The sequence below is a fragment of the Saccharomonospora amisosensis genome, from assembly GCF_011761185.1.
Classification (GTDB): domain Bacteria; phylum Actinomycetota; class Actinomycetes; order Mycobacteriales; family Pseudonocardiaceae; genus Saccharomonospora_A; species Saccharomonospora_A amisosensis.
Window position 1 is genome coordinate 170,059 of record NZ_JAAOYM010000001.1, and the last position, 112,217, is coordinate 282,275.

Genomic DNA, 112,217 nt, shown 5'->3' on the forward strand with positions numbered 1-112,217 from the left:
CGGCAAACCGCCAGTGCGCAGGCCGCACACGATCAAGCCGTCGCCGACGCCACCCGGCAGAACCAGGCCAACGCCGCGGCTGGAGACCCGACCTGCATCACCGTCGAACCCTTCTCCGATCCCGGCGAATCGACCCGGCAGGCCGCTCGCGACACCCTGAACCGGGCACGTCAACAACTGAAACAGGTCGCCGAAGAAACAGCCCAAGCCCTGCGCGACATCACCCCGGCTGAAGAGGAAACCACCCTCAGCAAACTCGGGCACGGCGCCCTCGACATCGCCGGACTTGTACCGGGCATCGGCGAACTCGCCGACGGTGCCAACGCGGCCTGGTACGCCGGACAAGGCCGGTACGCCGAAGCCGTCATCTCCGGTGCCGCCGCCATCCCCTTCGCTGGCTGGGCAGCCACGGGAGGGAAGGCCGTCGACAGAGCCACCGACATCGCCAAAGCCGCCGGTCACACACCCGCCAAGTTCGGCCACGCCACGCACACCAACTACCGCAAGACCTTCTTCGAAAGGCACCCCGAACTCGAAGGCAAGGTCATCGTCCACCACGCCGTCGAACAACAAGCAAGACGTAACTACCCTGATGCCGGAATCACCGCGGCAGAAATGCATTCCTACGAAAACCTGCGCGGAATTCCTAAAGACCAGAACCCAACGCTACACCTGAGTGAGATACGCAAAGAATGGAATAGATTCTATAGGAACAACCCCAACGCGTCCACGGAAGACCTCCTGGACTTCGCGACACATATCGACAACAAGTACGGCGGCCGCTTCAACCCGCCGGTAAGGTGACGCTGATGCCCTACTACTCCCTGGAACCCGCCGCACCTGGTGAGCTTGGCGAGCGCGTAGTAATGGACACATCGGTCCATCCACCACGGGTCACGCATGCGCACCTGCATCTCGATGGCTGGCTCAGCGATGACCTGATCGAGGCGTATCCGTGCTACTTCGTCTCGGAAACGCTCGCGGCATCCCTCCAGGAAAGCGAGCTCGACCAATACGAACTGCGGGATGTCGAGGTAACCATCTCCGAGGACGCTCCCGACGACGAACGCGCCACCATCCCCGGCATCCGCTGGCTCTTCGTCACCGGAACGGCCGGCGTGGATGACCTCGGCACCACCGCTGTCGGCCAGCTTGTCGTCTCCGACCGTGGGCTCGCCGTTCTACAGCAAGGAAACCTCGACCACTGCGACATCGAGGACTACACCGCAGAATGACCGGACCATCGGACCAGCCGGCACCGCCAGCGTGACCCTAGCCGTCGATGCCGGCCAGCGGCTCGGCGTCCCGATCCTGCTCGACGTGCCTGCCGCCACCACCCATCGCTGGGTAGCGGACATGGAGCGCGCAGGCGTCGACGGTTTCACGATCACTACCGACATCGATCTCGGCATCGGCAACACCGCCGCTCTCGATGCCGCCCGCGAACTCCGCGCCTGGACTCACCTACCCGTCGCGGTCAGCGGCGGATTCAGCGGCACCGGCCACGCGAGCTTCGCCAGCCCCGACTGGGACATCCTCATCGTCGGTCGAAGCGTCCGCCGACGCCACCGACCCGGCCATCGCAGCCGCCCGCATCGTCGAACTCGCCGCCGCACTGAAAGGCAGTCATGAACATCGTCCCTCTACGGCAAGACGACATCCCGGCCATCCTCGAACTCATGGAGAAAGGCGCGCCCTACGTCCGCCCCCGTACCACCTCGGACTACTGGCTCTATGCCAACCTGTTCTCCAGCACCTGCCCCATCGCTACGTACGGTAACCAGTTCATGGGCGCGGTCATCGCCTTCCGTAGCCAAGACCGCCCCGACGACGTCTACATCCAGGACGTCATCACCCACCCGGACCACCGCCGCACCGGGGTTGCCACCGCCCTGCTGTCCTCGGTGCGCGACCGCGCCCAGCGTGCGAGTTCGCTCTGGGGAGGCTGACTGTGCTACCCAGTCGTTACTACATCCCCCACGCCTCTCCACGATGCGCACTTGGGGGATTTTTTCTTCTCTGTTTCAGGAGGAGCGACGATGCCCCGAGCGCAGCGGGCTCGCGGCGCCTTCCGCTACGGCAAGCCACCGATGGTACATCGGGTACTCCTTCACGACGGCGCAGGCGGACGTGGGGGATATTCAGGAGTCCGAGGTGACGGGTGCCACCTGGTACCCGCTCACCGTGGCCGAGCGCCTTGTCGGGCCCCGCATCGCGCGAGCGGTCAGCGCGCCGGCCCAGATCGGCTGACTGGGCCTCCTTGACAGCTCCCGATCGGCAGCGGCGTCGGATCGCCGTGTGGGCCGGTCGAGATTCTGCGGTCGTTGGTCGCGTCATTGTCGAGCCGACCGCAGGGGTCTTGACGGCCGCAGGCCCAGATTCAGCACGCCGTTGCGACTGTCTGTAAAGGACGGAAAACTCTGCTCGGCATGCCGACGATTCGACAGCCCCAATCGGATACCGACCGCAGGCAGAGCGAGTGACCTCTTTCGTGATCGACGGGCGGCGGGCCGACCGGCCCGCCATCGCCAACGGGTTGTCCAGGCCATCGCTGACGCCATCCGTGGCGATGAACCGATCAGCGTCTCGGCCATCGCGCGCCGAGCTGGCGTCGACCGTAGCTTCCTCTACCGCCACAAAGACCTCCTCGCCCAGTCCACGTGGACGGAGCTCGTGTAACGAGTTATGGCGAGAAACCGGTGTCGGGTCGGCGACCGACATCGACGAACTTCAACGCAAGTTCACCGCCTCGAGCAGGCCAATGTCGAGCTGACCGCCGCGCTTGACGATCGGACCGCCGAACTGGAGGCAGCACGCGCGGCCAACCGCGAGCTCACTCGATCACTGAACCAGGTGCGTGCGTCACCACGCTGATATCGAGAGGCCAGGCTGATGATCGCGACCGAACGTTTGAGCCTGCCCGATGCTGGCGAGCTGCGCCTTGGCGACCCTGCTGTTCTGACGTTTGATCCAGCCAAGTTGTCTGTTCGGTCGCCTGTTCGGTTGGCGGCTATCGGTAATGTTCGATCTTGGCGGTGAACGTGGCGACATCGCCGCCTTCTCCACATCGGTAGCAGTGGAAGGTGTCGTGAGTCGGCCGTACGCGAAATGCGGTTGAGCCACGGAAGGGTCAGGCACCCTGCAACTGGGTCTTGCCGAGCGGCCGCAGCATCATGTGCTGAGCAGCGACCTCGACAATCCCACGCGACCCGGGCGGCCCCGGGGTAGACAGCGCGGTCACGGCCATGGGTTGCAACCTAGCGGCAGGGCCCGACATTTCCGGACCGAGTCAGTACTTCCAGGTGCTGCCGGTGCCGCGGTACTGCTCGACCGGGATCGGCTCGAGCCCGATCCGCATCTGGTCGGTGTAGAGCGTGCCGTGCAGGTGGTCGACCTCGTGCGCGACGAGGCGGGCGACGCCGCGTTCGAACACGGTGATCTTCGTCTGGCCGTCGATGGTGGTGTGTTCGACGTGGATCACGTGCGAGCGCGGGACCTGCCCGCGGACGTCGAAGAACGAGAGGCAGCCCTCGTACTGTTCGTCGACCTCGCCGGCGGACTCGATGATGGTGGGGTTGAACAGGGTGATTGCCTCGCCGTCCGGCGTCCGCACGATTGCCGCGGCTCGGTCGATGCCGATCTGCGGGGCGGCGATGCCCATGCCTTTGCCGAAGGTGTGGGCCTGGGCGACCCGCTCGCACGCCGAGTTCAGCGCGGTGACCACGCGGCGGGCGTCCTCGGCCTCGGCCGGCAGGTCGAAGCGGCGGGCCACGCGGCGCAGCGCGGGGTCGGTGTCCTGCACGATGCCGAGGGATGCCATGACCTCACTTGGTTTGGGCGGCGGGCCGTCGGTCTGCGTGTCGCGGCCGCGGAAGCCCCATTCGAGACGGTAGCGGGCGTGCAGCGGCGGGTCCTCGCACGACCAGGAGAACACATGCCGCTCGCCGGTGTCGTCGCGGCCGATCGCGGTCGCGAAGGGCATGGCCTGCGCGGTCATCGAGGTGTGCAGTCCCCACACGGACGCGGCGAGCTCGGCCGGGAAGTCCAGGCACACCGACAGCGTCCGGGTTGGCAACCGGACGGCGCGCTGGAACCAGTTGCCCCAGTGGACTTCGCTCACGGTGTACTCGTACTCGATCCAGCAGGATTCCCCGGGGTACAAGGGAAAATGCCCCTGCTCGCCAGCGAAGAGCAGCCAGACCTCCTTGAACGCGTCACGGTCGTGGTGGGCGGTCCAGTCCATCGGGTTCGCCCGGTTGCGGCCATGCCAGGCGTGCAGGTCGATCTCGTCCCAGGTCAGCGGGTTCTCGGAGTAGAGCTGGTTCGAGCGCTCCGGATCGCCGGGATACCGGTCGACGGAGATACGGATCAGGTACCGGGTGATCGGTTCGGCGCCCTGGTTGACCAGGTGGCGGCGCTGGGTGAGCCGGTAGACGCCGTCGTCGTAGCGCAGGGTCGCGTCGTCGTGGTCGACCACCAGGCTCCCGGTCCCGGTAGCTGTCGGGTCGCCCACCGGCGGCGCCGGCTGGCGGGTCTTGGCGGGGCGGTGGGCCTCGAAGTCGCGGAAGGCGGTGCGCAGGGCGCCGCCGGCGCGCAGCGCCGCCTCGGCGTGCCCGGCGAACGCCTCCGACGGGCGCTCGGCACCGGAGAGCACTTTCGAGACGTAGGAGCGGTCATACCCCATCGCCTTCGCCAGCGCCGTACGGGAGAACCCTCGCACGTCGCGCCAGCGTTCGAGTTCGACGGCGAACACGTTCACCTCGGCGTCCGGCCCGCCGGTGTCGGTGGTGCTGGTCGCGCCGCTGGTCATCGCCGCCTCCGCCATTCGGGGACCGTGAGTGTGCGTGAACGCACTGTGAGTCGCCCCTCAGCCTAGTTGCACACCCGCGCCTCGCGGTGTTCTCGAACTCCCAGCGCCCACCGGCGCCACCTGATCAGCTCATGGGAGACGAGGAAACCATCGTGTATCACTCAACATTCCCCACCAGCCCGCACCTGGAGGCCTACCTGCGCTCCGGACGGATAATCTCCGAACACGAAACCGCGCAGGACATGGTGACCCGCATCGTCGCCGCACTCGAGCACGTCGACGCCCGCTTCGACCCGACCGGAGCTGCGGCGTTCGGCGAGCGGCTCGGCTGGGCGCTGGACACCGAACGGATCGTGTTCTCCACGCCGATCATGACCAACGCCGGCCGCCACATCGACCGGCCCCTGGCGGCGTGCGCGGTCCCGCCGGTGGACCTGCGCGGCGACCTCTCGCAAGTCAAGACGATCGTCGACGGCTACCACCGGGCCGGGATGGGCACCGGGTTCAACCTCGACGAGCTCGACGAGCTCGACGACCCGGTCGGGGTGCTGCGCTACCTCAACGACATCGCCGTCACCGGTGCGGACTCCGGGACCGAGGACCGCCCGGTCGGGAACATGGCCATCCTGTCCCTCGATCACCCGGCTGCCGAGGAGTTCATCGGCTGCAAACTCGGCGCGGACACCCGGGGCGAGGCGTGGAAGTTCAACGTCTCGCTACACGTCACCGACGCGCAGATGCGCACCGCGCTCGGCTCTCCGGGGCGGGAGCGGGACCTGCTGATCGCGGCGGCGGAGGCGGCGCACGCGTGCGCCGATCCGGGGTTGATGTTCGCCGACCGGATGAACGAGGGCAACCCGACCCCGGAGGTCGGAGAGTACGTCTCGACCGCGCCGTGCGCGGAGGTCGGCCTGGTGGCCGGGGAGACCTGCCAGTTCGGGTACCTCAACCTCGGTCGCTTCTACGCCGGCGACGCGTTCCTACCGGTCGACCTGGACGCGCTCGCGGCCACGACCCGCATCCTGGTGCGAGCGCTGGACGACGCGATCGAGGCCAGTCTCGCCCACTACCCGTCGCCGCTATCGGCGCAGGTCATGGGCACCAAACGTAAGATCGGCGTCGGTGTGTGCGGCCTGGCGGACCTGCTGCTGGCCGCCGGGCTCCCGTACGACAGCGTCGAAGGCCGGCGGCTGGCGCAGGAGGTGCTGACCCTGGTCAACTACACTTCCAAGCTCGCTTCCGTCGAACTCGCGCGTACCCGCGGCGGCTGCCCGGCCGTGCTGGGCGGGCGGTCTCGCTACGCCGACCCTGCCTTCCTGCGCCGCTTCGCCGACCTCGAGGTTGACAGCGTGCCCCGCGGCGACTGGGCCGCCCTCGCCGACCAAATCGCCAGCACCGGACTGCTGCGCAACTCCTCCACCATTGCCGTGCCGCCGACCGGTCGGTCCGCGCCGGTCGTGCGGGCCTCCACTGGAATCGAGCCACTGTTCCGGCTGTCGGGCGACGAGCCGGAGCGCCCGCGCGCCGACGTCCTGGCCGCGCTCAAAGCCGCGGGCCGGACCGACGTGCTCGGGTTCGTCGCCGGCCACGGCCGGCTTCCGGCCGACGCGACCCTGCCCGAGCGGCTGCGCGCGGTGCTCGCGACCGCGACACAGATCAGCTCGGCCGGGCACCTCGCGATGGCGGCCGCGGTGCAGGCCTGCGTCGACGAGGCCGTGTCCAAGACCGTGAACCTGCCCGCCTCGGCGCGGTCGATCGACGTGTACGACACGTACGCCACCGCGTTCGAGCTGGGCTGCAAGGGCATTACCGTGTACGTCGACGGATCACGTTCCGTGCAGCCGCAAGCCCTTGCCACCGCGACCGCCCGCTGAGGAGTCCCATGGCCGACCCGCAGTACGTGTTCGACACCAAGCACGACCGCTACCCCCTCGCCGTGCACGTCTTCCTTGTCCAGCAAGGAAAAACACTGCTGATGCGGCGTGCTGGGTCCGGCTACGCGGACGGGCAGCTGGGGCTTCCGGCCGGGCACGTCGAACTCGGCGAAACCCCGACCGCGTGCGCGGTCCGCGAACTCGCCGAGGAACTCGGCATCTGGATCGCCCCATCCGACCTGATCCCAGGCGCTACCTGGTTCCGGATGTCCCTGGAACCCCGGGTGGACATCTTCTTCACGATCCGCTCGTGGAAGGGAACCCCGAAGATCCGCGAGCCGCACAAATGCACCGAGCTCGTCTGGACCGACCCGCAGGCCATGCCCGCCGACGCACTCGAGTTCCTTGCCCTGGCCTGGAACGACGCACAGAACGGGCGCGTGCTGCGCGAGTACGGCTTCGTATCGGTCCCGGCGTAGAACGCCCGACGGCTCAAGGGCCTCCGGATCTCACCGATCCGGGGGCCCACCAGCGTTCGGCAGCGCGTTTCCGAGAACAGTCGCCACGACAATCCGGTCAAACCCCGCGTACCTGGCGGTGATCCTCCGCCCCGAAGGTGAGCTGAGCGTCGCGGCAGATCCGGCCGGCGGTGTCGTGCAGGCTGGAGGTCTGCGGGATCACGATCTCGCCGGGCACGTTCAGCCGGTCGTCGGGCTCGAACCACGACTCCATGTCGGTAATCGAGAACTGGTCGGCCTCGGGCCTGGTGGCGTGGCGCGCGAACGTCTCGGCCAACTCGACCTGTAGGAAGTAGACGAGGTTTCGCCCGCAGTGCGCGGCCAACAGCTCACGTAGGGCGGGACCGTAGCTGGCCGCGCTGAGGATGCCCTCCACGATTACCGGCCAGCCCGCGTTGAGCAGGAACCCGGCAGAATGCGTGATGAAGCCCGGGGCCAGGCCTCCCGGAAGGTCCTTCTTCTCCCACAGCAGCGCCCTCCTCATCACGTCCTGGCCCAGGACAGCCATCCCGCGCCCATGGCTCGCGCGCACCGCCTTCGCCACCGACGACTTCCCCGCACCGCTCGGACCCCTGACGATAATCAGCAAGCTCGATGACGACCCGACCCTTTCGTAACCCAGCACAGCCACAAAGCGTGCCATCGGTGCGCGGCATCCCCACGGTCAGCCACCCTCGATCGGCTGCTCTGATCCGGTGACCTTGTCCGCCGAGTCGCATGGCCGTGCTCGCCGTCGCCGCGCAGCTCGACCGCGGCTACAGCCCGGAGATGACCCTCGAGGGTCGGCAGGCGGCCCGCGGTCAAGAGCAACCACGGCGGCGAGCTGGTGGCACGCGTCGCCGACGAGATCCGCACCTGGGACCGGGACTTCCTGTGGGTCTCGGGTGATCTTCCCGGCAGTACCCATGACACCGCCGCTGCCCGGATCTGGCAGATTCTCGCCGCCCTGTGTGACGCCGGGCTCATCGCGCTGGGCGACAAGGGCTAACACGGCTATGACGAGACCGGACAACACGTGATCACCCCGTACAAGGGCAAGAACAAGCCCGAGTCCCAAAAGGATGCCAACCGGGCTCACGCACGGCTGCGCGGCCCCAGCGAACGCGCCAACGCCCAACTCAAAACCTGGCACATCCTGCGCAAACTCCGCAGCTGCCCCCACCGCACCGGCCAACTCGCCAAAGCCATCCACCCTACAGAACTACGAGACCACCGCAGGATGAAAAGGCTCATTATTGAGGAAAGCCTGAAAGGCGGCGCCCTGCCGCCGAACTTCTACGGCACGCGAGTTAAGGAATACAAGCACCCTCTCGATGAGGACACGATGGTCACGATTGTCGAGCTGGCCGTGGCCGAGCGGCACGCGCTCGACGCGGGCATGGCCCTGGCGCGCGAGTTGCTGCCCCGCCGGTACTACGCGCACCTCATCAACGACCAGTCGATGTACATCGCCTTTCCGAACTGCCTGGTGCACCTGGAACGGGGCGACGACGAAGGCGAACACCAGGCCCAGGTCATCGGCCAGACGTTCGACATCCCGCTGTCGCAGATGCGCTTCCTGGAGATGTTCGAGGTGGACCACCCAGACGCGCCAGCTCAGGGCAGCGAATGACGAGCTCGACCACGCAGGAGAAACCGCTCGCCGTGGTGGCGGGCGCGAGCGGAGCCATCGGCACGGCCGTGGCGCACCAGCTCGCCGCCGGCGAATGGGATGTCATCGGCACCTTCCACCTGCGCAAGCCTGCACCGCATCCGGGGATCCGGTGGGTGCCGTTCGACGGCGCCGACGAGGACAGCCTGAACGAGCTGCACGCGACACTGGACAGCGACGCACGTCCGGTGCAAGCCGTGATCAGCTGTATCGGCGCACCGTCGAGCAAGCGCCGGATCGCCGACACCGACGCGGACGAGTTCGACGCCCTGTTCATGGTCAACGTGACGGCGGTGGTGCGGCTGTGGCAGGCCGTGTGCAAACGCGCCAGGCTCGGCGCGGCCGGGGTGGTGCTGCTGGGCTCGGACACCACCGCCACGCTCCGGCCTGGCAACGGGGCCTACAGCGCGGCCAAGGCCGGATTGGAAGCGTTGGCCGTGACCCTGGCGGCCGAGGAGGTCGAACACGGCGTCCGGGTGAACCTCGTCGCCCCCTCCCTGACGGCGTCGCCGCTGGCCGAAAGCGTGCTCGCGCTCAAGGGCGTTACCAACATCGAGGAGTACTACCGGGCGCTGCCCTGGGGCCGCCCACTGTCTGTAGCCGAAGTGGCCGCCGTTGCCGTGGAGATCGCCAGCGCGCCACACTGGCGCTATGCCAGTGGTCAGGTGGTGCGGCTCGCGGTTCACGGCTGACGATGACGACTAAGCGTCACGCCCGTCAGGTCGGCATCGTCCACGTCCTGCGCTCCCGTGAATGGGTATCGGCAACCTCCCTGGCTCAGCGGTTCCAGGTCGCGGTGCGCACCATCTACCGCGACATCGAGGAGCTGTGTGCCGCTGGCGTGCCGATCGAGTCCGTCTCCGGCCCGGAGGGCGGCTACCGCCTGGCCTCCGACCAACCCCTGGCGCCGCTGACCCTGGACTCCGACGAAGCCCTCAAGCTGTACGTCGTCAGCCTGCTCGATCGGCCGAAGGCCGACGAGCCGGACACGGACGTGCCGGAGATCGGCAACGCCTACTCGCGCGAGGCGCTCAAGCGGCTTAGCCAGCGCATCTACTTCGACACAGCCGACTGGTACTGGAAGGACGAAGGTTCCGGGCACCTGCCCGCGGTGCGCTATGCCCTGCTGACCGGCACGGCGCTCAAAATCACGATGCGCGTCAAGGGGCGGACCGAGCCGACCGCCACCATCGTCAAGCCCTACGGCGTGGTGTGGAAGGCGGGCGAATGGCACCTGGTGGCCGCGCCCATCGACGAGCCGCCCACCCGATACCGGCTCAACCTCGTTGACCACCTGATGCTGACCGACCTGCGCTTCTCCTACCCCGAGGGTGAGGAGTTCCACCTGCAAGCATGGTGGACGGCCGAAATGGAGGCATACGGCCAAGGCGACACCCGCGTCGTGCTGCGAGTCGAACCCGCCGCACGGGACGAACTGCTGCGGCTGACGCTGAAGTCCACCTCCGAGGTCGAGCACACCGACGACGGCGGCCTGGTGATCCGGCTGTACGTCGACCGCTGGCAGTGGCTGATCCCGCTGGTCACCAGCTACGGCGGTGACGTGCTGGTCGAGGAGCCGGCCGAGCTGCGCGACGCGATCGTGGGACACCTGCGCCGTGCGCTTGACGCCTACGAGAACGCTGCCAAGCTCGACTTCGACACGGCCGTCCCTGGCTTCCGCAACGACGACTCGCGGCTGCGTTCTACGCGCGGGCGCACCCTGACGTAGTAGGTCATGCCCGGCCCCCGCATCTTGGCTCACGTCGACACGCTGCGCCTGGCCGTGAAGCAACCCTTCAACTTCCGCTACACGCTGTGGAAGCCGTCCCACTTCGCTACCGGCCTCGAACAGCACAGCGCGGACACGAGCTGGCGGACCTTCCGCGTGGGCGAGTTGCTGACCGGCGTGGTGATGGCGATGGAGGATGCCGACACCCTGCGCGCCGAGGTCTACGCCGATGGGGCCTGGCAGGAGGCTGACCGCGACCGGCTGACGGCACGCCTGACCCACTCCTACGGTCTGGACGAAGACATCTCGGCCTTCGTCGCCCAAGCCGAGCAGGTACCGCCCATGCGAGAACCGCTCGCGGCGCTGGCCGGGATGCGGCAGAGCTGCCCGGAGAACCTGTTCGAAATCGCGATCATCTCCCTGCTGCTCCAGAACGCCACGGTCGCCCGCACCACACAGATGATGACCAACCTCCTCGACCACTACGGCCACGTGGTCGAGTTCGACGGCGTGACGCTCAAGGCGTTCTTCACACCGGAAGGGATCGCGGGCGTGGACGAGGCCACCTTCCGCGAACGTGACCGCCTCGGCTACCGGGCGAAGTACATCGGCCGGTTCGCGGAGTTCTTCGCCACCCATGATCCCGACGTGGCCGACCACGCCGACAAGTCCGAGCTGATGCGCGAGTTCCAGACGATCAAGGGCGTCGGGCCGTACACGGCGGCGATCATCGCCAGCCACGCGGTCCGCGATCCGTCCGCGCTGGGCTGGACGTGTGGAACCGCAAACTGCTCGCCAAGCGCTTCCTGGGCGTGGACGACGCCGAGGCGGACGTCGTGATGGCCGAGATGACCCGGCTGTTTCCCGGCTACGAAGGATTGGCCGGGCTGTACGTCATCGAAGATGCGTGCCGAGAACAGGCCGTGGTCGAACTAGTCGAGTAATCACGTGCAAGGGTGCGCGAGGCCAGCATGGGCTCCGCCAGCAAGGCCGGCTCGAACGCAGGGCCAGCAGTTCAACGGGACGCGGGTGCCCCCAGCGCTGCTAGAAGGTCTTCATGACCGGCCGAACGGCCGATTGTCGCGCACACCGACCGGCCGATCGGCTGACCCGATGGCCGCGACGCCGTAACGTCGAGGCCGTGGACGGAGGTCGAGTCGCCGCGTGGGGCTTCCTGTACCAGTACCTTCGCACCGTCGAAGCCGTGCTCACCGCGGTCGAGGACGACCGTTTCGGGGCCTGTCGGGTCGAGGGTGGCGCTGGCGCCGGCGAGTCGGACCAGCTTGACGTCGTCGATTTCGACCTGGTCGGTCCGGACGGTGAGGTGTTGCTTGCCGCACAGGTCAAGACCGGTGGTTCGACCGCATCCCTGGGCATCGGGGTCGTCTACCAGATCATGGTCGAGTTGGTCACCCGGTGCGACGCGGAGCGCTACGAGTTACTGACCAACGTGCGGTTGACTTCCGGCGCGGGCAAGATGGCGGATCTCTTGGCGCGCCCTGATCTCTCGGTTGGCGAACGGCGAGCCGAGTTGGCACGAACTCTGGCCGAGGCCCGGTCGTCGGCCGAAGTCACCGAGCTCACCGACGATCAGGTCGAGCGGCTGGGACGCTGCCGCGTGCTGGTGGATCCCCGTGACCGCACCGATGTTGCGGACAGTGTGAAAACAAAGGTGTGGGACTGCCGCCGGAAGCACGGCCGCGGTGTCGGGCCGCGGTCCTCGGGTCTGCTGTTGGCGCACCTGTTGGCCGAGGTGCACCGTAGGGCTGCCTTCGCGGAGCACGCGGTGTGGACGAAGGCCGAGATGGTCCATGCCCTGGTCCAGGACGAACGGGACATCGTCGATGTCCTCGGTGGCCGTGACTGGGGCAGCGTTCTCGGGCTGATGGCGCCGGTGCCGGACCTGCCCCGTACCCCGCTGGTCGAGCAGATCGTCAGCGCGTTGCAGCCCTACCGCCCCACTGGACGCTCGGTACAGCACTGCACTCTGACAGGGCTGTCCGGGATCGGGAAGTCGAGCCTCATCGCGGCCTACGTCGCGGCCTACGCCGACGCCTACAAGGCGATCTACTGGATCGACGCGACGAGTCCCGACAGCATTGAGGACGGCTTCCAGGCGTTGGCCGTCCGCCTCGGGATCGAACGGGAGGGCACCAGCGAACGGTTGCGGTCAGCGGTGCACGAGGCGTTGAGCACGCAGGCGGGCAGGTTCCTCCTGGTGTTCGACGACGCGACACCGGACCTGGCGCGGCGGTGGTCGCCACGTCTGGCCGACGCAGACGTGCTCATCACGACCATCGACAGCACGGCCCGCCTGGGAAACACGATCGCGGTGACCGCCTTGACGAGCGATGAGGCCGTGGAGCTCATTCATCGCCGACTCGACGAGCCTCCCGCCGAGTCCAGTGATCAGGCGCGGCGCCTGGCAGCCGAACTAGAGCGCTGGCCACTGGCCATCGAACTCGCGACGGGCTACCTGCGTAGTTGCGGCTGCACGCTGGCCGATGTCGACCACTACCTGGAGGCGTTGAAAGTGCGGTCGCTCGGCGATGACCTCTCGGTTCCCCTGGGCTACCCACGCACCCTTGTCGCCGCCATCGATCTCGGTCTGCAGGTTCTGCACCGGTCCAACCCGAGGGAAATCGCCGGGCTGGCCACCGAGATGCTGATGCGCGCGAGCTACCTCAGCGGTCGGCGCGTGCCCATCCAACTGCTGGCGGCACCGCTGGCATTGGGCGCCGACAACCTCCCCGCGTTCGACAACATCTCGGAGTCCGACGGGCCCGTGGTGCTCCAGAACCCGCAACTGCCAGAGGCGGTTCGAGCACTGTGCCGAATATCGTTCACCCGTCGCGACGAACGGTTGGCATGGCGGGCCTCCGACCTAATACCTACCGCTGACCACACCATCGCCGTCAACGCGGTGTTGCAGGAGGTGGTGCGCACCCGCCTGGAGGAGGGTACCGCTCAGGACGAGTGGAAGGACGAACTCCGACGGTTGGCTCTCCACGCCAACCACTGGTTGTCCGCCGCTAGCAACAACCACGAGGTCACCAAAGCACACCAACTGGCTCCGCACGCCGCCACACTCGTCGCCCATCTGCGGCGCCTCGACGTCGCCGGACACCGCATCGCCGTGCTTGCCGGGAACCTAGCCAGCATCTACATAGGCGCAGGTCGCGATGAGGAAGCAATCGACCTGTTGCAATCAGAGATCGACATGATTCTCGATGACCCCCACGGCGTAGACATGTTCCTGGAACACCAGGCTCGTCTGCACCTGGCCCGCGCACTCGTCAACTCCGACCACGCCGCCCAACTCGATCCGCACCCCGCCATGGCGGAACTGGCACGTGTTCTGACCTACGCGCAGGCACTCGCACTCGACCACAAGACACACCAGGCGGCGGCGAAGTTTTGTGTTTCCGCGCTCAGCATCCTGAGCATCCTCCACGACCACCTACCCGCGACCGACAGGTCGAACGCTCTGGCCACGGTCTTCCGCGACCTGCAGCAGCGCCTGCCCAGCACCACCCTCACCGAGAACACGGACGCCATCGAGCGGGCAAACCGCATGATCAGCGAAGGAGAGGACGACAGCGCCGAGCGGATAACACGTGCGCTTCTCACGCACTCCCGCGATGGCAACAGCATCAACACCGAACTGCGCCGACTCCTCGCGGAAGCGCTGATAGGACAGAAGAAGTGGCAGGAATGCCTCACCGAGATCGACAACCTTGCGGCCGAGTTCGGCAACCCACCGCTCTCAAGGGAGTCGGCACAGCAGGCACTGCACAACATCGCCCTGAAACTAGTCGCCGCCACGCTCGACCACCCCGCATCGCCAGAACCACGGGCGCTGCTACGACATCTCCTGAGCCAGCCTTGTTTCGTGCACACCAGCGCAATCGCCGGGGGCGAGTACCGAGCGAAATTCGATCTCTTCGCACTGGCTGCCGCGGTCTACGACAACAGGGTCGACGACATCAGTAAAGGGCTGGCCAAGGTTGGAGCCGGCGCGAACCAACACCACCTCACACAAGACCCAGTCTTTGGCATGCTGGCGAGAAAGATCATCACCATTGCTCAGGCGACGATATGAGCCTACGGCCGCACCACCAGCACAACGGCCGCACCATTCCGCGCCGCACGCCACTTGGTAGTGGACGGAAGCTGCGATCTTTCAACGTCGATCGCAACTCGTCGAGGAAACCTTCGACGCCACGCACCGCCTCGACGTAGTAGGTGGTTCGCCCATCCACGCCGGGCGTGCGGGCACCCTTGTTGGACCGCACCGAGCCCACGCCATCAGAAGGAACGCGGGATCGGCAACGAGGTTGAACAGGTCATCAAACCGGCGATGAGGATCGCTACCGGCCGAACGGGGCGCAGAATGCGCTCGCCCGGCGGCACGACATTCGTATCCACCCACCGACCTCCACCCGCCTGCCTTCGTCCCGTTCGGTTCACGGTAATGCCAGCCATCGAACCCCCGCGCGAACGAGGCAAAACCCCAGGTCAGCCCGTGTCGCGGACCCGCTTGAGCACAGCAGGAAGAACGGAGACATAACGGAGCCCAGACTGCCCGTTAGCAACCGCAAACATGATCTTGAAGTCATCAAAATCGCAGGTAGAAGCCCTGCGATCGACGACCGTTTCAAGATCACCGCGATCGAACCCGCGGACTTTTAATCCATAGGTTCTGGGTTCGAGTCCCAGGCGGCCCACCACGTGAACTGGGCTTTCGATGCCGCGGTCGTGAGGGCTTCACAACGGTGGAGCCACAGTGGGTGCGAATCTCACGAGATCGGCCACGATGCCCGGCGGTTCGCGAAGCTGCGTCACCTTCGCCACGCGTGCACTGTGCGCTTTCAGGACACGTTGCCGTCGACCTGGCTGTAGCCTGCCCGCGCCAGGAACCGGTAGCCCGTCCGAGGTGCGCGACAATCCAAATCGACCCTCCACAGCACACCGCGCTACGTCGCATCGGACGCAGGCGTTCCGCGGCGCCACGCTCACCCGGCACGTCCCACACATGCGGAAACTCGCTCGGCCCTCATCCGGCGCGCAGTTTCCAACGGGGCGCGCGTCTGCTTTGGAGCCGCTGTCGCGACAGGCTGTGAGGTAACCGATCACCGGCTCGGTGGTAGATCGTCTGCGATGGCGTGTGGGACAGTGGATCATGCCTATCGCTCGCTGGCCGCGACGAAAGCGGAGGGGCACTGTGCCGGACGACAGCCTATTCATGCAGGCCACACCCACCACTATCGACCTCCACCCCTACCTTGGCGCGTGGAACACGACTCCGACGCACGATGCACTACGCGAGCAGGTCCGTCAGTTTGCCGAGAGCGAAATACGTCCCCGGATCGACGAGCTGGAGCAACCGGGCACAGTGCACCGCAAGCTGTCACGGATGATCGCCGAGCAGGGCTGGATCGGCGTCACCATCGAGCGGCGATACGGCGGACTCGCCCTCGGCCACCTCGCCAAGACCATCATCATCGAAGAGCTGGCGCGCGTGTGCGGCGCCATGGGCGCCATGGTGCAAGCCTCGCAGCTGGGTGTTGCGAAGATCATCCACTTCGGCAACGAGACCCAGAAGCAGCGATGGCTACCGGAAATCGCCGCCGGCCGGTGCCTGCCGACCATCGTCGTCACCGAAGCCGACGCAGGCAGCCACGTACTCGGGATGACCACCAGCGCATACCGCGACGGCGACCACTACGTACTCAACGGATCAAAGGTCTTCATCGGGAACTCCCACGTCGGCGACCTTCACGGCGTCGTAGCCCGCACCGGGGAGGGATCCGGTGGGCTCACCGCATTCCTTGTCGAAGCCGACCGGAAAGGACTCCACCTCGCGCCGCAGCAGCCGACACTCGGGCTGCACGGTTTCAGCTTCGGCGAGCTCGTGTTCGACAACTGCCGCATTCCTGTCGAGAACAGGCTCGGCCAGGAGGGCGGCGGCCTCGCCGTCGCCCATTCCTCGAGCATTCTCTACGGCCGTCCCAATCTCGCTCCTGTCTCGCTGGGAATCCACACCGCCATCGTGGAGGACACCGTCCGATTCGCCAACCAGCACAGACGCTACGGTGACCGGCTCAGTGCCCTCCCCACGGTGATTCAACAGATCGGTCACATGCAGTCCAACCTGATGACCGCGCGGACAGTCCTCTACAACGCGGTGAGCATGCTCGACCAAGGTCGGCCCTGTGACCACGATCTGATCAACGCCAAACTGGTCAACTACGAAACCTCCTTGGACACGCTGCGGCGTGCGATGGACGTGCACGCCGCACACGGGCTCATGGCGGATCGCCCACTCACCCGGTATCTACGCGATGCCTGGCATATCGGCCCGCCCGGCGGCACGTCGGACGTCCAGCGCATTCGGCTGGCCGAACGGGCACTTGGCACCAACACGAACCCGCCGTTTTCGGTCACTCACCGCGACCACCTGATGCGCAGCGCGGAGATGGTCAACGAGCCCATCGAACCTCGGACTGGCTGAGCGCCCTGGCCAGCTCGCTGGCACCGGAGTCGATCGCAGCGGTGTCCGCGTTGGCTGCCGTGATCACCCGGACCAGCTTGTCGGCCACGGACTCGATCACCGCGACGTCGTCCTTGGTGAGATGGTGCGGCTGTGTGTCGATCACGCACACCGTGCCCACCACGGTGTTCGTCGAGTCGATCAGCGGGGCGCCGAGGTAGGACTGGATCCCGAGCATGTCCACGACGGGATTGCTTCGGAACCTGGTGAAGTCGCGCACGTCTCCCAGGGGGAACGGAGTGCGTCGCTCCACAGTGTGGGGGCAGAACCCGTGATCGAGCCGCATCGTGCGCTCGACGCTGGGCCCGTGAGTGGCGATCGCCCGCACCTGCCCCACCTCACCGCTGTCACCCATCCCAGGCGTGTAGAGCCCGGCGAAATACTGCTCGTCGGTGATCAAGTTGACCATTCCGTAGGGGTAGGACAGCGTTTTCGCCAGCGTCGCGGCGCACTGATCAAATCCCGCGATGGCGAACTTGCCAAGTCCCAGAGCTTGGAGCCGACCCATCACACCTGCCCGGTCGCCCTTCGTCGGCCGGTCACGCCTGCGGTCGGTGGTCACGTCGAAAAAGTCCATGCCGTGTTTCTCCCGATCTCACTACGATCTCATCTGCTTAGCGGGTGCAGCTGGTGCAGGATGTGACGGATCAGCGCGACCAGGACGTCACGGGCATCCGGTCCCCGGCGCGCGTCGCACCTCACCACCGGAATCTCATGCCCCAGCCCCAGGGCCCGCTGGACCTCACTGGCTGGATACCGATATGCCCCGTCGAACAGGTTGACGGCGACGACGAACGGTATCCGGCGTTTCTCGAAGAACTCGACGACAGGGAAACTGTCCTGCAGCCGACGGGTGTCCACCAGCACCACAGCGCCGGTCGCTCCGTGGCAAAGCTCGTCCCACAGGAACCAGAACCGGCTCTGCCCCGGTGTGCCGAACAGGTACAGCACGGTGTTCTCGGCGAACGTTCGTCGACCGAAGTCCATCGCGACCGTGGTGCACTGTTTGGTTTCGACACCAGCCAGATCGTCGGTGCCGACACTGGCCACCGTCAACCTCTCCTCAGTGGTCAACGGTTCAATCTCGCTGACCGCGCCCACAAAGGTGGTCTTGCCGGCACCGAAGCCGCCCGCGACGATCACTTTGAGCTGTTCGGGGAACTCAGGTGTACTGCAGTCGTGTAAGACCATCAAGGACTCGCTCAAGCACGTCGAGGGAAGGGGGGGCATGCTTCGGTGCGGCCACACGCACCTTACCGAGCACCACAAGATCAGCGATCACGACCTTGACAGCGCTCGCCGGTTGCCGCATGCGCGAGGCGATCTCAGCGACCGATGTGGGCAACTGGCACCATCGAAGTGCCTCGGCGTATTCCATCCGAAACTCACTTCGGTCGTTCTGGTTGCCGCCGATCGCGCACACGTGCGTCATCAGCTCCAGGTCAGCACACGGCTGTGTGCGGCCTTGCGTAATGCAGTATGGTCGCGGCTGATCGATACCTTCGATCCCACCGCTTTCATCGTCGCTCATACCGCCCGTCCTCCGGAGTCGACGACACCAACGCCGCCGTCTGTCGCAGTGGCGTCTCCAGATGCGTCTGGATCTTGCCGCGCAGATCAACCATGTGGTATGTGAGCATGTCCGCATCGACGTCACGATCGGCGAGTACAGCCAGCAGTGAGCCTTCGGCGGCGCCCATGATCAACAATACGATCTCGCCGACCTCGGTCATCATCTGGTGGACGGTCCGGTTCCCGCCACACGTCTCTCCCACCGCCGCGGACATACCGTGTAGACCGCTCACCGCCGCCGCGATCTGATCAGCGGTATCTGTCTCGACCCCGGCCCAAGCCTTCTTGATCCCATCCGAGGACAACAACAACACTGAGCGAGTCCGGGGAACGGTCGCGAGGATGGTGTCACGCAGGAGGCTTGTCAGGCTGGCCGTCATGAGCGTTCCTCTTCTTCCATTCCGGACAGCGCGGAAGGCGTTCCCAGCTGTCCAGCTTCGCGTGTGGGTTCTCGACGCATCATCGCTGTGACGATGCCTGGATGAGGCTGCGGTTTGCCCGGGGAGCGAGAACCAGCCGAGAGCTCGGCCGGTAGGTACGACCCGGTACGTTGCGGCAGCGGCGGGGGTGTCGCCAGGTCTCCGGCCGTGGAGGTTGGCTGCGCCTGGTCGGCCTCGGCCGCAGGCCGACGCTGGGGCAACGGCGCCGACGGATCGTCGGCTGTGTGTTGGCCACCAGCATGCTCCGCTGCGCCGCTGTTGTCGGGCGGCAGAGATTGGCTGGGAGCAGGCAATGTCCTCTCCTGGTCGGTACGGCCGGCAGCCACCCGCTCCTGACCTTGCGATACCGGTCCCGTATCGGTGGAGGCGGATCGCAGCTCGGCGAGTTCGGCCGGAGGCGAGGCCAGCAGCGCAGACGGCACCACCACGATCGCGTCCACGCCACCGAAAATGTTCGGCCGCAACTGCACCGCGAGCTGCCGCCGCTTGGCGATCGTGTGGACCACCGCGTGCCCGAACGACCCGCGACCGAGCCGATCACGGAGGTCCTCCTCCGTTGCCGAGCGCAGGATCCGGTTCTCTTCACGTATCTGCTCGTCCGTCATGGACAGCCCGGGACTTTGGACCTGGAGCGCCACTCCAGCAGGCACCTCCTCTGCCGTCACCCTTACCTGGTGCGGCTCGGGCGTCACGAAGCTGGCGTTCTTCAGCAACTCGGTCAACACAAGTTGGATCTCTTCAGCGACGTATCCCACCACGTAGTGGTCGGTGCGCGGAGGGACGACCACGACCTTGCGGTAGTGCTCGCACGGACTGGAAGCGCTCCTCAGCACCGAGTTGATGTGGACCGGCTCGGGCGCCCGCCGCTGGAGCACCTCGCCGCCCAGGATCGCGATGCAGTTGGTGTCATGCCATGCTCGCGTGATCGCATGGTCGACCGCGAACGCGCTCCTGAGCAGCTCCGGGTCGGTGATCTGACGCTCGAGGTCGTCCAGCCGGTGAATCGCCAGACGCAGCAACATGCGAACCCGGGCGGTCAGACTGCGCAGGCCGGCCCCCAGCAGTGCGCCCCGCTCCACCTGGGCTGCTCGCCAGGTCGCCTGTTGAATTCGATCGTTGGCGGTACTGACGACCTGTGCCGCATGGTTCTGCGCGTGCTCACGCGCAGAACGCTCCCGCTCGATCTCCTCCTCGAGCAGGTTCACGGCCACGGTTATCCTCCACCAAACCCACCAGCCACCGCCTCCCATCACGAGCACAGCGAGCGTGCTCAGTACGGCAGCCGCCGTGGACGGCAGCGTGGCCAAGCCTCCGCCCAGCAAACCCCCGGCCACGGCGACGACAGCGAGCCCGCCGACCACCGAAGCCATACCGGGCCGCCGCCCCTGGTGACCGGGTCCAGACTCGGGGGCCGAGGGGCCTGGTGGCCTCGCATGATCAGCAACTGCGGCAGTCATGCAGTTGTTCCTCCACATCCACTCGGGAATCGCCCGCCGACAAGCGGCGCCGGAAGACACAAGGACCCGCGAGCGCAGCGTTTCCCAGTACCACCCTGGACCTCCACGAACAGGTAAGCACTAGGCGGGACCTCCATGTAACGGTCGCTCACTGCCCCAGCGTTCAACTCAGTTGATCAGCACCGTACATCAAGGGTCACGGCGGCCGACACCGATTCCGCCCAACGTTGCGGTCGGCCTTGCCTGCGGAGTGGGACCTGGCAGGCCAATGTCGAAACGACCCCCGCATAACCTGCTGAAAGGGAATTCGACCGCCGCACCGAACTGCCGGTCGGATGCGGCCGGCGGCAGCCAAGCACTGTCTCCGCCGCGACGGCCGCAGTACGGCGCGCCCCTCTGCGGGCCCGCCGCGGCCCGCACTTCGGGCGTCGGTGTGGGCCGACTGCGGCAGTGGGTGGCCGAAACGAGTGGCAAGGCCGTTCTCGGCGGCTCGAACGAGTTTCGTCCCGTTATGGCGTGGTGAGCTTGGCGAGGTCGGGGGCGTAGACGGTCATCCAGTGCGGGCGCAGCCGGTAGTAGACCACGTCGCTGTCCCAGTCGAAGAAGTCCTCGCCGTACCAGCTTTTCAGGTGTCGCAGCGTTTCCAGCCAGCTTTCGGACGGTGCGCGGCCGGGAGGGTTCAGGACCTCCACCGTGCCGTGCGTGAATACGCCCAGATCATCACCACGCAGGTGCGCGACGCTGGCGGCAGGTCGAGCGGCGAGGTGGCGGGCTTTGGCCGCCGAACGCGCCGTGCCGAAATGCCACATTCCGTGGAGGAAATGCCCGTCCGCGCCGCTGATCCGCGGCTGCCCTTTCGCTGTGACCGTGGACAGGGCCAGAGTGCACATTCCGGTGAGAACCTGGGTGAGTTGCTGCGCGGTCAGAGTGCGCTCGGCGCTGATTATCGACCGCAGGTGAGAGGTGGAGCGGGAAAGCGAGGTATCAAGGAGCGCTTGGAGCTCGCGCAGTTCATCCGGTGTTTCGTACATGGAAATCCCGTCTGTCATGGTTTCGCGGGTCCGGATCCACTGCCGGAGCCGGCGAAATCATGCTCACGCCAAACCCCGACAGCGTGTGTCAAGGTTTCCGCGAGCGCGGGGGCGCCCTCATGCGGCGGGCCGCAATTGCGGCCCCAGCGGCGTCGAACTCCAGCGTTTACCCTGCCGAGTTCGACGCCGCGGCCGCTCAGCGCCGAGGTTGCGCCGGGTTCACCAGGCGGAGCCCGCAGGTTGCCGGGTCGCGGCATTGAGCCGGTTCCAGACGTTGATCGCCGCGATCGACAGCAGCAGCGAAGACAACTGCTGCTCGTCGTAGTGTGCGGCTGCGTCGTCCCACACCGAGTCGGGCACGGGGTCGGGCCGATCCGCGAGGCGGGTCACGCACTCGGCCAGCGCCAGCGCCGCACGTTCGGCTTCGCTGAAGTAGGGCGATTCTCGCCAAGCCCCCACTCCCCAGATCCGCTCGGCCTTCTCTCCAGCGTCTCGCAGTTCTCTGGCGTGCATGTCGACGCAGAGGCTGCAGCCGTTGATCTGGCTCACCCGAAGATGGATGAGCTGATGGGTCGTCTCCGCGAGTGTGCTCGACTGAGCGGCCTTGCTCAGTGCGTGTAGCGCCTTCATCGCGTCCGGCACCACCATCACGGGGTTGGTCATTCGAGCTTGCATCTTTCCTCCCGCTGTCACGCCTGCCCGTTCGGGCGGGTCATGCAGGTGACCCGCCACGAAGAGAGGATGTGACAGTGCAGGACGAGGAATTCTGGGCAGCACGGTTCGAGGAACACCGACCCCGGCTGAGGGCGCTGGCCTACCGGATGCTCGGTTCGTTCGCCGAGGCCGATGACGCGGTGCAGGAAGCCTGGCTGCGGGTTTCGCGTGCCCGCGGTGACGACGTCGACAACGTCGGCGGGTGGCTCACCACGATCGTCTCGCGGCAGTGCCTCAACATGTTGCGCTCGCGGGCGAGCAGGCGGGAGGACCCGCTGGACGTGCGGGTACCCGACCCGGTCGTGCAGTCGGGCGAGGGCGATCCCGAGGAACATGGCGTCCTTGCCGACACCGTGAGCCTCGCGCTGCTGGTGGTGCTGGAAACGCTCGACCCGGCGGAGCGGCTCGCGTTCGTGCTGCACGACATGTTCGCGGTGCCGTTCGACGATATCGCCCCGATGGTGGGCCGCACTCCGGCCGCGGCTCGTCAGCTCGCCAGCCGCGCCCGGCGGCGGGTGCAGGGTGCGGCGACCGCAGGGCAACCGGACCGCGCCCGGCAGCGCCAGATTGTGGACGCGTGGTGGGCGGCCGCGCGTGGCGGTGACTTCGCGGGTCTGGTTGCCCTGCTGCATCCTGATGCCGTGCTTCGGGTGGACACCGGTGGGGCGGGCTCGAAGCTTGTGCGGGGCGCGGCCGAGGTCGCCGGGCAGGCGGCTTCGTACCGGGCGGCCGGGCTCGCGGCGCGGTTCGCGGTTGTCAACGGCGGCCCGGGGATCGTCTCGATGATCGGTGGTCGGCCGGCTGCGGTGTTGGCGTTCACGGTGGTGGACGGGTTGATCGCCGAGATCGACATTCTGGCCGACCGGCGCCGGTTGGCTGCCCTTGAGCTTGCCTGCTGACGGCGGTGGGCACGGCGCCCCAGGGGCTTCGCCCGAGTTCAGCAACTTGCGTCTGCTGAGTTCCGTCATGCGAACTTGCTGAAACACAAATACGAGAAGAGTATCTACGTATCTGAATGCGGGTGAGAAGCTATGCCCGAACGTCGAAAGGGTCAATGCCCGCAACGCGAACGGCGACCGGAGGCCGCTCGGGCCCGGAACCCACCGGATTCCGGGCCCGAATTCGGTAGCCGCGGCGGTGCTCAGGACGGGCGGTTGGTCTGCGGGATCTCGATGCTGATCGGGCGTGCTTCGGACAGGTAGATCAGGGCGGCCTGGCGGATGAACTCCTCGAACAACCAGTAGGTCTCCTTCGCCCCGGGGAAGGGGAGCAGACCCTCGCGGGCCAGGATGAACGGCCCCCAGAACGTGTTGAGCAGCGTGTCCCAGAGCGGCTCCCTGGGGATCTGAAGCCATCCGGCGATCTCGTCGCCGAGCATGAAACGCGTGAACGAGCCGAGGATCGGCTTGCTGAGGATGCCGCCGTCGACTTCCGCGCCGAGGCTGAGCAGGATGTCGGCGAGCTTGATGCCCTCGGGTGTCGGCGCCAGTATCGGGTCGAGGACCTGTTTGGCCTGGGAGTTGGCCTCGCTCCACGACGCGGGGATGTACTCGTCCTTGATTCCGAGCATGTGCGCGCCGAGTTGCCAGGAGTGCAGGAACGCCTCGGATTCCGCGTCCGGGATCGGTACCTCCCACGCTGTCAGCTTCTGCATGACGGTCGTCGGCAGGCTGTGCCAGGTGACCATCATGTCGGCCTGGCTGATCGGGATCTCCTCGTCGGCGGCGCCCTGCCAGTACTGCGACTGCGGCAGCAGGTGACGCACCGCAGCGTGCACCAGCCGGGTCTTGACGCAGGTCACGATCATCTCGCCATCGGGTTCGTAGGCGTTGCGTGACCCGATGTCGTAGCCCAGTTTGGCGGTCTTGGAGATGCGGTCCTTCATGTCCGCGCCGCCTTGCGAGTAGTAGACCGCACGCGCTTCCTTGGGGATGACCGTGCTCATCATGCCGCTGGCGAGCCCGTACAGCACACCGAGGTAGAGGCCACGCTTCTCGTTGAACTCCACCGCGGTGGCGAGCTTTTCCTGGTCTGCCCACGACGGCATCCGGCGGGCGTGCTCCATGAAGTCGCGCAGGTCGGTCGGCAGGCCGTCCGGCAGCGGCTGGCTGTTCTTCGTCCACGTCCGCAGCAACTCGTTCACCTTCGGCACGTCACCGCGGTCGAGCAGTGAAGCGACCAGTGGGTCGGCCTCCTCGTCCCACACCCACCGGGGATCGAGGCCCGCTCCGGTGCCGGCGACCGAACCCCTTGCCGACCATGTCCACAGTGGACGTGCTTGGGCGGGGGTCGCCAAGCTCAGCGCACCGATCGCGCCTAACGCTCCACCTGCCCGCAACACATTGCGCCTGTTGAGCTTGTCCATGCCTTCGCTCCTCCTCCTCGAGGCCGAGAGCACCTTGATACGATGAAACACGATATGCATCTGTGTATCACCATGAGAGCACACCATGGTGCGCATCACAAGGCCCACCGTGGCGGCGACCGTCGGCGATTGAGGCAGAATCGGCAGTCTCAGGAGGTGTCGTGGAACGTTCGCTGTCCCGCGCCGGAGCGGCCTCGGGGCCCGAGTCCCTACTGGAGCGCGCCTTCATCGACGCCGTCGAGCAGGTCGATGACCTGGACCCCACCCGAGCCCGCGTGCTCGACGCGGCGTACGAGCAGTTCTGCCGGATGGGCATCCAGCGTTCCACCATGGAAGACGTCGCCAAACGCGCAGGCGTTTCCCGGATCACCGTCTACCGCCGGTTCGCCACCAAGGACGTGCTGGTGGAACAGGTGGTCCGGCGAGAGTTCCGTCGATACTTCGATCAGTTCCTGCTCGACATCCAGCAGGCCGAGTCCGTCGCCGACCGGGTGGTGCTCGGCTTCGTCAGCTCGCTGCGCGCGATCCGAGGCAACCCGCTGATCGGCGGGCTGCTCGCGGTCGAACCGGACCTGGTCGCGCCTTCCATGATCAGTGATGGCGGGCGAACCCTTGCCACCGTTCGCGAGTTCGTCGCGGGTCAGCTGCGACACGAGCAACACGCGGGCAACGTGTCGAAGGAACTCGACACCGACCTCGTGGCCGAGCTGATGGTTCGGATATCCGCGTCTTTCCTGGCGATTCCCAGCCACATCATCGACATCGAGGACGACGAACAACTGGCCGAGGTGGCCAGGCGGTACCTCGTCCCCATGCTGGAACCGAGGCCGCGGCGCTGAGGCTGCTCGGCGAGGGGGCTGCACGCGGGCTCAGCGTGTGCTTCGGTAGTGCTCGGCGATCTCGTCGCTGGTGGTGAGCCAGCTGTCGGGCTGCTCGGCGAGGTATCGCAGTGCCTGATCCAGGTACTTGGCTCGGAACGGCTGCCCGATCACGAACGGATGCAGGGCCAGTGCCATGACGCGGCCGCCGTGCTCGGAGTCGGCGCGCAGCTGCTCGTACTGGTCCTGCACCAGCCTCACGAACTCCGGTCCGCTCAGCCCCCTTGCGAACAACAGCAGGTCGTTGAGCTCCACCGAGTACGGAACGCTGATCAACCCGGGTACCTCCAGGTCGTACGGCTGGTCGTCGTTGGTCCAGTCCAATGTGTACGTCAAGCCGAGCTCTGCCAGCAGCGAGGGAGTGTTGAATGTTTCGGTCAGGCCGGGACCCATCCAGCCGAGCGGATGGCGGCCGGTCGCGGCGGTGATCGTGTCAACGATCTCGGTGAGGACTCGACGTTCCTCGTCGCGACTCATTCCGCTGTGCAGGATCGAATTGGTCCGCCCGTGCGCGAGCCAGGCCCAGTTCCGGTCCATGCCCGCCTTGACGATCTGCGGGTAGTGCTCGGCCGCCGCTGAGTTCAGCAACGCGCTCGCGCGGATCCCGTAGCGGTCCAGGGTCTTGATCGTACGCCAGATACCCACGCGCACCCCGTAGTCGCGCCACCCGTAGTTGAGCGCGTCGGGGACCAGTTCGGCCGTGCCTGGCCAGATGCTCGTCGAAGGCCGGTCGAGGAGGAAATGCTCGATGTTGAGCCCGACGTAGACAGCCACCCTGGCTCCGCCGGGCCAGTTGATGGCGGGGCGTTCGGTGATCGGGCTGTAGTGGAAGAGTTGATTGCCGGCTGTGTTCGTCATACGGCCACGGTAAAATCTGACATCAATGTCAGAGTCAACCTCGAGGTGACATGCGGATCGGTGAGCTTGCCCGGCGTACCGGGGTCAGTGAGCGTTCGCTTCGCTACTACGAGCAGCAAGGTCTGCTGGCTGCGGGTCGCACGACGGGCGGTCATCGGGACTATCCGGAACATGCCGTCGACAGGGTCATCCGCATCCAGGAGTTGTTCGCCGCAGGGCTGAACAGCAAGAAGATCGCGCGGCTGCTCCCCTGCATGCGCGACGCCGACGGCGGGCCGTCGGAGATCGCGACCGCGCAACTGGTCACCGACCTGGTCGCCGAACGCGACCGGATCAACCGGGTGATCAAGGAACTGGCCAACTCTCGCGAAGTGCTCGACGAGGTGATCAACGCGGCGAGGCGATCCCCTGGCGAGGCAGGCGACCCCGGACGAACGGCTCCGTGAGGTGCGAGGTCGCCAGCAGTGTGCGTTTTCGGCGGGCCTGTGCCAACAGCGTGCGCCGGGTCCGCCTCGCGGTGTCGGGGTCCGACTCGTAGTGGTAGGCGACGTCGGGGTTGACCAGTTGCACCGCGTGCACCGCGACGTCGCCGGTGACGACGACCCGGCGGCGTCCCGCCTCGACGAGCACGGACTGGTGTCCCGGGGTGTGGCCGGGGGTGGGCACCGCGACGATTCCCTCCGCCGCCCCGCCGAACAGGCGGGTGCGGCCGTCGATCACCTGCAGTTGACCGGTGCGCCGCAACGGTTGCAACACTCGCGGCTCGATGACCTCGTCGCCGTTGTCCCGTAGCGCGGTGATCTCGACCCGCTGTACCGCGTAGCGCGCGTTGCCGAACATGGGTACCCCGCTGGGGAGTACCGACCAGCCGAGGTGGTCACCGTGCAGGTGGGTGAGCACCACGAGGTCCACGTCGAGCGGGTCGATCCCCGCGGCGGCGAGCCGCCGCGGCAGGTTTCCCGGCACCGGCGCCCAACCGGAAGCGGGGCTGCCCTCGGGGCCCACCCCGGCATCGATCAGGGTCACCTGCCCACCCGGGCGGCGGACCGCGAAACAGCGAAAGTCCAGCAGCCACTCGCCGTCGGCGCCGAACGCCCCCGGATCGACCCGCCGGGCACGCCGCCAGTCGGCCTCCGTCGCGCCGAGCAGTACCTCCTCCCTCGGCCGGAAGAACGGCCCGGAGGCGTCCAGCAGTGCCACGACACCGAGCCTGCCCACAGAGCATGTCGTGGCACCGGCGACAACCGGTCGTCGTCGCAACCGCAACGTGGTCTCCTTCGGTGCGAGGGATGGGGGGTCGCTCCTTGCGGTCTCAGTCCGTTCGGTTGAACAGCGCGACACCCGCGACCACGATCGCGCCGGTGCAGGCAAGCGCGACCAGGACCTGCAGTGCGATCGGCACCTGCCACCCGGCCCAGGTGATCGACGGGTCGAAGGCGGCGAGTGCGGCCGGTGTGATGTCGATGTGGTCGAAGACCACCGCGCGCATGGGTTGCACGACATAGGTCAACGGGTTGATCTTGGTGAGGACGGCAAGCCAATCCGGCAGGTTGCTCATCGGGAACAGCGCGCCGGACAGGAACATCATCGGGGTGATGATGAGCTGGGTGGCGGGCATGGCCGCCTGCAACTGCTTGATACGTGCCGATATCAGCACCCCGAGTGCGGTGAGCATGAGCGAGCCGACGAAGAGCAGCGCCAGCAGTGTGAGCAGCAGCAGCGGGTCGTAGGGAACCCCGACGAGCCCGGCGAGTGCGAGCAGCACCACCGTCTGCAAGGTGGCGGTGGTGGCACCACCGAGACACTTGCCGAGGATGATCGCCGACTTGCTCACCGGTGCTACCAGCATCTCCCGCAGGAAGCCGAACTCGCGGTCCCACACCAGTGAGATGCCCGCGAAGGCCGCGCTGAACAGTACCGACATCGCGAGCACGCCGGGGAACAGGAAGGTTCGAAAGTCCAGCCCTCCGGTGTCGCGGACCACGCTGGACAGTCCCGTGCCCATCACGAACAGGAACAGCAGTGGTTGCAACAGTAGTGCGAACATCCGGGTCCGGTCGTGCCGGAAGCGGATCAGCTCCCTGCGCCACACCATCGCGGTGGCGCGCAGCTCGTGCGCGATTCCGCCGGGCGTTGCGGGCACCGGGTATCTTTCGTCGACTGTGTTCGGTGCTGTCATAGTGTGCTCCTGGGCATCAGCGCTTGGCCAGCATGCGCGCGAACGTGCTCGGGTCGCCCGCCTGCTCGGTGTCGGACATGGTGCGGCCGGTGTAGGCCATGAAGACGTCGTCGAGGCTGGGCCTGGTCACCGTCACCGTGTCGATGGCGACTCCGAGCGAGGAGAACAACCTCGGCACGAACTGCGCTCCCTCGCTCACCGAGAACGTCACCATGCCGTCGTGGATCGCCGCGTCGAGCTGGAACAGTTGTCGTAGCCGCTCGATGGCGAGCGTGTCGTTCTCGGTGCGGATGCGTACCCGGTCCTTACCCACGCTGCTCTTCAGCGCGTCGGGCGTGTCGGTGACGACGATCTCGCCGTGGTTCATGATCGCTATGCGGTCGCAGTACTCGGCCTCTTCCATGTAGTGCGTGGTCACGAAGATCGTGATGTCTTGCTTGCCACGCAGCTCGGCGATGTAGTCCCAGATGGACGCTCTCGTCTGCGGGTCGAGGCCGATGGTGGGCTCGTCGAGGAACAGCACCTTCGGCGCGTGCAGCAGCCCGCGCCCGATCTCCAGCCTGCGCCTCATTCCGCCGGAGAACTTCTGCACGATGTCGTGTCTTCGCCGCGCGAGGCCGACCATGTCGAGCACCTCCGTGATGCGTTCGCGCAGTAGCCGCCTCGGCATCCCGTACAGCTCACCGTGGAAGCGCAGGTTTTGCTCCGCGGTCAGGTAGGTGTCCAGTGTCGGGTCCTGAAACACCACGCCGATCCGGCGGCGGACCTCGGCCCGCTGGCTGCGCACGTCACACCCGGCCACGGTCGCCGAGCCTGCTGTCGCGTCGGCGATCGTGCACAGGATCTTGATCGCGGTGGTCTTGCCTGCCCCGTTGGGGCCGAGGAAGCCGAACATCTCTCGCTCGGCGACGTCCAGGTCGATGCCTTTCACCGCATGTAGGTCGCCGTAGGACTTCCGCAGTCCCCTGACGTGCACCGCGTGGTGGTCGGACATGGAACCCCTCTCCCTAACGCCGTTAGAGGAAGCATCTCTCTAACAGTGTTAGGGTGTCAAGTGTGTCGGCTGACTCTCCTGGCAAACCGGTGTCGAAGGCCGCGATCGTGAACAAGGCCGTCGAGCTGATGGAGCAGCGCGGTCTCGCGGCGGTGTCACTGCGCCGCATCGCCACCGAACTCGGTATCTCGGCGCCCACGCTGTACTGGTACATCTCCGGCAAGCGCGAGTTGCTCGACGCGGTGGCGGAGCAACTGCTGCGGCGCGGCCTTGCCGGTATGGACAACCGACCCGCCGAGGGACAACCGTGGTGGGAATGGCTCGAACAGCGGTGCAGCGCGATGTTTCGGGCGATGCTGTCCGTACCGGACGCGCCGCAGGTGGTGGCCGGAAACCGGCCGACACCGGAAACGTTGCCCGACATCGAGGCCGGACTGGCGGAACTGGTCGCGGCCGGCTTCACCGCTGCCGAGGCGCAGCAGGTGTTCCTCGTGCTCGGCGGCTACATCACGGGAATGGCCCTGGAATGGCAGTCGGAGGCGGCCCGCGAGGTCGACACCGACGTCAACGACCACGAACTCGGCGAGCTCGTCCGCGACCCCGCCCGCTTTCCGTACCTCGCCGCCGCTGTCCGAGGCCGTCCCGACTCGCCTGTGCAGACGTTCGACTACGGCCTCTCACTGCTGATCAGGGGTATCCGTGACAGGCATGCCGAGTTGGTGGGCGACCGCGTCGAGGCGAAAGGACCCGGCCGCCGGGATTGACGGCGCCGCCTGCCGGCTCAGCCGAGCTTGGCGACGGTGAGCAGCACGGCCGAGTCCTGCAACGCCTCGAGGCTGTGCTTGGCCTGCGGGATGACGATCAGGTCACCTGAGATCCCGTCCCAGGACACCTCCCCGGAGTGCAGCCTGACCCGGCCACGCAGCACGAACAACGTCGCCTCGCCAGGATTCTCGTGCTCGGCGAGCGTGCTTCCCGCGGTGAGGGTGATCACCGTCTGCCGCAGTACGTGCTCGTGGCCTCCGTAGACGGTGTCGGCGCTTCGGCCGTGACGCGCCGTGGCGGCGCGCTGGAGGAGTTCGCGGGCCATCGCGTCAAGCGAGAACTTCTGCATACGTCGAGTGTGTGCCACAACCGCGCGGGACGCGACAAGGGTTCAACCGGCCACGTGGCCGACCTCGCTCGGCAGGCGGGCTCAGCCGCCGTAGGTACCCTCGTCGTAGTCGTCCAGACCGAGCAGTCCACGGATGGTTGCGGCGGCCTGCCCGCCGTCGTGCTCGGCGGCGCTGATCACCGCGTCGATCAGATCCTGGCGGGTGTCTGCCCGCTGTGCCTGGTGCCAGTACCGCTGTGCCTGCTTCGAATCGTCCACCAGCCGAGCCACCGCGGCATCGACTTCGGGCGGCCAGCGAGTCGACTCCAGCTCTCGCAGGTGCCGCTCGTTGGCGGTGGCGGTCTCGGCGGCGAGGGCGTTGAGCGTGGACAGTGGCTGCCCGGCGTTGACCGCCTGCTCGAGTCGTTCCAGCGCACGGTTGTACGGCTCGACGATCGCCAGGTAGCGCGCCGCGGCCTGCTCGGTGGACAGCACGGCCTGCGTGCTCTCCACCGAGGTCGAGGCCTGCGGTGGTGGGAGTGAAACGGGTGAGCCCGAGGTGGTCGCGCACCCTGCCGTCGAGGCAAGGAGCGCGACCACTATCGGCGTGACAGCTCGACGCAAGGCCTGCCGCCCGTCAGTAGGAGTAGGCCGTGGTCGCCCCTGTGGAGGCGTTCCAGGTGATGTAGCCGTGCTGGAAGTTGCTGCGGCGTCCACCGGAGATGGCGAACTCGTCACTGGTCGGGTAGCCCAGGAACGACCGTTCCCAGCCGAGCTGTGCCCACTTCGACTTGATGGCGCCGTAGATGGCGTGTGCTCCGGTGCTGGGTGTCCAGTAGACGGAGCCGTACTGGAAGTGGTTGTAGCGGCCGACGCCGTCGGGGGTGCCGTGTTCGTCGGTCTTGGGGTAGCGCAGCACGCTGCGTTCCCAGCCGAGCTGCGCCCACTTCGACTTGATGGCGCCGTAGATGGCGTGTGCTCCGGTGCTGGGTGTCCAGTAGACGGAGCCGTACTGGAAGTGGTTGTAGCGGCCGACGCCGTCGGGGGTGCCGTGTTCGTCGGTCTTGGGGTAGCGCAGCACGCTGCGTTCCCAGCCGAGTTCCGCCCACTTCGACCTGATCGCGCCCCGGATCTCGTGTGCACCCGTTTCGGGCGTCCAGTAGATGGAGCCGCCTTCCTTGGCGAAGTGGTTGTAACGTCCCACGCCGTCCGGCGTGGCGTGCTCGTCCGTCTTGGGGTAGCCCAGATGCCCGGTCTCGCTGCCGTAGCGGTCCCACGTGTCGCGGATCGGACCCTGGATGAGGTGTGCTCCGGTGCCTGCCGACCAGTACACCGAGGCTGCCCCTGAGTCGAAGGTCGTGCGCAGCCCACCATCGGCTGCCGCTTGTTCGAGCTGGTACACGCCACCCAGCGGCCCGGAGTCGCCGCCGTCGGACTGCCAGCGCTGGTAGATCGGGCTGGAGGTCCAGTCACCCATCAGTTCCCCGACCCGTTGCCGGATGGCGGGCAGTTGCTGGTAACCGAGCTCGCCAGGGCACTCGGTGTAGCCGACGTCTCGGTGGCCGTAGATCGTCGGCAGCGTGACCTCGGTGCCTTGCGGGTACTTCGCGGTGCCGCCACCGCCGGAAACGAGGGTGACGGTTCCCGCGGGGTCGCGGTAGCCGCGCGACAGCTTCCACGCCGCGAACCTCGAAACGGCCTCCAACTGCTCGGCACTCGGCGCCACGTCGGTGTAGGTGCCGAGCATCGAGATGCCGGTGGTGTACTTGTTGAAGCCACCCGCGTGCGCGCCCCACACGGGAAGGTCAAGGCCACCGTAGCGACCCTCGAAGAGCTGCCCGTACTTGTCGACCAGCACGTTGTAGCCGATGTCGCACCACTGCAGGGATTGCGCGTGGTAGGCGTAGATGCCACGCACGATCCTGGCGGAATCGGCCGCGGTGTAGTCGTTTTCCCCTGCCGTGTGGTGGATTGTCACGGCCTTCACCGTCGGGCTGTACTCGACCCCGATGCCCTGCTCGGCGAAGCACTGCGTGCGGATCGACTCGTCCGCGCCCCAGCTCGCGCGGCTGATCACCGTCGGCTGCTCGGTGGTAATACCGGCTCTCGGGGCGATGGCGTCGCTGCTGCTGGTCCCTGGGTCGATCAGCACGACGGAGAAGGACTGGGCATTCACAGGTGAGTCGCCGCGTTCCGCGCGCACCCTGAGCGCGGTCGAGTCGCCGACCCATGCCGGCTCGCTCGCCTTACGGCTGCCCGGCTTGCCCGTGTCGAGCCCGTCCACCGTCTCCAGTTCCACCCACTCGCCCCATTCGCCTTCGGAGTCTTGGGCCTGCACCTCGAGCACGTCGGGAGCGTTTCCGGTCCAGCGCACCGCCGCCATGGCGAACGTGCGGTCGGGTTCCAGCTCTCTCACCTTTCCCGACTCTGCGACGCCACGTGCGGCCGCGAGCGGAACGGTGTCGATGACGGGTTTCACCGCGGCCGGAGTCCCGGGTGGAGGTTCCGCGCTTGACACGACGGGCACCAGGCCCAGCGGAAGCGCGATTACCGCGGCGGTGATGAATCTTGGTCGCACTCGACCCCCAGAGTTCGGTGGCGAATCTCAACAAATTGGTGCCGCGGTTCGCGCGGCCGCCGAATCGTAACCGACCGATTTCGTAAGTTTTCGGGGGCCAATGTTGGCAAATAACGAACTTGGCTCTGAATCGGAATGTTGCCGCGGGGAGAACAATTCGGCGATGTGATCAGAGCGCGAGATGCAGCCGCAATGCGTCGTCGAGCGCCCGAAGCGAGGCGGAGCCGAGCCTGCCGATCCGGCGGTTGCCGAGTCGCTCGACAGCGATCGAGCGCACCTGCTCGGCCTGCGCCTTCGAGGCATGGCGCAACCCGGATTCGCCCGCCTGGAGCAGCACCTGAAACGGGTAGACGCGGGCCACGTTCGACGTCACGGGCACCACGGTGACGACACCCCGGCCGAGTCGGCTGGCGGTGCCGTTGGCTCCGTCGTTGCCGACGATCACTACCGGGCGTTGCTTGCTGGTTTCGCTGCCGCGCGTGGGGTCGAGGTCGGCGAGGTAGATGTCGCCCCTGCGCATCTACGGTCGCAACCCGTCGGCCGCCGTGGCGTCCCAGTCTGCCGCTTCGGTTTCGTCCCAGTCGCGCCATGCCTGCGCGTAGGCATCACCGAGTTGTGCCGCCTTGAGCAGTTCGACGGCGCGGTGTAGCACCGCCGAACGTGAGCCGATCTCGTGTTCGCGGGCGTAGTGGTCGAGGAACTCGATGTCGTCGGGCGGCAGGCTGACGCTGACCTTCATACCCACCATGCTACCGAGGGTAGGAAGGGGGTGGTAAGGCACTCGAGTGCAGAACTCGCGGGCGGGGACGCAGAACTCGCTGGCAACAGCGGGGGACTCGCGGGCAGGAGCGGGGGACTCGCGGGTGGCGGTTACCAGCCCGTGGTGGAGGTGTGGGTCGGGGTGAACTCCACCGGCAATGCGATGAGGCCCCGCATCCACACCGACTGGCGCCACTCCAGCTGCTCGCCCGGCACACTGAGATGCACGTCGGGAAGCCGGTCGAGAACCACCTCGATGCCACCCTCCACGATGGTCGCCGCGATCTCCTGCGCGGGGTAGGGGCAGCCGTGTTCGCCGTGGCTGAACGACATGTACGCCTGGTTTCCGACGGCGTTGTCGTAGGACTCCGGGCGCACGTGCGGGTCGGTGTTGGCCGCGGCCAGGCCCAACACAAGCAGGTCGCCGGTCTGGATGTGGTGCCCGCCGAGATGGGTGTCCCTGGTGGCGAAGCGGCCGATGAAGTTCTGGGTCGGGGTTTCCTCCCACAGCACCTCGTTGAGCGCCTGCCCCACGCTTCGCCTCCCACCGGAGAGGTTGACCGCGAACCGGTCGTCGGTGAGCATCAGCCGCAGGGCGTTGCCCATCCAGTCGGCGGTGGTCAGCTGACCCGCGCCCATCGTGAGGAACAGGTCGGTGGCGATCTCGTCGTCCGAAAGCGCCATCGGGTGCTCCAGGATTCGCGAAGGCAGGTCACCGCCGGGTCGCTCGCGCTTCTCCCGGACGAGGGCGCGCATGCGTTCCACGATCCGCTGGTGGGCGCGAACCGCCTCGTCACCCTCGTCGGCGGAGGCGGCCACGTCGCGCACCAGCACGGGGGCCTCGGCGTCGGGCAGCCCGAACAGCTTGGCCAGCACCAACAGCGGAAGTTGATGGGTGTACTCGCTGACCAGGTCGGCCTCGCCCTTGCCCGCGAACCGGTCGATCAGCTGGTCGGCGAGCCGCTGCACGTGGGAGCGCAGCTCTACCTGGTCCACCTCCGCCAGCGCTCCGTGCAGCGCCGGTGCCAGCCGCTGGTGTTCCTCGGCGTCGGTCAGGATCGAGGAGGGCTGGTACTCCACGTACGGCCGCAGCGACCAGTCCGGCGAGACGTGTTTCCAGCCGTGCCAGCCCCGTGACGTGCGGGCGAACAGGTGTGGGTTGCTGGTCACGTAGTAGACCTCGCGGTAGCCGAGCACCAGCCAACCGGGCACATCGCCTTCGAGCAGCACGGGGGCCACCGGCCCGTACTTCTCGCGCATCTGCCGGTACAGCTCCGCAGGATTGTTCTGGAAGCGCGGACCGTACAAAGTAGCGACTTCCTGGTGCGTACTTGTCATCGCGGGCTCCCGGGCCGGTGGTGGCTGAGACGGATCTTGAAGGCGCTGATCCTAACCCCAGCCATTTCGGATGCGACGAGGGTCACGTTTCCGCGCCGGGAAGGTCGTCCGACGCGGTGGGGAGGGCTTTTCTGCCGCGCACGGTGGCTTCGATGCTCGCATAGAGGAAGCGAGCGATCACGGCGCGTTCGGCGTCGTCGAAATGTGCCCACGCCGCGGCGTACTGCTCCCCGAGTGGAGCGAAGAAATCGCGACCGGAGCGCTGCACCTGCGCTCGCAGGTGCAGCTCCACCCGCCTGCGGTCGGTCGGGCTGCGGTCGCGCCGGACATAGCCTCCCGCTTCGAGCCGGTCCAGCAGCGCCGTGGTCGCCGAGGGGCTCAGGTGCAGCAACTCGGAGAGTTCGCCCGGGCTGAGTGGCTTGCCGGCCCCCGCCGAGTCCATGATCACCGCGAGGGCACTGAAGTCCGTCCGGTGCATCCCCAGCGTTTCCCTGAGCACGTCGGAGAACCGGTCGGTCTCCACGGTGAGCCTGCGTAACTGCCGGATCAGCGACCGGTCGCTGTAGTCGTCCTCGTGCTGTTCAATGAGTGTCACGCTCGACTCTCCTTACCCCGGTTTGCCGCCACCCAACACAAAATCTATATTTCGGCAATCGAATAGTTCGACGATCGAAAGAGTATGTACGGTGCGCAGGCTTCGCTGGCTTCTTCCCGCGTTGATCATGATCGGATGGCTCGTCGTCGGTGCTTTCGGCGGCCCCTACGCGGGAAAGCTCAGCGAGATCGCGGAGAACGACGCCTCGGCGTTCCTGCCGGAATCCGCTGAGGCCACGGAAGTGCAGCGGCTGCTGCAACACTTTCCGGGAAGCGAGGCCGCCCCCGCGGTCGTCGTCGCCGAGCGGCAGTCCGGCATCACGGCGGCCGACCGCGGCTACCTGCGCCAGGTGCGGGACACGGTATCCGGAATCGAAGGTGTCAAGCCGCCGGTCTCGCCCGTCATCCCCGCCGCGGACAACAAGGCGTTGCAGTTCGTCGTGCCGGTGAGCGGGGACCCCACCGCGACCGTCGACACGCTGCGGCAACGGCTGGACGAGCAGCGCCCGCAGGGGCTCTCGGTGTTCGTCACCGGCCCCGCCGGGCAGATCGCCGACCTTTCCGAGGCATTCAGCGGCATCGACGGTCTGCTGTTGGTGGTGGCGGGCTCGGTGGTCGCGGCGATTCTCATCGTGGTCTATCGCAGCCCGCTGCTGCCGATCGTCGTCCTGCTTTCCGCGCTTTTCGCGCTCGGGCTGGCGAGTCTGGTCGTCTACCTGTTCGCGGACGGCGGAGTGCTTGCGGTCAACGGGCAGAGTCAGGGCATCCTGTTCATCCTCGTGTTCGGTGCGGCCACCGACTACGCCCTACTGCTGGTGTCGCGATATCGGGAGGAACTGCGTGGTACCGCCGATCGGTACTCCGCGGTCCGCAGGGCGTGGCGCGCCACACTCGAACCCATCCTCGCCTCCGCGGGCACCGTGATTCTCGGGCTGCTCTGCCTGCTGTTCAGCGACCTGGCGTCCAACCAGGACCTCGGACCCGTCGCGGCCATCGGCATCGCAGCCGCCCTGCTGGCCTCGTTGACGTTCCTACCCGCCGCACTGGTGCTGTTCGGTCGCGCCGCCTTCTGGCCGTTCCGTCCCCGGTTCGGCTCGAAGCCCCCGGAGTCGGGCGGCATCTGGGGCAGGGTGGCCGCAAGGGTGGACAAGGGACCCAGGGTCGTTTGGGTGGTCACCTCGCTGGTGCTGGTGGCGGGTGCGGCGTTCCTGCCACAACTCAGGGCCGAGGGAACGGCCCAGTCCGAACTGTTCCTCACTCCGGTGGAGTCGGTCGCCGGCCAGGAGGTTCTCGGCCGGCACTTCCCCGCGGGTGCGGGCTCACCCGCGATCGTGATCGCCGACGCGGACGCGACGCCGGCCGTGCTCTCGGCTACCAGGAGCGTGGAGGGGGTGTCCAGTGCCGAGGCCGCGGGGACGGCGGGCGGGTTGGTTCGCGTCGACGCCGTGCTCGACGCTCCGGCCGACTCCGACGCCGCCGTCGCGACAGTGCAGCGACTTCGCGATTCCGTGCACGGCGTGCGCGGGGCAGATGCGCTGGTCGGCGGTCAGACCGCGGTGCAACTTGACACCAGGGAGACGTCCAAGCGCGACCGGATCGTCATTATCCCGATCGTGCTCGCGGTGGTGCTCGCCGTGCTGGCGCTGCTGCTGCGCGCGCTGATCGCTCCGCTGCTGCTGGTGGCCACGGTAGTGCTGTCCTTCGCGGCCACCATGGGCATTTCCGCGCTCGTGTTCAACCACATCTTTGATTTCCCGGGAGCGGATCCGGCCGTTCCGCTGTTCGCGTTCGTGTTCCTCGTGGCGCTCGGGATTGACTACAACATCTTCCTGATGACGCGGGTGCGCGAGGAAACTCTCGCTTCGGGCACGAGGGAGGGCACGTTGCGCGGGCTCACCGTGACAGGAGGTGTGATCACGTCGGCAGGTGTGGTGCTGGCGGCGACGTTCTCCGCGTTGGCGGTGCTGCCCATCCTGTTCCTGGCGCAGATGGCGTTCATCGTGGCCTTCGGCGTGCTGCTGGACACCTTCGTCGTCCGGTCTCTGCTGGTCCCCGCGTTGACCATCGACATAGGCCCGAAAGTGTGGTGGCCCTCGCGGCTGGCCAGGGAGGGTTTTCCCAAGTCGGATTCGGGAATGCCTACCCGTGCATGAGCACGGAGGTGACATCGGTATGGCTACCTGTGAGGTCTGCGGAAACGACTACGAGATGTCGTTCGACGTTTTGACCACCGGCGGCGGGCGGCACACGTTCGATTCCTTCGAGTGTGCCATCCACAAGCTCGCGCCGATTTGCGAGCACTGCGGCGCCAGGGTGATCGGCCACGGCGTGCAGGTCGATGGCCGGTTCTACTGCAGTGCGCACTGCGCCCGGCAGATGAGCGCGCTCGGTGCGCAGGCTCGCGATGCCGTGACCACGGCCTGAGCGGTTCGCCCCACGGTTTCGTCACGACTCACCTACCCCGGCCGCGTTCGTGATTCAATCTCACCGGACGAACGGCGAAGGGGATGGACGTGGCGAGGCTGGGCGAACTGGAGCGCGCGGTCATGGATGTGCTCTGGGCACACGATGAGCCCATGAGCGTGCGCGCGGTTCACGCTGCCCTCTCCGGCCGCGACCTCGCCTACACCACGGTTATGACCGTGCTGACCCGGCTCGCGAACAAGAACGTCGTTCGGCGTGCACGCGAGGGAAGGGCCTGGTTGTACGCCCCTGCGGCCAGCAGGGAGGAGTACGTCGCCGAGTTGATGCTGCAAGCCCTCGAACTCACCGGCGACAGGGGTTCGGCGCTGGTGAGGTTCGCGCAGTCGGTGAGCACCGACGAGGCCGACGCGCTGCGACAGGCGCTCGAGCGGGGCGAGCCGGCGTGATTCTGGTGGGGCACCAGATCGGGGCTGGTCTTGTCGCCACGGCGGTCGCCGTGTGGTTGCTTTACAGCCGCTGGACCCACACCCATCCACGTGCCGCGCTGGTGTTGTGGCAGCTCAGCGGGCTCACCGTCGTCGTTTCGGTGATCGGCGCACTGCTCGGCTTCGGGCTCGCACCGTTTCGGCGTGGCATATTCCCCGCGCTGCTCCAGTTGCCGGTGCGGCTGAACGAACTGGACGCGTGGCATCTCGCCGCCGTCGCGGCGGGCCTCGTCGTCGCGGGCTGGCTGGTGGTGAATCAGCTGCTCTCCGTGCTCAGTACCGCGCGGGCGCGGGCAAGGCACCGGTTGCTGCTGCAACTGGTGGCCAGGCAGGGTGAGGACGCGCTTGTGGTCGACCATCCCGTTGCCGTGGCGTACTGCCTACCGGGTCGGCGGCCTCGCATCGTGGTCAGTGCGGGCGCGCGGCGGTTGCTCAGCGAGGCCGAGTTGGATGCCGTTCTCGCGCACGAGCGTGCGCACGCGCGCGAACGGCACGATCTGGTGGTGGCGCCGTTTCAGGCGTTGCGCGGGCTGTTGCCAGGTAGCAGGGTGCTCACGCGGGTGTGCGCGGCGATCGAACTGCTCGTTGAGATGTGTGCCGACGACCGCGCCGTACGCCAGCACGGCAAGGAGCCGCTGGCCAGCGCACTCGAACGGTTTCGAGCCAACGGTCTGGCCCATACCCCTGCCGGCACGTTGGCGGTGGCGGACACACCCGTGGAGGCCAGGATTCGCAGGCTGCGGCAGCCGGAGCGGCTGCGCGTGCCGCCCACCTTGCCGCTGGCCTGCCTGCTGCTGCTCACGGCGTTGGCCACCTCCGCGAGCCTGTTCGCGGTACCGTACTGATCGATTACTACGAGATGTAGTACCTTGCTGCCATGGAAATCGTCTACGACCTTCTCGTGGTGACTCACCTGCTGGGCATGGCGGGCATCATCAGCGGCGTGGTGGCGCGCGCCATCACAACCGCGGGGCCCGCCGGTGCCATCACCCTCTACAGTGCTGGGGCCCAGGTGATCACCGGCCTCGCCCTGGTCGGGATCGCGTCAGCGGGCCTGGTCGCCGCAGACGTGAACAACACCAAGGTCGCGGTCAAGCTCGGTATCGCGGTGCTCGTGCTCGTGCTGGCTCACGTGTTGTGGCGCAGGCCGCAGTCCTCCGGTAAGGGCCTCTTCGCGACACTGGCCGGGCTCACTGTGGCAAACGTCGTCATCGCTGTGTTCTGGTGACCCGGTTCGGCGCCGTCCTGCGTAGCCACAGCAGCCCCACCACCGGCAACACCAACGGGATGAACAGGTAGCCCCTGCCGTAGTCGGACCACACGGTCTCGTCGGGGAACGCGGCCGGGTCCAGCAGGCTCAGCGTGCCGACGGCCAACACCCCGGCGAGTTCTATCGAGCACGCTGTCAGCGCGACGCGCCACCAGGTGGTGCTCGCCTTCGCCAGTGCCACGGTCGCCACCACGTACACCACGGCGGCGAAGGCGGAGAGCGCGTACGGCAGGGGCGCTTCGTCGAAGCGGGTGGCGAGCTGCACGGCGGCGCGTGAGGTGGCGGCCACGGCGAAGATCGCGTAGATCGCCACGAGAACCCGTCCGGGGCCGGTGGCTGTCGCGGGTTCAGACATTGGCGCCCTCCCACACCTGATACATGCGCAGCACCAGCACCGGGACGGTCAGGCAGGCGACACCGAGAACCGCCGTGCTCGACCGAGTGCGCTCGGCGAGCGCCCAGACCGTGCCGATCGGGAGCACCAGAAGTGAGCCAACCAGGTAGGCCAGGAACGTCACCATGCTCCCCGGCCGCTCACCGCTGATCATGAGCACGATCGCGAGCACAACCTGCACCGCCAGTAGCGCCTCCACCGCGGCCAGCCCGAGCAGCAATGGCCGAGCGGGCGGCCGGTTTCTCGCCACCAGGACGAAACTCCATACCGCGACGGCAAGCGAGCACACCGCGACCGCCGTTGCGTACCCTGTGACCACGGTCCTCCCCTCAGCTACTACTAGCCGTAGCATAGAGGTTCCCTTACCCGGCTTCGCCAGTAGCCGGTGTGGTCGACGGACGCGGCCTTAGTGGCTGTCCCACTTCACCTTCCGTGGCCCCTTGCGCGGGTATCCGGTGCCCGCCTTCGTGGCATGGCGCCGCGGCAGTCGCTCGGGTAGCGTCCGTGGCAGAAGCCAGTAGCGGCCGAGGCTGCTCGATGCGCCGGTGCTCATCACTCATCCCACGATTCCTTGCCCAGCACACCGAGAAAGCCGAGGTCTTCATGTCCGCTTCCGACACCCAGACAAAGCCGAGGCGCCCCAAATCCATCACCTCCGGACCCAAGTCGTTGCCGGAGCACCTGACGGTCAAGGTGTTCGTGCTCGTGCCGTTGCTGGCGCTGACGGTGGCCGTACCCTTCGCGTGGGGCTGGGGACTGAGCTGGCTGGACATCGGGCTTGCCGCGTTCTTCTTCGTGCTCAGCGGCCTCGGCGTGACCGTCGGCTACCACCGGCTGTTCACCCATGGCTCGTTCAAGGCCAAGAAGCCGTTGCGTATCGCGCTCGCCATCGCGGGCAGTTTCGCCGCGCAGGGACAGGTGACGGCCTGGGTCGCCGACCACCGCAGGCACCATGCGTTCTCCGATCGCGCGGGCGATCCGCATTCGCCGTGGCTGTTCGGTACCAGTCCCTCGGCGCTGGCCAAGGGGTTCTGGCACTCCCACATGGGCTGGCTGTTCGAGCGTGAGGTCACCAACGCGGAGCGGTTCGCGCCCGACCTGCTCGCCGAGCGTTCGATCCGGACGGTTGACCGGCTGTTCCCGCTGTGGGTGGTGCTCAGTCTGGTGTTGCCCGGACTGATCGGCGGGTTGCTCACCTGGTCGTTGTGGGGCGGTGTGACGGCGTTCTTCTGGGCCGGGTTGGTCAGGGTGGGGCTGCTGCATCACGTGACCTGGTCGGTGAACTCGATCTGTCACATGATCGGGGAGCGGCCCTTCGCCAGCAGGGACAAGGCCGCGAACTTCTGGCCGCTGGCGATCCTCTCCTTCGGTGAGGCCTGGCACAACCTGCACCATGCCGACCCCACCTGCGCGCGGCACGGCGTGCTGCGCGGCCAGATCGACATCTCCGCCCGGCTGATCTGGATCTTCGAAAAGCTGGGCTGGGTACGGGACGTGCGCTGGCCGACCTCCGGGCGGCTCGACCGGCTCGCCGCGACAGCCTAGCTTCCCCTCCTCATGCGGCCGGTCGCCGCTGTTCCACCACTCCACGGCCCGCCATCCGAGGCGACTGATCCACCCAGCAGGTCACGGCCGCGCCACGATGTCGTCGTGTTGCAGGAGTCCGTACTCCTGCCGCGCCACTCTCGGCTACGGTCATGCGGGTGCCTGAACTGGGTGGAGGAACGCGATGACGAGCGCCGTGACCGGTCGCGGTCCGGGCGTGCCCGCCGTACAACAAGTGCCTCCGGGACCTGCGACACCGTCCTCGGATCCGCCGGACGATCCGAAGGGGCCGAGGTCCGGGTTCGCGTGGCTGCTCGAGCTGCCTGCCAGGGCGGTTCGCAACCTCACCGCGTCCGCCGCGACCACACCGGGCAGGTTGACCTTGATCGGCGCGGGCCTCATCGTGCTCTCGCTGGTCACCGGCCTGGTGGGCACGCTGTCGGTGCAGGACAGGGCCAACACGATCGACGGCCTTGTCGAGCACCGCGAACCGCTCGCGGCCGCCGCGCAGCAGGTCTACCGGTCACTGTCGGACGCCGACGCCACGGCGGCGAGTTCGCTGCTCTCCACCGGAGGTGAGGCGCCCGCGCTGCGGGACCGCTACGAGTTCGACATCGCCAAGGCGGGTGCCGCACTGGCCAAGGCCGCTTCCGACTCCGCGAGCGTGCCCGCGGCCGCCGAGCAGGTCAACATCCTCAACCAGCTGTTGCCGGTCTACACCGGCCTTGTCGAGACCGCACGGGCCAACAACCTGCAGGGCTTCCCCGCCGGAGCCGCCTACCTGCGCGAGGCGTCCGAACTCATGCGCGCGAAGATCCTGCCCGCCGCGCACCGGCTCTACGAGACCGACACCGAGCGGCTGCTCGCGGAGCAGGACGACGCCACCAGCTTCCCGTGGCTGACCACGGTGCTGGTGCTGGGTCTGGTCGCGGCGCTTGTGGTGACGCAGGTCTATCTCAGGCGCAAGACGAACCGGGTGTTCAACATCGGTCTTCTCGCGGGCACGGTCGCCGTCGGCGTGGTCGTGCTGTGGACCGCGACCGCGCTGATCGTGCAGAGCGTGCAGGTCAGCGGTGGTAGAGAAGACGGAACCGAACACGTCGACCTGCTCGTGCGGGCACGCATCGCGGCACTGCAGGCCCGCGCCGACGAGACGCTCACCCTGGTGGCCAGGGGCGGCGGCGAGCAGTACGAGAAGGAGTTCACCGTCCAGTTCCAGCGCCTCGCCGGCCAGGACGGCCAGGGTGGTCTGCTCGACCAGGCACGGCAGAGCGCGGCGGGGCAGTCGTCGGCGCAGCACCTCGAGTCGGCCACCGAGGCCGCGAGCGCGTGGCTGGCCGCCCACGAGAAGGTGCGTGCGTTGGATTCCTCGGGCAGCCACCTGGAAGCCGTCGCTATGGCCATCGGCGGGCAGTCCGGACAGGACGCCGACGGCAGTGCCGCGGCCGCGTTCAACCGCCTTGACAAGGAACTCGCCGCGGCGATCAGCGCGGGGCGGCAGAACTTCCTCGACGACACCACCAACGGGTCGAGAGCGCTCACCTTGCTGGCTCCCGGGTTCGCGGTACTCACCGTGATCGCCGCGCTCGGCTCGACGCTCGGAATCCGCGAACGCCTGCGGGAGTATCGCTGATGAGAACCGCGAGACCGCTGCTGTCGCTGCTGTCACTACTGGCCGTACTGCTCGCGGGTTGCGCCTCACCGGGCGCCCCGGTGGACCCGGCACCCATCGGCACACCGCAGCGTCCGATGCCACCCAACGCCGTGATCGGGGCCGACGTCGAGGGCGGTGGCTCCGGCGACAGTGATTGCGACCCCGCGGCCAGCCTCAGTCCCAACGGCGCGATCTCGGCCGGTTCCACGATGGCCGAGATCAAGCAGCGCGGTTACCTCAAGGCGGGCGTGGACCAGAACACCTTCCTGTTCGGGTTCCGCGATCCCACCACGGGACGGCTGGAAGGCTTCGACATCGACATCGCCAAGGAGATCGCCCGCGCCATTTTCGGCGATCCGGACGCCATCCAGTTCCGGGCCATCAGTTCGGCGCAGCGGGATGTCGCACTGATGAACGGTGACGTCGACATCGTCGTTCGCACCTACTCGATCACCTGCCAGCGCCTGCAGAAGGTCGGTTTCTCCACGGTGTACTACGTGGCGGGGCAGCGGGTGCTGGTGAAGCAGAACTCACAGGTAGGCGGAATCGGCGACCTCGGAGGTAAGCGGGTGTGCGCCACCAAGGAGTCCACCTCGTTGGAGAACATCGCGAACTCGGAGCCGAAACCGGTCCCGGTCTCGGTCGACGACTGGTCCGACTGTCTGGTGATGCTCCAACAAGGTCAGGTGGACGCCGTCTCGACCGACGACACGATCCTCGCAGGGATGGCTGAGCAGGACCCGACGACCAAGATCGTCGGGGACCGGTTCACCGAAGAACTCTACGGCGTTGGCATTCCCAAGGAGAATGAGGACATGGTGCGCTTCGTCAACGCCGTCCTCGAAGACATCAGGGGCAGCGCCTGGAAGCGCAGCTACGACAACTGGCTGCGCGAGCGGCTCGGCCCGGCTTCCCCGCCCGCACCCAGGTATCGGTGACAGCTTTCGGAGGTAGCAGTGTCGCAAGAGCCAGGAGAATCCCGGCACGAGCGGCGGGAGGAACCCGGCGAGCCGCGGGAAAGCGACAGCGCACCGGAGGCGGAGGCGCTGACCACGTCCATCGGCGCGCCCCAGGACCTTCCGCAGCAGCGGGTGGTGCCGCAGGAGCAGGTTGCGCAGACCACGTGGCAGGCAGCCGACGAGCAGCAGGCACAGCCGACCAGCGTGCTGGCTGCCGCCGCTCCGGTGACCGAGAGCATCACCCCACCCATGCCTGTTCCCGAACCAAGCGTGCCTGCTGAGTTGCCGGACCCTGGCACCGAAAGCGTGCTGCCCCCCAGCACGAGCAGCGGGCTGGGCACCGGAGCCGGAACCGGGCCGGACACCGGTTCCGGTGCCTTCCCAGGAACCTCCCGGCGCACGGCATCTCGATCCCGGCGAGGCAGGCTGGGAGCAGGTCTCGTCGAGGTGCCGCAGGTTCCCTACCGTGACCCGGCTTCGGCGGTGCTGACCAACCCGGCGGTGTCGGAGGAGAAGCGCTTCTGCGGAAACTGTGGCGCGAAGGTGGGCAGGAGTCGAAACGGTGAGCCCGGGAATCCGGAAGGCTACTGCGACGACTGCGGCACCCGGTTCTCGTTCGTACCCAAGCTGCGGCCGGGCGAACTGGTCGGGGGCCAGTACGAGGTGCTCGGTGCGCTCGCCTACGGCGGGCTCGGCTGGATCTACCTCGCCCGTGACCACAATGTGAGCAGCCGGTGGGTGGTCCTCAAAGGACTCATCAACACCGGTGACACCACCGCGATGGCCGCCGCCGTCAACGAGACACGATTCCTCGCCGAGGTCGAGCACCCCAACATCGTCAAGATCTACAACTTCGTCCAGCACCCGGACCCGGACACCGGCAACGCCGTCGGCTACATCGTGATGGAGTACGTGGGTGGGCAGTCGCTGCGGCAGCTCGCACTGGCTCATCACAGGGAAACCGGCAGGGCCGAGCCGCTGCCGATCGGTCAGGTGATCGCGTACGGGCTGGAGATTTTGCCCGCGCTCGGCTACCTGCACAGCCAGAACCTGCTGTACTGCGATCTCAAGCCGGACAACGTCATCCAGACGCACGAACAGCTCAAGCTGATCGACCTCGGCGCGGTGCGGCGCATGGACGACTACTCCAGCCCGCTGTTCTTCACCTCCGGTTACAGCGCCCCCGAACTTCCGACCCGTGGCGCCTCGGTGGCATCGGACCTGTTCACCGTCGGCCGCACGCTTGCGGTTCTCAGTTTCGAGTTCAGTGGCTACACCACGAGGTACAAGACCACGCTGCCGGCTGCCGACGACGTGCCGCTGTTCAAGCTGTTCGGTTCCTACTACCGCTTTCTGCGCAGGGCGACGCACGCCGACCCGGACCGACGCTTCCTTTCCGCCGAGGACATGGCCGACCAGCTCACCGGTGTGCTGCGCGAGATCATGGCGCTCGGCACCGGCAAGCCGAGGCCCGGACCCTCCACCGTGTTCGGACCGGAGACCAACACCTTCGGCGTTGACCTGACCGTTCCGCCGCCAGGCGAGCCCGTGCCACTGCCCGACCCGCACGAGGTGGTCACCGGCCTGCCGATCCCGCAGGTCTACACCGACGATCCGGGCGCGGGCGTGCTCGCGAGCACGTTGTCGGTCGACCCGAAGACCGCGATCGAGGCGCTCGCCAACGCACCGAGGGAATCCATCGAGGTGCGGCTGCGCATCGTGCGCGCCCGCATCGATCTCGGCGAGCTGGCCGAGGCGAACCGGCAGTTGCAGGCCGCGCAGTACCTGGCGATCAAGACCGGTTACCCGCACGACTGGCGCATCGACTGGTACCGGGGGCTGATCGAACTCGCAGGCGGGCGGCCTCGGGTCGCGCATGTGGCGTTCGACGCGGTATACGACGAGCTGCCCGGGGAGATCGCACCGAAGCTGGCGCTGGCCATCAGTGCCGAAGCGGTCGGTGACTACTTCAACGCTTCCCGGATCTACGAGCTGGTCTGGCGCACCGACAGGTCCTACGTCAGCGCCGCATTCGGCCTGGCGAGGGTGTACCTGGCGCAGGGTGCGAGGGCGGGCGCCATCGAGGTGCTGGAGTCCGTGCCCGCGTCCTCCACTCACCATGTGGCCGCACAGGTCGCCGCCATCAAGATCAAGACTCAGGTCAGTGGAAGCAGTGATCAGGCGATGGTCGAACGCGACCTGCTGGACGCCGCGGGGAGGCTGGAGCGGCTTGCGCTGGACGCCGAGCGCAGGACGCGGCTCGCGGCCGAGGTGCTCGAGGCGGCCTTCGCATGGTTGCGGTCGGGCCGAGTGGCTCCGAGGCGAGGTTCCAAGATCCTCGGTTGGGAGCTGTCCGAACGCGAGCTGCGGTTCGGGCTCGAACGCTGCTACCGGGCGCTTGCCAGGCTGGCCACCCGCACGGAGCAGCGGATCGAACTCGTCGACAAGGCCAACGCCATTCGACCGCGCACCTTGACCTGACCGGCTGGGCCTGCGGGCTACGCGGCCCGCAACTCGACGATGGTGACGTCCGGTGGCGCGCCGACGCGCACCGGCGGGCCCCAGAACCCCGCGCCACGGGTGACATACAGCTTGGTGTCCTCGACCTGGTAGAACCCTGCGACCGCGCCCTGCTGCAGGTTCACTATCAGTTCGAACGGGGAGAGCTGGCCGCCGTGGGTGTGGCCCGCGAGCATCAGGTCTACGTCGTGTCGCACCGCGTGCCGCACATCCACCGGCTGGTGCGCAACGAGCACGACGGCTCGGGAGGGGTCGCGCCCGGCCACTGCTTCGCCGACATCGCCAGCGTCCTGCCACTGGTAGCCCGTGGCGTCGTTGATGCCCGCGAGGTCGAACACGCCGCCGTTGTGGCTGATCTCGACCCGCTCGTTGCGCAGCGGGCGGATGCCCAGCGAGGGCACGTACTCGACCCACTGCCGGTAGCCCACGTAGTACTCGTGGTTGCCGGTCACATAGAAGGTGCCGTAGCTGCTGCGCAACCGCGCCAGCGGTGCGGCGGCGTCGGCAAGGTCGGCGACGTCACCGTCCACCAGGTCCCCCGCCAGCGCCACCACGTCAGGCCGTTCGGCGTTGACGAGATCGACGACGCGTTCGGTGAACGAGCGGCCGAGGATCGGGCCGAGGTGCAGGTCACTGATCAGCGCGATGCGGCACCCTGCGGCTCGTGGGTCGAGCCTGCGCAGCGTGATGGGAACCCTCGTGACCGTGGGCGGACCCAAAGCGACCGTGGTCCCGTAGCCGACCAGGCCGGCGACCGTGACGCCTGCGACCGCCGCGGCACCTCGTGCGAGCACCACCCGCCTGCTCACCGAGCCTGGACTGGCGTCAGCGGAAGCGGGCCGCTTCCGCGTCCAAGGCAACAACACCAACCTGGGCAACTCCAGCACCAGCAGCGCCAGCAACAGGTAGAAGAAGACCGCCAGCCACAGGTAGCCGGGCCAGGTGAACCATCGCGCGATGTCGGGGTTGAGCCGGGTTCCGAGAGCCAGCGCCGCCACCATCAGCAGCGCAAGCGCCACCAGCACCGCCGTGCCGACCCGGCGGGCGGTGGTGCCCGCACGGGTGGTGTCGATGACCAGGCGTTTCCAGAGGTAGAGGTGGACGAGGGCCAGCAGGCCGATCGCCACGAAGAAGAACATCAGGGATTGATGTCCCAGTCTCTGTGTCCGCTCTTCTGGCGCGCCTCACGGAACTTGTGCAGCGCGTCGGAGTCGCCGTGCGCGGTGAAGTGCCCGACCCCCACGGTGACGAACAGAGCTCTGGCCTGGACCGCGATGGGGCCGTCCTCGGCGTTGAGATGCCCGTTGGCGCTCACGTAGATCTTTCGGCCTGCCACACCGTCGAGCTTTGCCACGATGTGCAGGACCGAACCGACCGGGACCGGACGCCGGAAGTCGGTTTCCAGCTTGCCGGTCACCGCGGGCTTACGGAGCAGGTTGCCGACGGCGGTGCCGAGCGCCTCGTCGAACGCGCATGCGAGCAGGCCGCCGTGGGCGAGCCCTGGTGCGCCCTGATGCTGTTCCAGCACCGTGAACTGCGAGGTCACGACCGTGCCCTCAGCAACGGTCGACTGGATGTGCAGGCCGGAGTCAACCTCGTCGCCGCAACCGAAGCAGTGGGCGTAGTGCACTCCCAGTTTGCTGCCCGGTGCCGGCGCGTCCGGGTGCGGTACGGCCGGTTCCGTATCGACCGGCGGCCAGCTCTGTGCGGGTTTGCTCACCCGTCCACGGTATCCGGTAGTCAGCGATTACCGGGTGGCGGTCTCGCTCACAGGCCGTTGAGCTGACCGCCACCCGGAAACGTCACTGACTGAGGGCCGACTTGGCCGTCCACTCCTCCCATGAGTAGGCCCAGTCGTGATAGTCGCCGTCCTTCGGCCCGAGGCGTTGCGTGCTGCCCTCGATCTCGACGGGATCACCCATCAGCGCGCTGTCGAAGTACGCCTTCGCGTTGGGGGGTGCGAGGTTGATGCAGCCGTGTGAGACGTTGCGCGCTCCCTGGTCGCCGACCGACCACGGAGCGGAATGCGTGAACTCGCCGTTGTTGGAGATGCGCACCGCCCACTGGACCTCGAAGTCCTCGTAGCCGTAACCGGGATTGTTCATGAAGTACGTCGAGTGCTTGCTCATCACCACATGCGTACCGCTGCGGGTGACTCGGCCCGGGTCGGAGTCGAGTCCGAAGCTCGCCGGGTAGTCGGCGACCTGCACGCCGTCCCTGATGACGATCAGGCGGTGCGTCTGGGTGTTCGCCTTCACGATCTGCGAGCGCCCGATGTCGAAGCTCACGGTCAGGTCGTTGGCCCCGTAGACCCCGTTGCCCATGTGCACGCCGTACAGGTCGGCCTTGACGCTTACCTTGGTGCCCGGCTGCCAGTACTCCTTCGGCCGCCAGTGCACCGAGGTGTCCTGCTCGAGCCATGCCCAGGAACCCTCGGTCTGCGGTGTCGTCCGCACCTCCAGGGCCTTCTCCACCGCCGCTTTGTCCTGGACCGGCGCGTCGAAGCTGATGGCGATCGGCATGGCGATGCCGTACGTGCGGTCGTCACCCACGTTGAGCTTTGCCGAGTTCGTGGCCGCGGGGGTGACGGTGCTGAAGGAGCCCTTGATGGGCACCTGCCTGCCGTCACTGCCCACCGCGTTGCCGGACCAGGTGTACTGCTTGCCATAGCCGAGAGGTTCGGTGACCGTCCAGGTTCGCTCGTCGCCGGACAGCTCACCCTCGACCTTCTCGCCCGCCGGATTCTTCAGCGCTACCGACTTGATCGTGCCGTCGGTCACCGACAGCTCGACGCGGTCCCTCGGTTTCACCTTCGAGGCGCCGTTGGCCGGTTGCGCTACCACCTTCGCCACCGGTGCCGGTGGGTTTGGCTGCTCCAGTGCCTGCCCGCCTACTCGGTCGTCCCCGGTACACGCGCTGAGCCCGAGCGCGGCAGCCAGCGCCAGCGCGATCCCCGCGATACCCCGTCTTCTCGGTGTTCCCACCCGATATGTCACTGAGTGCCCCTCTGTTGCCCCTACAACTCACTGACGCCATGGGCGGGCGCTTCGTTTGCCGCCGCGGAAAGTGACAATGGACACATTCTAGGCCCGAGGCGTCATTGAGTGTCGGCGACCTGTCCCGACGACACCGGGATCGCCGGAAGTGGGCGTCGCGCAACCGTTCGGCGCGGAATCCGCCCGGTCGGACCAACCCGTGGACGGAGGGGTTCGCAAAACGCCGGTTGCCGGTAGGCTTCTGGTTGGCCGTCGTTTTGCGTGTTCGTGGCTTCACACTCGCGGAACTTCTGACGCGAGCCTTGAGCCAAGCGCGCTCGTTGCTCGTCTCGTTGGAACCGCCCGGGACGGCCGGGACGGCACTTCGGTGGCGTCCAAGCGGAACAGCAACGAGGAGTAAAGCGGTGGCGCAAGGCACTGTGAAGTGGTTCAACGCCGAAAAGGGCTTCGGATTCATCGCCCAGGACGGTGGCGAGGGCGACGTGTTCGTTCACTACTCGGAGATCGAGGGTCGCGGTTTCCGCACTCTCGAGGAGAACCAGCGAGTAGAGTTCGAGGTCGGCCAGGGCCAGAAGGGCCCGCAGGCCCAGAAGGTCCGCGCGCTCTGACGCGGAACGCCTACTGACAACACCGAGCCCCCCGTCGCGGTCAGCGACGGGGGGCTCGGTCGTTGGGTCGGGCTACCGGCGGCCGACCGCGGGCAGCTTTCGGTTTTCGGCGGGTTTCAGCCGCCAGGCATTTGCGACGGAGGCTGTGTCGACGGAGGCTGTGTCGACGGAGGCTACGGAGGCAGCGTCAACGGAGGCTGCCGCGGACTGGCCGGTCCCACTGCGTGCGATCCACGACGAACTCGTCGGTGATCGGCTCCTCGGGGTCGTGAGCGTTCTGCTGAAGCCGGTCGGCGGAGCCCTGCGATTCCCACGAAAGCCGCTCGAGCACCCATTCCAGTGCCAGCGCCTGCGGAGAGGTGCCTCGCTCGGTGGCGAGGTCCTTCAGTTGCTGTCCCGCGATGTGGTTCATCCGTAGCTGGTAGACCTGGGCCTCCCCGAACCGCCGTCCGGACCCGGTGCTCTCCGGAGCCGACTCCGGCGCCAGCGCCGCGAGATAGCTCGACAGTTCGTGGTCGTCGGCGGGCGGCTCCGCGCTGGTCTTCGCAGGCTCGCGGCGACGTCGGTCGTTCGCGCTCTTGCTGGTGGTGCGGCTGCTCTGCCGTCCGAATGAGGGAAGTGGCACGGCCCCACGATAACGGTTATGTCTCGACGTTCCTACTCCTGTGGGCCCACCCACACGAGCCGTCACCGAAAAGCCAGTGTGTCTTACTCCGTCCGGCGCAACGTCCCCACTCGGCCGGCGGCAGGTCGTTCCGCTGTCCTGCGTGCCCGCGTACCCCGCGACACAAATGGAGAGGCCCCCGCGCCAGGGGGAGGAACGCGGGGGCCGGAGGGGATCTCCACAGGCGCTGACCGGGGGTGTGTCAGCACGTTGATTGTTACACGATCCGCGGCCGGATAGCGAGTGCTGAGGGGCAAAAAGCCCCCCGACCTGTCACTTTCCCGTTCCCGGGGGTTCACTTGGCAACTGTGCCCGATTGGCGGCTCAAGTCGACGCAGCGTGCCCGGAGGTTCACTCTCCGGGGGGCTGTGGCTTCGATCGGCCGCTCGCTAGCCTCGCGGCGAAGTGATCCAGGAGCCCCTTTGGAGGAGCCATGAGCGGGTCGGTGGAGGTTCGGGAGTTCCTCCTTCGCTATGAGGGAGAGAGCCAGACCGGGTACGGCAACCTGCCCGCGCAGCGCGCCGGGCAGGGAGACACCGAGCGTGTTTCCGATGACCAGGTCCGCAGGGCGCGGCTCGCCGTGGCTCGCGGGGCACTGAGCGTCGAGGACTGCGCGAAGTTGCTCGACATGCTCGGCCTTACCCCGGAAAAGGACGGCAAGGCGCCGGTCCAGCGGTGAGTCGCGGGGCGAGCATGAAATTGCCCAGATGCACACCCCCTGGTCGTGCACCTGGGCAACCCGACAGCCAAATTACTGGTCCAGACCGACAAGAGGCAATCGATTGCCTCCCTGGCCACGTTCGGGCTGGAAGGTCTTTCGCTTTCGCTAACGTCGCGGCAGCTCTTCCGCAACACCGTTGTCGATCAACTCGAGGTGTGAACATGCTTGACCCGCATCGCGCCCTTCGTGGAGCGGAGGCCGCTGTTCGTCGAGGTCAACGACTTGGCGGCCGGAAGTGGAACCCGCGTGGAAAGGGCTTGAGGCGGTGTCCTAAACTTGTAGTCGCTCCCAGGGGGACCTGAGAGCACGGTCGATCGGTTCCCACCGAACCGACTGGGCTCCCATCGTCTAGCGGCCTAGGACTCCGCCCTTTCAAGGCGGCAACGCGGGTTCGAATCCCGTTGGGAGTACGCTGTAACTGAATATGGCCCTGTGGCGCAGTTGGTTAGCGCGTCGCCCTGTCACGGCGAAGGTCGCGGGTTCGAGTCCCGTCAGGGTCGCCATGCGTTCGGTTTCGTACCGGCGTTTCGGCCAGGTAGCTCAGTTGGTACGAGCGTCCGCCTGAAAAGCGGAAGGTCGCCGGTTCGACCCCGGCCCTGGCCACACCCCATACCAGCGCAAACAGCCTCCGCCGATCACAGCGGGGGCTGTTTCGCATCCGGCCTCGTTGCAGTCTTGGTTGCAGTTGGCCTCGATTACGTGCCGGTCAGGACTCCCACAAGTAGCCGTTCAGCCGGTCCGCGATGTCCCGCCGGAGCGCTCCCGTGATGTGCTGGTACCGCTTAGCCATCGCGGTGTTGGACCATCCCATGAACTCCATGACAGCCCGCTCAGGGACGCCGAGCACAAGCAGCACGGTCGCGGCCGTATGGCGCGCGTCGTGCAACCGGGCCTCCCTCACCCCGGCCTCTTCGAGCAACGCCTTCCACTCGTCGAGGTCGCGTCGCGGGTCCAGCGGCTTTCCGTTCGGCTGCGCGAACATCCAGTCGCCCTCGTGCCACTCCGACCCGGCCAGCTCGCGCTCCTTGGCCTGCTTCTCCTCGTGCGCAATCAGGAGGTCATACAGGCGATCAGGCAGCACGATCCCTCGCTTGCCAGCATGGGACTTCACGTCCACCTCGACCAGGCCGCCACCGTGGCGCTTCGGACACCACCGCGCGTGACTCATGCAGTCCGGCGGACACGGGGGTGGACACGGCTTGCGCTGGTGCCGCTTGCAGTCCTCCTTGCACGGATTCGCTTTGTGGTATTTCGCACCGCACTTGTGCGGGTTGTCGCATCCGTGCTTCCAGGTCTGCCGCTGCAATTGCTTCGCGATGCGGAGAGCCTTGTGCTTCCTGTCCAGGCGTGACCACTTCAGGCCGATCGTTTCGCCCTGCCGTGTTCCGAGCGTCAAGGCAAGCACGAAACGGACGCCGTTTCGCCACGACAATGCCGTTACGAGAAGCTGACCTATCTCGTCTGCCTCGAATGGCTCGATCTCCGCTTCTTCGAGCCGTGGCGGCTTCGCCAGCTCAACCGGATTCCGAACGGTGTGCCCGCGCCGCAATGCCTCACCAAACGCGGTGCGGGCCGTCCGATGTACCTGATGTGCCGTCCCCGCCTTGAGTCCAGAAGTCAACATCTTCGCGTACAGCTTCTCGAAGTGTTCCGGCTCGATCCTGTCAACCCGATGCGCTCCCAAATTCGGGATTAGGTGCCGGTACACAGCGGTCCGGTACGCGTTCGCGGCTTTGTGGCGAACGGATGGTGCCGCGATGTTCTCGAACCAGTGCGTGAGCCACTTCTCTACGGTCCATGCACGGCCAGGCTTCTTGACCTTTCCTGAATCGCGCTGCTTCTCGAGCTCGCGTACGGCGTCGATCACTTCGGCTTCGGTTCTGCGCTGGAGGTGGCGGCGGTCGGGTTTGCCGTCGTCGCGGGTGCCCATCGTGACCCAGCCGTGCCACTTGCCGTCGCTGCCTTGGTAGATCGAACTGGCTCCGTTGGGGCGTCGGGTGCCCTCGGATCGCTTCTTGCGTGGCATGTGTCGTGTCCCCCTGGGTGTTCAGGCTGCGGTGTGCTGGGTCTTGGTGAGTTGCTGGACGTAGGTGGTGAGGGCGTCGGCGGGTACGCGGCGGAGGTGGCCTATGCGGACGGTGGTGATGTGTCCGGCTTTGATGAGGGCGTACATGGTGGTTCGGCCGATGGACAGTTGCTGGGCGGCTTCCTCGACGGTCAGGAGCACTCGCCCGCGGTTCGGGGTGGTTGTCGGGTTGGTGTGGGGGGTGTGCATCTGCTGCGGCTCCCGTGGTTCGCGGTGGTGTGGGGTCGCGGAGATGGCATGGCGTGCTCCTTGTCGTGGGGTTGGTGTGAGGGTTGGGCGGTAGTGAGTGCGTAGTGACTGGGCCAGTGAGTGGCGCGGGTGGGAGTGGATATTCACTTGCCCGCTCACTAGGCCCGGTCACTAGGGATGTCCTGCTGAAACAGGCAGGAAGTGAGTCAGTGACCGGAGTGAGTCACCGCCGGTGTGGGGCCGGTTCTGGGCGGGTACGGGGGTGGCTTCGGTTCGACTCACTCCCGTGTCTTCGGAGTCACTGGCTGCGTGGTCGGGCGTGGTGAGTTAGCTCGGGCCTTGACGGTCGCCACCCCCCGTATTCGCCGTGTCAGGTATGGCTGGCGGCGGGGGCTAACTGGGCTCACTGGCTAACTTCGTGCTGGTCAGCGTGGGTTAGCCCCGGTCCGGGCGGCGAGTTAGGAACCTAACTCGCCGGTGCCGGCTCACTCGCGGCCTCACCGCCCGTTGACCGGTCGGTCCGGTGCCCTGTGTGGCGGTGGCCGGGCCGTGTCGCGGGTGTGGGCACGGTAGGCAGGCGGAGGGAATCGGCGAGGGAGTCGCCGGGGATGGAGGGAATTTTCCCTCACCGCCTCCCTTGGCCGCTTCCCTCGGGTTGACGTGCGGAAAGGCTGTTGGAGGGAGGCAGGGAGGCAAGGGAATCCGACCCGCTGAGACCTGCTGTGAGCGGCTTTCGCGGCAGGAGGGGTGATTCCCTCCCTCGACGCACCGGCGGGTGGGGAGGGAGGCCGCCCGCGATGTCCAACAACCCCGGTTCGAGGCTGTCTGCCATGGCTGTGACGGTGACTCCCCAGCCTCCCCAAGGTCGGTTTGGGCAGCTCAGCGGGGGGAGGACAGGCGGGGAGGGTGTTGGGGAGAACTCCCCGCCTCCCTACGGCCTCCCGCGCCGCCTCCCCACCGGTCCCCTGCCACAGAGAGTGACAGAGGTGGGTGGCCAGTAGCGCCACGTTGGTCCAGTGGCGCCAGTGGCGCCATGGCTCGGGGGTGTGGCGCGACTGGCGCCACTGTGGCGGGACTGTGGTCATGGCAGGCTCCAGAAGGTCCGGCGTGGGAAGCCCTCGGCTTGGGCGGTTACTTTGAGTGACCTTCGAGCGCGTTCGATGGTGCGTTCGGAGAACCCGGCCGTGCGGCCTGCTTTCTTGGCGTCGGCCGATGCTGCGGTACCGCCATTGGCGGTGAGGTAGTCGGAAAGCCAGCCCTCGGCGGCATCACGTTCGGTGCGATCGTCGCCGCCGTTGTCGGCGTCGTTGAGTAGTGCCTCTACGTGGGTGTCGGTCTCGCCGGTGATGGTGAGTCGGCCCCATTCGGCGGGGCCTTCCTCGGTGTCGAGGGTGATCGACTCGACCACGTAGCGCAGGGATGGCAGGTCGAGTCGCCCGAGGTTGTTCTTGGCCTGTGAGATCACGCAGGAGCCGTCGTCGGCGCTGGTGTCGCGGGCGAAGGCGATTGCGGCACGGGCGACGGCGGAGAATGCCCGTGAGCCGGTGATGCGGGAGAGCACGTCCGTCCCGGTGGCTTTGTTGAAGTGGGCGAGGCCGAAGATCGTGCAGCCGGACGCATCCGCCAGCCGTGCCAGTGGTTCCAGTGCGCCGCGTAGCTCCCGGTCCTGGTTGACGTTGATCCGGGCGTCCACGGCGGAGATGAGCGGGTCCACGATTAGCAGGGCGACCTCGTGCGCGGTGATCTCGGTAGCGAGGTCGTCGCAGTCACGCGGAAGTGACAGCGGGACCGTGGTTCCGGTCGCGTGCTCGACTTCGACCCGGTAGACCCGTTGCATGTCGGCCCCGGCCACGATGAGCCGTCCCGCGAGGGTGCGTTCCCAAGAGTCCTCAGTTGCCGCGTAGATCACGCTCATTGGGCGACCGTGGTAGACGCCGGGGAGTTCGCCGTGAGTGACCCGTGCGGCCAGCCACGAACAGAACAGGGACTTGCCGATGCCTTCCCGGCCCGGTCCGAGGGTGAGCGCACCGTGCGGCATGCGGCCGTCCCACAGCCAGTACGTCGGGCGTAGTCGCACACTGGCCGCCGGGGTGAGCCGGACCCGTCGCGACCCGTCCGCAGGTTCTCGGTTCCGGGCGGTGCTGGGGTTCTTCCCATGCAGGTCGGCGGGTTCGGGAAGAACCTCGGATGAAGGTTCGGGAAGAACGTCGGTAGAGGGTTCGCCGGTGGGTTGTTCACGGGGCGCGTTCACCGGGCGAAGGTGTCGTTCGCCTGGCTGTGGGGCGGTCAAATCCAGACTCCTCACCAGAGGGGATGGGTGTTCGTGAACGGGTGTGTCGTCGAGTCGAGTCGACCCCTCGACTGCCTCGACTTTCGCTGGTCAGCGCGAGCGATCGAGGCGGCCCGATCGAGGCCGGTTTCGCCTGGTTTTTTGCTGTGCGCTGCCTCGGATGGGTTGGCTGTGACACTTGGGTGTGGGTGTCTCCGTCCCCTGGCTGTGGGCGGGTTGTGCCGTCACGTGCGTGGGGGTGTTGAGCGGCGTTGGGGGCTGGGGAAGTGTCACAAGTGTCATCGGGGCAGGTCAGAGGCCATGGGCAAGTGTCACGGGGGCTGTGACACTTGCTCGATGTGTCGCAGGGGGTGTGACACTTGCTCGCGGTTACGGTGTGTAGTGGATTGTGGGTAGGGGCTACGGGGCGAGTACCCGGGGAGGGAGTCGCGTGGGGGGTGTCTTCGTGTGGTTGTGATGGGGGTGTTGGCGGGTGTGGCTCCGTTCGTTGTGACCCCGATCGGTGCGGGCGTGCGTGGCTCCGTTCGTTGTGACCCCGATCGGTGCGCCTGCCGGTCGAGGTCGATTTCCGCAGGTCCATTGCTGTGGGTCGCTCCGATCGACCCCGGTTGGGGTGCTTGCCGTTCGCGGCCGGGTGGGTGGCATGTCCCCCAGCATCGGCGGCTGCGGCGGTTCACGGCAGGGCGCACAGGGGGGCGCATTGGAGCGCGAGGGGGGCACACGGCGTCGGCTGTGTGCCCCCTGCGGAGGTGCTACCCGGCCGCTGTCGCCAACGCGCGCCGATCGGACGCCGGGCGGGTCCGGGGTGTCGGGACCAACGCCGGAGCGAACGCGCGGCGAACGGCCTGGCGCATGGCGTTGGTGAACTCGTGCATCACCGTGCCCGGCTCCAGCGCGCACATTCGCGCGTAGGCCTCGTTGATCTGGTCCAGGCCAGCGTTGATGACCTGATCGGCGACCATCTCGCGCACAAACTCCAGGTCGTCCAGCTCGTCGGCCTCCAGGCCGATCTCGGCTGCCCGGAACAGGGCCGCGACCATGTCATCCTCGCTCAACCGCAGCGGCGCGCTGAACGCCACCGTGCGCGGTCCCCCGTCGTACTGGGCAGCCTGGACTCGCACCGTCTGCGGACCGAATCGGGCCGTGGTCATGATCTTCGCCATCTCAGGCCACCTCCCCAGCCTGCTCGCCCTCAGCGTCCGCAGCCGAGGCACCCTCGACCACGTAGGACTGATACGCCGCCTCCGAACACGCATTGACGTAGGCGTTCGCGGCCGCGCCCGTGACGCGCAAGGTGGCCTTGCCCAGCTTCAGCGCGTCCAGCTTCCCGGCCTCAATGGCCCGGTAGATCGTCGTAGCCGAGACGTCCAGCGCCTCTGCCACTGCCTTCACCCGGTACATCCGGTTAGGCTCGAACTGCATCGATGCTCCCAAGGTTTCGATGTCCGCCCCGGCCGGTGTGCCAGCACCGGTCGGGGCTTTCTGCCGTGTCGGGGGAGTCAGTGACTCGCGCGACGACTGCAACACTAGAGAAAACAGCCAACATAGACAACCTAGGTAAGCTGTTATCACCTAGATGGGTTAGTTGCCTGTGTGGCGTATCCTGCTGGTCGTGGACAGCCTCGACCCTGACGACGTACGACCGCCGTATCTCCAGGTCGCTTCCGCGATCCGGGGCGACATTGAGGACGGCAGCTACAAGCTGGGAGACAAGCTTCCGCCTCACCAGGCCATCGCGGAGCAGTACGGCGTTTCGGTCGGCACCGTGAAACGTGCGTACGGTCTGCTCCAGCAAGAGCGCTTGATCATCACTCGCCAAGGACAGGGTTCGTTCGTCCGATCGAAACCGGCTCAAGAGGAAGCGGCAGGGGAGACCGGCGACCTCGCCGAGGTCTACTCGCAACTGGCCTCCATTCGCCGCCGCCTGGATGTCCTTGAGCGCGAGCTGCGGGAAGTCAAGGCGCGCTAGCCGCCCACCTGACGCAAGAAGGTCACAACGCCGTCGAGCCAGCTCAGCAGTGTCTTCACCCAGCTCGCGGCGTCGGCTGGGTATTTCGCGACGACTACCAAGAGCGCCAGGACCACTACGGTGCCGATCACCTTTTTCAGCGGGCTGGTGCTGGTCTGAAGTCCGGGAAACGTCTGCTTGGCCATCGTTGCTCCCTCCGTCGCAATCGTTGCTGGCTGCGCCGTGCTTGCTCATGTCTCCAGCGTGCTGCCAGCCAGCGCGGGTGAGAACTGTCCAGAAACCCCCTCAGCGCTGAACTTCTGCCGAACCAGCGGCACTGAACCTCCGCTGAACTTCGCGGCTGTCAGGGCGCGATCGAGGCCACTCAGATGGGAGGCTGACGGCATGCAACTGAACGGTGTCGAACCGGACCCCGACCAGATCAAGGCCCTTGCGTTGACCAACTACGGCCACTTCACGTCGATGTTGGTCGAGCGTGGCGAGGTGCGCGGGCTGTCACTCCACATGCAACGGTTGGCGAGGGACTGCCGCCAACTGTTCGACGTCGAACTGGACACCGAGCGAGTGCGCGGTTACGTGCGCCATGCTCTCGGCAGCGACGCTCGACGCACCGTTGTACGGGTCACCGTGTACGACCCCGCACTCGGCCTGGGCAACATCGGGGCGGACGCTGACCCGCACATACTCGTAACCACGAGACCTGCCCCGGATGCCGCTTCTCCGCCGCTGCGTCTCCAAGCAGCGTCCTACCGTCGTGAGATGCCGTCTGTGAAGCACATCGGCCTGTTCGGCGCCCTGAAGCATCGGCGCGACGCGCAGCGTGAAGGCTACGACGACGTCCTCTTCGTCAACCCCGATGGCACGATCTCGGAAATCGCCACGTCGAACATCGGGTTCATTCGCGACGGGCAAGTCGTTTGGCCCCGTTCGGAGTGGCTCGCCGGAACCACGATGAACCTGATCAACCGGGCACTTGACGAGCCGGTAGCGACGGAGCCCTTGACCCTGTCGCACCTGGGTGGCATGGAAGCTGCGTTCGCTACCAATGCCGCGACCGGCGTCCGGCCGGTCGCCGCAGTTGACAGCACGGAATGGCCAACCACTCACAAGATCCTTGACGAGCTGCGCGAGCTGTACGCGGACATCCCCGGCGAAACCGTGTAGTCCGGCGGACACGGTCCGCTACGCTCCCCTCGCGGGATGTATCACCTTGGGGGTAGCGAGTGGCGACGGTCGAACGGTGGACCGGCATCGAGGTACGTGCACTTCGCGAGGCGAAGCGGATGAGCATCCGCGAGTTCGCCGCACACCTGGGCGTCAGCGAGCGCATGATCTCCAAGTGGGAAGCCGGTCGGGAGAACATACGTCCCCGGCCGGTCAACCAGGCCGCGCTCGACACCTGCCTGACACGGTCGGACGCGGACACCCGTGCCCGGTTCGCGCACCTCGTCGGCGATTCGCTCGTTTCGGATGCTCAACCCGACCTGCATCCCGAGCCCATCGGTTCCGACCGGATCAAGCATCCTCGCGACGGCAGCGACATGGTCAAGGTGGAGGGGAGCGTTTTCCTGTCCGGTCCCAGCAACGAACCGGTCTGGGTGCCTGAGTTCTACCTTGACGCTCATCTCGTGAGCAATGCTCAGTACGCGCAGTTCCTCGCTGCCACAGGGCGGACACCGCCGCAACGGTGGGAGAACGGCCGCTACCCCGAGGGGCTCGCTGACCATCCGGTCGTGTTCGTGACCTGGTATGACGCTGCCGCATACGCGGAATGGGCAGGCAAGACGCTACCGACCAGCCAGCAGTGGGAGAAGGCGGCCCGCGGCACGCGAGGCAACGTGTATCCCTGGGGTGACCAGCCAACCCCGGCGAAGTGCAACGTCCGAGAGAACGGCGTCGGTTCCACAACCCCCGTGGACTGCTACCAGAGCGGTATCAGCCCGTACGGGGTCTACGACATGTGCGGCAACGTCTGGGAGTGGTGCTCGACCGAGACTCGGCACGGCCGGTACGAGCTGAAGGGCGGAGCGTGGACAAGCCTGTTCGACCGTGCCACGCCGTCGTCGTTCAACGACGCGGCCGCGACCATGTGCGACGACGACACCGGCTTTCGGTGCGCGACATCGGTGGAAGCGCTCGACACCCTGCTGAGTGACCGTCACGGGCGGTAAGGGCTGCTGGAACACTGGGGGGCGCGTGGCTCCTGACGGTCAGCAGAGAGCGACTGAGCGGCTCATTCCTGATTTGCTGCGCGTTGCAGTCCGCGTTGCAGTTCAAGCCCGTTCAGACTGCCCCAACTGTTCCAGCCAGCGTGTTTTCCGCAGGTCGCGGTACCGGTCGGACGTGGCTGAACGGTCATCCCGAGAGCTGAAAAGCGGAAGGTCGCCGGTTCGACCCCGGCCCTGGCCACACCATCTGACAACCGTCCTGGCTCTGTTCAGGACGGTTCATCGGTTTTGTGTGTCGATCGTGACGTCGCTGGGTTGCCCGCGACTGAGGCGGGCCTTCGTGCTCAACCTTCGGCCGCGTCGTCCGGTCCGGTGTGGGTGTGCATCCGAGCGGCCATGTCGTTCCAGAACTGCCGCAGATCTCGCCGCTTCGTGTGTTGCCAGGGGGCGCGGTGTCGGCGGAACGGATGCCGCCACCCTCTTTCCCTGAAGCCTGAACTCACCGCGGTCGCCTGCCTGCGGCAGAACGCTTCACCAAGTTCACGCAGGTCTCGGGCCCCGCGCGGCGGGTAGGGGCACAACTCGAATGAGCAGCCGTCCACACATCTGGAACCCGGTCGACTTGGGCCCTGCTTGGCCACGCTGAGCAGCGGGTCCAGCGGCCTGCGATCGCCGTCGAGGCATGGCGGAAGTTCGGGCTGATTGACGCGCTCGAGGTAACGATCGCGTTCTCGCGGGGTCTCGCCCCGCTCGCTGAGGTTCAGCAGCAACAGCACGTCGCCGACGAGTTGCTGGGCTTCGGGCCGCAGCGCGCTCCAGCCGGTGGAGGGTGGTATCCACAGGCTGTGGATCCGGTGCCGGGTCGGGTCGCCCGTCGCCGACCCGATCCTGTTCACCACACCTACCTCGTCGATCCAGATGAACTGTTCCGGCTTGCGTGTCCGCAACGCCGACTCCGCGAGATTGGCTGCTTCCAGCACGAAGGGATGCAGGCGGCCTGCCGAGCCGATACTGGCGAGGTCGAGCCACTGATCGACGCGGTTGCGTGGCGACTTGTCCTGCCATTGCGCAGTGTTGTCACCGGTGGCGACCTCCTCGTCGGGAAGTGCCCACAGCGTGAGCGCATGGATAAGGGTGAGCTGGGTGAACCATGACCTCGCACACCTGAGCATCTGCTCGGCTTGGCCGATCAGGATGTCCCGTGCCTCCGTGGAGCTGGCCGGATGGCGCACTCGCCGGTTCGCCGCCGCTTTGAAGCCGCGGGCCAAAGCTCGCTCGACCGACAGCGGCAACCGGTCACGGTGTCCGTCCTCCCGCCTGTCCGGGTTGATGCCCTCGCACCAGCTGTGTAGCCAGCGCTTGACGTTCTCGCGATGCTCGGATTGGGCAACCGACCCCAGCAACAGCGGAGTCACCTGTGCGGCGAGTACGACCTCCCGCCAGAGGTCCCATGCGTTGCCGGGTGGTTGCCGCGGTGGGCCTTTCGTCACCGGAACCTTCCTCACGCCTTCACGTCGTGCTCCGGCGGCCGTTCCCTTCGTTGCTACCCGTTCTTGCGCGACGACCCGATCCGCCTCCCGGATCTCGATGTCTTCGGTGTCTTGCTGCCGGATCTTGTACCTGGTCCACGGGTCCTTCAGTTCGTCGTAGAGCGCGACGTGTGCGGTGTCTCCTCCCGCTCCGAGCTCTTCCACGATCGCTATCCGGACGCGGTAGGACTCCTCCTGCAGTCCTATCTCGCGGAGGCGTTCGTAGGCAGGCAGGTGGAGGTTCACGCTTACCGCGTTGTCCGGGTGGGAACGGTCGGCTTCCCATTGCTCCCCGAGACTGCGCAGCACTTCGCCGAATCGGTGCACCAACTGAAGCTTGGCCTCCTCAAGGCCTTTGGTGTCGTCCGACCGTATTTCTCTCCATTTCTTGGCAAGCTCCGCGGCGAGTTCGTGGTGTAGGCAGAGCCCGCCGCAACCGGAACCGGCGAGGGTTCGCGTGGCCGGGTGAGAGTTGGCTTGCCTGTGCCGTCGCACGACGTGGGCGGCGTCGATCTCCAGCGCGGTCCCGTAGAGGTCGAGGACCTTCTCTCCCTTGCGTCGATCCGATCTGTTCCCGTTGCCCATGAGATCCTGAGCGGCTCTCTGGAGTTCCTTCACCAACTTGGCTTCGGACTGGGCGTCATCGTCGGTCCGCGCGTGCTGCCCGTCGCGCTGTATCGTCGCGTCGAGGTCATTGCGGGACAGGAAAACCAGCGCGGTCAGCAACTCCGGACCCGGCCCGGTGGAGTTCCGGATCGCCGGGGAGACAATCTGTCCCACATCTTCCTTCGGCAGATCCTCCATGAACCGCGCGCCCAGGTAAGCCTGCATCAGGCTGTGCTGAAACCTGACTCGCTCGCCGTGGGCTTCCACAAGGCCCAGTTGCTCGGCCCAGATGGCCGCGAGCGGGAGGTCGATGCCGAAATGGTCCGGCCCGGCCCGGCCGCTCAGCTCGTCCAGTTTCCGACTCAATCGCTGCGCTATGGACCAGTGGGTCTGGCCGTGGTCGGTTCGCGGTGGTCGATGATGGAAGCTGAGCAAGGCATCCCAGCCCCTGCCGGCCTCGCCACCGGGCGTGTCGGTGGTGGCGAACTGCGCGACGGCCATGTCGACCCCCTCCGTCTCCCGGTTGTCGGGCAGCGCGGTGTCGAGTTCGCCGAACGGCACCTCGACGGTGTCCAGCCGCAGACCGATGCAGGCCAGAGCGGAGACCTGGAGTATCGCGGCCTCACGTTCGAAGCGGGTCAGCGCGGGCTTCTCCTGGATTTCTCCCTCGATCACCGCGTCGACCCAGGTCTTCATCAGCCGCCTGCGTAACGCGGGACGGTCGACGGATCGGGTGTCGAGTTTGCCCTTAGCGGTCCTGCCCAGCACGTGCTGCAGCATCCGCTTCCGGGAGAGCTCCTTGGTGATCCGGAGGTAGAGGGGCATGTCGGTAACCCGGCCTCGCTCCACCACCCAATCCAGGCGGTGCTCCTCCTCGGGGTCGTAGTGCTGCTGCACGTACGCCAGTGCCGCTTCCTCGCTCAACGGCTCCAGCTCGACGACTGCCGCCTCCACCGACTCCAGCGGGGCGTGTGGCCGGGTGGCGATGATCAGCGGAAGCCGGTCCTTGCCGGCGTCCCGGATGGCGTTGCGGATCAGGTTGTCGCGGTCCTTTTCCTTCTTCCCGTCGGCGAACACTTCCTCGAGCCCGTCGGCCAGCACGACGATCCGGTTCTCCTTGCGCAACCAGCGCCATGCCTCCTCGGCAATACGTGTCTTGACAAGCCAACTCTCGAGCATGGCCTCGTCAACCTCGCGGCAGAAGCGTTTCCGTGCCAACTCGCTGAAGTCGAGTTCGGTGCCGTCGCCCAGATCGCGTAGCCGGAGAGGAACGGGTACCGCACGGTTCTTGGCGAGCAGTTTCGTGAGCCGCACGATTACGGCCGTCTTGCCAGCACCCGGGCCTCCGACGAGGAGGTGCGGTCGCCGCTCGTTGGGGTCGCGCAGGTTCTCCTTGAGTACGTAGCACATCTGGTCCCTGCCGACGACGTCCTGGATGATGCTGCCCTTCGCGGTCGGGACGAACTCGCGGGTGTTCTTCACGGCCCGTTTGGTGAAGGCGCGCTTGGCCAGCCGTAGCCGAAGCAGGAGCAAACCGGCCAGCCCGACAGCCAACGGCAGGAGGACATAGATGATGGCTTCGTACCGATCGATCCAGGGCTGCACCCCGCCTGGCTTTTGCGGCACCGCAGGCCAGACGAGCAGGAAGGCATAGGCGAGCAGGCCTGCGACGGCCAGCCAGGAAAGGATCCTGGTCCGCCAGCGGCGCGGCCACCGCCAGATGTTTGCGAACCTGCCGAAGAACCCTGGGGTCGCGACCGACTCCAGTGCTTCGCGCTCGTGGGTCACCGGCTGTCCGGCACGCTCGTTTCGTGGCATGGTTCCCACTCCAGCCGTGCTCGCCGGGTCACCTGGCCAGGAGCTACCCGGATCTCTTCTCGAAATGCCGTTCTGTGACCGCGGCAAACGTCGCTCACTCGAAAGGGTGAAAGGGGCTTCGTGGTGGCAAGGTCTGCCGACGGTGTGATCAAGTCATGGCTGATCAGCGAGACCGCATGCTGCGTGGTGAGTGGTACAAGGACGGTGACCCGGTGCTGGTGCAGGAGCGGCGCCGGTGTCAGGCGTTGCTCGACCGGTTCAACGCTACCCAAGGAGACGGGGGCGGAGCAGGAACGGCAGGGAATCCTCGCGGAGCTGCTCGGCGAGATCGGTGCGGGCTCGTGGATCATGCCGCGACTACAGTGCGACTACGGCTACCTCGTGCGGATTGGTGCCAACAGCTTCCTCAACTACGACGCCGTTCTGCTCGACTGCGCGCCCATCACCATTGGCGATGACGTGTCGGTCGGGCCAAGGGCCCAGTTCCTGACCGCGTTGCGTCCGATGGACGAGCACGAACTCCGTCGCCGACGGTGGGAGCGTGCCGAGCCGATCAGCGTTGGTGACAACGTGTGGTTCGGCGGAGGGGTCATCGTATGCGCAGGCGTAACGGCCGGCGCCAACACCGTGGTGGGTACGGGAAGTGTCGTGACACGGGATCTCCCGCCCGGGGTGTTCGCGGCGGGCAACCCTGCGCGGGTGGTGCGCCAGCTGAATCGTTGAGGAAAGCCCGGCTCACAGTTCCCATATCTCGGTGGGCCTGCTCATGCGTGCGGCCACAGACTTGACCTCCTCGGCGGCGTGGGTCTCGTCCACGTCGCCCGACACGAACACCACGGCTACCGCGGCGGCCGAGCCGTGCCCCAGCCGGACGGGCGCGGCGATCTCGGTGAGCCCGGCGTGCACCTCGCCCACCGTGCGTACGTAGCCGGTCTGCCGAGCCCACGTCACCTCGGGTCTTTCGTCCGCTCGCGCGGGCTGCGCCGACAGGATCGCCAGCCCACACGCGCCTCGGTCCATGGGCGAGCGTGCGCCCGGACGGTAGGCGATCGCCGTCCGGTGCCGAGCCGGTTCCACCGTCACCAGCGCCACTACCTCGCGTCCCTGTGGCACCGCCAGGAACGCCGTTGCCGAAACGGTATTCGCGAGCTGGCCGAGCTGGTCCTGCAACTCGGCCTGCGCTTCGCCGAGCACCGTGCGCGACAGCACCAGCAGTCCGAGTCCCAATGTGTAGCGCCCCTCGGCGGTGCGGCTGACGAGCTGGCGATCCTCCAGAGTTCGCAGGATGCGGTAAACGATCGAGCGGTGCAGCCCCGAGGCGGTGGCCAGCTCCTGACTCGATCGCGGCTGCCCGTCCGCGAGGAGGTCGAGTACGTCGAGGGCGCGGTCGAGCGTCTGCGAGCGCACGCTCGCTCTGGACGATGTTGCCTCGCTCACAATCTCCAAGCTACCTTTGCTCGTATATAGAGCTGTCCGGTGAGTAATCTGCTCGCTATGCGATTCTTGCGGAGGAGCGCTGTGAGGACGAAGTCCCCGCTGCACCGCTCGACCGTCGACCCTATCCACTTTCGCCGCACCATGGGCAGGTTCACCAGCGGAGTCACCGTGGTCACGACCGTTGCCGAGGGTGACGTCCACGGCATGACCGCCAACGGCTTTCTCTCTGTCTCGCTCGACCCGCCGCTCGTGCTGGTCTCAGTGAGCAAGACGTCTCGGATGGCGAGCCTGCTGGAACGGACCGGGCATTACGGCGTGAGCATCCTGACCGAGCAGCAACGCCCGCACTCGCGGCACTTCGCCGGTAACCCGGTACCCGGCTTACAGCCTGAGTTCGATCTAGTCGACGGGTCCGCGTTCCTGCGCGGCTCGATGGCCCAGATCGGCTGCGACGTGGTGGACACCCATGACGCTGGTGATCACCTGCTGTACGTCGGCCATGTCAAACACCTCGACTACAGCGACGCGACTCCACTGGTGTTCTTCACCGGCGACTACCGGGCACTGGACAGCGACGCCGACAACCTCTACACACACTGAACTGGGACAAGGAGCCACTAATGGAAGGGATCGGGATCGTAGGCGCGGGCGTCGCAGGGTTGCATCTGGGCCTGCTGTTGCGCGGGCACGGCGTGCCCGTGACGATCTACAGCGATCGCACGGCAGAGCAGTTGGCCGGTGGTCGGATTCCTAATACCGTCGCCCACCACCATGCCACCGTCGAGCGGGAGCGACTGCTCGGCGTGGATCACTGGGACATCGAGGAGTACGGGTACTTCGGCCACCACCACTACATCGGCGGGCCGCAGCCGCTCCGCTTCCCTGGCTTTTTCGCCGCGCCGTCCCGTGCCCTCGACTACCGGATCTACCTACCCAGACTGCTTTCGGATTTCGTCGAGCGTGGCGGCGAGTTCGAAGTGCGTCCGGTGCAGGCGGTCGACGTGGAGGAACTGTCGCAGCGGCACGACCTGGTGGTGATAGCCACCGGCCGAGGCAGCATGGGCGCGATGTTCCCGCGCAGGGCTGACAAGTCTCCGTACGACACGCCGCAGCGCAAGCTGTGCGGCGGTCTCTACGAAGGGGTGGCGCACTCCGAACCGAAGGGCGTCACGATGAGTATCTCGCCTGGGCACGGTGAGTTGCTCGCGATCCCGATGTACTCCTTCGCGGGCCACGTCACCGCGTTGCTGTTCGAGGCGGTTCCCGGCGGCGAGTTCGAGGTGCTGACCGCGACCAGGTACGACGACGACCCAGCCACGTTCGAGAAGCTGGTGCTCAAGACCATTTCGGAGCACCACCCGACGATCTTCGAGCGGATCGACCCCGCCGCCTTCCGGTTGACCGGGCCGCAGGACCTGCTCCAGGGTGCCGTGGTGCCCTCCGTGCGGGAGGACTACACCCGGCTGCCCAACGGGCGCTACGTCGTCGCGGTCGGTGACGTCCACACGGTGGTGGACCCGGTCATCGGCCAGGGGGCCAACTCGGCCTCGTACTCGGCATGGGAACTGGGGCAGACGATCCTGGAGGACCAGAACTTCGACGAGCGCTTCTGCAAGAAGGTGGCACGCCGCAGGGAAGATCGGGTGCATGCGGTGTCGGACTGGACGAATCTGATGATCCGTACGCCGCCGCCTCCGCACCTGCTGGAACTGCTCGGCGCGATGTCGCAGAACCAGGCCATCGCGGACACGTTCACGGACAACTTCAGCTACCCGGAGCGCCAGTGGGACATCCTGGCCACCCCCGAGCGCACCAGGAACTTCCTCACCGGTCACGGCATGAGTTGAAAGGAGACCGGGATGCACAAGATGGTCGTCCTCTACCACCCGCCCACCGATCCCGAGGTTTTCAAGCAGCATTATCTCGGTACGCATATCCCGCTGGTGGAGCAACTACCCGGCCTGCTGTCGATGCGATACACCTTCGATGTGCGGACGGCGGGCCACGAACCCGGATTCTTCGCGGTGTTCGAGGGTGAGTTCGCCGACGCCGACGCGATGCGTGCAGCGCTGGCTTCACCGCAGGGGCAGGCCGTTTCGGCCGACGTGCCCAAGTACGCGACGGGCGGGGCGATCATCCTGGACTATCCCGTCGACGGCAGCTGAGCGGCCAACCGCAGAACTCGCGGGCGAGAACGCAGAACTCGCGGGCGGGAGCGGGGGACTCGCGGGTCAGGGGGTGGTGGACTCCCTGACCACCAGTTCAGGTTTGAACATGACCTGTTGGTGTGCGTGGGTTTCGGGGTGGTCGCACTCCTCCACCAGTAGCTGTGCGGCGGCTCTGCCGATCTGTTGCGTCGGCTGGCTGATCGAGGTGAGCGGCACGGCGGCGTCGGCGGCGAACTCGATGTCGTCGTAGCCGACGATGGCAAGGTCCCTCGGCACCCGGCGGCCGGCGCTCAGCGCCGCGCGCAGCACACCGAGCGCCATCAGGTCGTTGGCGCAGAACGCCGCCGTGGTGTGGTCGCCTTCGGCGAACCTGGCGCGTGCGACCTCGTGTGCGAGGCGGGCGTTCATCGCGGGCGCCTCCACCACGTCGATCGCGCTGTCCGGGTCGAGGCCGGCCGAAGCGACGGCATGGTGCAACCCCTGCAACCGGTCGGAACACTGCCGCAGCGTGAGCGGGCCGCTGAAGTAGGTGATCCGCTCGTGGCCGAGTTCGGTGAGGTGGTTGCCCGCCAGTTGCCCGCCGATCACGTCGTCCACCGCGACCGAGCAGCAGTTCACCCTCGGGTCGTGCCGGTCGACCAGCACGGTGGGCGTGCCCCGCTTGCGCAGTGCGTCCAGCCGTTTCGAACTGACCTCGATCGGTGTGATGAGCACACCCCGTACCCGCTGCTCCTCGAGCACCTGCAGGTAGCGGTCCTCGCGTGCCGCCTGGTCGTCGGAGTCGCACAGCACCACCGCGTAGCCGAGTTCGTCGGCGACCTCTTCCACGCCCTTGGCCACGTAGTGGAAGAACGGGTTGGCCATGTCGAGCACGATGAGGCCGATCGAGCGACTTGTGCCCGCCCGCAGTTGCGCGGCTGAGGAGTTGCGCACGAACCCGAGCTCGGAGATCGCCGCCAGCACGGTTTGCCTCGTGCTTTCCGACACCCGCTCCGGGCGGTTGAGCACATTGGACACCGTTCCCACGGAGACGCCCGCCCGCTCGGCGACGTCCTTGATGCTCGGAGACATACCGCGACTCCCACTTCCGTGAAACGTCTCAACCCAGGAAGCCTACATCGGCGCTCCTCGGGCTAGATGCACGCTAACACAGGGGTTGACGTATGGCTCTCACTGGCCTAATTTGAGCGCCACTCGTGAATGAAACGTTTCACGATCTCCAACGAGGGAGGGTGGCCCGTGGAAACACCGGAGCACTCGCCCCCGCCGCTGCTCGAACTCGCCGACGTCACGAAGTCGTTCCAGGCGGTTCGGGCGCTGCGCGGGGTGTCGCTCACACTGCGCGCGGGAGAGGTGCACGCGCTCGCGGGCGAGAACGGGGCTGGCAAGTCCACAGTGGTCCGCATCATCGGCGGCGAACACCAGCCCGACAGCGGCGAAGTGCTGCTCGACGGCGAACCGGTACGGTTCGGGGGCCCCCGCGACGCGCAGCAGGCGGGTGTGGCGGTGATCCACCAGGAGCCGATCCAGTTTCCCGACCTCTCGGTGGCCGAGAACGTCTTCATGGGCCGCCAACCGCTGCGTCCTGGCAGGCGCATCGACCGCCGCGAGATGCGGCGCAGGGCACGCGAGGTGTTCGACCTGCTCGGCGTCCCGATCGATCCTGCCAGGCAAACCAGCGGCCTTTCCATCGCCGACCAGCAGATCCTCGAGATCGCCAAGGCGCTGGTGGCCGACGCGCGCACCATCGTGATGGACGAGCCGACCGCGGCACTTTCGGCGGTAGAGGCGCAGCGGCTGTTCCGGGTGGCGCGCGGCCTCGCCGAGCGCGGTGCGGCGCTGCTTTTCATCTCGCATCGGCTGGACGAGATGTACGCGCTCTGCGACCGGGTCACGGTGCTGCGCGACGGCTGCCTCGTCGCGACCTCGGCGATGGACGAGATCGACCACGACACCCTGGTGCGGCAGATGGTGGGGCGGTCGGTGGAACAACTCTTTCCCAAGCGCGACACGCTGATCGGCGAAGAGGTGCTCGTCGTCGAGAACCTCACCCGAGCCGGGGTGTTTCGGGACGTGTCCTTCTCCGTCCGGCGCGGCGAGATCGTCGGGCTCGCGGGGCTGGTCGGTTCCGGCCGCTCCGAGGTAGCCCGCGCGATCTTCGGGGTGGACGAACGCGACGGCGGGAACGTGTCGGTCAACGCGGAGCCGCTGCCCCCCGGTAACCCGCGTGCGGCGATCGAGCGCGGCCTCGCGCTGGTGCCCGAGGACCGCAGGGAACAGGGCTTGGTGCTGGAACTGTCGATCGAGCGCAACACCAGCCTCGCGCGGTTGCGGCAGGTGTCCCCGGCGGGCGTCACAAGGCCCTCGCTCGAACATGAGCTCGCGGCCCGCTGGGGTGAGCGGCTCTCGTTGAAGTACGGCAGGCTTTCCGACCCCGCCGCGACACTTTCCGGGGGCAACCAGCAGAAGGTCGTGCTGGGCAAGTGGCTGGCGACGGAGCCGTCGGTGCTCATCGTCGACGAACCAACGCGCGGCATCGACATCGGCGCCAAGGTCGAGGTGCATGCGCTGCTTTCCGACCTCGCCGCGCAGGGCATCGCCGTGCTGTTGATCTCCTCGGAACTGCCCGAGGTGCTCGGCATGGCGGACCGGGTGCTAGTCATGCACGAGGGGCGGATCACCGCGGAACTTTCGAGGCAGGAAGCCACGGAAGAGTCGGTCATGTACGCCGCGACCGGGAACGGGACGGCGGCATGAACCGCCTGCAGTCGTTGCTCTCCGGGCGTGAGCTGAGCATCGTCGGCGCACTGGTCGCCGTGGTCGCGGTGACGACCGTGGTCAACCCGTCGTTCCTGAACGCGCAGGGTGTGCACGACCTCTTTCTCAACGCCTCGATCATCGCGCTGCTCGCCATCGGGCAGACGCTGCTGGTGATCACCAGGAACATCGACCTCTCGGTCGGGTCGGTGATGGGGCTGACCGCGTACCTGTCGGGTCAGCTGTTCATCGCCGACCAGGAGACGCCGACGGTCCTCGTGATGCTGGCAGGGGTGGCGCTCGGCGCGGCATGCGGCGCTTTCAACGGTGCGCTCGTCGCTATCGCCAAGGTGCCCGCGCTCGTGGTGACGCTGGGTACGCTCTACGTCTTCCGTGGCATCGACTACGGCTGGGCGAGCGCGACGGGAGTGCACCAGATCAACGCCGCCCAGATGTCGCCGGACTTCCTCGCCTTCGGCAGCGGATCGATACTCGGCATCCCTCACCTGTCGCTGATCGCGTTGGTCGCGCTGGTGATCGCCGGATACGCGCTGCACAACTGGCGGTCCGGCCGAGACCTCTACGCCATCGGGTCCAATCCGGACGCCGCTCGGCTCGCGGGCATACCCGCGGGGCGGCGGGTGTTCACCGCGTTCGTCGTCTCCGGTGCGCTGGTCGGCCTGGCGGGCGTGCTGCATGCCTCCTACTTCGGCACCATCAACGCCTCCGTCGGCACGGGCAAGGAGCTGGCGGTCGTCGCGGCCGTCGTGGTCGGCGGTGTCGCCATCTTCGGGGGCAGCGGCACCGTGCTCGGTGCCGTGCTCGGCGCCCTGCTGCTGACCACCATCACGAGTGCGCTTCCGATTCTGGGTGTGCCCGCCTTCTGGCAGCGGGCGGTGGACGGTGCCGCGTTGCTGCTGGCCATCTCCCTCGACCGGGCCGTGCAGCTGCGGCTCGCCGAGCGGCTGAGGAAGGAACGGAGCGTGCGCCGTGCGTGAAAAGATCCTGCGCTGGGAGTCGATCCTGCTGCTGCTGGTCGTCGCCGTGTTCGCATGGGGCTGGCAGAGCACGCCCGGCTTCGCCGAGGCCGACAATCTCAGCTTCCTGTTGCTGGACTACACCGAGGTCGCGCTGCTGGCGCTGGCGTTGTTGCCGATCATCCTGACCGGTCAGATCGACCTCTCGGTGGCTTCCATCCTCGGCTTCTGCTCGGCGCTGACCGGCGTGCTGTGGAACGCGGGCATGGCGTTCGAGACGATCGTGCCGCTGGTGCTGCTGGCGGGTGCCGTGCTGGGCTCGCTGAACGCCGCGCTGATCGTCAGGTTCGGCCTGCCGGCGCTCGCCGTCACGATCGGCACGCTCGGGCTGTATCGCGGGCTGGCTTACATCGTGCTCGGCGACGGCGCGGTGACCGGCTTCCCGGATTCCTACCGTCCATTCGCGACCGACACGGTGGCGGGCTCGTTCCTGCCCTACGCGACGTTGCTGGTGCTCGTCGTGGCCGCACTCGCCGCGGTGGTCGTGCACCACACGCCGATCGGCCGCTCCCTCTATGCGATCGGTCTCGGCGAGCAGACCGCGCGGTTTTCCGGCATCCGGGTTGATCGGCTCAAGTTCACCCTCTACATCGTCTCCGGCGTGCTGTGCGCCATCGCCTCGCTCGTCTACACCCTGCGCTACAACAGCGCGCGGGCCGACAACGCCTACGGCATGGAGCTGATCGCGGTCGCCGCCGTGCTGCTCGGCGGCGTGTCGATCTTCGGAGGGCGCGGCACGGTCGTCGGTGTCGGCAGCGCGCTGCTGCTCATGGCCGGGCTGCGAAACGTGCTGTTCCTCAACGACGTCACCAACGAGATTCAGAACGTGATCAACGGCCTGCTGCTGATCATCTCAGTGCTGGTGCCGGTGGTCGCGGGCCTGCTGCGCAGGCGGCGCCACCCCGTCGCCGCCGCGGCGACCGAACAACCCCCACAACAGACCCTGCCAGACCCCGTGGCGGCCTCCACCGCACACGGTTCCCCCGAGGAGGACCAAAGATGATCCACTCCCGCTGGAGAAGGAGTCGCGCGGCGCTCGCCGTCATCAGTGCGGGCCTGGTGGCCGCCCTGGTCGCCGGATGCGGCGGCACGACGAAGGACTCCGCGTCCGAGGCCGACACCGGATCGGGCACGCAGCGGTCGGCCGACCCGAACGCCCCGATCAAGGACGGGCTGAAGATCGCGTTCCTTCCGAAGGAGATCGACAACCCCTACGAGAACATCGTCGACGAGGGCGGTATCGAGGCGGTCACCGAACTCAAGGGCACCGGAAAGGAGGTCGGACCGTCCGACGCGTCGGCGTCCTCGCAGGTGTCATACATCAACACGCTGGTGCAGCAGAACCAGGACGCCATCGTCATCGCGGCCAACGACCCCAACGCCGTCGCGCCCGCGCTGAAGGACGCGATGGCCAAGGACATCGCGGTGGTCACCTACGACTCCGACGCCGCGGCCGACGCCCGCCAGGTTTTCGTCAACCAGGCCAACTCAGAGGACATCGGCCGCAAGCAGATTCAGCTGATCTCCGAGCAGATCGGTGGCAAGGGCAAGATCGCGATCCTGTCCGCGACCCCGAACGCGACGAACCAGAACACCTGGATCAAGTTCATGAAGGACGAACTGAAGAAGCCCGAGTACGCCGACATCGAACTGGTCAAGATCGCTTATGGCGACGATGACGACCAGAAGTCGTTCCAGGAGACCCAGGCGCTGCTGCGTTCGATCCCGGACCTGAAGGGCATCGTCTCGCCGACAACCGTCGGCATCTCGGCCGCGGCGCGCTACATCTCCTCCTCGCCGTACAAGGGCAAGGTGAAGCTCACCGGGCTGGGCACGCCCAACCAGATGCGGCAGTTCATCAAGGACGGCACGGTCGAGGCGTTCGCACTGTGGGATCCCAAGCAACTCGGCTACCTCGCGGGCTATGCCGCGGCGGCGCTGGCTTCAGGACAGATCAGCGGCGCGGAGGGCGAGACGTTGAAGGCGGGCAAGCTCGGGGAACGTGAGATCGGCAAGGACGGGGAGATCATCCTCGGCCCGCCGACCGTGTTCGACGCGGACAACATCGACCAGTACGACTTCTAGTTCACCGAAGGGGTCGTGAGTGCTCGTGCAGCGCTCACGACCCGCCGGGGAGGTTCGTGATGCCCAGCGCGAGGCGGGTCTGCTTCCTGCTCAGGGTGAAGCCCGACCGGATGGCGGAGTACCGGCGGCGGCATGCCGAGGTCTGGCCCGAGATGCTCGACGCGCTGCGCGAGACCGGCTGGCACAACTACTCGCTGTTTCTCGCCGAAGACGGGCTGCTCGTCGGCTACTTCGAGACGCACGACCTCGAAGCGGCGCTCGAAGGTATGGCGGCCAGGGACGTCAACGCGAGGTGGCAGGCGGAGATGGCGCCGTTCTTCGAACGGCTCGACGGCCGTCCGGACGAGGGAATCGTGCCGTTGACAGAGGTTTTCCACCTCGACTGACCACAATGCACAGAGAGGACCACATGTCCGACCACACCGCCGTCAAAGCGGCACTGCGGGCGCAGCACATCGAGACGCCGTCGTGGGCCTTCGGCAACTCGGGCACCCGGTTCAAGGTGTTCGCGCAGGAGGGTATCCCTCGCGACGCCTACGAGAAGATCGACGATGCCGCCACGGTGCACCGCTTCACCGGGGTAGCGCCGAGCGTGGCCGTGCACATCCCGTGGGACAAGGTCGCCGACTACGCCGACCTCGCCAGGTACGCGCGGGAGGCGGGCGTGCGCATCGGCGCGGTGAACCCGAACGTGTTCCAGGACGACGACTACCGCCTCGGCAGCGTGTGCAACCCCGACCCGGCGGTGCGCCGCAAAGCCGTTGATCACCTGCTGGAGTGCGTGGACATCATGGACGTCACGGGGTCGCGTGAGTTGTCGGTATGGCTGGCCGACGGGCTCAACTACCCGGGCCAGGACTCCATCGCCGACCGGCAGGCCAGGCTTGAGGAAGCGCTGGCGACGGTGTACGAACGGCTTGGCGAGCACCAGCGCATGCTGCTGGAATACAAGCTCTTCGAGCCCGCCTTCTACGCCACCGACGTGCCCGACTGGGGCACCAGCTACGCGCACTGTCTCGAACTGGGCCCGAAGGCGCAGGTCCTCGTGGACACCGGGCACCACGCGCCTGGCACGAACATCGAGTTCATCGTGGCGTTCCTGCTGCGTAAGGGCAGGCTCGGCGGCTTTCACTTCAACTCCCGCTTCTACGCCGACGACGACCTGATGGTCGGCGCTGCCGACCCCTACCAGTTGTTCCGCATCATGGTCGAGATCGTGCTCGGCGGCGGGCTCGACGCGAGCGCGGGGGTGGCTTTCATGCTCGACCAGTGCCACAACATCGAGCCGAAGATCCCGGCGCTGATCCGCTCGGTGCTGAACGTGCAGGAGGCCACGGCAAAGGCCCTGCTCGTGGACACCGACGCGTTGCGGACGGCGCAGCGGGAAGGCGATGTGCTGGGCGCCAACGCGGTGCTCGTCGACGCCTTTTCCACCGACGTGCGACCGCTGCTGGCCGAACTCAGGGAGGAGATGGGGCTCGACCCCGACCCGGTCGCGGCTTACCACCGCAGCGGTCACGCCGAGAAGATCCGCGCCGAGCGTGTCGGCGGCACCGCGGCCGGCTGGGGGGCGTGAAGGTGACCGAACCAACGCACCCTGCGGTGGCAGAACTCCTCGCCCGCTCGCACGAGCTGGGCTCCGACCGCCGAAACACCAACTACGCGGGTGGGAACGCCTCCGCGAAGGGCACCGACGTCGACCCCGCTACCGGCGCCGACGTGGAGCTGATGTGGGTCAAGGGTTCCGGCGGGGACCTCGGCACGCTCACCGAAGCGGGGCTGGCGGTGCTGCGGCTGGACCGGGTACGCGCACTCGTCGATCGCTACCCCGGACAGGATCGCGAGGACGAGATGGTCGCCGCGTTCGACTACTGCCTGCATGGCAAGGGCGGCGCGGCACCCAGCATCGACACGGCCATGCACGGGCTTGTCGACGCACCACACGTCGACCACCTGCATCCGGACTCCGGCATCGCGCTCGCCACCGCCGTGGACGGTGAGGAGCTGACGCGGGAGGTCTTCGGCGACCGCGTGGTGTGGGTCCCGTGGCGAAGGCCGGGCTTCCAACTCGGGCTGGACATCGCCGCGATCAAACAGGCCAATCCCCACGCCATCGGTTGTGTCCTGGGCGGGCACGGCATCACGGCGTGGGGCGCGACCAGCGACGAGTGTAGACAGAACTCGCTGGACATCATCCGAACCGCGGAGGCCTACCTGGCCGAACACGGCGACCCCGAACCGTTCGGTGCCGTGCTGCCCGGGTACGAGCCGTTGCCCGAGGGCGAGCGTCGAAAGCGGGCCGCCGCGCTGTTCCCCGTGCTGCGTGGGCTGGCTTCCACCGACTCACCCCAGCTCGGCCATTTCACCGACAGCGGCGAGGTGCTGGAGTTCCTCTCCCGCACCAAACACCCGGAACTGGCCGCGCTCGGCACGTCGTGCCCGGACCACTTCCTGCGCACCAAGGTCGCACCGCTGGTCGTGGACCTGCCCGCGACCGCGCCGCTGGAGCGGGTGGTGGAGCGGGTCCGCGAGCTGCACGCCACCTACCGGGAGGACTACGCCGCCTACTACGACCGGCATGCCACGCCGGGCTCCCCGCCGATGCGCGGGGCGGACCCGGCGATCGTGCTGGTTCCCGGCGTCGGGATGTTCAGTTTCGGCCGCGACAAGCAGACGGCGCGGGTCGCTGGCGAGTTCTACGTCAACGCCATCAATGTCATGCGCGGCGCCGAGTCGGTGTCGACGTACGCACCGATCCCGGAGTCCGAGAAGTTCCGCATCGAGTACTGGGAGTTGGAGGAAGCCAAGCTGCGGCGGATGCCGAAACCCAAGCCGCTCGCCACGCGGGTCGCGCTCGTCACCGGGGGTGGCTCCGGGATCGGCAAGGCCATCGCGCGGCGGCTCGCCGCCGAGGGTGCCTGTGTGGCCGTCGCCGATCGTGACGTGGCCGCGGCCGCCGAGGTCGCCGAGGGGATCGGCGGCCCGGACCTCGCGGTGCCGGTCGGCGTCGACGTCACCGACGAGGCCGCGATCGGCGAGGCGATGGCGGCCTGCACGCTGGCCTTCGGTGGGGTGGACCTCGTGGTCAACAACGCCGGACTGTCGGTGTCCAAACCGTTGCTGGAGACCACCGCGAAGGACTGGGACCTGCAGCACGGCGTGATGGCGCGCGGCTCGTTCCTGGTCTCGCGAGAGGCCGCTCGCGTGATGATCGAACAGGGCCTCGGCGGCGACATCGTGTACATCGCCAGCAAGAACGGCGTGTTCGCCGGACCCAACAACATCGCCTACGGCGCCACGAAGGCCGACCAGGCCCACCAGGTGCGGCTGCTCGCCGCCGAACTCGGCGAGCACGGCATCAGGGTCAACGGCGTCAACCCCGACGGTGTGGTGCGTGGTTCGGGAATCTTCGCCTCCGGTTGGGGTGCCCAGCGTGCGGCCGTTTACGGCGTGCCGGAGTCGGAACTGGGCGCCTTCTACGCCAAACGCACGCTGCTGGGCAGGGAGGTGCTGCCCGAGCACGTCGCGAACGCGGTGTTCGTGCTCACCTGCGGCGAGCTGTCGCACACGACGGGGCTGCACATCCCGGTCGACGCCGGGGTGGCGGCGGCCTTCCTGAGGTAGGGAGTGACGATGACGAACGGCAGGCGGCGACCGAGGGTCGGCCTGGTGGCCGGTGGGCTCGGCGCCTACTGGGACCAGTTTCCCGACCTGCTGCCGACGTTGCAGCGGTCGGCGGCCTACGTCAGCGAGCGCATCGCTTCCTTCGACGCCGAGATAGTCGATGCCGGCTTCATCTCGGATGCGCAGGAAGGCGCCGTGGCGGCTGAGAAGCTGCGCACGGCGGGCTGCGATCTGATCGTCGGGTTCCTCACCACGTACCTGACGGCAACGATGTTGCTGCCCGTCGCCCAGCGCAGCGGGGCACCGGTGCTGCTGATCAACCTGCAGCCCACCGAGTCGATGGACCACGCGAACGTGGACACCGGGCAGTGGCTTGCCTACTGCGGGGCCTGCCCGCTGCCGGAGCTGGCCAACACCTTCCAAAGGGCTGGTGTCGAGTTTCGCAGCGTCTCCGGCTACCTGCGTGACGAGCGGGCATGGGCCAAGATCGAGCGGTGGGTCCGTGCGGCGGCGGTGCGTAAGGTGCTCAGGCACGGCCGCCACGGGTTGATGGGCCACCTGTACCCGGGGATGTACGACGTTTCGACCGATCTGACCATGGTCAGCGCGCACTTCGGTGGGCACATCGAGGTGCTGGAGTTCGACGACCTGCGCGTACGCGTCGAGCGGGTGAGCGACGCCGAGGTGGCGGCGAAGGTGGCAGAGGCCGAGTCGGTGTTCGAACTGGACTCCTCGGTGAACCGGTCGGACCTGGAGTGGGGTGCCAAGGTGGCGGTCGGCCTCGACCGGCTTGTCGCGGATTTCGAGCTGGACAGCCTCGCCTATTACCACCGTGGCCTCGGCGGCGAGATACACGAGCGACTCGGCGCGGGCATGATCCTCGGCGCGAGCTTGCTCACCGCACGCGGTGTTCCGGCGGCGGGCGAATTCGAGTTGCGCACCAGTATCGCCATGCTGATCTTCGATGTACTCGGCGCGGGTGGCTCGTTCACCGAGTTGCAGGCGTTGGACTTCGCCCGTGGCCATGTCGAGATGGGCCACGACGGCCCAGCTCACCTTTCCATCAGCTCGAAGCGGCCGCTGCTGCGCGGTCTTGGGGTGTACCACGGGAAGCGGGGCTGGGGTGTGTCGGTCGAGTTCGATGTCGCGCACGGGCCGGTGACGCTGCTGGGTGTCGGGCAGGACCGGCACGGGCGCTACTCGCTCATCGTGTCCGAAGGCGAGGTGGTGGACGGTCCGTTGATGCGTATCGGCAACACCACGAGCCGCGTCGATTTCGGCCGCGATCCGGGGGAGTGGACCGATGAGTGGTCGGCGAGTGGGGTCGCCCACCACTGGGCGCTCGGTATCGGCCACCGCGCCTCCGAATTACGCGCCGTCGCCAGCCTGCTGGGCCTGCCCATGGTCACGGTGTAGCTATGCGGTCGTTCGTCGCCGTAGACCTTGGCGCCACCAGCGGCCGGGTAATGCTCGGCAGGGTCGGGCAGGCAACCGCAGCGGTGGAGCTGACACAGCTACGACGGTTCGCCACCGGCCCGAGGCAGCGGCCCGGAGGCGGCCTGCGCTGGGACGTCGAAGCCATGTACGGCGAGATCCTCGCCGGGTTGCGGCAGGCTCGGGCGGCAGAGCCGGTCTCGATCGGCATCGACTCGTGGGCCGTCGACTACGGCCTCATCGGAGCCGACGGAAAGCTTGACGGCGATGTGCGCTGCTACCGCGATCCTCGCACCGACGGCATGGCTGACAAGCTGCGCGAGTCGGTGTCCGACGAGCTGCTGTACCGCATCACCGGCCTGCAGTACCTGCCGTTCAACACCGTCTACCAGTTGCTGTCCGAACCGGCCGAGCGGCTCGAGGGCGCGACGATGCTGCTGCTGCCCGATCTGATCGCATACTGGCTGACCGGTGAGGTAGGCGCCGAGGTCACCAACGCGTCGACCACCGCGCTGCTCGACGCCACAACCAGGCAGTGGTCGACCGAACTGCTCGAAAGGACCCCGATCCCGCAGAGCCTGCTGCCGCCGCTGCGGCAACCGGGGGAGCCGATCGGGCGTTCGCCGGAGGGCACCCCGGTGGTGGCGGTCGCCTCACACGACACGGCCTCCGCGGTCGCGGCGGTGCCCGCGACCGGTGACGACTTCGGCTACATCTCGTGTGGCACCTGGTCGCTGGTCGGGCTTCGGCTGCCCGCACCCGTGCTGACGGAGCAGGCTCGGCTGGCGAACTTCACCAACGAGGCGGGCATCGACGGGACGGTGCGGTTCCTGCGCAACACCATGGGGCTGTGGCTGCTGAGTGAGTCGCTTCGGGTGTGGCGGGAACGGGGTCTGGGCGTCAGGCTTGAGCAGGTGTTGCACGAGGCGATGAAACAACCGGCGTTCGCGTCGCTGATCGACCCCGACGACCCGGTCTTCCTGACACCTGGTGACATGCCCGCCCGCATCGCGCGGGCGTGCGAGGAGAGGGGTCAGCCGGTGCCGGACAGCCCGGGGGCCGTGGTACGCACCATCCTGGAGTCGCTGGCGCTCGCGCACGCTGCCTCGCTGCGTACGGCCGCCGAGCTGGCCGGGCGCGAGCTGCGCGTGGTGCACCTGGTCGGTGGAGGGGCGCTGAACGAGTCGCTGTGCCAGCTCACCGCCGACGCGTGCGGCTTGCCGGTGCTGGCGGGGCCGGTGGAGGCAAGCGCGCTTGGCAACGTGCTGGTGCAGGCAAGGGCTGCCGGGTTGGCCGATGCCGGTCCGGCCGCCGCGCCGCTGGCTCGGTACGAGCCAAGTGGCGACCGCGCGGCGTGGCTGGCGGCGGCGCGGCGGGTGGGCGTTGGTGAGGCGCGATGAGTAACCCACGCGTCGCGTTGTTCGCCACCTGCCTCACCGACACGCTGTACCCGGAAACGGCGAAGGCGGTCGTGCGGTTGCTGGAACGGCTCGGCTGCACCGTGGACTTCCCGCTGGAGCAGACCTGCTGCGGGCAACTGCACTTCAACACCGGATACGCCGACGAGGCCAGGTCGCTGGCGCACCGCTACGCCGAGGTGTTCGAAGGCTACGACTACGTGGTGGCGCCTTCCGGCTCGTGCGCAGGAATGGTCCGCGAAACACACCCGGGGCTGTGCGGTTCGAGCGTGCCTGTCGAGCGCACCTTCGAGCTCAGCGAGTTCCTCGTGGACGTGCTCGGGGTAACCGACGTCGGTGCCTACTTTCCGCATCGCGTGACCTACCACCCGACCTGTCATTCGCTGCGGATGCTCGGGGTGGGCGAGAAGCCGCTGCGGTTGCTGCGGCAGGTGCGCGGGCTTGAACTGGTCGAGTTGCCGCAGGCGGAGCAGTGCTGCGGTTTCGGCGGCACGTTCGCGTTGAAGAACGCGGAGACCTCGACGGCGATGCTGGCCGACAAGATGCGGTGCGTGCAGGACACCGGGGCGCAGGTGGTGACCGCGGGCGACAACTCCTGCCTCATGCACATCAGTGGCGGGCTTTCGCGGCTGCGTACCGGTGTGCGCGGGATACATCTGGCCGAGATCCTGGCGAGTACGGAGGAGCAGCCGTGGGTCGCAACCCCGTGACGTGGCTGGGTAGCCCGGTGTTTCCGAAGGCGGCGCACACCGCGCTCGCCGACACCCAGCTGCGGGCCAACCTGCGCAAAGCGACCACCACCATCCGGGACAAGCGCGCTTCGGCCGTCGCCGAGCTGGCCGACTGGGAGGAACTGCGCAGAGCGGGCGAGGCCATCAAGGACGACGTGCTGGCCAATTTGGACACCTACCTGTTGCGGCTCGAGGAGTCGGTGACCGCGCGGGGCGGGGTGGTGCACTGGGCCCGCGACGCCGAGGAGGCCAACCGCATCGTGCTCGACCTCGCTCGCGAGCACGGAGCCGACGAGGTCGTGAAGGTCAAGTCGATGGCGACGGCCGAAATCGGCCTGAACGAGGCGCTCGAGGCGGGCGGGATACGCGCCGTCGAGACCGACCTCGCGGAGTTGATCGTCCAACTCGGTCGTGACCGTCCCTCCCACATCCTGGTGCCCGCGATCCACCGAAATCGCGCGGAGATCAGGGAGATCTTCCGCCGCGAGATGTCCGAGGCGCCGGTCTCCGACGACCCGAGGGAACTCGCCGAGGCAGCGCGCAGGCACCTGCGGCGGAAGTTCCTCTCCGCCAGGGTGGCCGTCTCCGGGGCCAACTTCGCGGTCGCCGACACCGGATCGATCGTGGTCGTGGAGTCCGAGGGCAACGGCAGGATGTGCCTGACGTTGCCGCAGACGCTGATCACGGTCATGGGTATCGAGAAGTTGGTGCCGAGCTGGCGGGATCTGGAGGTTTTCCTGCAACTGCTCCCCCGCTCCTCGACGGCGGAACGGATGAACCCCTACACCTCGGTGTGGACGGGCGTGACGCCAGGCGACGGGCCGAGCCGGTTCCACCTCGTGTTGCTGGACAACGGGCGCACGGCCACGCTCGCCGACGAGGTCGGGCGGCAGGCATTGCGCTGCATCCGGTGTTCGGCGTGCCTGAACGTGTGTCCGGTCTACGAGCGCACGGGTGGGCAGGCCTACGGCTCGGTGTACCCGGGTCCGATCGGCGCGATACTCGCCCCGCAGTTGGCCGACGATCCCTCCGATGAGCAGGCCGCTTCGCTGCCGTACGCGTCGTCGCTGTGCGGGGCGTGCTACGAGGTCTGCCCGGTTCGGATCAACATCCCGCAGGCGCTGACCCACCTGCGGGCGAAGGTGGTGCGCAACAAGGGCGGGCGCAACCCGGAAGCGCTGGCCATGGCGGCCGCCGCGTGGGTGTTCGCCGATCCCCGCCGCTTCGAGGCAGCGCAGCGGGCCGGTTCGCTTTCCAGGCTGCTGACCGGTGCCGGGCCGATCGGCCGCCTGCCGTGGCCTGGCTCGAAGTGGACAGCGACGCGGGACGCGCCCTCGCTGCCGAAGGAGTCGTTCCGGCTGTGGTGGAGGCGCAATCGTGGGTAGTGCACGGGAGGAGATCCTGGCGAGAATCCGCGCCGCGGGGGCAGCGCGGCCGGTGACGGTGCCGAGGGAGTATCGCCGCGAGCGGCGGGTGGCCGATCCGGTCGCGCTGTTCGCCGAGCGGATCGCGGACTACCGGGCGGTCGTGCGCAGCGGGCCGGTGGAACTCATCGGCGAGTGTCTGGGTGCGCGTGGGGTGCGGACCATGGTGGTGCCCGCCGACGTGCCCGCCCACTGGCGGGTGTCCGGTGTGCGGTGGCTGGTCGACGACGACCCGCCCCTGGAACTGTCGGTCGTCGACGGCGTCGACGGGGTGCTCACCGGATGCGCCGTGGCCATCGCGGAGACCGGCACGATCGTGCTTGACGCGGGGCAGGCGCAGGGCAGGCGGCTGCTCAGCCTCGTACCCGACTACCACCTGTGTGTCGTGCGTACCGACCAGATCGAGGTCACCGTGGCGCAAGCGCTTTCGAGACTCGACCCGCTACGGCCGTTGACCTTCATCAGCGGCCCCTCGGCCACCAGCGACATCGAGTTGGACCGGGTGGAGGGTGTGCACGGTCCCAGAACGCTCGAGGTGCTGATCGTGGACGGCTGAGTGTGAGGTTCAGCTCGCACCGCCGTCCTACAAGGGACGCCGGACGGGAACGCGGAACTCGCGGACGGGAACGCGGAACTCGCGGACGAGAGCGGGGGACTCGCGGACGGGAACGCGGAACTCGCGGACGGGAGCGGGGGACTCGCGGGTGTCAGTGTTCGCTGGGGAAGAGGTCCGCGGCGCGGCTCGGGCGACCGAAGTGGAAACCCTGAGCCTGGTCGCAACCGAGGTCGCGCAGGATCTCCACCTGCCTTGCGTTCTCGGTGCCCTCGGCGATCACCGTGAGTCCCATTGCGTGCGCCATCGTGACGATGCCCTTGATGATCGCCTCCGCGTCGGTCTCACCAGGTTCGTCCAGCCCTGCGACGAACGACCGGTCGATCTTCAAGGTGTCCAGCGGCAGCTTCCACAACTGGGCCAGCGAGGAGTACCCGGTGCCGAAGTCGTCGATGGCCAGCCGCACGCCGAGCCCGCGCAGCGCGGTCAGTACCTCGGCTGCCGCCTTCGGTTCCCGCATCAACGCGCTCTCGGTGATCTCCAGGCACAGTTCCTCCGGCGGCAGACCAGTGGCACGAAGCGCCTCGGCCACGGCGTCGACCAGTTTCTCGTCGTCCAACTGCCGGGCAGACAGGTTCACCGTGAGCCGGGTGTCGATCTTTCCCGGTCCGCGTCGGTTCGCCAGTTCCCGGGTAGCGGTGCGCAGCATGTGTCCACCGATCAGATTGATCAGGTCGCTCTCCTCTGCGAGCGGGATGAACTCGCCGGGCGAGATGCTGCCGTGCACGGGGTGGTCCCAGCGAAGCAGTCCCTCCACCGCAACGGTGCGGTAGGTGCGCAGGTCCACGACCGGCTGGTAGGCGACCCACAGCTGGCCACCCCGGATGGCCTCGCGCAGGTCCTGCTCCAGCCGCAACTGGCGCTGGATTCGTTCGCGCAGCTCCACGTCGAAGAACTCGTCGCGGCCCCTGCCCCTGGTCTTGGCCTGGTACATGGCCACGTCGGCATCACGGATGAGGTCCTCGGCCGAGCGCCCGTCACCCGGCCCCGCTGTCACGATGCCGATGCTCGCGTCGATGCGCAGCCGCCTGCCGTCCACCGTGATCGGTTCGGTGAGCGAGCGGCGCAGGTGCTCGATGAGGGACCGGATCTCGCCGTCGTGGCGGACCTCGAAGGTCACCACGGCGAACTCGTCGCCGCCGAGCCTGCCGACCAGATCGGAGCGGCGCACGGAGTGTTGCAGCCGCTGACCCGCGATGCGCAGCACCTTGTCACCGATGTTGTGCCCGAGCGAGTCGTTGATGACCTTGAACTTGTCCAGGTCGATGAACAGCACGCAGGCCATGCCGCCACGACTGCCCTCCCGCAGGGCCGAAGCCAGCCGCTGCAGCACGAGCGTGCGGTTGGCGAGGCCGGTCAGCGGGTCATGGGTGGCGTCGTGCTCGAGCCGCTCGCCGATGGCCCTTCGCTCGGTGATGTCGGTGAACGAAGTGACCACAGCGGCAGGCGTGGTGGGGCTGCCGTCCAGCGGCCTGCAACTCATCGAGAGCCACACACATCGCCCGTCCGGGCGCTGCGCCCGTACGACTCTCGTGCCGGCCGGCTCGCCGGTGCGCCGGCTCAGCGCTGAGGGGTAGTCGGCGGGGTCGATGCGTTGGCCAGACTCGTCGTAGAGCGGGAACAACGTCGGAGAGCAGCCGATCACCGCGTGCAGCGGCAGACCGAGTATGCGGCCCGCCGCCGGGTTGGCGGATTCGACGAACCCGTCGGCCCCGATCACCACCACGCCCTCGTCCAGCGCGGCCACCACCGTGCTGTAGCGACGCTCGGCCTGCCTTCGCGCGGTCTCGTCCGCGCACACCAGCACGTAGCCGCCGTTCATCTTTGCCGCGGATACCCGGATGGCCAGCCGCGAACCGTCAGCCCTGCGGTGGGTGTCCTCCACGACGCCGCCGTCGGCGAGGACGGCGGCGGGGTCGAGCCGGGAACCCACCACCTCGCCGACCGGCCTACCGATCGCCGATCGAGAGCTGTGCCCGTACACCGTCTCGGCGGCCGGGTTCCAACTGGTGACGACGCCTTCGGCGGTGGTCGCGATGATCGCGTCGCTGACGTGGGAGACCAGTGCTGCCTGGTAGTGCAACGCGGCTTCCGCGGACTTCTGTGCCGTGATGTCGCGCATGATGACCTGGTAGGCGGGCCTACCTTGCCAGGTGGTGCGTACCGAGACCGACTCGATCAGCATCGTCTCGCCGTCGAGCCGCTTGAGTTCGACCTCCGTGGGTGTCGTCGTGGCGCCGGGACCTTCGAGCTCCTCGATGCGCTTGAGCATGTCCGGCACGGCGAACGGATCGACGAAGTCGGTGATCGGCTTGCCGATCAGGTCGTCGGCCAGCTCCGCGGCGACGAACCTGGCCGCTGCAGGGTTGACGTAGACGAGCCGGCCACCTTCGTGGACGCAGATGCCGTCCGGGCTCAGTTCCACGAGTAGCCGGTAGCGATCGGCGAGGTCGGCGAGTGCCTGCTCGTTGCCGTGCCGTTCAGTCACGTCGGTGGCGATTCCCACCAGCCGTTCGATGTCGCCGTCGCCGTTGTCCTGTGCGCGGGCTAGGAATCGCGTCCATCTCGTGTCACCGTGGGGAGTCTCGTGACACTGTTCAAGATCAAAATTGTGCCACACCGGGCAATTTCTGGCCGCCACGGTCAGCGGCTCCAGCAGTTCGAGCAGTCGGTCGCGGATGCTGTGTTCGTCCTCGACGGGCAGGCCAAGTGCCTCCGCCACGCCGGTGGTCCAGGTGACGTCCAGGGTGCCGAGGTCGAGCGACCAGATCCCCGCTCCGGTCGCGGTCAGGGCGAGGTCGGCGATGATCTCATGGTTTGGCTTCGTCCAGGCGGGTGCTCCGCCCCGGGTACACGCCTCCATGTCTCGTTCCATCCGCTGTCTGTACACAGGCTTTCGATTACAGCATGAAATCGCCGCTAGGCGAATAGTAGGAATCCGAAACCTGTTATTGCGTTCTGCATCTTGAGTGTCTCGACGCGCCGTCACCAGAGTAGGTGGCTTTTTCGGTCAGCGCTGCCCGGAAGGCCGCCTCAACGCATAACCAGGTGAAAGTGAGGCGCAGATCATGCTGCGATCAAGAACCGACGGAATCGGTATCAGCGGCATCGGAGCGGTCACCGGCTACGGCTGGGGCCGCGAACTACTGTGGGAGGGACTGCTTTCGGGCAAGCCCGCGGCAACCCTTACCGGTGGGTTCGGATCCGGTGACGCGGACGCGGGCTGGGTCGCGGCGGTTCCCGACGGCGGTGACCCCGCTGACGGCAGGGGCCGCTTCGCCAGAGCCATGCGGGCCGCTGCCCGGGAGGCGATCGAGGACGCGCGTGAGCGGGGCTGGGTTCCCGGTGCGCGCGTCGGTTTGGTGCACGCCGTCGTGCTGGGCGAGGTCGACCTGTGGAAGGAGTTCTACCTCGTGGAGGGCGGCCAGTTGCAGCCGAGGGACTACCTCGCGCTGATGCCGTCCACCCCGACGTCGACCTTCATGCAGGAATACGGCTTCCACGGGCCCGCGATGAACGTGTCGGCCATGTGCGCGTCGGGCAACGCCGGGATGCTCACGGCGAAGTCCTGGCTGGACGCGGGAATCGTGGACGACGTGGTGCTCGTGGCCACCGACCTTTCGTTGACCCCGGAGAACGTGCGGCACTTCGTGCGGCTCGGGGTTTCGGTGGTTGACGAGGAGCCGCTGCTCGGCTGCAGGCCGTTCCAGCAGGGCAGCCGGGGCTTCATCATGGGTGAGGCTTCGGTCGGTTTCGTGCTGTCTCGCCGGTCGAGCGAGCCGTACGCACGGCTGCTCGGCGGCGCGATGTCGCACGACGGGTACCACGTGACCTCGATCGAGCCCTCGCTTCGGCAGGTGCGGCGCTGCTTCGTCGAGGCGCTGGACAACGCGGGCGTGGCCGCCGCCGAGGTGCGGTACCTCAACGCACACGGCCCCGGCACGAAACAGTGCGACACTGCCGAGGCCGCGTTGCTGGAGGAACTGTTCCCAGCCGAGGCGGGCGTCTACTCCGTCAAGCCGCTCACCGGGCACTGCCAGGGTGCGGCGTCGGCGGTGGAGCTGGCCGTGGCCGCGCTCGGCTACGAGCGCGGCACGATCCCCGCTCCACCGCTGGTGGCGCAGCCGCACCCGCGGTTGCTGCACGGCCGGTTCCCGGTAGCCGGGGGCCTGACGGTGAAGTCATCGCTCGGGATGGGTGGCCACAACTCCGTGGTCGTGCTCGGACCGGGGCGGGACTGAGTTGTTCGGCGGTGACCGGCGTGCTGCTCGACGCCGGTCACCGCCCCAGCCTTCACCGTGCGAGCCTGGCGTCCAGGGTGATCGTGGTTCCCGCGAGCGCGTTGCTCACCGGGCAGGTGTCCTTGGCCTGCTGCGCGAGCCGCGCGAAGGTGTCCTCGTCCACGCCTTCGACCTCGGCGCTCAGCGTGATTGCGACGGTGTCGATGGACAGCCCTCCGTTGGAGGGGCCGACCGTCACCCGCGCGCTGACGTCGATGGTGTTGGGTGCCAGGCCCTCCTTCTCGAGGGTGCCCGCGAGGTTCATCGCCAGGCAGGACGACTGCGCGGCGGCGATGAGCTCCTCCGGGCTGGTCGTACCTTCCGGCTCGCCGATCCTGCGGGGGAAGGTCACCTCGAACCGGGCGGAGCCCGAGGAGTCGAGTGTCACGACGCCCGTGCCCGAGTTCAGCCCGCCTTTCCAGTGTGTTGTCGAGTCGCGGCTGGCCATGGTCAACTCCTTCGGCTGGGATGCTGGCCGCTCGATGCTCTCGCCGATGGGTCTGGGTCGCCAGTCAGGTGGCACCGTCGGGCGGCGCCGTGTCGCCGGTCAGCCCGACGAAGTCGGCCATCCGCTCGACGGCTTCGGCGAAGAAGGCGTCGGCGGGCTCGAAGCTGCCGACGAACTGCCCGTTCAGTTCGAACCCGACCATCCCGAACAGCTGGGTCCACGCGATGAGTCCTCTTTCAAGCAGCGGTTCGGGAACCTCGATGGCCAGTTCCGAAACCACGGTGGCCAACTGTTCGGCCAGCTCGCCATCCGGCTGGGGCGCCGAGTCCGGCTCGCGCACCGCGCCCTGCTGCCACGCCTCCCGCAGGGTTGAGACCAAGACGATCGGCACCCTGCCCGCCGGGGCGATGGTGTCCTGCGGGGCTCGGTATCCAGGTATGGGAGAGCCGTAGATCAGCGAGTACTCGTGCGGGTTGGCGCGTGCCCACGCGCGTACCGCATGGCAGCTCGCCGTCCAGCGGCTTCGGGGGGACGGCTGTGCGCTCGCCGCGCGTTCGGTGGCCTCGCCGAGGCAGTTGTAGGCATCCACGATCAACGTTGTGATCAACTCGTCCCGGCTGGAGAAGTAGCGGTACAGCGCTGAGGACACCATGCCGAGTTCGCGGGCCACCGCCCGCAGCGACAGTCCCTGAGCGCCGACCTCGCCCAGTTGCCTCCTTGCTTCGGCCTTGATGGCGACGGTCAACTCAGCCCGTGCCCGCTCTCTCGCCGTGCGATGGACGCTTCTCATCCCCGCAGTCTGCCAGGAGCGAGAGCGGTGCACAAAATAGAGAGCACTGTTCTTGACAGCGCGCGACCTTGGGTGTTCACTGCTCTTAGTTGAGAGCAGCGCTCTCGCAGTGATCCGGAGGGGCCGATGACAACACAGCCGCGTTACCTCAAACCGTCGAAGGCGGGAAACGTCTTCCACAGCTTGGTCAGCTGGCTCACCAGGCACGGCGTGAGCCTGTGGGGCAGCAGGGTGCTGTACGTGCGTGGTCGCAACAGCGGCGAATGGCGCACCAACCCGGTCAACCTGCTCGAACACGGGGGCGAGCGCTACCTCGTCGCTCCGCGAGGACACACGCAGTGGGTCCGCAACCTACGTGTGGCAGGGCAAGGCAGGCTGCGGCTGGGCAACCGCTACGAGGACTTCACCGCGGTGGAACTCTCCGACGAGGAAAAGCTCCCGGTGCTGCGCGCCTACCTGAGGAAATGGGCATGGGAGGTCGGCGCGTTCTTCGGCAACCTCAAGGCCGACTCGCCGGAGCGGGAACTGCGCGCCGCCGCGCCGGGATTTCCCGCCTTCCGGATCGTCACCGGCGACTGAACTCCCACCGCCCGAGGCCGCCCCGGTCCAGGGGGTGCGGGGCGACCTCGGGTGGGGTGGGTCATTCCGGCTATTCCAGGAGCCGAACCGCGGCCAGCGCCAGCGGATCGAGCGCGTCGGGATCGTTCTCGGCGAGCTTGCGCAACTCAGCCTTCATCCTGGGGTCCCAGAACATGCGGATGTGGTTGGCGATGGCCGCCGCCGCCTGTTCGGCGGGCTGGTGCCGAAACTGCGCCGCGATGTCGGCGGCCATCCTCGCCTGTGGTGATGTCGTGGTCTCCATCAGTCCACCAGTGCCGGTTCCTCGTTGTGGGCCGCGTCGTGGCCCGCTGCCGCGTTCTTCAGCCCCACCTGCACGGCCGTGACCTTGTACTCGGGGCAGTTCGTCGCCCAGTCGGAGTTCTCGGTGGTCACGACGTTCGCCCCGGTGACCGGGTGGTGGAAGGTCGTGTAGACCACTCCGACCGGCATTCGGTCGGAGATCCTGGCCCGCAGCGTGGTGGTGCCGACGCGGCTGGACAGTGTCACCACGTCGCCGTCGTTGACGCCGCGTACCTCGGCATCGTGTGGGTGGATCTCGAGCACGTCCTCGCCGTGCCATGCCACGTTCGCGGTGCGCCGGGTCTGCGCGCCGACGTTGTACTGCGTGAGGATGCGGCCGGTGGTGAGGATGAGCGGGTACTTGCGGTTGCTGCGCTCCCGTGTCGGCACGAAGGGCGTCTGCATGAACCTGCCCTTACCGCGCACGAACTCGTCCACGTGCATCACCGGCGTGCCCTCGGGTGCGGCGTCGTTGCACGGCCACTGCACGCTGCCGAGCTTGTCCAGCTTGGCGAAGGACACCCCCGCGAACGTCGGAGTAACCGAGGCGATCTCGTCCATGATCTCGCTCGCGCTGTTGTAGTGCATGTCGTAGCCCATCGCCTTGGCGATCTCGCAGGCGACCTGCCACTCGTCCATACCGATCTTGGAAGGCATCACCGGCCGCACGCGGTTGATGCGCCGCTCGGCATTGGTGAACGTGCCGTCCTTTTCGAGGAACGACGTGCCCGGAAGGAACACGTGCGCGAACTTCGCCGTCTCGTTGAGGAACAGGTCCTGCACCACCACCAGTTCCATCGCCGAGAGCGCGGCGTGCACATGGTTGATGTTCGGGTCCGACTGGGCGATGTCCTCGCCCTGCACGAACAACCCCCGGAAGGTGCCGTCGATCGCCGCGTCGAACATGTTGGGGATACGAAGGCCTGGCTCCGGCAGCAGCTGCCGGTCCCACAGCTTTTCGAACACCTCGCGCACGGCGTCGTCGGACACGTGCCGGTAGCCGGAAAGTTCGTGTGGGAAGGAGCCCATGTCGCAGGAGCCCTGCACGTTGTTCTGGCCGCGCAGCGGGTTGACGCCCACACCCTCGCGCCCGATCTGGCCGCAGGCCATGGCGAGGTTCGCCATGCCCATCACCATCGTGGAGCCCTGGCTGTGCTCGGTGACGCCGAGACCGTAGTAGATCGCCGCGTTGCCACCGCCCGCGTAGAGCCGCGCGGCGGCGCGAACCTCGGCCGCGGGCACACCGGTGATCTCCTCGACCGCCTCCGGGCTGTTCTCCGGCCTCGCGATGAACTCGGCCCAGGAGTCGAAGTCCTCGCAACGGGAATCGACGAACTCACGGTCGAGAAGACCCTCGGTGACCACGACGTGCGCCATCGCGTTCACGACGGCCACGTTGGTGCCAGGAGCCAACTGCAGGTGGTGGGTCGCCTCGATGTAAGGCGAGCGCACCAGGTCGATCCGGCGCGGGTCAACCACGATCAGCTTGGCGCCCTCCCGCAGCCTGCGCTTCATGCGCGAGGCGAACACCGGGTGCGCGTCGGTGGGGTTGGCGCCGATCACCATGATGACGTCGGACTTGGCGACCGAGCGGAAGTCCTGGGTGCCAGCGGAGGTGCCGAACGTCTGCTTCAGTCCGTAGCCGGTGGGCGAGTGGCAAACCCTGGCGCAGGTGTCGACGTTGTTGTTACCGAACGCCGCGCGCACCAGCTTCTGCACCACGTAGACCTCTTCGTTGGTGCACCGCGACGACGTGATGCCGCCGATCGCCCCAGCTCCGTGGCGAGCCTGGATGTCGCGGAACCTCTCGGCGACATAGCCGATCGCGGTCTCCCAGTCCACCTCGCGCCACTCGTCGGTGATCCGCTCCCTGATCATCGGCTTCAGCTTGCGGTCGGGGTGGGTGGCGTAGCCGAACGCGAACCTGCCCTTGACGCAGGAGTGGCCCTCGTTGGCGCCGCCGTCCTTGTGCGGCACCATGCGAACCAACTCGTCGCCACGCAGTTCCGCCTTGAACGAGCAGCCGACCCCGCAGTAGGCGCAGGTGGTCAACACGGTTCGCGTCGGCATGCCCAGGTCCACGACGGAGCGCTCCTGCAGCGTCGCGGTAGGGCACGCCTGCACGCAGGCTCCACACGAGACGCACTCGGAGTCCATGAACAGCTCGTTCGCCCCCGGTGAGACCTTGGAGTCGAACCCGCGGCCTTCGATCGTCAGCGCGAACGTGCCCTGCACCTCGCCACAGGCCCGCACACAGCGGGAGCAGACGATGCACTTGGCGGGGTCGAAGTCGAAGTAGGGGTTGCTGGTGTCCTTCTCGGCGTCGAGGTGGTTCTCGCCCTCGTAGCCGTAGCGCACCTGCCGAAGACCGACGACCCCCGACATGTCCTGCAGCTCGCAGTCACCGTTGGCCGCGCACGTCAGGCAGTCCAGCGGGTGATCGGAGATGTAGAGCTCCATCACGCCCTGCCGCAGCTTCTCGAGCCGTGGCGTCTGGGTGCGGACCCGCATGCCTTCTGCGACCGGTGTGGTGCACGAGGCTGGCGTGCCCTTGCGGCCGTCGATCTCGACCAGGCACAGCCTGCACGAGCCGAAAGCTTCGAGGCTGTCGGTAGCGCACAGCTTCGGGATGTCGGTCCCGCTCTCCGCCGCCGCGCGCATGATGGACGTGCCCTCGGGCACGGTCACGGGTACGCCGTCGATCTCGACGGTCACCGTCGCCGGGCCCGGCTTGGCCGGCGTTCCGAAGTCGTGCTCCTTCAGCAAACCCATGGGTTATTTCGCCTCCTTGTGGTTGGCGGCGTTCGACACGAAGTCGTCGGGGAAGTGCGTCAGCGCACTGCGCACCGGGTTGGGTGTCAGCCCGCCCATCGCGCACAGCGACCCGTCGGTCATCAGCTCGCAGAGATCATTGAGCAGGGCCAGGTTGCCATCGGTGTCCTCACCGCCGGTGATCTTGTCGATCACCTCGACGCCCCGTACCGCGCCCACCCGGCACGGGGTGCACTTGCCGCAGGACTCCTCCGCGCAGAACTCCATCGCGAACCGCGCCATGGCCGCCATGTCGACGGCGTCGTCGAACACCACGATGCCGCCGTGCCCCAGCATCGCGTCGGCGGCGGCGAACGCCTCGTAGTCCATGGGCAGGTGGAACTGCGATGTGGGCACATACGATCCGAGCGGCCCGCCGACCTGCACCGCGCGCACCGGCCTTCCCGACCGGGTGCCGCCGCCGTAACCGTTGACCAGCTCGTCGAGGGTGATCCCGAAGGCGGTCTCGAACACCCCGCCTCGCGCGATGTTGCCCGCCAGCTGGAAGACCTGGGTGCCGCGCGAGCGATCCACGCCGAGCTCGGCGTAGGACTTCCCGCCGTCGGAGAGAATCGACGGCACGCTGGCGAGGGTGAGGACGTTGTTCACGATAGTCGGCTTGCCGAACAGCCCCGTGATCGCCGGAATCGGCGGCTTGGAACGCACCATGCCGCGCTTACCCTCCAGGCTCTCCAGCATGGAGGTCTCTTCTCCGCAGATGTAGGCGCCCGCCCCGACCCGCACGAACAGGTCGAAGTGCAGTCCGGAGCCGAGGATGTTCTCGCCGAGCCAGCCGTGCGCGTACGCGATGTCGATGGCCCTGCGCATCGTGGCGACAGCGTCGGGGTATTCCGACCGGATGTAGATGTAGCCCTCGGCGGCCCCGACGGCGTGCGCGGCGATGGTCATGCCCTCGATGAGGCAGAACGGATCGCCTTCCATCAGCATCCGGTCGGCGAAGGTGCCCGAGTCACCCTCGTCGGCGTTGCAGCACACGAACTTCAGCTCGCCGGGGGTCTCGAGCACCGTCTTCCACTTGATGCCCGCGGGAAAGCCCGCCCCGCCCCTGCCACGCAGGCCCGACTCGGTGACCTCGGCGACGACGTCGGCCGGGTCGAGTTCGAGCGCCCTGCGAAGTCCTGCCAGCCCGCCGAATCGCTCGTAGTCAGAGGCGGACAGCGGATCTGTGATCCCGACCCTGGCGAAGCACAGCCGCTGCTGATCACGCATCCAGGGCAGGTCCGCGACGAGGCCGTGGCACAACTCGTGGTCGGCGCCCCGCAACATCCCGGCGGCGAGCAGTTCGGGCACGGCCTCGGCGGAGACCGGCCCGTAACCGACCCGGCCCCGTTCGGTCTCGACCTCCACGAACGGCTCCAGCCACAGCATCCCGCGCGAACCGTTGCGCACCAGGCGGATCTCCTCGCCCGCCTCGCGGGACAACGCGGCCGCGACCTCGTTCGCGCCCACCGAAGCGGCGGCCGAGTCACGAGGCACATAGACTGTCGTCGTCACTGCTGCGCTCCGTTCGCCAGAATCTCCACGAGCCTGCTGCGGTCGACGCGGCCGTACATCCTGCCGTTGACCTGTGCCGCCGGTCCCAGCGCGCAGTTGCCGAGGCAGAACACCTGCTCCAGCGTCACCGAACCGTCCGATGTGGTCTGGCCGACCTTGACGCCGAACACCTGCTCGGCATCGGCGACCAGCTTCTCCGCGCCTACCGACTGACACGCCTCCGCCCGGCACAGCCGCACCGTCGCCGCGCCCGCAGGTTCGGACCTGAAGTCGGAATAGAAAGTGATCACACCGTGCACGTCCGCGCGGGACATGTTCAGTTCGGCGGCAAGTATCGGCACTACCTCGGAATCGATGTAACCGAACTCGGCCTGGATGCCGTGCAGGATGGGCAGCAGGGCACCCCGATCGCCGCTGTGCGCCTCCACGACGGCGCGCACTCGCTCCGCGACCGAGGCGCCGGCGCTGTCGACCGCCATACCGCCTCCTCGTTGTATACGGTATACATCAGCTATGTTACCCGCACGGTGAAACGGGCACAACAAGCGTACGGTCCGGTGAAGCCTTTGCCGAGGCAGTTGTCACCCAGTGAAAAAAGCGATCCCGAACCGCGTGGGGCTCAGCGGCGGAACCAGCGCCGAGGTGGCGTGGCCGTCTCCAGTAGGTGCGGCGCGTGCTCGCGCACCGCCTCGGTTACCTCGCTCATGCTGGGATTCACCAACGCCACCGGACCGACGAACACCGTGGGCACGGTCTCGTTGCCGCCCGCGGCAGCGCGTACCCGCGCCGCCCCTTTCGGGTCGCTCCAGATGTCGACCTCTCGCACCGCCAGTCCGCTCTTGCGCAGTCGCCTGCGCAGGCTCGCGCAGAACGGGCAACCAGGGCGCCAGTAGAACTCGATTGCTTCGACCGCCACATCTCCTCCTACCAGCACCGTAGCCGTAGCCGGTGGCTGGCCGAGCCGGCACCCTTGCGAGACGCTGGTCGAATGGACTTCGAGGCCGTGGCCGACGAGTTGTACGCAGCCCGCCGTGAGGAGTTCACGCGGCTGCGTGAGGAGCGCGCGGCGAGGGCTCGCGCCGACGGCAGCCGCGACCTCGCCGAACGCATCCGCAAGCTGCGCAAGCCGACCAGTTCGGCCGCGCTCGTCAACCACCTCGCACGCAGCAGGCCCGACGATGTCGCAGGCCTTCGCGAGCTGGGTGAGGCGCTGCGTGACGCGCACACCGAGCTGGCGGGCGATCGGCTGCGTGAGCTGTCCAGGCAACGCCATGACCTCGTCCGCGCGCTGACGCGGGCCGCGGCCGAGCTGGCGAGCGGAGGGGTCAGCGAGGCGGTGTCCAGGGAGGTGAGTGAGACACTCGACGCCGCCGTCGCCGATCCCGAATCCGCTCGCGCGGTGCAGCGAGGACGCCTGGTCTCCGCGTTGCGACCGCCTGACCCGTTCGCGGGAGCGTGGCTGCCCACCATGCAGCAGGGTGGACCTGCCGCACGCGAACCCGCCAAGGGAAAGCGGAAGGAGCAGGCGAGGGGCGAGCGGAGACAGCCGGAGAAGCGGGAACGCGCCGATACGGCACGGCAGCGGTTGAAGCAGGCACGAGAAGCCGCCGCGCAGGCCAGATCGGCTCGCGACACCGCGCGAAAGGAACTGCGGGCGGCCGAACGTGAGGAAGCGAAGGCACGAAAGCGCACGGCGGAGGCGCGGCAGGCGCTGGCCGCGGCCGATCGCGAGGTCGCGCACGCGGAGCAGCGTGTCACCGACCTCAGTAGCGGTTAGCGGGCACGGCCGGTGTTCGGGACAGTCGGTCGCCTTTCGATGCAACGTGGCGGGGATGGCCGCGCGTCCTTGACGTATGCGTGTGACGGCGTTGTTGGCCCTGTTGCTGGTCGCATCCTGTGGGGCTTCGGTGGGGTCAGGAGGGCAGCGGCCCTGTACCGAGATCGGTGTCAGGGTCGGTATCGGTGTCGATATCGACGCCGGGCTCGCCGCCGAGGCCGCCACGCTGCGAACCTGCTGGGGTGGCTCGTGCCGCACCTACCCGGTGGACCTGTTCCAGTCCACTGCGGCCACCGATTCGACGTGCGCGGGTGACCGCCCGGATGACGTCTGCTCGGCACGGCTTCGGCCGACCGGCGGTCAGCACGGTTTCGCCGACATCGCTGATCTGCCGGAGCGGCCGGTCGAGGTCACGCTGACCGTTACCGGCGCGGGCGGCGAGCGGCTCGCGCACCGGACCCTGAGTGTGACCCCGACTCCGGTCTATCCCAACGGCCCCGACTGTGGTGCCGGGGGACCACAGTCGAACCTCGTTGTCGACCCACGGGGGATGGTCAGCGAACGAGCCTGAGTCCGCGCGGGCGGCGCCACCGCCTAGACCGCAGAACTCGCGGGCGGGAACGGGGGACTCGCGGGCGGGAGCGGGGGACTCGCGGGCGGGAGCGGGGGACTCGCGGGCGGGAGCGGGGGACTCGCGGGCGGGTGGGCCCGGCCTCCCCGACTGGGCCGGACCCAGCCCTGCTCGGCTCCCCTAGCCGATGTCCCTGCGACGGAACGCGACCATCCCGGCCCCGATGAGCGCGACCGCGATGGCGGATAGCCACACCAGTGGTGCCACGGTGAGTTCCTCGCCCGGCAGTTTCGGGATGTGCTGGAACGGCGAGACGTCCAGCACCGCCTGGTCCAGGTTGAGCGCGGGTCCGAACATGCTGATCAGCAGGAAGACGGCCGCAACGGCCCACACGGCGTTGGTCAACTTCGGTGCGAGGCCGAACAGCGCGACGGCCGCTCCCGCCACCAGCCACACGGCTGGAAGCTGTGCGATACAGGCGGCGAGCACCGCCGGCACTTGGCCGCCGACGTCGTCCACCCGCAGCCCGTGTGCCAGACCCATGCCCACCCCGGCCACTGCCAGCAGCAGCCCGCTGCCGAGTAGCACGAACACCAGGTGGCCGGTCAGCCAGCGCAGTCTGCCCACGCCGGTGGCAAGCAGTGGCTCCACCCGCACGGCGGTCTCTTCGGCCCGCATCCGCAGCGCGGCCTGCACCGCGTAGAGGGTGGCCACCATCCCGAACGAGTTGGCCATCGCGGCGAGGAACGCCTCCACGATCGCGTCCGAGCCACCCATCCGCTCGAACATCTGCCGGGCCTGCTCACTGGTTCCGACCAGGTCGCCGATCCCGGCCGCCATCCCGCCGAACAGCACGGCCATCACGGCGAAGCCGGTCAACCAGCCGATGAGTACTCCTCGATGCAGCCGCGAGGCGAGCGCGAACGGTGTGCGCAGGCGTGGTGCCGCGCCCGCGGGCCCCAGGCTTGTCGGTAGCAGCCCCATACCGATGTCGCGCCTGGGTTGCAGCAGGTAGGCAACCGCGGTGAGCGCGATAGCCACGGCCAGCGGGATGAGCAGCACCCAGAACCGCTCGTCGGCGAACGGCCGTACCTGCGTACTCCAGCCGATCGGCGACAGCCACGACAGCCAGCTCACGTCCCCCGCCGCGTCGCCGAGCGCGCGGAAGGCGAACGTCACGCCCAGCACGGCACTGGCGATTCCGTTGGCCGTGCGAGAGTACTCGGCTAGCTGGGCGGAGATCGCGGCGACACCGGTGAACACCCAGGTCACAGCGGCGAACCCGAGTCCGAGGGCTAGCGAGCCGGTGGCGGGCAATCCGGCGCCGATCAGTGCGCCAGCGGTGAGCAGACCGGCGGTGAGCCCGAACACCGAGCACACGACGACCGAGGCGGTGAGCGCCGCGTAGCGGCCGAGCACGGTCGACGACAGCAACTCCTGCCTCCCGGTGTCTTCCTCCTGCCTGGTATGCCGCGTCATCGTGAAGACGCACACCAGCGCGAGGAAGAGCGGCAGCAGTGTGCCGAACCGCCATGCCGTGAAGCCGCCCGCGGTGGACAGGTCGAACGCCGGTCCGTAGAGCAGCGCGATGGAGGGGTTCTCACCCATGCTCGCCGTCAGCGCCTCGCGCTCGGCTTGTGTCCGGTAGATCTGCTCGTAGGCGCCGACGGTGCCCGCCGGGGTGAGCGCCAGCACCAGCAGCCAGATCGGCAGCACGATGCGGTCGCGGCGCAGCGCCAGCCGGATCAGCTGCCACGTGCCCGCGAGGTTGCCCGCCCTCGTGGACGAGTACGGCGCGCGAGCCATGACATGCTCGACGGTGGTGGTCATTTCGCTGTCGCCGCCTCGGCTCCGGCCGTCTCGGTGTAGTGGCGCAGGAACAACTCCTCCAGCGTCGGTGGCTGGCTGGTCAGACTGCGGACGCCGACCTGGGTGAGCTGACGCAACGCCTCGTCGAGCGCGTCGGTCTCGACATCGAACCGGACGTGGTTGCCCTCGATCTTGAGGTCGTGCACGTTGGTCAGTTGCGACAGGCCGTTCGGGTGTGCCGCGAGTTCGGCGGAGATCGAGGTCCTTGTGAGGTGGCGCAGGTCGGCGAGCGTTCCGCTCTCTACGATGTGTCCGTTCCGGATGATGCTCACCCGGTCGCACAGTGCCTCGACCTCGGCGAGGATGTGGCTGGAAAGCAGCACGGTGCGGCCCTGCCTGCGCTCCTCCTGGATGGCCTCCTGGAAGATCGCCTCCATCAGTGGGTCGAGCCCCGAAGTCGGCTCGTCCATGATCAGTAGCTCGACGTTGGAGGCGAGCGCGGCAACGACGGCCACCTTCTGCCTGTTGCCCTTGCTGTAGGTGCGGCCCTTCTTCCTGGGGTCGAGGTCGAAACGCTCGATCAGTTCGTCGCGGCGGCGCTTGTCCAGACCTCCGCGCAGCCTTCCGAGCAGGTCGATCACCTCACCACCGCTGAGATTGGGCCACAGGTTGACGTCGCCGGGAACGTAGGCGAGCCGGCGATGCAAGGTGGCGGCGTCGCGCCACGGGTCGCCGCCCAGCAGGCTGGCTTTCCCCCTGTCCGCGCGAAGCAATCCGAGCAGGACCCGAACGGTCGTCGACTTGCCCGCGCCGTTCGGGCCGAGGAAACCGTGGACCTCGCCGGTGGCGACCGACAGGCTCAGTCCGTCGAGGGCCTTCGTCGGCCCGAAGGACTTGTGCAGGTCCGTCACGGAGATGGCATTTTCCATGTTGGTGAAGCTACACTAGTTTCACAAAGTTGTGAAGATACGAAACAGTATAGCTTTGGTGATGGACCGAACCTGAACGAAGGGATGGATCGACATGTCGAGCAGGCCACAGTCCCAGCGCGACCCCAGCTTCACCAGGGATGAGGAGGCAGTTCGCGAGTATGTCGAGAAACTGGCGCTGGCGTTGACCCAGATGGGCTTCCAGCGCATGTCCGCGAGGGTGTTCTCCGCTCTGACGGTCACCGACAGCGGCCGGATGACCGCGGCGGAACTCGCGGAGGCACTCAATGTCAGCCCGGCCGCCATCTCCGGTGCCGTTCGCTATCTGGAGCAGATGGGGTTGGTCACCAAGGAACGGCAGCCCGGCGCGAGGCGTGACCACTACCGCCTCTACGACGACCTCTGGTATGCGTCGTTCCTCAAGCGCGACCGCATGATGCGGGTCTGGCGCGAAGCCACAGCGGAAGGTGTGGCGGCGGTCGGCGAGAACACTCCCGCGGGCAGGCGGCTGGCGCACATGGTCGACTTCCTCGACTTCATGGCCAGGGAGATCCCGTTGCTGTTCGAGCGCTGGCACGAGGAGCACGGCGAGCAGGAAGCGGAAGCGAGCTAGCGACCCGCGACGCGCTCGCGAAAAAAGTTTCTCCCGGATGTATCTGGTGGCCCCCCGCGTGCGTCCTATGGGCGACAGCACGCCGACCGCGCCGGGAGGGACCCTATGAGCGACGAGCACCCATGCGTGGCCGAGCTCGCGATGATCCGCGACTCGCTCGCCACGATGGGCGACCCGTGGCGGTGCGGGGAAACGTGGCTGAGCAGACTCTCCGCCACCTCGCGCAAGGCGAGGCTCGGCGTTCCCTCGCCGTCGGCCGAGGAGGTCAGCGCACGGTCGGACCTTCCCGCGCGCATGGCCGAGGCCGCGCTGGCACTCGAGGGAAGGCCGGTACGCGCGGGGCACGCACCCACCCCGCACCTGCCCCGGGCGTTCGACCTGCGGAACGTGGCCGGGCGAAGCTACGTCACGCCTGTCAAGGACCAGGGTGAGTGCGGATCCTGCAGCGCGTTCGGCACGGTGGCCGCGCTGGAGACCACGGCGGCCTACACCAGGGGTGCGCCTGGACTGAAGCTGGATCTTTCGGAAGCACACCTGTTCTTCGGCCACGCCGCCGCCCGGGAGGCGATTCTGCCGGACGGCACCTGGCCGGACGAGTTGTTCGAGGACTGCCGCAAACTCGGCGTGACCTTCGCCGACTACTACCCCTACACCGATGACGACGCCGGTGCGCTCAACCCCGCGTGGCGGGACAGGGTGGCCAAGGCCGACGGGGTCGTCGACCTCAGCAGCGACCCCGCGGCCATAAAGGAGCACATCTACGGCTACGGCGCGGTCACGGCCTGCCTGGTGGTTTACGACGACCTGTTCCACTACACCGGCGGCGTTTACCGGCACACCACGGAGCAGACCAGCGGCGGGCACTGCGTGGCACTGATCGGCTGGGACGACGACGCGGGCTGCTGGATCGCCAAGAACTCGTGGGGTCCTGAATGGGGAGAGAACGGGTTCTTGCGTATCGCTTACGGCGAGGCCTACATCGAGGACTACCCCGACCCGAGGTCGACCACCCTCGGGTGTACCGGGGTGAACCTGCGCGCCTGGCTACCAGCGCAGCGCGCGCTCGGACTGTTCGTGACGGCGCACCAGGCCAACGGCTGGGCCTATCTGGAGAACCTCGGATGGACCCGCATCGGCGGTGGGCCCGACGAACTGACGACCACGCTGGCGGCGATCGGCGCCGCCAGGGCGGGCGGTCACACCATCGCACCGTTCGTCGACAACGACGAACTCAGCACGATCAGCCCCGGCGGCTGAGTCGAGGAAGAGGAACCATGACACAGGATGCGGTGAACGACGCGAAGGCGGCGGACGAAGCGCAGCCGGAAGAGTCCACACCGGACGTGCAGCCGCCTGCTCCGCCGACTGGTTGGGATCCGTACGCGCCGCCGCCGAGGCCGGTGGCGCCGACTGGTTGGGATCCGTACGCGCCGCCGTCGAGGCCGGTGGCGCCGACTGGTTGGGATCCGTACGCGCCGCCGCCGAGGCCGGTGGCGCCGACTGGTTGGGATCCGTACGCGCCGCCGCCGAGGCCGGTGGCGCCGACTGGTTGGGATCCGTACGCGCCGCCGCCCAACCCGGTGGCGCCGACTGGTTGGGACCCCTACACACCGCCGCCCAACCCGGTGGCGCCGACCGGTTGGGACCCCTACACACCGCCGCCCAACGGGGGCGGCCAGCGGCAGCCCGCTCGACCGGGGGTCAGCTCGGAAAGCGGTTGGAGTCAACACCGTTTCATCACGCACCTGTGGTCGGCGGCCGAATCGCCGGGGGCGTGGATATCGGTGCACGGCGCCGGTTGGAAGCGGCTCTCTCCCGCATCCGAGTCGGGCCACAGCCACCTGACTCAGCTGGCATTGCTGGCGAAGAACTACCGGCTGCCTGTCGCGTACCACGAGGACTCGCGTGGGGAGATCGACCAGTTGCTGGTCTGAACCTCGCGTGGAAAAGGGTGGTGGCCGACAGCCGAGGGGGCCGTCGGCCACCACCGCCGGGGGGAGCAAGGGATGCGGCCGGGTGTACCGGCCGTAGGAACACGAAAGGACGGGGCGTGGTGGCACTGGTCCGGCTGGCGCAGTCCGATGCGGGCAGAGCAGCGGAGCTGCGTGTCGGGGACACCGTGGAGTTGCGGCTCCCGGAACTCCGGACGTCGGGTTACCGGTGGTCACTTCGCCTCCCCGAGGGGGTCCGGCTGGTCGCCGACGAATACGTCCGTGGGGGTGGCGACCATCCGGAAACGGGCCCTGTTGGGGGTGGGGCCCCGGGGGGTGGTGGGGTTCGCCGGCTGGCGCTGGATGTCGTGGGCGCCGGTCGGCACCTCATCGAGGCCGAGTTGGCGCGGCCGTGGGAGGACCGGCCGCGCCGCTCGGTCAGTTTCGTCCTGTCCGCTACTCCGACCGAGTGAGCAATGTATCTCTATTCCGACAACCGACTCCGTTGTCCTTTCCGGCCCGAGATACTGCCTGCGCCGACTTGAACAGCGCGATCCGGGAGGGCGGATGCGGTGACGGACGCCAGAACCGCCGAGGCGGACCCGTCGTGGGAGGGCCTACGCGGGCATGAGCTGTACGCGGCGTGCATGCACCAGGCGCGCGCGGGAAACCGTGCCGCGATGAACCGGCTCGTCAAGGAGTTGACGCCGCTGGTGTGGCAGGTCGCGCGAGGCAACGGGCTGGACAGGCACACTGCTGAGGACGTCGTGCAGACGGTGTGGCTCGCGCTGTTCCGGTACCTGGATCAACTCGCCGATCCCAAGGCGCTCGCCGCGTGGCTCATCACCACGGCGAGGCGGGAGGCGCAGCGCGCGGTCCGGCGCAAGCCCGCACCGGTGCCGCTCACCGAGGAGTTGGCCGAAACCGTTCCGAGTGCGCAACCCGCACCCGACGCGGAAGCGGTTCGAGCCGATCGCGACCGCAGGTTGTGGCGGGCGTTCGCGCAGCTGCCGCAGCGGTGCCAGGAGTTGCTGCGGTTGACGGTTCTCTCAGGACGTGCCGAGTATCGGCTGGTCGCCGACGCACTTCGCATTCCGCATGGCAGCATCGGACCTACGAGGGGTCGGTGCCTGCAGCGGATGCGGGGACTGCTGGAAGCTCAAGGGGGCAGCGTATGAACGAGGGCAACACCTTCCCGGACGACGACACGCTGCTTTTGGAGTTGGACAGGTTCGTCCACGAACTCGACCCGCCGCCGGACGACCTGGTGGAACGGGTGCAGTTCGCGCTGGCACTGGAAGACTTGGACGTCGAGGTCGCGCGTTGGGACAGAGCCGACGCTCTGACCGGCGTGCGCAGCGTGGCCCAGGGCACGATCACCTTCACGGTGAGCGATCTCACCGTGATGATCAACCTGACCGAGACGGGGCAGCGGCATCGCATCGACGGCTGGCTCGTCCCGGAGGGTCAGTACACGGTGGAGGTTCGCGTGGCGGGACACGACTCGTTCACCACGGTCGCCGACGACGGCGGCCGGTTCGTACTGAACGATGTGCCCAGCGGAACCACCCAGATAGTGGTGTACATCGGCGGCGAATCGTGCCGTCGCACCATCGTCACCCCGGCCGTGGTGCTGTAGAAGCCATCCGGCGCGACAGCGCTGTTGACGGATGTGCTCATATAGATCCCGTGCGTGGCGGGACACAACAGAATCGGGATCTCGACGCGGTGCTCGCCCTGCACCGGAAAGCGAACGACACCGCGGCCAGCGCGCACAACATCGAGGCCATTCGGCTGCTGCGCAAGGCGCTGCGATTGATCGATGCCAAGGCGGCACCCGACGCTGCCTGGGTGGCGGCCAGGATCAGGGTGCTGATCAGCCTCGCGCTGGCGACCTCGGAGGTGGGTTCCACCGCCAAGGGGTTCCGGGGACTCAGGCGGGCACAGGCGCACCTGGAGCAGTTGCCCGAGGGCCGCAGCAAGCAGGAGTTGCAGGCGGTCATCTCGGGACAACGTGCCCTGTTGCTGTTCCGAGTCGGCAGGCTCGCAGAGTCGCTGGCCCTGTTCAACGCCATCATTCCCACGCTGGAGGGGCTGCAGAGTGAGGACGGCCTGCTGCTTGCCCGCACCATGACCAACAGGGCCCAGATCCATGCCGAGATGGGCAACGTCGACGCGGCGGCTCGCGACTTCGACCGGGCCATCGCGCTGGCCGCGGAACACGGCCTCGCCCGCATCGAGGGCAAGGCGCGCCACGGCCTCGGCGACCTCGCGCAGCTGGCGGGCGACATCCCCGGCGCGCTGCACCACTACGAAGAGGCCGCCAGGATTCTGGAGTCCGCCGCGCCCGGTTGGTTGGCCAGGGTCCGGCTGGACCAGGCAAGGGCGCTGCTGGTCGCGGGACTGGCGAGGGAGGCCGCGAGACACCTCGACGAGGCGCTACCCGACCTGCGCCGCAACCGAGTCATCCAGGACCTGGCCGAGGCCAAGGTGGCGAGGGCGGCAGCGGCACTGCTCGAGGGCGACTACGACCTGGCCCGTCACCTCGCGGTCCTCGCTCGCCGTCGGTTCCTGCGCCGCGGTAACAAGCCGTGGGCGGAGGTCGCCGCGCTCGCGCGACTGCGCGCGGACGCAACCGAGGTTCTGGAGAGCGGGGCGACTCCACCGCCGCGGCTACCGTCCAGCCTGTTGCGGGTTTCCGACCGGCTCGCCGAGCTGGGGCTGCGCGACGAGACGGCGGCGGCACGGCTGCTCGCGGTACGACTGCTGGTGCGCAGGGGTGCCCTCGACGCCGCGGCCGAACAGTTGGCGAAGGTGCCGAAGCCTCGAAGGACCAGCCCGGTTGACCACAAGATGCTGCTGCGGCTGTGCCGCGCCGAGTTGGCTGTCGCGGCGGGACGGCCACGCTCCGCGCTGGCGCAGGCTCGGGCGGGACTGACCGAGCTGGGCTCGGCCCGCGACCGGATGGGTGGTCTCGACCTGCTGTGCGGCACCGCCGTACACGGCCAGGAACTGGGCGCGCTCGCCGTCGGCCGCGTGCTCGCCGGAGCACGCGGGCAGCAGGGCGCGCGCAGGCTGCTCGCCTGGCAGGAGCGCACTCGCGCGCAGGTGTACCGCTACGAACCACTGCCCGCGATCGACGACCCGGTGCTGGCCAGGTACCTGACCGAGATGCGGCACGTGCAGCGCACCGTCCAGCAGCACCGGCTGGCAGGCAAGCCGGTGGCAGCACTGGAGAGCCGGTACGCGTGGCTGCAACGGGAGGCGAGCAGGCTCGGCTGGTACACCAGCCGCTGGGGCAGGCCGAGGCCGGTGTGCTCGCCGGAGGAGGTGGCGCAGCGGCTGGGCGAGCGCACACTGGTGAGCCTGGTCGGGCATGCCGACTCCCTTGCCGCGGTGGTGGTGCGCGACGGCCGGTTCAGCCTCGTGCGGTTGGGATCCCTTTCCGAGGTGGTGGAGACCGCGAGGCAACTGCACGCCGATCTGCACGCGCTGGCGCCCGACCAGTTGCCCGCCGCGTTGAGTGCGGCGGTGTCCGCGTCGGCGCGCCGTAGGGCGGCGCTGCTCGACGAGCGGCTGATCCACCCGCTCGCCGGGTTGATCGGCGACACCGAACTGGTGATCGTTCCCACCGGATCACTGCACGCGCTGCCGTGGCCCGCACTGCCCAGCCTGCGTGGGAGGCCGCTTTCGGTCGCGCCCTCGGCGACGGTGTGGGTCGCCGCCGCCCGTGCGGGTAGGCCGGAGCCGGTGGTGCTGGTCGGCGGTCCCGGTGTGCCGGGAGCTGTCGGGGAGGTGCGCCAACTGCGGGCGGTGTACCCGTCGGCGCGATTGGTGGACGGTGAGGCGGCGACCAGCGAGACGGTGTTGTCGGCGCTGGAGGGTTCCGGGGTCGCGCACCTGGTCGCGCACGGTGCACACGAGCCGGGCAATGCGCTGTTCTCCCGGCTGGACCTGGTCGACGGTCCGCTGTTCGCCCACGAGGCCGCGCGGCTGTCCAATCCGCCGGAGCGGGTGGTGCTGGCGGCGTGTGAGCTGGCGATGAGCCACATCCGGCCGGGTGAGGAGGCCCTCGGGTTCGCGGGTGCGCTGCTGGCGAGCGGTTCTCGGACGGTTGTCGGGGCCGTGGCCAGGGTCGGCGACAGTGCGGCGGCGCAGGCGATGACGGATCTGCACCACAGCCTCGCCGCCGGGCTGTCACCGGCCGTGGCGCTGGCGGAGGCCACGGCGGTGGACCCGTTGCGACGACCCTTCCTGTGCCTGGGGGCGGGCTGACCTGCGAGCGTGCTGCTACCCGCGTTCGGCGGCGGCGACCAGTCGGGTGGCCAGGAACCGGACCGCGGCGTGTAGTACCAGCTTCGCCAGCGGGCCGCTGCCTGGCACGGCCTCGGTGAAGGTGGCACGCCAGCACAGCAGGGTGCCGCCGGAGCCGTCGGGACTCAGCAGCACCTCGGCGTGGTAGTCGCGCACCGGTGCGGCGCCCGCGAAGGTGTAGACGTGCCGGTCGGGTGGTTCGTAGCCGGTGGTTTGCTCACGCATGAACAGTGGCCACGCACCCACCTTGCGGATCGCGCCGATCCCGCCGTCCTCCGGTTCGCCTCGTCGCTCCCACGACGAGTGCATTACCAGCGGCCGTGCCCACCGAGACCAGTTCGCACCGTCGGTCTCCAGTTCGAACAGCTTCCACGGCGGGGCGGTGCTCCTGCGCCGCACCTCGAAGGAGTACGTCCTGTTGGCCATCGGTCAACGATAACCGCCCGCGGGGCAGGCCGGGCAGGTGCCGTGCTCTCCACGTTGCGCCATCGCGCGAACGCTGGTGGTCTGGAGAGCATGGGTTTCAACTTCGATCAGATCAAGCACAGGGCCAAGGACGCGCTCGGCAAGAACAGCGGCAAGATCGAGCAGGGCATCGACAAGGCGAGTGGGCTTGCCAGGTCCCGGTTCGGCAAGCAGGCGGGCAAGATCGACAGCGCCAGCCGTAAGGCCAAGGAAATGCTGCGCAAGAATGCGGGCGGTGGGCAGCAAGGTGGGGACCAGCAGGGCGGGCCCAGGTAGCTCCGGCCACTCAGCAGACCTCCCCGGAAGCCACCTCACCAGCTATGGCCGTGATCCGGCCACCGCGCTCCCCCAACGCGACCAGCCCGTCGCGAGCCTCGGGTGCGGTCAGGTCCACCGTGACCGCCGCGCGCGAGGCGTTCCTGTGCTCGGCGAGCGCCCTCGCTCCCGCGTGCCCCGCTTCGATGGTGGCCGCCACCCCGCCCGTCGAGGCCAGCGCCCCCCGGGCGGCACCGAGCTTGCCGAGCGCCTCGTCGAGCACGGGAAGCAGGGCAGCACGGTTGCCCTCGACCATCGCCCGCACCAGGTCCGGTCGGGTGCCCGCCACCCGCGTTCCGTCGGCGAACGACCCGGCCGCCAGCGCCGCCGCCAGCGGACCACCGAACGATCCCACCGCCGCCAGCACCGCGGCGAACAGGTGGGGCAGGTGGGAGATGCGCGCGACGACCTCGTCGTGTGCCTGGCAGCCGAGCGGCACCACGTGCGCGCCCGTGTCCAGTGCCAGTGTCGCCACCTCCCGCCACGCAGCCAGGTCGGTGTCCTCCTCGATCGCGACGACCCACGCCGCGCCGACGAACAACGTGGCCGTTCCCGCGGCCCAGCCCGACTTGGCCGTGCCCGCCATCGGATGACCACCCACGTACCTCGCCGTCGGGACCGTGCGCCGGACGGCGTCGCGCACCGGGGTTTTGACGCTGGTGACGTCGGTGAGCACGCAGTCGGGTGCGTACTCGGCGACGAGCGGCAACACGGTGTCCAGCGCGGGCAGCGGCACGGCCAGCGCGATCACCGCGTCGGCCTCCGCCGCTCGCCGTAGCGCCTGTGGCACATCGGTGGAAACGGCATAGCCTTCGGCCGCGGCGGCCTGCGCGTCCAATGTGGAGTCCGTTGCGCCCCACACCTTCCTGCCCGCCGCCGCGGCAGCACGCAGCAAGGAACCGCCGACCAGACCCAGCCCGATAACGCATACGTCTCGCACGGCGCCCATCCTGCCCTACCCGCGCAAGGCGTCCAGCGCGAACGCCGCGTACATCGCCACCCCGTTGGCCAGCGCGGCCTCGTCGTAGTGCACCCGGTTGGAGTGGTTGGCGGCCGCCTGAGCCGGGTCGGTCCCGCTCGGGCACGTGCCGAGGAACGCGAACGCCCCTGGTACCCGTTGCAGCACGTAGGAGAAGTCCTCCGCACCCATGATCGGAGCGGGCATCGGCTCGACGTTGTCCGCACCGAGGACCTCGGCGGCGAGCTGAAGCACTCGCGCCGCCTGTTCCGGCGAGTTCACCGTGGGCGGGTAGCCAGGCTCGATGTCGGTGAGCACCTGGCAGCCGTGTGCCGCGCCGACGTTCTCGCAGACCTTGGGCAACTCCTCGTGCACCAGCGCCCTCGTCCGCGCCGACATCGTCCGGATCGTCCCCGACAGCTCAGCGCTCTCCGGAATGACGTTGCTGGTGGTGCCCGCGGCGATGCGGGTGACGGAGACGACGGCGGGATCGAACACGTCGATCCTGCGGGTCACCATCGTCTGCAACGCGCCGACGAGTTCGGCCGCGGCCGGAATGGGGTCCACGGCGTTGTACGGCATCGAGGCGTGCCCGCCGGAGCCGACGACCCGGATGTCGAAGGTGTCAGCCGCGGCCATGACGGGACCGGTCCTCGTCGTGACCAGCCCGCTCGGCAGGTTGGCGTGAACGTGCAGGGCCAGCGCGCGTTCCACTCGCGTTCCCGCCGCGTCGAGCACTCCTTCGTGGATCATGTGACGAGCACCGTGATGGCCTTCCTCGCCCGGCTGGAACATGAAAACGACCGAGCCCGCCAACTCCTCGACGTGTGAGCTGAGCAGCCGCGCCGCCGAAGCGAGCATCGCGACGTGGGTGTCGTGCCCGCAGGCATGCATCACCCCCGGTACGTCCGAGGCGAACTCGACGCCGGTGTCCTCGGTGAGCGGCAGCGCGTCCATGTCACCGCGCAGCAGCACCGCGGGCCCCGGCTTGCCGCCCCGCAGCACGGCTGTGACCGACGTCGTCGTGGTGCCCCGAGTGATCTCCAGCGGCAGCCCCTCCAGTTCGGCGACGACGGCCTCCTGGGTACGGGGCAACGTAAGGCCAAGCTCGGGGTGCTGGTGGAGCTCGCGCCGCAGCGCGACCGTTCGCGGCTGCAGCGCCCTTGCCTCCTCCAGCAATCCGGCAAGTCGGGCATCGGGCAGCGAGGGCAACTCGGTGGGTCCGGTCATGTACTCGATACTGGCACGCATTCGGTTGATGCTTTCGTCGATCGACCTGAGCCGCGCGGGTATACGGTGGGCGCATGGCGGTGAAGGAGCCGATCACGGGGTTCGCGGTGGCGGTCGTGCGCGAGGACGGCCGGTGGCGATGCGGCCCGCTGGACACGGCCGCGCTCACCGATCTGGACGCCGCGATCACACAGTTGCGCAAGCTTCGCTCCACCGGCGCTGTCTTCGGGTTGCTGGCGGTGGACGACGAGTTCTTCGTCATCGTGCGCCCGAGTCCGACCGGTGCGTCCCTGCTGCTGTCCGACGCGGCCGCGGCACTCGACTACGACGTCGCGGCGGATGTGCTCGACCTGCTGCGTGCCGAACCACCGGACGATGACGACGACGTCATCTGGCCGGAGGGAGACCTCGAAATTCTCGCCGACCTTGGAATGCCAGGTCCGGAGTTGGAGGTCATCGTCAACGAGGTTGAGCTGTACCCCGACGAGCAGTTGCAGATGATCGCTCAGCGGTGTGGCTTCGGCGACGAGTTCGCCAAGTTCGTCGACGACCTGTGAGCCCGCCCCTCGACGCGGGCGACGCCGAAGCCGTGCGGTCGGCCATCGGCTTCGCGCGGCGGGCGCAGGGCACCGCCGATGTGCCGGTGGGTGCCGTGGTGTTCGCCCCTGACGGCAGGCTGCTGGCCGGTGCCCACAACGCGAGGGAACAACTGGGCGATCCCACGGCGCACGCCGAGATCTTGGCCCTGCGCGCGGCCGCGCGGGAGTACGGGGACGGCTGGCGGCTGGAGGGCTGCACCCTCGCGGTGAGCGTCGAACCGTGCACCATGTGCGCGGGTGCCATCGTGCTGGCGCGCGTGGCCAGGTTGGTGTTCGGCGCGTGGGAGCCGAGGACGGGCGCGGTCGGTTCGCTGTGGGACGTGGTGCGCGACCGCAGGCTCAACCACCGGCCCGAGGTGATCGGCGGGGTGCTCGCGCGGGAGTGTTCGGCGTTGCTGGAGGAGTTCTTCGCGGGTCAACGCGATGCGACGGGGTCGTTCGAGTAGCGCTGGGCCGATGCAGTATCGTTTCCGGCGGTAGCGTGTCCGAGCGGCCGAAGGAGCACGACTCGAAATCGTGTGACGGTTAACCCCGTCCGTGGGTTCAAATCCCACCGCTACCGCTGTTGAACAGGCAAAATGCCGGGTGGCTCGGGAAGAGCCGCCCGGCATTTCGCCGTTCCGTCTCGGTTTCGGGCTCCCTTCACTCGCTCTGCGGCCGCCGGGCTTCCGGCCCGTTCCCGATCCGGTTGATCGGCTTGCCGCACGGCCGTGTGACCCGGGTAGCACGGTCAGGTTGTGGCCGGTGCGGGCCGCGCGGCGATGGTGTGTGCTCAACGTGTCGGCCTGAAAGCACCGCGTGCATCTGCTTGCTGCTCGCTGGGAAGGGATGGCGCAGACATGGTGGCTGCCGACAACAACGCCGCAACGATCGATCAACTGTCGGATGTGGACGGAAATGGCTCGGAACTGGAAAGCAACTGACGATCGGGTGCGGGCACAGAGTGTTCGGACCAAACTCGGTCGGGTTTCCGTGGGCACCCGATGGGGTCACGGTCGTGTCAAGTCGCGTGTCAACGGAAACGTTCTGGCGCCACGAAGCGAAGGTTGCGGCATGTGCTTCGAGGGCAATCGCCTGTTCGCGCGCGCGCTCGCGCTGTTCATCGCCGGTCTGGTCGTCATGGGATTGGCCTCGGTCGTCGCCGCTCCACCCGCCTCGGCCGAACCAGTCCTGCCCGCCGGTTTCGCGCTGCGTGACCTGCCGAGCGGGCAGCAGCCCGGGGACCTGACCGACTTCGCCTACCTGCCGGACGGCAGCGTGCTCAGCACCGGCAAGAGCGGCACTGTCGCATGGGTTTCCACCAGCGGGCAGAGCCGCACGCTGGCCAAGCTACCCGTCCTCGCCGAACAGGACCTCGGGCTCGTCGGGTTGGCCGTCGCCCCTGATTACGCTTCGTCACGGCACATCTATCTCGCCCGCTCCGTGCCCACCGCGGGCGGTGGTTTCGAACTGCGGTTGTCACGGTGGACGGTTTCCGGATCGGAACCGACCGGGCTGACGGCCGAGACGCCGCTGCTGCGGCTGCCGGGTGACAGCAACGTGCACGCCATGACCGGAATAGAACCGGCCGACGACGGCACGCTGTGGGTGTCCATCGGAGACAACGCAAGCTACACACAGACCGACCCGCTCGCATTGCGCGCGCTGGACCCCAACGCGGCACAGGGCAAGATCCTGCACATCACGGCGGACGGCCGGGGCGTCGCGAGCAACCCCTACTACGACGCGGCGAACCCGGGCGCGACGCGAAGCAAGGTGTTCGCAGGCGGGTTCCGCAGCCCGTTCCGGTTGTCGCTCGACCCGCGCACCGGGCTGCCGGTGGTCGGCGACGTCGGCTGGAACGCCTGGGAGGAGATCGATGTCGTTCAGCCGGGCCGCAACTACGGCTGGCCGTGCTGGGAGGCACGCGAACCCACACCGGGTTACCGGGACATGCCGCAGTGCGCCGGTGTGGGCAACACCGACCCGCTCGTCGCGATGCCGCACGGCAGCGGCACCGACAACGCGAACAGCTTCACCGGTGGCATCGTCTACACGGGCAACAGCTATCCGGAGGCCTACCGGGGTGCCTACTTCTTCGGCGACTACACCCATCAGAAGCTCTGGTCGGTGCGCTACGACGGGCAGGGACGGCTGACACAGGGGCCACAGAGCCCGCCGTTGGGCACCGGGGTTGGCAGGCCGGTGAGTTTCGCAGCCGCACCGAACGGTGACATCGTCTATGCCGACATCGGTTCGGGCACGCTGAAACGGCTGACCTACACCGACGGCAACCAGGCTCCGGTGGCCAAGGCGACCACGACGACCGACCCGGAGACAAGGACGGTCACCTTCGATGCCGCGGGCTCCCACGA

Annotated in this window: 111 protein-coding genes, 4 tRNA genes and 4 pseudogenes (2 of these 119 only partly in view); 68 read left to right on the forward strand and 51 right to left on the reverse strand. The window is 67.7% G+C overall.

Annotated features, from left to right (window positions below):
* The 4 genes in view from FHU38_RS00835 to FHU38_RS00850 are tightly spaced (at most 5 nt apart) and all read left to right on the forward strand, a layout consistent with a single transcriptional unit that may run on beyond the window.
* Positions 1–804, forward strand: the 3' portion of a protein-coding gene (locus FHU38_RS00835) for a putative T7SS-secreted protein (protein ID WP_167165589.1). 324 nt of this gene lie to the left of the window's left edge; the window shows 804 of its 1,128 coding nt (coding positions 325–1,128); its start codon lies beyond the left edge, outside the window; its stop codon occupies positions 802–804.
* A gap of 5 nt (positions 805–809) precedes the next feature.
* Positions 810–1,235: a hypothetical protein gene (locus FHU38_RS00840; RefSeq protein WP_167165591.1), complete on the forward strand. Its 426-nt coding sequence runs from the start codon at positions 810–812 to the stop codon at positions 1,233–1,235.
* Positions 1,168–1,632, forward strand: a complete 465-nt coding sequence (locus FHU38_RS00845) for a hypothetical protein (protein WP_167165593.1) — start codon at positions 1,168–1,170, stop codon at positions 1,630–1,632. Before FHU38_RS00840 ends, FHU38_RS00845 begins: the two co-directional genes overlap by 68 nt.
* On the forward strand, positions 1,629–1,949 hold the full coding sequence (locus FHU38_RS00850) for a GNAT family N-acetyltransferase (RefSeq protein WP_167165594.1): 321 nt from the start codon (positions 1,629–1,631) through the stop codon (positions 1,947–1,949). Before FHU38_RS00845 ends, FHU38_RS00850 begins: the two co-directional genes overlap by 4 nt.
* 1,061 nt (positions 1,950–3,010) lie before the next feature.
* Here FHU38_RS00850 and FHU38_RS27625 read toward each other — a convergent pair.
* Positions 3,011–3,106: pseudogene (locus FHU38_RS27625) on the reverse strand (CHC2 zinc finger domain-containing protein); the annotation flags it as partial.
* A 183-nt stretch (positions 3,107–3,289) separates the two neighbouring features.
* Entirely contained in the window at positions 3,290–4,825 is a 1,536-nt protein-coding gene (locus FHU38_RS00865; RefSeq protein ID WP_243852175.1) for a peptide deformylase, read from the reverse strand.
* A 137-nt stretch (positions 4,826–4,962) separates the two neighbouring features.
* Between FHU38_RS00865 and FHU38_RS00875 the strand changes: the two genes are divergently transcribed.
* Both FHU38_RS00875 and FHU38_RS00880 read left to right on the forward strand, forming a co-directional pair.
* Positions 4,963–6,684 (forward strand): hypothetical protein, encoded by a 1,722-nt coding sequence (locus tag FHU38_RS00875; RefSeq protein WP_167165596.1) that lies wholly within the window; start codon positions 4,963–4,965, stop codon positions 6,682–6,684.
* Positions 6,685–6,692: 8 nt separating this feature from the next.
* Positions 6,693–7,163, forward strand: a complete 471-nt coding sequence (locus FHU38_RS00880; RefSeq protein WP_167165598.1) for an NUDIX domain-containing protein — start codon at positions 6,693–6,695, stop codon at positions 7,161–7,163.
* A 97-nt stretch (positions 7,164–7,260) separates the two neighbouring features.
* On the opposite strand, the gene FHU38_RS00885 is transcribed toward FHU38_RS00880, so the two are convergent.
* On the reverse strand, positions 7,261–7,845 hold the full coding sequence (locus FHU38_RS00885; protein WP_167165600.1) for an AAA family ATPase: 585 nt from the start codon (positions 7,843–7,845) through the stop codon (positions 7,261–7,263).
* A gap of 216 nt (positions 7,846–8,061) precedes the next feature.
* On the opposite strand from FHU38_RS00885, the pseudogene FHU38_RS00890 reads away from it, so the two are divergent.
* From FHU38_RS00890 to FHU38_RS00920, 8 genes and pseudogenes are all read left to right on the forward strand, one after another.
* Positions 8,062–8,425: pseudogene (locus FHU38_RS00890) on the forward strand (transposase family protein); the annotation flags it as partial.
* Entirely contained in the window at positions 8,422–8,814 is a 393-nt protein-coding gene (locus FHU38_RS26895; RefSeq protein WP_208415507.1) for a hypothetical protein, read from the forward strand. The pseudogene FHU38_RS00890 and the gene FHU38_RS26895, both read left to right, overlap by 4 nt.
* Before the next feature lie 32 nt (positions 8,815–8,846).
* Complete coding sequence (locus FHU38_RS00895) at positions 8,847–9,545, forward strand: SDR family NAD(P)-dependent oxidoreductase (RefSeq protein ID WP_167165602.1); 699 nt, start codon at positions 8,847–8,849, stop codon at positions 9,543–9,545.
* A 2-nt stretch (positions 9,546–9,547) separates the two neighbouring features.
* On the forward strand, positions 9,548–10,582 hold the full coding sequence (locus FHU38_RS00900; protein ID WP_167165604.1) for a helix-turn-helix transcriptional regulator: 1,035 nt from the start codon (positions 9,548–9,550) through the stop codon (positions 10,580–10,582).
* Positions 10,583–10,588: 6 nt separating this feature from the next.
* Positions 10,589–11,422 (forward strand): hypothetical protein, encoded by an 834-nt coding sequence (locus tag FHU38_RS00905; protein WP_167165606.1) that lies wholly within the window; start codon positions 10,589–10,591, stop codon positions 11,420–11,422.
* Complete coding sequence (locus tag FHU38_RS27630; protein ID WP_279590168.1) at positions 11,395–11,526, forward strand: hypothetical protein; 132 nt, start codon at positions 11,395–11,397, stop codon at positions 11,524–11,526. Before FHU38_RS00905 ends, FHU38_RS27630 begins: the two co-directional genes overlap by 28 nt.
* A gap of 197 nt (positions 11,527–11,723) precedes the next feature.
* The gene (locus FHU38_RS00910) at positions 11,724–14,684 is read left to right on the forward strand and encodes an AAA family ATPase (RefSeq protein WP_167165608.1); all 2,961 of its coding nucleotides are present in this window, start codon (positions 11,724–11,726) and stop codon (positions 14,682–14,684) included.
* Positions 14,685–15,827: 1,143 nt separating this feature from the next.
* Positions 15,828–17,096: an acyl-CoA dehydrogenase family protein gene (locus tag FHU38_RS00920; protein ID WP_167175280.1), complete on the forward strand. Its 1,269-nt coding sequence runs from the start codon at positions 15,828–15,830 to the stop codon at positions 17,094–17,096.
* Here the strand turns inward: FHU38_RS00920 and FHU38_RS00925 are convergent.
* The 7 genes from FHU38_RS00925 to FHU38_RS00955 form a co-directional block, all read right to left on the reverse strand.
* Positions 17,065–17,712, reverse strand: coding sequence for a GAF domain-containing protein (locus tag FHU38_RS00925; RefSeq protein WP_009156781.1), 648 nt, complete (start codon positions 17,710–17,712; stop codon positions 17,065–17,067). The genes FHU38_RS00920 and FHU38_RS00925 overlap by 32 nt on opposite strands.
* A 29-nt stretch (positions 17,713–17,741) precedes the next feature.
* On the reverse strand, positions 17,742–18,326 hold the full coding sequence (locus FHU38_RS00930; protein WP_009156780.1) for a GTP-binding protein: 585 nt from the start codon (positions 18,324–18,326) through the stop codon (positions 17,742–17,744).
* Positions 18,298–18,666, reverse strand: coding sequence for a DUF742 domain-containing protein (locus FHU38_RS00935; RefSeq protein WP_009156779.1), 369 nt, complete (start codon positions 18,664–18,666; stop codon positions 18,298–18,300). The genes FHU38_RS00930 and FHU38_RS00935 overlap by 29 nt, the downstream gene beginning before the upstream one ends.
* The gene (locus FHU38_RS00940) at positions 18,653–19,087 is read right to left on the reverse strand and encodes a roadblock/LC7 domain-containing protein (RefSeq protein WP_009156778.1); all 435 of its coding nucleotides are present in this window, start codon (positions 19,085–19,087) and stop codon (positions 18,653–18,655) included. The genes FHU38_RS00935 and FHU38_RS00940 overlap by 14 nt, the downstream gene beginning before the upstream one ends.
* A complete protein-coding gene (locus FHU38_RS00945; protein ID WP_167165610.1) occupies positions 19,084–20,517 on the reverse strand; it encodes an ATP-binding protein in 1,434 nt (477 codons plus the stop codon). Before FHU38_RS00945 ends, FHU38_RS00940 begins: the two co-directional genes overlap by 4 nt.
* Positions 20,518–21,113: 596 nt before the next feature.
* A complete protein-coding gene (locus tag FHU38_RS00950) occupies positions 21,114–21,635 on the reverse strand; it encodes a pyridoxamine 5'-phosphate oxidase family protein (RefSeq protein WP_009156776.1) in 522 nt (173 codons plus the stop codon).
* Positions 21,636–21,854: 219 nt separating this feature from the next.
* Positions 21,855–22,310 carry a carboxymuconolactone decarboxylase family protein gene (locus tag FHU38_RS00955; protein ID WP_009156775.1) on the reverse strand — a complete coding sequence of 152 codons (456 nt, stop codon included), beginning with the start codon at positions 22,308–22,310 and terminating at the stop codon, positions 21,855–21,857.
* Between the two features lie 74 nt (positions 22,311–22,384).
* Between FHU38_RS00955 and FHU38_RS00960 the strand changes: the two genes are divergently transcribed.
* Positions 22,385–23,248 (forward strand): sigma-70 family RNA polymerase sigma factor, encoded by an 864-nt coding sequence (locus tag FHU38_RS00960; protein ID WP_009156774.1) that lies wholly within the window; start codon positions 22,385–22,387, stop codon positions 23,246–23,248.
* Between the two features lie 242 nt (positions 23,249–23,490).
* On the opposite strand, the gene FHU38_RS00965 is transcribed toward FHU38_RS00960, so the two are convergent.
* A complete protein-coding gene (locus FHU38_RS00965) occupies positions 23,491–24,714 on the reverse strand; it encodes an oxygenase MpaB family protein (RefSeq protein WP_009156773.1) in 1,224 nt (407 codons plus the stop codon).
* Positions 24,715–24,875: 161 nt separating this feature from the next.
* On the opposite strand from FHU38_RS00965, the gene FHU38_RS00970 reads away from it, so the two are divergent.
* The gene (locus FHU38_RS00970) at positions 24,876–25,553 is read left to right on the forward strand and encodes a TetR/AcrR family transcriptional regulator (RefSeq protein ID WP_167165612.1); all 678 of its coding nucleotides are present in this window, start codon (positions 24,876–24,878) and stop codon (positions 25,551–25,553) included.
* A gap of 30 nt (positions 25,554–25,583) precedes the next feature.
* Here the strand turns inward: FHU38_RS00970 and FHU38_RS00975 are convergent, their stop codons facing one another.
* Positions 25,584–26,450 carry a polysaccharide deacetylase family protein gene (locus tag FHU38_RS00975; protein ID WP_009156771.1) on the reverse strand — a complete coding sequence of 289 codons (867 nt, stop codon included), beginning with the start codon at positions 26,448–26,450 and terminating at the stop codon, positions 25,584–25,586.
* Positions 26,451–26,500: 50 nt separating this feature from the next.
* Between FHU38_RS00975 and FHU38_RS00980 the strand changes: the two genes are divergently transcribed.
* The gene (locus FHU38_RS00980; protein ID WP_009156770.1) at positions 26,501–26,896 is read left to right on the forward strand and encodes a MerR family transcriptional regulator; all 396 of its coding nucleotides are present in this window, start codon (positions 26,501–26,503) and stop codon (positions 26,894–26,896) included.
* Here the strand turns inward: FHU38_RS00980 and FHU38_RS00985 are convergent.
* Genes FHU38_RS00985 through FHU38_RS00995 form a run of 3 tightly spaced genes read right to left on the reverse strand, consistent with a single transcriptional unit; the run spans position 26,838 to position 29,623 of the window.
* On the reverse strand, positions 26,838–27,716 hold the full coding sequence (locus FHU38_RS00985) for an MBL fold metallo-hydrolase (protein WP_009156769.1): 879 nt from the start codon (positions 27,714–27,716) through the stop codon (positions 26,838–26,840). The two genes, FHU38_RS00980 and FHU38_RS00985, sit on opposite strands and share 59 nt — an antisense overlap.
* A 46-nt stretch (positions 27,717–27,762) precedes the next feature.
* The gene (locus FHU38_RS00990; protein WP_009156768.1) at positions 27,763–28,629 is read right to left on the reverse strand and encodes an ABC transporter permease; all 867 of its coding nucleotides are present in this window, start codon (positions 28,627–28,629) and stop codon (positions 27,763–27,765) included.
* A gap of 16 nt (positions 28,630–28,645) precedes the next feature.
* The gene (locus FHU38_RS00995; protein WP_167165615.1) at positions 28,646–29,623 is read right to left on the reverse strand and encodes an ATP-binding cassette domain-containing protein; all 978 of its coding nucleotides are present in this window, start codon (positions 29,621–29,623) and stop codon (positions 28,646–28,648) included.
* 62 nt (positions 29,624–29,685) lie between these two features.
* Here FHU38_RS00995 and FHU38_RS01000 point away from each other — a divergent pair, with 62 nt between their 5' ends.
* Positions 29,686–30,387 carry a TetR/AcrR family transcriptional regulator C-terminal domain-containing protein gene (locus FHU38_RS01000; RefSeq protein ID WP_167165617.1) on the forward strand — a complete coding sequence of 234 codons (702 nt, stop codon included), beginning with the start codon at positions 29,686–29,688 and terminating at the stop codon, positions 30,385–30,387.
* A gap of 17 nt (positions 30,388–30,404) precedes the next feature.
* Here the strand turns inward: FHU38_RS01000 and FHU38_RS01005 are convergent, their stop codons facing one another.
* The 8 genes and pseudogenes from FHU38_RS01005 to FHU38_RS01035 all read right to left on the reverse strand — a co-directional run bounded on the left by FHU38_RS01005 (position 30,405) and on the right by FHU38_RS01035 (position 35,986).
* On the reverse strand, positions 30,405–30,737 hold the full coding sequence (locus FHU38_RS01005) for a cupin domain-containing protein (protein WP_009156765.1): 333 nt from the start codon (positions 30,735–30,737) through the stop codon (positions 30,405–30,407).
* Positions 30,738–30,818: 81 nt separating this feature from the next.
* Positions 30,819–31,229 carry a hypothetical protein gene (locus FHU38_RS01010; protein ID WP_167165619.1) on the reverse strand — a complete coding sequence of 137 codons (411 nt, stop codon included), beginning with the start codon at positions 31,227–31,229 and terminating at the stop codon, positions 30,819–30,821.
* 124 nt (positions 31,230–31,353) lie between these two features.
* Positions 31,354–32,193, reverse strand: a complete 840-nt coding sequence (locus FHU38_RS28225; protein WP_449314280.1) for an LGFP repeat-containing protein — start codon at positions 32,191–32,193, stop codon at positions 31,354–31,356.
* Positions 32,194–32,253: 60 nt separating this feature from the next.
* Positions 32,254–33,099, reverse strand: a pseudogene (locus tag FHU38_RS28230) (peptidoglycan recognition protein family protein); the annotation flags it as partial.
* Between the two features lie 364 nt (positions 33,100–33,463).
* Positions 33,464–33,814: a type II toxin-antitoxin system PemK/MazF family toxin gene (locus FHU38_RS01020; protein WP_167165623.1), complete on the reverse strand. Its 351-nt coding sequence runs from the start codon at positions 33,812–33,814 to the stop codon at positions 33,464–33,466.
* Positions 33,815–34,042, reverse strand: coding sequence for a ribbon-helix-helix domain-containing protein (locus tag FHU38_RS01025; protein ID WP_009156761.1), 228 nt, complete (start codon positions 34,040–34,042; stop codon positions 33,815–33,817).
* A gap of 122 nt (positions 34,043–34,164) precedes the next feature.
* A complete protein-coding gene (locus tag FHU38_RS01030) occupies positions 34,165–35,391 on the reverse strand; it encodes a cytochrome P450 (protein WP_009156760.1) in 1,227 nt (408 codons plus the stop codon).
* Between the two features lie 82 nt (positions 35,392–35,473).
* Positions 35,474–35,986 carry a MarR family winged helix-turn-helix transcriptional regulator gene (locus FHU38_RS01035; RefSeq protein WP_167165625.1) on the reverse strand — a complete coding sequence of 171 codons (513 nt, stop codon included), beginning with the start codon at positions 35,984–35,986 and terminating at the stop codon, positions 35,474–35,476.
* Between the two features lie 91 nt (positions 35,987–36,077).
* Between FHU38_RS01035 and FHU38_RS01040 the strand changes: the two genes are divergently transcribed.
* The 5 genes from FHU38_RS01040 to FHU38_RS01060 all read left to right on the forward strand — a co-directional run bounded on the left by FHU38_RS01040 (position 36,078) and on the right by FHU38_RS01060 (position 40,122).
* Positions 36,078–38,138, forward strand: coding sequence for an MMPL family transporter (locus tag FHU38_RS01040; RefSeq protein WP_167165639.1), 2,061 nt, complete (start codon positions 36,078–36,080; stop codon positions 38,136–38,138).
* Between the two features lie 19 nt (positions 38,139–38,157).
* Positions 38,158–38,409, forward strand: coding sequence for a Prokaryotic metallothionein (locus FHU38_RS01045; protein WP_167165641.1), 252 nt, complete (start codon positions 38,158–38,160; stop codon positions 38,407–38,409).
* Between the two features lie 83 nt (positions 38,410–38,492).
* The gene (locus FHU38_RS01050) at positions 38,493–38,855 is read left to right on the forward strand and encodes a BlaI/MecI/CopY family transcriptional regulator (RefSeq protein WP_167165643.1); all 363 of its coding nucleotides are present in this window, start codon (positions 38,493–38,495) and stop codon (positions 38,853–38,855) included.
* The gene (locus FHU38_RS01055) at positions 38,852–39,739 is read left to right on the forward strand and encodes a M56 family metallopeptidase (RefSeq protein WP_167165645.1); all 888 of its coding nucleotides are present in this window, start codon (positions 38,852–38,854) and stop codon (positions 39,737–39,739) included. Before FHU38_RS01050 ends, FHU38_RS01055 begins: the two co-directional genes overlap by 4 nt.
* A 32-nt stretch (positions 39,740–39,771) precedes the next feature.
* Complete coding sequence (locus FHU38_RS01060; protein WP_167165647.1) at positions 39,772–40,122, forward strand: hypothetical protein; 351 nt, start codon at positions 39,772–39,774, stop codon at positions 40,120–40,122.
* Here the strand turns inward: FHU38_RS01060 and FHU38_RS01065 are convergent.
* On the reverse strand, positions 40,103–40,519 hold the full coding sequence (locus FHU38_RS01065) for a hypothetical protein (protein WP_167165649.1): 417 nt from the start codon (positions 40,517–40,519) through the stop codon (positions 40,103–40,105). The two genes, FHU38_RS01060 and FHU38_RS01065, sit on opposite strands and share 20 nt — an antisense overlap.
* Positions 40,512–40,877 carry a hypothetical protein gene (locus FHU38_RS01070; protein WP_167165651.1) on the reverse strand — a complete coding sequence of 122 codons (366 nt, stop codon included), beginning with the start codon at positions 40,875–40,877 and terminating at the stop codon, positions 40,512–40,514. Before FHU38_RS01070 ends, FHU38_RS01065 begins: the two co-directional genes overlap by 8 nt.
* 284 nt (positions 40,878–41,161) lie before the next feature.
* On the opposite strand from FHU38_RS01070, the gene FHU38_RS01075 reads away from it, so the two are divergent.
* The 4 genes from FHU38_RS01075 to FHU38_RS01090 all read left to right on the forward strand — a co-directional run bounded on the left by FHU38_RS01075 (position 41,162) and on the right by FHU38_RS01090 (position 47,197).
* A complete protein-coding gene (locus FHU38_RS01075) occupies positions 41,162–42,103 on the forward strand; it encodes an acyl-CoA desaturase (RefSeq protein ID WP_167165653.1) in 942 nt (313 codons plus the stop codon).
* Between the two features lie 184 nt (positions 42,104–42,287).
* On the forward strand, positions 42,288–43,736 hold the full coding sequence (locus tag FHU38_RS01080) for a hypothetical protein (RefSeq protein WP_208415510.1): 1,449 nt from the start codon (positions 42,288–42,290) through the stop codon (positions 43,734–43,736).
* Positions 43,736–44,695, forward strand: a complete 960-nt coding sequence (locus FHU38_RS01085; protein WP_167165655.1) for a glutamate ABC transporter substrate-binding protein — start codon at positions 43,736–43,738, stop codon at positions 44,693–44,695. The genes FHU38_RS01080 and FHU38_RS01085 overlap by 1 nt, the downstream gene beginning before the upstream one ends.
* An 18-nt stretch (positions 44,696–44,713) precedes the next feature.
* Positions 44,714–47,197 (forward strand): serine/threonine-protein kinase, encoded by a 2,484-nt coding sequence (locus tag FHU38_RS01090; RefSeq protein ID WP_167165657.1) that lies wholly within the window; start codon positions 44,714–44,716, stop codon positions 47,195–47,197.
* 17 nt (positions 47,198–47,214) lie between these two features.
* Here FHU38_RS01090 and FHU38_RS01095 read toward each other — a convergent pair whose 3' ends face one another.
* From FHU38_RS01095 to FHU38_RS01105, 3 genes are all read right to left on the reverse strand, one after another.
* Positions 47,215–48,375 (reverse strand): metallophosphoesterase, encoded by a 1,161-nt coding sequence (locus FHU38_RS01095; protein ID WP_167165659.1) that lies wholly within the window; start codon positions 48,373–48,375, stop codon positions 47,215–47,217.
* Positions 48,375–48,956 carry a PaaI family thioesterase gene (locus tag FHU38_RS01100; protein WP_167165661.1) on the reverse strand — a complete coding sequence of 194 codons (582 nt, stop codon included), beginning with the start codon at positions 48,954–48,956 and terminating at the stop codon, positions 48,375–48,377. Before FHU38_RS01100 ends, FHU38_RS01095 begins: the two co-directional genes overlap by 1 nt.
* 82 nt (positions 48,957–49,038) lie before the next feature.
* Positions 49,039–50,232 (reverse strand): L,D-transpeptidase, encoded by a 1,194-nt coding sequence (locus FHU38_RS01105; protein WP_167165663.1) that lies wholly within the window; start codon positions 50,230–50,232, stop codon positions 49,039–49,041.
* A gap of 404 nt (positions 50,233–50,636) precedes the next feature.
* Here FHU38_RS01105 and FHU38_RS01110 point away from each other — a divergent pair, with 404 nt between their 5' ends.
* Positions 50,637–50,840: a cold-shock protein gene (locus FHU38_RS01110; protein WP_009156738.1), complete on the forward strand. Its 204-nt coding sequence runs from the start codon at positions 50,637–50,639 to the stop codon at positions 50,838–50,840.
* A 187-nt stretch (positions 50,841–51,027) separates the two neighbouring features.
* On the opposite strand, the gene FHU38_RS01115 is transcribed toward FHU38_RS01110, so the two are convergent.
* Positions 51,028–51,465, reverse strand: coding sequence for a hypothetical protein (locus tag FHU38_RS01115; protein ID WP_167165665.1), 438 nt, complete (start codon positions 51,463–51,465; stop codon positions 51,028–51,030).
* A 472-nt stretch (positions 51,466–51,937) separates the two neighbouring features.
* Between FHU38_RS01115 and FHU38_RS01120 the strand changes: the two genes are divergently transcribed.
* From FHU38_RS01120 to FHU38_RS01135, 4 genes are all read left to right on the forward strand, one after another.
* Complete coding sequence (locus FHU38_RS01120; RefSeq protein ID WP_167165667.1) at positions 51,938–52,183, forward strand: hypothetical protein; 246 nt, start codon at positions 51,938–51,940, stop codon at positions 52,181–52,183.
* A gap of 379 nt (positions 52,184–52,562) precedes the next feature.
* Positions 52,563–52,635: transfer RNA gene (locus FHU38_RS01125), tRNA-Glu, on the forward strand.
* A 16-nt stretch (positions 52,636–52,651) separates the two neighbouring features.
* Positions 52,652–52,728 (forward strand) — tRNA-Asp (locus FHU38_RS01130).
* Between the two features lie 26 nt (positions 52,729–52,754).
* Positions 52,755–52,828: transfer RNA gene (locus tag FHU38_RS01135), tRNA-Phe, on the forward strand.
* Positions 52,829–52,931: 103 nt separating this feature from the next.
* Here FHU38_RS01135 and FHU38_RS01140 read toward each other — a convergent pair.
* From FHU38_RS01140 to FHU38_RS01160, 5 genes are all read right to left on the reverse strand, one after another.
* Positions 52,932–54,251 (reverse strand): tyrosine-type recombinase/integrase, encoded by a 1,320-nt coding sequence (locus tag FHU38_RS01140; protein WP_167165669.1) that lies wholly within the window; start codon positions 54,249–54,251, stop codon positions 52,932–52,934.
* A gap of 21 nt (positions 54,252–54,272) precedes the next feature.
* A complete protein-coding gene (locus FHU38_RS01145; protein WP_167165671.1) occupies positions 54,273–54,500 on the reverse strand; it encodes an excisionase family DNA-binding protein in 228 nt (75 codons plus the stop codon).
* A 1,081-nt stretch (positions 54,501–55,581) separates the two neighbouring features.
* Positions 55,582–56,577, reverse strand: coding sequence for an AAA family ATPase (locus FHU38_RS01150; RefSeq protein WP_167165673.1), 996 nt, complete (start codon positions 56,575–56,577; stop codon positions 55,582–55,584).
* Between the two features lie 965 nt (positions 56,578–57,542).
* Complete coding sequence (locus tag FHU38_RS01155) at positions 57,543–57,953, reverse strand: hypothetical protein (protein WP_167165675.1); 411 nt, start codon at positions 57,951–57,953, stop codon at positions 57,543–57,545.
* A gap of 1 nt (position 57,954) precedes the next feature.
* On the reverse strand, positions 57,955–58,212 hold the full coding sequence (locus tag FHU38_RS01160) for a helix-turn-helix transcriptional regulator (protein WP_208415511.1): 258 nt from the start codon (positions 58,210–58,212) through the stop codon (positions 57,955–57,957).
* A gap of 190 nt (positions 58,213–58,402) precedes the next feature.
* Here FHU38_RS01160 and FHU38_RS01165 point away from each other — a divergent pair, with 190 nt between their 5' ends.
* On the forward strand, positions 58,403–58,759 hold the full coding sequence (locus FHU38_RS01165) for a GntR family transcriptional regulator (protein ID WP_040926819.1): 357 nt from the start codon (positions 58,403–58,405) through the stop codon (positions 58,757–58,759).
* Here FHU38_RS01165 and FHU38_RS01170 read toward each other — a convergent pair.
* The gene (locus FHU38_RS01170) at positions 58,756–58,944 is read right to left on the reverse strand and encodes a hypothetical protein (RefSeq protein WP_167165677.1); all 189 of its coding nucleotides are present in this window, start codon (positions 58,942–58,944) and stop codon (positions 58,756–58,758) included. The two genes, FHU38_RS01165 and FHU38_RS01170, sit on opposite strands and share 4 nt — an antisense overlap.
* Positions 58,945–59,143: 199 nt before the next feature.
* Here FHU38_RS01170 and FHU38_RS01175 point away from each other — a divergent pair, with 199 nt between their 5' ends.
* Both FHU38_RS01175 and FHU38_RS01180 read left to right on the forward strand, forming a co-directional pair.
* Positions 59,144–59,923, forward strand: coding sequence for an aminotransferase class IV family protein (locus FHU38_RS01175; protein ID WP_009156728.1), 780 nt, complete (start codon positions 59,144–59,146; stop codon positions 59,921–59,923).
* 59 nt (positions 59,924–59,982) lie between these two features.
* The gene (locus FHU38_RS01180) at positions 59,983–60,930 is read left to right on the forward strand and encodes an SUMF1/EgtB/PvdO family nonheme iron enzyme (RefSeq protein WP_083840990.1); all 948 of its coding nucleotides are present in this window, start codon (positions 59,983–59,985) and stop codon (positions 60,928–60,930) included.
* Positions 60,931–61,271: 341 nt separating this feature from the next.
* On the opposite strand, the gene FHU38_RS01185 is transcribed toward FHU38_RS01180, so the two are convergent.
* Positions 61,272–64,880 carry an NACHT domain-containing protein gene (locus FHU38_RS01185; RefSeq protein WP_167165679.1) on the reverse strand — a complete coding sequence of 1,203 codons (3,609 nt, stop codon included), beginning with the start codon at positions 64,878–64,880 and terminating at the stop codon, positions 61,272–61,274.
* Positions 64,881–65,035: 155 nt separating this feature from the next.
* Between FHU38_RS01185 and FHU38_RS27880 the strand changes: the two are divergent.
* A pseudogene (locus FHU38_RS27880) lies at positions 65,036–65,603 on the forward strand (sugar O-acetyltransferase).
* Positions 65,604–65,615: 12 nt separating this feature from the next.
* Here FHU38_RS27880 and FHU38_RS01195 read toward each other — a convergent pair.
* Positions 65,616–66,317 carry an IclR family transcriptional regulator gene (locus FHU38_RS01195; RefSeq protein WP_313886631.1) on the reverse strand — a complete coding sequence of 234 codons (702 nt, stop codon included), beginning with the start codon at positions 66,315–66,317 and terminating at the stop codon, positions 65,616–65,618.
* A gap of 81 nt (positions 66,318–66,398) precedes the next feature.
* Here FHU38_RS01195 and FHU38_RS01200 point away from each other — a divergent pair, with 81 nt between their 5' ends.
* The 3 genes from FHU38_RS01200 to FHU38_RS01210 are packed head-to-tail and all read left to right on the forward strand — an operon-like array spanning position 66,399 to position 68,482.
* Complete coding sequence (locus FHU38_RS01200; protein ID WP_313886632.1) at positions 66,399–66,917, forward strand: flavin reductase family protein; 519 nt, start codon at positions 66,399–66,401, stop codon at positions 66,915–66,917.
* A 20-nt stretch (positions 66,918–66,937) separates the two neighbouring features.
* Complete coding sequence (styA, locus tag FHU38_RS01205) at positions 66,938–68,164, forward strand: styrene monooxygenase subunit StyA (RefSeq protein ID WP_167165683.1); 1,227 nt, start codon at positions 66,938–66,940, stop codon at positions 68,162–68,164.
* Between the two features lie 12 nt (positions 68,165–68,176).
* Positions 68,177–68,482: an EthD family reductase gene (locus FHU38_RS01210; protein ID WP_167165685.1), complete on the forward strand. Its 306-nt coding sequence runs from the start codon at positions 68,177–68,179 to the stop codon at positions 68,480–68,482.
* A 66-nt stretch (positions 68,483–68,548) separates the two neighbouring features.
* Here the strand turns inward: FHU38_RS01210 and FHU38_RS01215 are convergent, their stop codons facing one another.
* Complete coding sequence (locus tag FHU38_RS01215; protein WP_167165687.1) at positions 68,549–69,556, reverse strand: LacI family DNA-binding transcriptional regulator; 1,008 nt, start codon at positions 69,554–69,556, stop codon at positions 68,549–68,551.
* A 168-nt stretch (positions 69,557–69,724) separates the two neighbouring features.
* Here FHU38_RS01215 and FHU38_RS01220 point away from each other — a divergent pair, with 168 nt between their 5' ends.
* Genes FHU38_RS01220 through FHU38_RS01275 form a run of 12 tightly spaced genes read left to right on the forward strand, consistent with a single transcriptional unit; the run spans position 69,725 to position 83,551 of the window.
* Positions 69,725–71,242: a sugar ABC transporter ATP-binding protein gene (locus FHU38_RS01220; protein ID WP_390623218.1), complete on the forward strand. Its 1,518-nt coding sequence runs from the start codon at positions 69,725–69,727 to the stop codon at positions 71,240–71,242.
* Positions 71,239–72,240: an ABC transporter permease gene (locus FHU38_RS01225; protein WP_167165690.1), complete on the forward strand. Its 1,002-nt coding sequence runs from the start codon at positions 71,239–71,241 to the stop codon at positions 72,238–72,240. The genes FHU38_RS01220 and FHU38_RS01225 overlap by 4 nt, the downstream gene beginning before the upstream one ends.
* Positions 72,233–73,282 (forward strand): ABC transporter permease, encoded by a 1,050-nt coding sequence (locus FHU38_RS01230; RefSeq protein ID WP_167165692.1) that lies wholly within the window; start codon positions 72,233–72,235, stop codon positions 73,280–73,282. The genes FHU38_RS01225 and FHU38_RS01230 overlap by 8 nt, the downstream gene beginning before the upstream one ends.
* On the forward strand, positions 73,279–74,364 hold the full coding sequence (rhaS, locus tag FHU38_RS01235) for a rhamnose ABC transporter substrate-binding protein (RefSeq protein ID WP_167165694.1): 1,086 nt from the start codon (positions 73,279–73,281) through the stop codon (positions 74,362–74,364). Before FHU38_RS01230 ends, rhaS begins: the two co-directional genes overlap by 4 nt.
* A 59-nt stretch (positions 74,365–74,423) precedes the next feature.
* Positions 74,424–74,750 carry an L-rhamnose mutarotase gene (locus tag FHU38_RS01240; protein ID WP_167165696.1) on the forward strand — a complete coding sequence of 109 codons (327 nt, stop codon included), beginning with the start codon at positions 74,424–74,426 and terminating at the stop codon, positions 74,748–74,750.
* Between the two features lie 23 nt (positions 74,751–74,773).
* Positions 74,774–75,940 (forward strand): L-rhamnose isomerase, encoded by a 1,167-nt coding sequence (rhaI, locus tag FHU38_RS01245; RefSeq protein ID WP_167165698.1) that lies wholly within the window; start codon positions 74,774–74,776, stop codon positions 75,938–75,940.
* A gap of 2 nt (positions 75,941–75,942) precedes the next feature.
* Positions 75,943–77,988: a bifunctional aldolase/short-chain dehydrogenase gene (locus tag FHU38_RS01250; protein WP_167165700.1), complete on the forward strand. Its 2,046-nt coding sequence runs from the start codon at positions 75,943–75,945 to the stop codon at positions 77,986–77,988.
* Between the two features lie 9 nt (positions 77,989–77,997).
* Entirely contained in the window at positions 77,998–79,404 is a 1,407-nt protein-coding gene (locus FHU38_RS01255; RefSeq protein ID WP_167165702.1) for an L-fucose/L-arabinose isomerase family protein, read from the forward strand.
* Between the two features lie 2 nt (positions 79,405–79,406).
* Positions 79,407–80,822 (forward strand): rhamnulokinase, encoded by a 1,416-nt coding sequence (locus tag FHU38_RS01260; RefSeq protein ID WP_167165704.1) that lies wholly within the window; start codon positions 79,407–79,409, stop codon positions 80,820–80,822.
* Positions 80,819–81,550: a (Fe-S)-binding protein gene (locus FHU38_RS01265; protein WP_167165706.1), complete on the forward strand. Its 732-nt coding sequence runs from the start codon at positions 80,819–80,821 to the stop codon at positions 81,548–81,550. Before FHU38_RS01260 ends, FHU38_RS01265 begins: the two co-directional genes overlap by 4 nt.
* Entirely contained in the window at positions 81,532–82,956 is a 1,425-nt protein-coding gene (locus tag FHU38_RS01270) for a LutB/LldF family L-lactate oxidation iron-sulfur protein (RefSeq protein WP_167165708.1), read from the forward strand. The genes FHU38_RS01265 and FHU38_RS01270 overlap by 19 nt, the downstream gene beginning before the upstream one ends.
* Complete coding sequence (locus FHU38_RS01275; protein ID WP_167165710.1) at positions 82,949–83,551, forward strand: LutC/YkgG family protein; 603 nt, start codon at positions 82,949–82,951, stop codon at positions 83,549–83,551. The genes FHU38_RS01270 and FHU38_RS01275 overlap by 8 nt, the downstream gene beginning before the upstream one ends.
* 151 nt (positions 83,552–83,702) lie before the next feature.
* Here the strand turns inward: FHU38_RS01275 and FHU38_RS01280 are convergent, their stop codons facing one another.
* Complete coding sequence (locus FHU38_RS01280) at positions 83,703–86,471, reverse strand: sensor domain-containing protein (RefSeq protein WP_167175291.1); 2,769 nt, start codon at positions 86,469–86,471, stop codon at positions 83,703–83,705.
* Positions 86,472–86,676: 205 nt separating this feature from the next.
* Here FHU38_RS01280 and FHU38_RS01285 point away from each other — a divergent pair, with 205 nt between their 5' ends.
* Positions 86,677–87,849, forward strand: coding sequence for a beta-ketoacyl synthase N-terminal-like domain-containing protein (locus FHU38_RS01285; protein ID WP_167165712.1), 1,173 nt, complete (start codon positions 86,677–86,679; stop codon positions 87,847–87,849).
* 52 nt (positions 87,850–87,901) lie between these two features.
* Here the strand turns inward: FHU38_RS01285 and FHU38_RS01290 are convergent, their stop codons facing one another.
* Positions 87,902–88,336, reverse strand: a complete 435-nt coding sequence (locus FHU38_RS01290) for an OsmC family peroxiredoxin (protein WP_167165714.1) — start codon at positions 88,334–88,336, stop codon at positions 87,902–87,904.
* A gap of 64 nt (positions 88,337–88,400) precedes the next feature.
* Positions 88,401–89,126: a TetR/AcrR family transcriptional regulator gene (locus FHU38_RS01295; protein WP_167165716.1), complete on the reverse strand. Its 726-nt coding sequence runs from the start codon at positions 89,124–89,126 to the stop codon at positions 88,401–88,403.
* A gap of 126 nt (positions 89,127–89,252) precedes the next feature.
* On the opposite strand from FHU38_RS01295, the gene FHU38_RS01300 reads away from it, so the two are divergent.
* Complete coding sequence (locus FHU38_RS01300; protein WP_167165719.1) at positions 89,253–89,705, forward strand: nitroreductase family deazaflavin-dependent oxidoreductase; 453 nt, start codon at positions 89,253–89,255, stop codon at positions 89,703–89,705.
* 70 nt (positions 89,706–89,775) lie between these two features.
* On the opposite strand, the gene FHU38_RS01305 is transcribed toward FHU38_RS01300, so the two are convergent.
* From FHU38_RS01305 to FHU38_RS01325, 5 genes are all read right to left on the reverse strand, one after another.
* Positions 89,776–89,988 carry a formate dehydrogenase subunit delta gene (locus tag FHU38_RS01305; RefSeq protein ID WP_167165721.1) on the reverse strand — a complete coding sequence of 71 codons (213 nt, stop codon included), beginning with the start codon at positions 89,986–89,988 and terminating at the stop codon, positions 89,776–89,778.
* Complete coding sequence (gene fdhF / locus FHU38_RS01310) at positions 89,988–92,798, reverse strand: formate dehydrogenase subunit alpha (RefSeq protein ID WP_167165723.1); 2,811 nt, start codon at positions 92,796–92,798, stop codon at positions 89,988–89,990. Before fdhF ends, FHU38_RS01305 begins: the two co-directional genes overlap by 1 nt.
* Before the next feature lie 3 nt (positions 92,799–92,801).
* Positions 92,802–94,352 carry a formate dehydrogenase beta subunit gene (locus FHU38_RS01315; RefSeq protein WP_167165725.1) on the reverse strand — a complete coding sequence of 517 codons (1,551 nt, stop codon included), beginning with the start codon at positions 94,350–94,352 and terminating at the stop codon, positions 92,802–92,804.
* Positions 94,349–94,831: a formate dehydrogenase subunit gamma gene (locus FHU38_RS01320; protein WP_167165727.1), complete on the reverse strand. Its 483-nt coding sequence runs from the start codon at positions 94,829–94,831 to the stop codon at positions 94,349–94,351. The genes FHU38_RS01315 and FHU38_RS01320 overlap by 4 nt, the downstream gene beginning before the upstream one ends.
* Positions 94,832–94,971: 140 nt before the next feature.
* The gene (locus FHU38_RS01325; RefSeq protein WP_167165730.1) at positions 94,972–95,268 is read right to left on the reverse strand and encodes a glutaredoxin domain-containing protein; all 297 of its coding nucleotides are present in this window, start codon (positions 95,266–95,268) and stop codon (positions 94,972–94,974) included.
* Between the two features lie 72 nt (positions 95,269–95,340).
* Between FHU38_RS01325 and FHU38_RS01330 the strand changes: the two genes are divergently transcribed.
* Complete coding sequence (locus tag FHU38_RS01330; protein ID WP_167165732.1) at positions 95,341–96,129, forward strand: hypothetical protein; 789 nt, start codon at positions 95,341–95,343, stop codon at positions 96,127–96,129.
* A gap of 76 nt (positions 96,130–96,205) precedes the next feature.
* The gene (locus FHU38_RS01335; protein ID WP_167165734.1) at positions 96,206–96,700 is read left to right on the forward strand and encodes a hypothetical protein; all 495 of its coding nucleotides are present in this window, start codon (positions 96,206–96,208) and stop codon (positions 96,698–96,700) included.
* Between the two features lie 180 nt (positions 96,701–96,880).
* Here the strand turns inward: FHU38_RS01335 and FHU38_RS01340 are convergent, their stop codons facing one another.
* Together FHU38_RS01340 and FHU38_RS01345 are read right to left on the reverse strand one after the other, a co-directional pair.
* On the reverse strand, positions 96,881–98,530 hold the full coding sequence (locus FHU38_RS01340) for an ABC transporter permease (protein ID WP_208415513.1): 1,650 nt from the start codon (positions 98,528–98,530) through the stop codon (positions 96,881–96,883).
* Complete coding sequence (locus FHU38_RS01345) at positions 98,527–99,438, reverse strand: ABC transporter ATP-binding protein (protein WP_167165736.1); 912 nt, start codon at positions 99,436–99,438, stop codon at positions 98,527–98,529. The genes FHU38_RS01340 and FHU38_RS01345 overlap by 4 nt, the downstream gene beginning before the upstream one ends.
* A gap of 94 nt (positions 99,439–99,532) precedes the next feature.
* On the opposite strand from FHU38_RS01345, the gene FHU38_RS01350 reads away from it, so the two are divergent.
* The 7 genes from FHU38_RS01350 to FHU38_RS01380 all read left to right on the forward strand — a co-directional run bounded on the left by FHU38_RS01350 (position 99,533) and on the right by FHU38_RS01380 (position 106,257).
* Positions 99,533–100,051 (forward strand): GbsR/MarR family transcriptional regulator, encoded by a 519-nt coding sequence (locus FHU38_RS01350; RefSeq protein ID WP_167165738.1) that lies wholly within the window; start codon positions 99,533–99,535, stop codon positions 100,049–100,051.
* A 105-nt stretch (positions 100,052–100,156) separates the two neighbouring features.
* Positions 100,157–101,308 carry a C1 family peptidase gene (locus FHU38_RS01355; RefSeq protein WP_167165740.1) on the forward strand — a complete coding sequence of 384 codons (1,152 nt, stop codon included), beginning with the start codon at positions 100,157–100,159 and terminating at the stop codon, positions 101,306–101,308.
* A 17-nt stretch (positions 101,309–101,325) separates the two neighbouring features.
* Positions 101,326–101,985 carry a hypothetical protein gene (locus FHU38_RS01360; RefSeq protein ID WP_167165742.1) on the forward strand — a complete coding sequence of 220 codons (660 nt, stop codon included), beginning with the start codon at positions 101,326–101,328 and terminating at the stop codon, positions 101,983–101,985.
* Positions 101,986–102,101: 116 nt separating this feature from the next.
* A complete protein-coding gene (locus FHU38_RS01365; RefSeq protein ID WP_313886633.1) occupies positions 102,102–102,455 on the forward strand; it encodes a protease inhibitor I42 family protein in 354 nt (117 codons plus the stop codon).
* 99 nt (positions 102,456–102,554) lie between these two features.
* Positions 102,555–103,160 carry an RNA polymerase sigma factor gene (locus tag FHU38_RS01370; RefSeq protein ID WP_167165745.1) on the forward strand — a complete coding sequence of 202 codons (606 nt, stop codon included), beginning with the start codon at positions 102,555–102,557 and terminating at the stop codon, positions 103,158–103,160.
* Entirely contained in the window at positions 103,157–103,621 is a 465-nt protein-coding gene (locus FHU38_RS01375) for a carboxypeptidase regulatory-like domain-containing protein (RefSeq protein WP_167165747.1), read from the forward strand. Before FHU38_RS01370 ends, FHU38_RS01375 begins: the two co-directional genes overlap by 4 nt.
* A 50-nt stretch (positions 103,622–103,671) precedes the next feature.
* On the forward strand, positions 103,672–106,257 hold the full coding sequence (locus FHU38_RS01380; protein ID WP_167165749.1) for a CHAT domain-containing protein: 2,586 nt from the start codon (positions 103,672–103,674) through the stop codon (positions 106,255–106,257).
* 15 nt (positions 106,258–106,272) lie between these two features.
* Here FHU38_RS01380 and FHU38_RS01385 read toward each other — a convergent pair whose 3' ends face one another.
* Complete coding sequence (locus FHU38_RS01385) at positions 106,273–106,722, reverse strand: SRPBCC family protein (protein WP_167165751.1); 450 nt, start codon at positions 106,720–106,722, stop codon at positions 106,273–106,275.
* A gap of 90 nt (positions 106,723–106,812) precedes the next feature.
* Between FHU38_RS01385 and FHU38_RS01390 the strand changes: the two genes are divergently transcribed.
* Entirely contained in the window at positions 106,813–107,037 is a 225-nt protein-coding gene (locus tag FHU38_RS01390; protein ID WP_167175300.1) for an antitoxin, read from the forward strand.
* Between the two features lie 10 nt (positions 107,038–107,047).
* Here the strand turns inward: FHU38_RS01390 and FHU38_RS01395 are convergent, their stop codons facing one another.
* A complete protein-coding gene (locus FHU38_RS01395) occupies positions 107,048–108,025 on the reverse strand; it encodes a prephenate dehydrogenase (protein WP_167165753.1) in 978 nt (325 codons plus the stop codon).
* 6 nt (positions 108,026–108,031) lie between these two features.
* Positions 108,032–109,264, reverse strand: a complete 1,233-nt coding sequence (locus FHU38_RS01400; RefSeq protein ID WP_167175303.1) for a M20 metallopeptidase family protein — start codon at positions 109,262–109,264, stop codon at positions 108,032–108,034.
* A gap of 74 nt (positions 109,265–109,338) precedes the next feature.
* Between FHU38_RS01400 and FHU38_RS01405 the strand changes: the two genes are divergently transcribed.
* The 5 genes from FHU38_RS01405 to FHU38_RS01425 all read left to right on the forward strand — a co-directional run.
* On the forward strand, positions 109,339–109,821 hold the full coding sequence (locus FHU38_RS01405; RefSeq protein WP_009156682.1) for a tRNA adenosine deaminase-associated protein: 483 nt from the start codon (positions 109,339–109,341) through the stop codon (positions 109,819–109,821).
* Positions 109,818–110,309: a nucleoside deaminase gene (locus FHU38_RS01410; protein ID WP_313886634.1), complete on the forward strand. Its 492-nt coding sequence runs from the start codon at positions 109,818–109,820 to the stop codon at positions 110,307–110,309. The genes FHU38_RS01405 and FHU38_RS01410 overlap by 4 nt, the downstream gene beginning before the upstream one ends.
* Before the next feature lie 29 nt (positions 110,310–110,338).
* Positions 110,339–110,425 (forward strand) — tRNA-Ser (locus FHU38_RS01415).
* Between the two features lie 175 nt (positions 110,426–110,600).
* Positions 110,601–110,786, forward strand: coding sequence for a hypothetical protein (locus FHU38_RS01420; RefSeq protein ID WP_167165755.1), 186 nt, complete (start codon positions 110,601–110,603; stop codon positions 110,784–110,786).
* 130 nt (positions 110,787–110,916) lie between these two features.
* A protein-coding gene (locus FHU38_RS01425) for a PQQ-dependent sugar dehydrogenase (RefSeq protein ID WP_208415514.1) crosses the window boundary here: on the forward strand, positions 110,917–112,217 show its start. Its footprint extends 1,717 nt past the window's final position; only the first 1,301 of its 3,018 coding nucleotides appear in the window; it begins with the start codon at positions 110,917–110,919; its stop codon lies off the right edge, out of view.

Bases quoted from the DNA above. Each gene is read 5' to 3' on its own strand.
- FHU38_RS01095 (WP_167165659.1), bottom strand. From the start codon at position 48,375: ATGTTCTTCTTCGTGGCGATCGGCCTGCTGGCCCTCGTCCACCTCTAC.
- FHU38_RS00930 (WP_009156780.1), bottom strand. From the start codon at position 18,326: ATGGTCTTACACGACTGCAGTACACCTGAGTTCCCCGAACAGCTCAAA.
- FHU38_RS01065 (WP_167165649.1), bottom strand. From the start codon at position 40,519: ATGTCTGAACCCGCGACAGCCACCGGCCCCGGACGGGTTCTCGTGGCG.
- FHU38_RS01360 (WP_167165742.1), top strand. From the start codon at position 101,326: ATGACACAGGATGCGGTGAACGACGCGAAGGCGGCGGACGAAGCGCAG.
- FHU38_RS00880 (WP_167165598.1), top strand. From the start codon at position 6,693: ATGGCCGACCCGCAGTACGTGTTCGACACCAAGCACGACCGCTACCCC.
- FHU38_RS01330 (WP_167165732.1), top strand. From the start codon at position 95,341: ATGGACTTCGAGGCCGTGGCCGACGAGTTGTACGCAGCCCGCCGTGAG.
- FHU38_RS00980 (WP_009156770.1), top strand. From the start codon at position 26,501: ATGCGGATCGGTGAGCTTGCCCGGCGTACCGGGGTCAGTGAGCGTTCG.
- FHU38_RS01085 (WP_167165655.1), top strand. From the start codon at position 43,736: ATGAGAACCGCGAGACCGCTGCTGTCGCTGCTGTCACTACTGGCCGTA.
- FHU38_RS01320 (WP_167165727.1), bottom strand. From the start codon at position 94,831: ATGGCGGTCGACAGCGCCGGCGCCTCGGTCGCGGAGCGAGTGCGCGCC.
- FHU38_RS01175 (WP_009156728.1), top strand. From the start codon at position 59,144: ATGCAACTGAACGGTGTCGAACCGGACCCCGACCAGATCAAGGCCCTT.
- FHU38_RS00905 (WP_167165606.1), top strand. From the start codon at position 10,589: ATGCCCGGCCCCCGCATCTTGGCTCACGTCGACACGCTGCGCCTGGCC.
- FHU38_RS01080 (WP_208415510.1), top strand. From the start codon at position 42,288: ATGACGAGCGCCGTGACCGGTCGCGGTCCGGGCGTGCCCGCCGTACAA.
- FHU38_RS01385 (WP_167165751.1), bottom strand. From the start codon at position 106,722: ATGGCCAACAGGACGTACTCCTTCGAGGTGCGGCGCAGGAGCACCGCC.
- FHU38_RS01170 (WP_167165677.1), bottom strand. From the start codon at position 58,944: ATGGCCAAGCAGACGTTTCCCGGACTTCAGACCAGCACCAGCCCGCTG.
- FHU38_RS01255 (WP_167165702.1), top strand. From the start codon at position 77,998: ATGACGAACGGCAGGCGGCGACCGAGGGTCGGCCTGGTGGCCGGTGGG.
- FHU38_RS00955 (WP_009156775.1), bottom strand. From the start codon at position 22,310: ATGCAAGCTCGAATGACCAACCCCGTGATGGTGGTGCCGGACGCGATG.
- FHU38_RS01280 (WP_167175291.1), bottom strand. From the start codon at position 86,471: ATGGAGGCGTGTACCCGGGGCGGAGCACCCGCCTGGACGAAGCCAAAC.
- FHU38_RS01345 (WP_167165736.1), bottom strand. From the start codon at position 99,438: ATGGAAAATGCCATCTCCGTGACGGACCTGCACAAGTCCTTCGGGCCG.
- FHU38_RS01225 (WP_167165690.1), top strand. From the start codon at position 71,239: ATGAACCGCCTGCAGTCGTTGCTCTCCGGGCGTGAGCTGAGCATCGTC.
- FHU38_RS01020 (WP_167165623.1), bottom strand. From the start codon at position 33,814: ATGCGCAGGGGCGACATCTACCTCGCCGACCTCGACCCCACGCGCGGC.
- FHU38_RS01340 (WP_208415513.1), bottom strand. From the start codon at position 98,530: ATGACCACCACCGTCGAGCATGTCATGGCTCGCGCGCCGTACTCGTCC.
- FHU38_RS00945 (WP_167165610.1), bottom strand. From the start codon at position 20,517: ATGGCTTCGGTGGTCGGCGGGCTCGCTGTCGTCGCCGTGGCCGGGGGT.
- FHU38_RS01375 (WP_167165747.1), top strand. From the start codon at position 103,157: ATGAACGAGGGCAACACCTTCCCGGACGACGACACGCTGCTTTTGGAG.
- FHU38_RS01030 (WP_009156760.1), bottom strand. From the start codon at position 35,391: ATGACAAGTACGCACCAGGAAGTCGCTACTTTGTACGGTCCGCGCTTC.
- FHU38_RS01075 (WP_167165653.1), top strand. From the start codon at position 41,162: ATGTCCGCTTCCGACACCCAGACAAAGCCGAGGCGCCCCAAATCCATC.
- FHU38_RS01290 (WP_167165714.1), bottom strand. From the start codon at position 88,336: ATGGCCAGCCGCGACTCGACAACACACTGGAAAGGCGGGCTGAACTCG.
- rhaS (WP_167165694.1), top strand. From the start codon at position 73,279: ATGATCCACTCCCGCTGGAGAAGGAGTCGCGCGGCGCTCGCCGTCATC.
- rhaI (WP_167165698.1), top strand. From the start codon at position 74,774: ATGTCCGACCACACCGCCGTCAAAGCGGCACTGCGGGCGCAGCACATC.
- FHU38_RS01285 (WP_167165712.1), top strand. From the start codon at position 86,677: ATGCTGCGATCAAGAACCGACGGAATCGGTATCAGCGGCATCGGAGCG.
- FHU38_RS26895 (WP_208415507.1), top strand. From the start codon at position 8,422: ATGAAAAGGCTCATTATTGAGGAAAGCCTGAAAGGCGGCGCCCTGCCG.
- FHU38_RS00940 (WP_009156778.1), bottom strand. From the start codon at position 19,087: ATGACGGCCAGCCTGACAAGCCTCCTGCGTGACACCATCCTCGCGACC.
- FHU38_RS01050 (WP_167165643.1), top strand. From the start codon at position 38,493: ATGGACGTGGCGAGGCTGGGCGAACTGGAGCGCGCGGTCATGGATGTG.
- FHU38_RS01335 (WP_167165734.1), top strand. From the start codon at position 96,206: ATGCGTGTGACGGCGTTGTTGGCCCTGTTGCTGGTCGCATCCTGTGGG.
- FHU38_RS01210 (WP_167165685.1), top strand. From the start codon at position 68,177: ATGCACAAGATGGTCGTCCTCTACCACCCGCCCACCGATCCCGAGGTT.
- FHU38_RS00965 (WP_009156773.1), bottom strand. From the start codon at position 24,714: ATGGACAAGCTCAACAGGCGCAATGTGTTGCGGGCAGGTGGAGCGTTA.
- FHU38_RS28225 (WP_449314280.1), bottom strand. From the start codon at position 32,193: ATGGGTGACTGGACCTCCAGCCCGATCTACCAGCGCTGGCAGTCCGAC.
- FHU38_RS01240 (WP_167165696.1), top strand. From the start codon at position 74,424: ATGCCCAGCGCGAGGCGGGTCTGCTTCCTGCTCAGGGTGAAGCCCGAC.
- FHU38_RS01305 (WP_167165721.1), bottom strand. From the start codon at position 89,988: ATGGAGACCACGACATCACCACAGGCGAGGATGGCCGCCGACATCGCG.
- FHU38_RS00900 (WP_167165604.1), top strand. From the start codon at position 9,548: ATGACGACTAAGCGTCACGCCCGTCAGGTCGGCATCGTCCACGTCCTG.
- FHU38_RS01215 (WP_167165687.1), bottom strand. From the start codon at position 69,556: ATGTCTCCGAGCATCAAGGACGTCGCCGAGCGGGCGGGCGTCTCCGTG.
- FHU38_RS01185 (WP_167165679.1), bottom strand. From the start codon at position 64,880: ATGCCACGAAACGAGCGTGCCGGACAGCCGGTGACCCACGAGCGCGAA.
- FHU38_RS01390 (WP_167175300.1), top strand. From the start codon at position 106,813: ATGGGTTTCAACTTCGATCAGATCAAGCACAGGGCCAAGGACGCGCTC.
- FHU38_RS01265 (WP_167165706.1), top strand. From the start codon at position 80,819: ATGAGTAACCCACGCGTCGCGTTGTTCGCCACCTGCCTCACCGACACG.
- FHU38_RS00865 (WP_243852175.1), bottom strand. From the start codon at position 4,825: ATGGCGGAGGCGGCGATGACCAGCGGCGCGACCAGCACCACCGACACC.
- FHU38_RS01025 (WP_009156761.1), bottom strand. From the start codon at position 34,042: ATGGTGGGTATGAAGGTCAGCGTCAGCCTGCCGCCCGACGACATCGAG.
- FHU38_RS01405 (WP_009156682.1), top strand. From the start codon at position 109,339: ATGGCGGTGAAGGAGCCGATCACGGGGTTCGCGGTGGCGGTCGTGCGC.
- fdhF (WP_167165723.1), bottom strand. From the start codon at position 92,798: ATGGGTTTGCTGAAGGAGCACGACTTCGGAACGCCGGCCAAGCCGGGC.
- FHU38_RS01295 (WP_167165716.1), bottom strand. From the start codon at position 89,126: ATGAGAAGCGTCCATCGCACGGCGAGAGAGCGGGCACGGGCTGAGTTG.
- FHU38_RS01260 (WP_167165704.1), top strand. From the start codon at position 79,407: ATGCGGTCGTTCGTCGCCGTAGACCTTGGCGCCACCAGCGGCCGGGTA.
- FHU38_RS00840 (WP_167165591.1), top strand. From the start codon at position 810: ATGCCCTACTACTCCCTGGAACCCGCCGCACCTGGTGAGCTTGGCGAG.
- FHU38_RS00950 (WP_009156776.1), bottom strand. From the start codon at position 21,635: ATGTACGAAACACCGGATGAACTGCGCGAGCTCCAAGCGCTCCTTGAT.
- FHU38_RS01300 (WP_167165719.1), top strand. From the start codon at position 89,253: ATGACAACACAGCCGCGTTACCTCAAACCGTCGAAGGCGGGAAACGTC.
- FHU38_RS01120 (WP_167165667.1), top strand. From the start codon at position 51,938: ATGAGCGGGTCGGTGGAGGTTCGGGAGTTCCTCCTTCGCTATGAGGGA.
- FHU38_RS00920 (WP_167175280.1), top strand. From the start codon at position 15,828: ATGCAGGCCACACCCACCACTATCGACCTCCACCCCTACCTTGGCGCG.
- FHU38_RS01005 (WP_009156765.1), bottom strand. From the start codon at position 30,737: ATGCAGAAGTTCTCGCTTGACGCGATGGCCCGCGAACTCCTCCAGCGC.
- FHU38_RS00925 (WP_009156781.1), bottom strand. From the start codon at position 17,712: ATGGACTTTTTCGACGTGACCACCGACCGCAGGCGTGACCGGCCGACG.
- FHU38_RS01155 (WP_167165675.1), bottom strand. From the start codon at position 57,953: ATGGCGAAGATCATGACCACGGCCCGATTCGGTCCGCAGACGGTGCGA.
- FHU38_RS00990 (WP_009156768.1), bottom strand. From the start codon at position 28,629: ATGACAGCACCGAACACAGTCGACGAAAGATACCCGGTGCCCGCAACG.
- FHU38_RS00995 (WP_167165615.1), bottom strand. From the start codon at position 29,623: ATGTCCGACCACCACGCGGTGCACGTCAGGGGACTGCGGAAGTCCTAC.
- FHU38_RS00885 (WP_167165600.1), bottom strand. From the start codon at position 7,845: ATGGCACGCTTTGTGGCTGTGCTGGGTTACGAAAGGGTCGGGTCGTCA.
- FHU38_RS01400 (WP_167175303.1), bottom strand. From the start codon at position 109,264: ATGACCGGACCCACCGAGTTGCCCTCGCTGCCCGATGCCCGACTTGCC.
- styA (WP_167165683.1), top strand. From the start codon at position 66,938: ATGGAAGGGATCGGGATCGTAGGCGCGGGCGTCGCAGGGTTGCATCTG.
- FHU38_RS01395 (WP_167165753.1), bottom strand. From the start codon at position 108,025: ATGGGCGCCGTGCGAGACGTATGCGTTATCGGGCTGGGTCTGGTCGGC.
- FHU38_RS00935 (WP_009156779.1), bottom strand. From the start codon at position 18,666: ATGAGCGACGATGAAAGCGGTGGGATCGAAGGTATCGATCAGCCGCGA.
- FHU38_RS00850 (WP_167165594.1), top strand. From the start codon at position 1,629: ATGAACATCGTCCCTCTACGGCAAGACGACATCCCGGCCATCCTCGAA.
- FHU38_RS01160 (WP_208415511.1), bottom strand. From the start codon at position 58,212: ATGCAGTTCGAGCCTAACCGGATGTACCGGGTGAAGGCAGTGGCAGAG.
- FHU38_RS01350 (WP_167165738.1), top strand. From the start codon at position 99,533: ATGTCGAGCAGGCCACAGTCCCAGCGCGACCCCAGCTTCACCAGGGAT.
- FHU38_RS01355 (WP_167165740.1), top strand. From the start codon at position 100,157: ATGAGCGACGAGCACCCATGCGTGGCCGAGCTCGCGATGATCCGCGAC.
- FHU38_RS01145 (WP_167165671.1), bottom strand. From the start codon at position 54,500: ATGCACACCCCCCACACCAACCCGACAACCACCCCGAACCGCGGGCGA.
- FHU38_RS01060 (WP_167165647.1), top strand. From the start codon at position 39,772: ATGGAAATCGTCTACGACCTTCTCGTGGTGACTCACCTGCTGGGCATG.
- FHU38_RS01140 (WP_167165669.1), bottom strand. From the start codon at position 54,251: ATGCCACGCAAGAAGCGATCCGAGGGCACCCGACGCCCCAACGGAGCC.
- FHU38_RS01045 (WP_167165641.1), top strand. From the start codon at position 38,158: ATGGCTACCTGTGAGGTCTGCGGAAACGACTACGAGATGTCGTTCGAC.
- FHU38_RS00975 (WP_009156771.1), bottom strand. From the start codon at position 26,450: ATGACGAACACAGCCGGCAATCAACTCTTCCACTACAGCCCGATCACC.